This is a genomic window from Streptomyces bungoensis, from assembly GCF_001514215.1.
Taxonomy (GTDB): domain Bacteria; phylum Actinomycetota; class Actinomycetes; order Streptomycetales; family Streptomycetaceae; genus Streptomyces; species Streptomyces bungoensis.
The window spans coordinates 357,535-472,877 of the sequence record NZ_KQ948852.1 but is presented as its reverse complement, the minus strand read 5'-3'; the positions used below and the strand labels follow the sequence as shown (position 1 = coordinate 472,877).

84 protein-coding genes and 1 pseudogene (1 of these 85 running past the window's edge) are annotated in these 115,343 nt (G+C 71.5%); 33 read left to right on the top strand and 52 right to left on the bottom strand.

Features of this window, described 5'->3' with window-relative positions:
• Positions 1-177: 177 nt before the first annotated feature.
• The 3 genes from AQJ66_RS06340 (at position 178) to AQJ66_RS06330 (ending at position 3,308) form a co-directional block, all read left to right on the top strand.
• Positions 178-1,356 (top strand): PP2C family protein-serine/threonine phosphatase, encoded by a 1,179-nt coding sequence (locus AQJ66_RS06340; RefSeq protein ID WP_061917819.1) that lies wholly within the window; start codon positions 178-180, stop codon positions 1,354-1,356.
• 246 nt (positions 1,357-1,602) lie between these two features.
• Positions 1,603-2,040 carry an ATP-binding protein gene (locus AQJ66_RS06335; protein WP_061917815.1) on the top strand — a complete coding sequence of 146 codons (438 nt, stop codon included), beginning with the start codon at positions 1,603-1,605 and terminating at the stop codon, positions 2,038-2,040.
• Positions 2,041-2,129: 89 nt separating this feature from the next.
• Positions 2,130-3,308 (top strand): PP2C family protein-serine/threonine phosphatase, encoded by a 1,179-nt coding sequence (locus AQJ66_RS06330; RefSeq protein WP_244162759.1) that lies wholly within the window; start codon positions 2,130-2,132, stop codon positions 3,306-3,308.
• 9 nt (positions 3,309-3,317) lie between these two features.
• On the opposite strand, the gene AQJ66_RS06325 is transcribed toward AQJ66_RS06330, so the two are convergent.
• From AQJ66_RS06325 to gap, 12 genes are all read right to left on the bottom strand, one after another.
• Positions 3,318-3,821 (bottom strand): MarR family winged helix-turn-helix transcriptional regulator, encoded by a 504-nt coding sequence (locus AQJ66_RS06325; protein ID WP_061918331.1) that lies wholly within the window; start codon positions 3,819-3,821, stop codon positions 3,318-3,320.
• Between the two features lie 127 nt (positions 3,822-3,948).
• Positions 3,949-5,157 carry a phospholipase D-like domain-containing protein gene (locus tag AQJ66_RS06320; RefSeq protein ID WP_061917812.1) on the bottom strand — a complete coding sequence of 403 codons (1,209 nt, stop codon included), beginning with the start codon at positions 5,155-5,157 and terminating at the stop codon, positions 3,949-3,951.
• 158 nt (positions 5,158-5,315) lie between these two features.
• On the bottom strand, positions 5,316-6,710 hold the full coding sequence (gene ptlI, locus AQJ66_RS06315) for a pentalenene oxygenase (protein ID WP_061917809.1): 1,395 nt from the start codon (positions 6,708-6,710) through the stop codon (positions 5,316-5,318).
• 40 nt (positions 6,711-6,750) lie between these two features.
• On the bottom strand, positions 6,751-7,764 hold the full coding sequence (gene ptlA / locus AQJ66_RS06310; RefSeq protein WP_061917807.1) for a pentalenene synthase: 1,014 nt from the start codon (positions 7,762-7,764) through the stop codon (positions 6,751-6,753).
• A 127-nt stretch (positions 7,765-7,891) separates the two neighbouring features.
• Entirely contained in the window at positions 7,892-8,905 is a 1,014-nt protein-coding gene (locus tag AQJ66_RS06305) for a polyprenyl synthetase family protein (protein WP_061917804.1), read from the bottom strand.
• Positions 8,902-9,801 (bottom strand): neopentalenolactone/pentalenolactone F synthase, encoded by a 900-nt coding sequence (gene ptlD / locus AQJ66_RS06300; protein ID WP_061917801.1) that lies wholly within the window; start codon positions 9,799-9,801, stop codon positions 8,902-8,904. The genes AQJ66_RS06305 and ptlD overlap by 4 nt, the downstream gene beginning before the upstream one ends.
• A gap of 33 nt (positions 9,802-9,834) precedes the next feature.
• Positions 9,835-11,589: a neopentalenolactone/pentalenolactone D synthase gene (gene ptlE / locus AQJ66_RS06295; protein ID WP_079060117.1), complete on the bottom strand. Its 1,755-nt coding sequence runs from the start codon at positions 11,587-11,589 to the stop codon at positions 9,835-9,837.
• Between the two features lie 17 nt (positions 11,590-11,606).
• The gene (gene ptlF, locus AQJ66_RS06290) at positions 11,607-12,434 is read right to left on the bottom strand and encodes a 1-deoxy-11-beta-hydroxypentalenate dehydrogenase (RefSeq protein WP_061917795.1); all 828 of its coding nucleotides are present in this window, start codon (positions 12,432-12,434) and stop codon (positions 11,607-11,609) included.
• A gap of 91 nt (positions 12,435-12,525) precedes the next feature.
• Positions 12,526-13,980, bottom strand: coding sequence for an MFS transporter (locus AQJ66_RS06285; protein WP_061917792.1), 1,455 nt, complete (start codon positions 13,978-13,980; stop codon positions 12,526-12,528).
• A gap of 66 nt (positions 13,981-14,046) precedes the next feature.
• Positions 14,047-14,898 carry a 1-deoxypentalenic acid 11-beta-hydroxylase gene (gene ptlH / locus AQJ66_RS06280; protein WP_061917789.1) on the bottom strand — a complete coding sequence of 284 codons (852 nt, stop codon included), beginning with the start codon at positions 14,896-14,898 and terminating at the stop codon, positions 14,047-14,049.
• 67 nt (positions 14,899-14,965) lie between these two features.
• Positions 14,966-16,162 (bottom strand): pentalenolactone synthase, encoded by a 1,197-nt coding sequence (gene penM, locus AQJ66_RS06275; RefSeq protein ID WP_061917787.1) that lies wholly within the window; start codon positions 16,160-16,162, stop codon positions 14,966-14,968.
• Positions 16,163-16,351: 189 nt separating this feature from the next.
• Positions 16,352-17,356 carry a type I glyceraldehyde-3-phosphate dehydrogenase gene (gene gap, locus AQJ66_RS06270; protein ID WP_061917784.1) on the bottom strand — a complete coding sequence of 335 codons (1,005 nt, stop codon included), beginning with the start codon at positions 17,354-17,356 and terminating at the stop codon, positions 16,352-16,354.
• Positions 17,357-17,495: 139 nt separating this feature from the next.
• Here gap and AQJ66_RS06265 point away from each other — a divergent pair, with 139 nt between their 5' ends.
• Positions 17,496-17,957 carry a MarR family winged helix-turn-helix transcriptional regulator gene (locus AQJ66_RS06265; RefSeq protein WP_061917781.1) on the top strand — a complete coding sequence of 154 codons (462 nt, stop codon included), beginning with the start codon at positions 17,496-17,498 and terminating at the stop codon, positions 17,955-17,957.
• Positions 17,958-18,221: 264 nt separating this feature from the next.
• Here AQJ66_RS06265 and AQJ66_RS06260 read toward each other — a convergent pair whose 3' ends face one another.
• A complete protein-coding gene (locus tag AQJ66_RS06260; protein ID WP_061917778.1) occupies positions 18,222-19,439 on the bottom strand; it encodes a glycoside hydrolase family 3 N-terminal domain-containing protein in 1,218 nt (405 codons plus the stop codon).
• A gap of 166 nt (positions 19,440-19,605) precedes the next feature.
• Positions 19,606-21,591 carry an N-6 DNA methylase gene (locus tag AQJ66_RS06255; RefSeq protein ID WP_061917776.1) on the bottom strand — a complete coding sequence of 662 codons (1,986 nt, stop codon included), beginning with the start codon at positions 21,589-21,591 and terminating at the stop codon, positions 19,606-19,608.
• Between the two features lie 142 nt (positions 21,592-21,733).
• On the opposite strand from AQJ66_RS06255, the gene AQJ66_RS06250 reads away from it, so the two are divergent.
• The 4 genes from AQJ66_RS06250 to AQJ66_RS06235 all read left to right on the top strand — a co-directional run bounded on the left by AQJ66_RS06250 (position 21,734) and on the right by AQJ66_RS06235 (position 31,832).
• Positions 21,734-22,675, top strand: a complete 942-nt coding sequence (locus AQJ66_RS06250) for a serine/threonine-protein kinase (RefSeq protein WP_167359147.1) — start codon at positions 21,734-21,736, stop codon at positions 22,673-22,675.
• 180 nt (positions 22,676-22,855) lie between these two features.
• Positions 22,856-24,118, top strand: a complete 1,263-nt coding sequence (locus AQJ66_RS06245; protein ID WP_061917774.1) for a serine/threonine-protein kinase — start codon at positions 22,856-22,858, stop codon at positions 24,116-24,118.
• A gap of 143 nt (positions 24,119-24,261) precedes the next feature.
• Positions 24,262-27,507, top strand: a complete 3,246-nt coding sequence (gene drmD / locus AQJ66_RS06240) for a DISARM system SNF2-like helicase DrmD (protein WP_061917771.1) — start codon at positions 24,262-24,264, stop codon at positions 27,505-27,507.
• The gene (locus AQJ66_RS06235; RefSeq protein WP_061917768.1) at positions 27,504-31,832 is read left to right on the top strand and encodes an Eco57I restriction-modification methylase domain-containing protein; all 4,329 of its coding nucleotides are present in this window, start codon (positions 27,504-27,506) and stop codon (positions 31,830-31,832) included. The genes drmD and AQJ66_RS06235 overlap by 4 nt, the downstream gene beginning before the upstream one ends.
• A gap of 82 nt (positions 31,833-31,914) precedes the next feature.
• On the opposite strand, the gene AQJ66_RS06230 is transcribed toward AQJ66_RS06235, so the two are convergent.
• Both AQJ66_RS06230 and AQJ66_RS06225 read right to left on the bottom strand, forming a co-directional pair.
• Entirely contained in the window at positions 31,915-32,121 is a 207-nt protein-coding gene (locus AQJ66_RS06230; RefSeq protein ID WP_061917765.1) for a DUF397 domain-containing protein, read from the bottom strand.
• Entirely contained in the window at positions 32,118-32,939 is an 822-nt protein-coding gene (locus tag AQJ66_RS06225) for a helix-turn-helix domain-containing protein (RefSeq protein ID WP_061917762.1), read from the bottom strand. Before AQJ66_RS06225 ends, AQJ66_RS06230 begins: the two co-directional genes overlap by 4 nt.
• Positions 32,940-33,224: 285 nt before the next feature.
• On the opposite strand from AQJ66_RS06225, the gene AQJ66_RS06220 reads away from it, so the two are divergent.
• Positions 33,225-33,683 carry an ATP-binding protein gene (locus AQJ66_RS06220; protein ID WP_061917759.1) on the top strand — a complete coding sequence of 153 codons (459 nt, stop codon included), beginning with the start codon at positions 33,225-33,227 and terminating at the stop codon, positions 33,681-33,683.
• Positions 33,684-33,728: 45 nt separating this feature from the next.
• Here AQJ66_RS06220 and AQJ66_RS06215 read toward each other — a convergent pair whose 3' ends face one another.
• Positions 33,729-34,097 (bottom strand): hypothetical protein, encoded by a 369-nt coding sequence (locus AQJ66_RS06215; protein ID WP_061917757.1) that lies wholly within the window; start codon positions 34,095-34,097, stop codon positions 33,729-33,731.
• A gap of 183 nt (positions 34,098-34,280) precedes the next feature.
• On the opposite strand from AQJ66_RS06215, the gene AQJ66_RS06210 reads away from it, so the two are divergent.
• Positions 34,281-35,927 (top strand): hypothetical protein, encoded by a 1,647-nt coding sequence (locus tag AQJ66_RS06210; RefSeq protein ID WP_061917754.1) that lies wholly within the window; start codon positions 34,281-34,283, stop codon positions 35,925-35,927.
• A gap of 259 nt (positions 35,928-36,186) precedes the next feature.
• On the opposite strand, the gene AQJ66_RS06205 is transcribed toward AQJ66_RS06210, so the two are convergent.
• From AQJ66_RS06205 to AQJ66_RS06160, 9 genes are all read right to left on the bottom strand, one after another.
• Positions 36,187-38,817, bottom strand: a complete 2,631-nt coding sequence (locus AQJ66_RS06205; RefSeq protein WP_061917751.1) for a hypothetical protein — start codon at positions 38,815-38,817, stop codon at positions 36,187-36,189.
• 261 nt (positions 38,818-39,078) lie between these two features.
• Positions 39,079-40,092 carry an EcsC family protein gene (locus tag AQJ66_RS06195; protein WP_061917745.1) on the bottom strand — a complete coding sequence of 338 codons (1,014 nt, stop codon included), beginning with the start codon at positions 40,090-40,092 and terminating at the stop codon, positions 39,079-39,081.
• A 79-nt stretch (positions 40,093-40,171) separates the two neighbouring features.
• Complete coding sequence (locus tag AQJ66_RS06190) at positions 40,172-42,187, bottom strand: serine/threonine-protein kinase (RefSeq protein WP_061917742.1); 2,016 nt, start codon at positions 42,185-42,187, stop codon at positions 40,172-40,174.
• Between the two features lie 111 nt (positions 42,188-42,298).
• Positions 42,299-42,667, bottom strand: coding sequence for a hypothetical protein (locus AQJ66_RS06185; RefSeq protein WP_061917739.1), 369 nt, complete (start codon positions 42,665-42,667; stop codon positions 42,299-42,301).
• A gap of 249 nt (positions 42,668-42,916) precedes the next feature.
• Positions 42,917-45,592, bottom strand: a complete 2,676-nt coding sequence (locus AQJ66_RS06180; RefSeq protein WP_079060088.1) for an ADP-ribosylglycohydrolase family protein — start codon at positions 45,590-45,592, stop codon at positions 42,917-42,919.
• 126 nt (positions 45,593-45,718) lie between these two features.
• Complete coding sequence (locus AQJ66_RS06175) at positions 45,719-46,534, bottom strand: BRCT domain-containing protein (protein ID WP_244162758.1); 816 nt, start codon at positions 46,532-46,534, stop codon at positions 45,719-45,721.
• Positions 46,535-46,574: 40 nt separating this feature from the next.
• Positions 46,575-47,183, bottom strand: coding sequence for a hypothetical protein (locus AQJ66_RS06170; RefSeq protein WP_061917736.1), 609 nt, complete (start codon positions 47,181-47,183; stop codon positions 46,575-46,577).
• Between the two features lie 35 nt (positions 47,184-47,218).
• On the bottom strand, positions 47,219-49,765 hold the full coding sequence (locus AQJ66_RS06165; RefSeq protein ID WP_061917733.1) for a GmrSD restriction endonuclease domain-containing protein: 2,547 nt from the start codon (positions 49,763-49,765) through the stop codon (positions 47,219-47,221).
• Positions 49,766-49,871: 106 nt separating this feature from the next.
• On the bottom strand, positions 49,872-50,711 hold the full coding sequence (locus AQJ66_RS06160) for a hypothetical protein (RefSeq protein ID WP_061917730.1): 840 nt from the start codon (positions 50,709-50,711) through the stop codon (positions 49,872-49,874).
• 357 nt (positions 50,712-51,068) lie between these two features.
• Between AQJ66_RS06160 and AQJ66_RS06155 the strand changes: the two genes are divergently transcribed.
• Positions 51,069-56,936, top strand: a complete 5,868-nt coding sequence (locus tag AQJ66_RS06155) for an AAA domain-containing protein (RefSeq protein ID WP_244162757.1) — start codon at positions 51,069-51,071, stop codon at positions 56,934-56,936.
• Positions 56,937-56,994: 58 nt separating this feature from the next.
• Here AQJ66_RS06155 and AQJ66_RS06150 read toward each other — a convergent pair whose 3' ends face one another.
• Positions 56,995-59,166 carry a UvrD-helicase domain-containing protein gene (locus AQJ66_RS06150; RefSeq protein WP_061917727.1) on the bottom strand — a complete coding sequence of 724 codons (2,172 nt, stop codon included), beginning with the start codon at positions 59,164-59,166 and terminating at the stop codon, positions 56,995-56,997.
• Positions 59,167-59,347: 181 nt separating this feature from the next.
• On the opposite strand from AQJ66_RS06150, the gene drmA reads away from it, so the two are divergent.
• The 3 genes from drmA to drmC are packed head-to-tail and all read left to right on the top strand — an operon-like array spanning position 59,348 to position 65,846.
• Positions 59,348-63,178: a DISARM system helicase DrmA gene (gene drmA, locus AQJ66_RS06145; protein WP_208611291.1), complete on the top strand. Its 3,831-nt coding sequence runs from the start codon at positions 59,348-59,350 to the stop codon at positions 63,176-63,178.
• Positions 63,175-65,070: a DUF1998 domain-containing protein gene (gene drmB / locus AQJ66_RS06140; RefSeq protein ID WP_061917722.1), complete on the top strand. Its 1,896-nt coding sequence runs from the start codon at positions 63,175-63,177 to the stop codon at positions 65,068-65,070. Before drmA ends, drmB begins: the two co-directional genes overlap by 4 nt.
• A complete protein-coding gene (drmC, locus tag AQJ66_RS06135) occupies positions 65,067-65,846 on the top strand; it encodes a DISARM system phospholipase D-like protein DrmC (RefSeq protein ID WP_061917719.1) in 780 nt (259 codons plus the stop codon). The genes drmB and drmC overlap by 4 nt, the downstream gene beginning before the upstream one ends.
• Before the next feature lie 96 nt (positions 65,847-65,942).
• Here drmC and AQJ66_RS06130 read toward each other — a convergent pair whose 3' ends face one another.
• The 6 genes from AQJ66_RS06130 to AQJ66_RS06105 all read right to left on the bottom strand — a co-directional run bounded on the left by AQJ66_RS06130 (position 65,943) and on the right by AQJ66_RS06105 (position 69,951).
• Entirely contained in the window at positions 65,943-66,221 is a 279-nt protein-coding gene (locus AQJ66_RS06130) for a GlsB/YeaQ/YmgE family stress response membrane protein (protein WP_061917717.1), read from the bottom strand.
• 154 nt (positions 66,222-66,375) lie between these two features.
• Entirely contained in the window at positions 66,376-66,816 is a 441-nt protein-coding gene (locus tag AQJ66_RS06125; protein WP_107118867.1) for an SRPBCC family protein, read from the bottom strand.
• 39 nt (positions 66,817-66,855) lie between these two features.
• A complete protein-coding gene (locus tag AQJ66_RS06120) occupies positions 66,856-67,191 on the bottom strand; it encodes an ArsR/SmtB family transcription factor (RefSeq protein WP_061917714.1) in 336 nt (111 codons plus the stop codon).
• Complete coding sequence (locus AQJ66_RS06115; protein ID WP_061917711.1) at positions 67,188-67,652, bottom strand: SRPBCC family protein; 465 nt, start codon at positions 67,650-67,652, stop codon at positions 67,188-67,190. Before AQJ66_RS06115 ends, AQJ66_RS06120 begins: the two co-directional genes overlap by 4 nt.
• Before the next feature lie 79 nt (positions 67,653-67,731).
• A complete protein-coding gene (locus tag AQJ66_RS06110; protein WP_061917708.1) occupies positions 67,732-68,964 on the bottom strand; it encodes an FAD-dependent oxidoreductase in 1,233 nt (410 codons plus the stop codon).
• 99 nt (positions 68,965-69,063) lie between these two features.
• Positions 69,064-69,951: a LysR family transcriptional regulator gene (locus AQJ66_RS06105; protein WP_061917705.1), complete on the bottom strand. Its 888-nt coding sequence runs from the start codon at positions 69,949-69,951 to the stop codon at positions 69,064-69,066.
• Positions 69,952-70,073: 122 nt separating this feature from the next.
• Here AQJ66_RS06105 and AQJ66_RS06100 point away from each other — a divergent pair, with 122 nt between their 5' ends.
• Positions 70,074-71,072 carry an aldo/keto reductase gene (locus tag AQJ66_RS06100; RefSeq protein ID WP_061917702.1) on the top strand — a complete coding sequence of 333 codons (999 nt, stop codon included), beginning with the start codon at positions 70,074-70,076 and terminating at the stop codon, positions 71,070-71,072.
• Positions 71,073-71,109: 37 nt separating this feature from the next.
• Here AQJ66_RS06100 and AQJ66_RS06095 read toward each other — a convergent pair whose 3' ends face one another.
• Entirely contained in the window at positions 71,110-71,982 is an 873-nt protein-coding gene (locus AQJ66_RS06095; RefSeq protein ID WP_061917698.1) for a carbohydrate ABC transporter permease, read from the bottom strand.
• An 11-nt stretch (positions 71,983-71,993) separates the two neighbouring features.
• On the bottom strand, positions 71,994-72,617 hold the full coding sequence (locus AQJ66_RS06090) for a carbohydrate ABC transporter permease (RefSeq protein ID WP_244162756.1): 624 nt from the start codon (positions 72,615-72,617) through the stop codon (positions 71,994-71,996).
• A gap of 19 nt (positions 72,618-72,636) precedes the next feature.
• Between AQJ66_RS06090 and AQJ66_RS36980 the strand changes: the two genes are divergently transcribed.
• The 3 genes from AQJ66_RS36980 (at position 72,637) to AQJ66_RS06075 (ending at position 75,369) form a co-directional block, all read left to right on the top strand.
• Entirely contained in the window at positions 72,637-73,014 is a 378-nt protein-coding gene (locus tag AQJ66_RS36980) for a substrate-binding domain-containing protein (protein ID WP_425264264.1), read from the top strand.
• Positions 73,015-73,182: 168 nt separating this feature from the next.
• Positions 73,183-74,403, top strand: coding sequence for an MFS transporter (locus AQJ66_RS06080; protein ID WP_061917695.1), 1,221 nt, complete (start codon positions 73,183-73,185; stop codon positions 74,401-74,403).
• A 96-nt stretch (positions 74,404-74,499) separates the two neighbouring features.
• Positions 74,500-75,369, top strand: a complete 870-nt coding sequence (locus tag AQJ66_RS06075; RefSeq protein ID WP_061917693.1) for a LysR family transcriptional regulator — start codon at positions 74,500-74,502, stop codon at positions 75,367-75,369.
• A 67-nt stretch (positions 75,370-75,436) separates the two neighbouring features.
• Here AQJ66_RS06075 and AQJ66_RS06070 read toward each other — a convergent pair whose 3' ends face one another.
• Positions 75,437-79,507, bottom strand: coding sequence for a beta-galactosidase (locus tag AQJ66_RS06070; RefSeq protein WP_167359146.1), 4,071 nt, complete (start codon positions 79,505-79,507; stop codon positions 75,437-75,439).
• A gap of 320 nt (positions 79,508-79,827) precedes the next feature.
• On the opposite strand from AQJ66_RS06070, the gene AQJ66_RS06065 reads away from it, so the two are divergent.
• The 4 genes from AQJ66_RS06065 to AQJ66_RS06050 all read left to right on the top strand — a co-directional run bounded on the left by AQJ66_RS06065 (position 79,828) and on the right by AQJ66_RS06050 (position 83,459).
• A complete protein-coding gene (locus AQJ66_RS06065; RefSeq protein ID WP_061917687.1) occupies positions 79,828-80,586 on the top strand; it encodes an SDR family NAD(P)-dependent oxidoreductase in 759 nt (252 codons plus the stop codon).
• The gene (locus AQJ66_RS06060; protein WP_061917684.1) at positions 80,583-81,572 is read left to right on the top strand and encodes an aldo/keto reductase; all 990 of its coding nucleotides are present in this window, start codon (positions 80,583-80,585) and stop codon (positions 81,570-81,572) included. The genes AQJ66_RS06065 and AQJ66_RS06060 overlap by 4 nt, the downstream gene beginning before the upstream one ends.
• Before the next feature lie 134 nt (positions 81,573-81,706).
• Positions 81,707-83,119 (top strand): DEAD/DEAH box helicase, encoded by a 1,413-nt coding sequence (locus AQJ66_RS06055; protein ID WP_061917681.1) that lies wholly within the window; start codon positions 81,707-81,709, stop codon positions 83,117-83,119.
• 97 nt (positions 83,120-83,216) lie between these two features.
• Positions 83,217-83,459, top strand: a complete 243-nt coding sequence (locus AQJ66_RS06050; RefSeq protein WP_061917678.1) for a DUF5302 domain-containing protein — start codon at positions 83,217-83,219, stop codon at positions 83,457-83,459.
• A gap of 24 nt (positions 83,460-83,483) precedes the next feature.
• Here AQJ66_RS06050 and AQJ66_RS39965 read toward each other — a convergent pair.
• Positions 83,484-83,717 (bottom strand): annotated as a pseudogene (locus AQJ66_RS39965) (fumarylacetoacetate hydrolase family protein); the annotation flags it as partial.
• Between the two features lie 427 nt (positions 83,718-84,144).
• On the opposite strand from AQJ66_RS39965, the gene AQJ66_RS06035 reads away from it, so the two are divergent.
• Entirely contained in the window at positions 84,145-85,017 is an 873-nt protein-coding gene (locus tag AQJ66_RS06035) for a slipin family protein (RefSeq protein ID WP_061917668.1), read from the top strand.
• Between the two features lie 115 nt (positions 85,018-85,132).
• Here AQJ66_RS06035 and mgtA read toward each other — a convergent pair whose 3' ends face one another.
• The 3 genes from mgtA to AQJ66_RS06020 all read right to left on the bottom strand — a co-directional run bounded on the left by mgtA (position 85,133) and on the right by AQJ66_RS06020 (position 89,936).
• Positions 85,133-87,748 carry a magnesium-translocating P-type ATPase gene (gene mgtA / locus AQJ66_RS06030; protein WP_279617310.1) on the bottom strand — a complete coding sequence of 872 codons (2,616 nt, stop codon included), beginning with the start codon at positions 87,746-87,748 and terminating at the stop codon, positions 85,133-85,135.
• Positions 87,749-87,958: 210 nt separating this feature from the next.
• Positions 87,959-88,399 (bottom strand): hypothetical protein, encoded by a 441-nt coding sequence (locus tag AQJ66_RS06025; protein ID WP_061917662.1) that lies wholly within the window; start codon positions 88,397-88,399, stop codon positions 87,959-87,961.
• Between the two features lie 358 nt (positions 88,400-88,757).
• Positions 88,758-89,936 carry a PP2C family protein-serine/threonine phosphatase gene (locus AQJ66_RS06020; RefSeq protein WP_061917659.1) on the bottom strand — a complete coding sequence of 393 codons (1,179 nt, stop codon included), beginning with the start codon at positions 89,934-89,936 and terminating at the stop codon, positions 88,758-88,760.
• Between the two features lie 893 nt (positions 89,937-90,829).
• Here AQJ66_RS06020 and AQJ66_RS06010 point away from each other — a divergent pair.
• Positions 90,830-91,318 carry a GNAT family N-acetyltransferase gene (locus tag AQJ66_RS06010; protein WP_061917652.1) on the top strand — a complete coding sequence of 163 codons (489 nt, stop codon included), beginning with the start codon at positions 90,830-90,832 and terminating at the stop codon, positions 91,316-91,318.
• Between the two features lie 151 nt (positions 91,319-91,469).
• Here AQJ66_RS06010 and AQJ66_RS06005 read toward each other — a convergent pair whose 3' ends face one another.
• A complete protein-coding gene (locus AQJ66_RS06005; protein WP_279617309.1) occupies positions 91,470-92,339 on the bottom strand; it encodes a helix-turn-helix transcriptional regulator in 870 nt (289 codons plus the stop codon).
• 79 nt (positions 92,340-92,418) lie between these two features.
• Between AQJ66_RS06005 and AQJ66_RS06000 the strand changes: the two genes are divergently transcribed.
• Both AQJ66_RS06000 and AQJ66_RS05995 read left to right on the top strand, forming a co-directional pair.
• Positions 92,419-93,174 carry an SDR family oxidoreductase gene (locus tag AQJ66_RS06000; RefSeq protein WP_061918318.1) on the top strand — a complete coding sequence of 252 codons (756 nt, stop codon included), beginning with the start codon at positions 92,419-92,421 and terminating at the stop codon, positions 93,172-93,174.
• Positions 93,175-93,297: 123 nt separating this feature from the next.
• Positions 93,298-93,507, top strand: a complete 210-nt coding sequence (locus AQJ66_RS05995; protein ID WP_061917645.1) for a tautomerase family protein — start codon at positions 93,298-93,300, stop codon at positions 93,505-93,507.
• A gap of 64 nt (positions 93,508-93,571) precedes the next feature.
• Here the strand turns inward: AQJ66_RS05995 and adh are convergent, their stop codons facing one another.
• From adh to xylB, 5 genes are all read right to left on the bottom strand, one after another.
• A complete protein-coding gene (gene adh / locus AQJ66_RS05990; RefSeq protein WP_061917641.1) occupies positions 93,572-95,095 on the bottom strand; it encodes an aldehyde dehydrogenase in 1,524 nt (507 codons plus the stop codon).
• A gap of 91 nt (positions 95,096-95,186) precedes the next feature.
• Entirely contained in the window at positions 95,187-96,518 is a 1,332-nt protein-coding gene (locus tag AQJ66_RS05985) for a GAF domain-containing protein (RefSeq protein WP_061917638.1), read from the bottom strand.
• 80 nt (positions 96,519-96,598) lie between these two features.
• Positions 96,599-97,201, bottom strand: coding sequence for an N-acetylmuramoyl-L-alanine amidase (locus AQJ66_RS05980; RefSeq protein WP_061917635.1), 603 nt, complete (start codon positions 97,199-97,201; stop codon positions 96,599-96,601).
• Positions 97,202-97,726: 525 nt separating this feature from the next.
• Entirely contained in the window at positions 97,727-98,938 is a 1,212-nt protein-coding gene (locus tag AQJ66_RS05975; protein ID WP_061917632.1) for an ROK family transcriptional regulator, read from the bottom strand.
• Between the two features lie 49 nt (positions 98,939-98,987).
• On the bottom strand, positions 98,988-100,433 hold the full coding sequence (gene xylB, locus AQJ66_RS05970; RefSeq protein WP_061917629.1) for a xylulokinase: 1,446 nt from the start codon (positions 100,431-100,433) through the stop codon (positions 98,988-98,990).
• 144 nt (positions 100,434-100,577) lie between these two features.
• Here xylB and xylA point away from each other — a divergent pair, with 144 nt between their 5' ends.
• Positions 100,578-101,744, top strand: a complete 1,167-nt coding sequence (xylA, locus tag AQJ66_RS05965; protein WP_061917626.1) for a xylose isomerase — start codon at positions 100,578-100,580, stop codon at positions 101,742-101,744.
• A 641-nt stretch (positions 101,745-102,385) separates the two neighbouring features.
• On the opposite strand, the gene AQJ66_RS05960 is transcribed toward xylA, so the two are convergent.
• From AQJ66_RS05960 to AQJ66_RS05950, 3 genes are all read right to left on the bottom strand, one after another.
• Positions 102,386-103,726, bottom strand: a complete 1,341-nt coding sequence (locus AQJ66_RS05960) for an esterase-like activity of phytase family protein (RefSeq protein WP_061917623.1) — start codon at positions 103,724-103,726, stop codon at positions 102,386-102,388.
• Between the two features lie 132 nt (positions 103,727-103,858).
• Positions 103,859-105,133 carry an SWIM zinc finger family protein gene (locus AQJ66_RS05955; RefSeq protein WP_061917618.1) on the bottom strand — a complete coding sequence of 425 codons (1,275 nt, stop codon included), beginning with the start codon at positions 105,131-105,133 and terminating at the stop codon, positions 103,859-103,861.
• The gene (locus AQJ66_RS05950) at positions 105,130-107,895 is read right to left on the bottom strand and encodes a DEAD/DEAH box helicase (protein WP_079060085.1); all 2,766 of its coding nucleotides are present in this window, start codon (positions 107,893-107,895) and stop codon (positions 105,130-105,132) included. Before AQJ66_RS05950 ends, AQJ66_RS05955 begins: the two co-directional genes overlap by 4 nt.
• A gap of 402 nt (positions 107,896-108,297) precedes the next feature.
• Here AQJ66_RS05950 and AQJ66_RS05945 point away from each other — a divergent pair, with 402 nt between their 5' ends.
• Positions 108,298-108,480, top strand: coding sequence for a hypothetical protein (locus AQJ66_RS05945; RefSeq protein WP_061917615.1), 183 nt, complete (start codon positions 108,298-108,300; stop codon positions 108,478-108,480).
• A 94-nt stretch (positions 108,481-108,574) separates the two neighbouring features.
• Here AQJ66_RS05945 and AQJ66_RS05940 read toward each other — a convergent pair whose 3' ends face one another.
• The 3 genes from AQJ66_RS05940 to AQJ66_RS05930 form a co-directional block, all read right to left on the bottom strand.
• On the bottom strand, positions 108,575-109,501 hold the full coding sequence (locus AQJ66_RS05940) for a hypothetical protein (protein WP_061917612.1): 927 nt from the start codon (positions 109,499-109,501) through the stop codon (positions 108,575-108,577).
• Positions 109,502-109,638: 137 nt separating this feature from the next.
• Positions 109,639-109,935, bottom strand: a complete 297-nt coding sequence (locus tag AQJ66_RS05935; RefSeq protein WP_061917610.1) for a hypothetical protein — start codon at positions 109,933-109,935, stop codon at positions 109,639-109,641.
• Positions 109,936-110,134: 199 nt separating this feature from the next.
• The gene (locus tag AQJ66_RS05930) at positions 110,135-110,734 is read right to left on the bottom strand and encodes a class I SAM-dependent methyltransferase (protein ID WP_061918314.1); all 600 of its coding nucleotides are present in this window, start codon (positions 110,732-110,734) and stop codon (positions 110,135-110,137) included.
• Between the two features lie 152 nt (positions 110,735-110,886).
• On the opposite strand from AQJ66_RS05930, the gene AQJ66_RS05925 reads away from it, so the two are divergent.
• From AQJ66_RS05925 to AQJ66_RS05905, 5 genes are all read left to right on the top strand, one after another.
• A complete protein-coding gene (locus AQJ66_RS05925; RefSeq protein WP_061917607.1) occupies positions 110,887-111,660 on the top strand; it encodes an MHYT domain-containing protein in 774 nt (257 codons plus the stop codon).
• Positions 111,661-111,735: 75 nt separating this feature from the next.
• Positions 111,736-114,255 carry a sensor histidine kinase gene (locus AQJ66_RS05920; RefSeq protein WP_208611289.1) on the top strand — a complete coding sequence of 840 codons (2,520 nt, stop codon included), beginning with the start codon at positions 111,736-111,738 and terminating at the stop codon, positions 114,253-114,255.
• Positions 114,252-114,689 carry a roadblock/LC7 domain-containing protein gene (locus AQJ66_RS05915; protein WP_061917604.1) on the top strand — a complete coding sequence of 146 codons (438 nt, stop codon included), beginning with the start codon at positions 114,252-114,254 and terminating at the stop codon, positions 114,687-114,689. The genes AQJ66_RS05920 and AQJ66_RS05915 overlap by 4 nt, the downstream gene beginning before the upstream one ends.
• Positions 114,690-114,707: 18 nt before the next feature.
• Positions 114,708-115,121, top strand: a complete 414-nt coding sequence (locus AQJ66_RS05910; RefSeq protein ID WP_061917601.1) for a DUF742 domain-containing protein — start codon at positions 114,708-114,710, stop codon at positions 115,119-115,121.
• Positions 115,122-115,327: 206 nt separating this feature from the next.
• Positions 115,328-115,343, top strand: the beginning of a protein-coding gene (locus AQJ66_RS05905) for a GTP-binding protein (protein ID WP_061918310.1). It continues 587 nt past the right edge of the window; only the first 16 of its 603 coding nucleotides appear in the window; it begins with the start codon at positions 115,328-115,330; its stop codon lies beyond the right edge, outside the window.

Genomic DNA, 115,343 nt, shown 5'->3' with positions numbered 1-115,343 from the left:
GGCGGCGGAAGGCAGTCACGGTCACACTCTCGCAGGCACTGGGGCGTCTGTCAGCGTACTAGGCCTCCGTGCCGGCCGGGAACGAGCCCGGCTGCCCGGCGAGGCTCTTCACGGTGCCCGGTCTCCCGAGCGAGGCCTGTCCGTTGTCCGGAGACGAAGATTGGTTGTATTCCCATCGTGAACAGATTCGAAGCCGCTGCACGCGCCCTGCGTACAGCGGCTCCCGACGAATTGCTCGACGCGGTCCGCGTCGTGCTGACGGAGCGATATCAGGCGCTGGACGTGGACCTCTTCATGGCCGACTACGGCCTGACGGTCCTCCAGGCCGTGTCCGGGGTCCCGCTGCGCACCCCGGAGCCCCTGCCGGTGCACGCCGGCCCGGCCGGCCGGGCCTTCGGCGCGCAGGAGCCCTACTGCGAGGAACGGCGTGACGGGCGGGCCCGCCTGCACCTGCCGGTCAGTGTGCGCGGTGACCGGCTCGGCGTGCTGTCCGTGACGCTGCCCAGCGGCGACACGGCGCGCGCGTGCGAGGCCGAACTGGCCGAACTCGCCGACGTGCTGGGCCGCGAGGTGCTCGTGGCCGAGCGGGACACCGACCTGTACCTGCAGGCGCGGCGCAGGGACCGGCTCACCCTCGCCGCCGAGATGCAGTGGCAGCTGCTGCCCGGCCGCTCCTGTTCCCGGCCCGAGTACGACCTCGGGGCCCAACTGGAACCGGCGTACGCCATCTACGGCGACAACTTCGACTGGTCGGTCAAGGCCGACCACCTGATGCTGTACGTCACGAACGGCATGGGTGAGGGCATAGAGGCGTCCCTGCTCACGAACCTGGCCATCAACGCGCTGCGCAACGCCCGGCGCGCCGGGCTCTCCATCGCCGACCAGGCGGCCCTGGCCGACCAGGCCGTGTACGCCCACTACCGCGGCCGCTGCTACCTGTCGGTCCTCATGTTCGACTTCGATCTGACCACCGGCCGGGCCAGCGTCGTGGACGCGGGCTCGCCCCAGCTGCTGCGCCTGCGCGGCGGCGAGGTGGAGCGCGTCGACTTCGACGCCCAGCTTCCCCTGGGCATGTTCGAGGAGACGGACTACGTGGCCCAGGAGTTCCAGGTCCAGCCCGGTGACCGGCTCCTCTTCGTCAGCGACGGCGTCCACGAGGTGGCTTCCCCCAAGGGCGAGCCGTACGGGGAGCAGGCCCTGACCCGGGCCATCCAGTCCACTCGGCTGCTGCCCGCCGCCGAGGTGCCCCGCGCGCTGCTGCGGGAGCTGACGGGCCACCGTGGCGAGGCCGCCGTGGCGGAGGACGACGCCCTGGTGGTGTGCCTGGACTGGCGCGGGCGGCCCGGCCGGGCGTGACGTCCGGCCGTGGGGCCCCGCGCGTTGTTGACGCCGGCCTCTTCCCGATAACATTTGTCATGCGGCAATCATTGTCGGGGTGGGATCACCGCCCGGGGCGCCGCGAGGCCTCGCAGCAGGGGGGAGACGCAAGGTGGCGGAACGGGGCACGGCCCACGCCGCGGGACGGACGCCGGTGGCCCGCCACCCGACGAGCACCGGCCGCCGGCCCGGCAGGCCGCGCGCGAGCGCGCCGGCGAGCGCGCGGTGACCGGTTCCCCCTCCGAGCGCCTGCCCATCGGCTCGGACGCGGATCTGGCACGGGTGCGCCGACGCGTGCGCCAGGCCGCCGCCGGCGTCGGGTTCGGCCTCGTCCAGCAGACCAAGCTGATCACCGCGGCCAGCGAACTGGCCCGGAACGCCCTGGTGCACGGTGGTGGGGGACACGTGGAACTGACACGGCTCACGGACGGTGCCCGCCGCGGGCTGCGGCTGTCCTTCGTCGACACCGGCCCCGGCATCCGCGACGTGGAACTGGCCTTGACCGACGGCTACACCTCCGCCGGCGGCCTCGGCCTCGGCCTGAGCGGCGCCAGGCGGCTCGTGCAGGAGTTCAGCCTCGACAGCCGCCCCGGACGAGGCACCACCGTGACCATCACCGACTGGGCCGCCGGCCTGCCGTCGCCCCGCACCGGCACGCCGTGAGACGCGACCGCCCGGCCGGCCGCCGCCTGCGATCCGCCGCGATGCCGATCGCGGTAGCGTGGACGCCACAAGCCGAGAGGGCCGATGCCGTGAACGCCTCCGAACCGCTGCCTTCCGCGGAAGCCCAGCTGCGCGCGGCTCCGCCCCATGCCCTGGTCGCCACGGCCCGCCGGCTGCTCGCCGAGCGGGTCGGAGCCCTGGAGGTGACCCTCCTCCTCGCCGACTACGGACTGACCGTCCTGCAACCGGTGTCCCACCTGCCGCACACCGGTGAGCCGGTCCCCGCCCACGAGGGCCCGGCGGGCAGCGCCTTCGTCCAGCAGCGCCCGGTGGTCGAGATCCTCCGCGAGCCGGCCGGCCACCTGGTGCACCTCCCCATCGCCGTGCGCGGAGACCGCCTGGGCGTCCTCTGCGTCCGCCTGCCGGCGGGGGCCGCCGACCCGGACACCGTCCTGCAGCTCGGCGAGTTCGCCACGGCACTCGGCCACGAGGTCTCCACCGCCGACCGCGACACGGACCTGTACCTCCAGGCCCGCCGCACCCGCCGCCTCACCCTGGCCGCCGAGATGCAGTGGCAGCTCCTGCCCGCCCGCGGCTCCGCCCGCGAGGAGTACGTCATCGGCGCCCATCTGGAGCCGGCCTACGCCATCGGCGGCGACAACTTCGACTGGTCGGCCGACGCCGACCACCTCACCCTCACCGTCACCGACGGCATGGGCAAGGGCATCGACGCGGCCCTGCTGACCAGCCTCGCGGTGGGTGCCCTGCGCAACGCCCGGCGGGCCGGCCTCACCCTCGCCGACCAGGCCTGCCTGGCCGACCAGGCCGTCCACGCCCAGTACGGCGGCAAGGCGTACGCCTCCACCCTGCTGCTGCGGTTCGACCTGGCCACCGGCACGGTGACCGCCGTGGACGCCGGTTCTCCCCAGCTGTTCCGCCAGCGCGACGGCCACACCGAACGCATCGACCTGGAAGCACAGTTCCCGCTCGGCATGTTCGAGGAGAGCGAGTACACGGAGCAGACCTTCCGGGTCGCACCCGGGGACCGGCTCATCGTGGTCAGCACCGGCGTGCACGAGACCCGCTCCGCGCAGGGCGAGCTCTTCGGCGAAGGCGCCCTGAGGCAGATCCTCAGCGCCACGCGCCCCGCGCCGCCGCACGAGGCGGCACGCGCGGTCGTCTCCGGCCTGATCGAGCACCACGGCAGCAGCGAACTCATGTCCGACGCGGCCGTGGTCTGCCTCGACTGGCACGGCCGACCGCGCTGACGGCCGCCGTCAGGACCCGGCGCCGCCCCCGCCCCGCGGGCCGTCGTCCTGAGCGGACCGGAAACCCTGGAGCCCGCGCCGCAGTGCCTCCCGCTCGGCCGACTCCATGGCCGCGAGCACGCGGGCCAGCGCCTGCGACCTGCGCGAGGCGACCTCGGCCAGCACCTGTCTGCCCTGGCCCGTGAGGTGCAGCTGCACCTCACGCCGTTTGTGCGGGTGCAGCACACGGTCCAGGAGGCCGGCCGCCTCCAGGCGGTCACAGAGCCGGCTGGCGGTCGGCAGCCCGATGTCCATGCCCACGGCCAGACCGGTGAGATTGAGTCCCGGCTCCGCCTCCAGGATCCGCAGGGCCCGCAACTGGTGCGGCGACAACTGCAGACTCGCCCCCTGCGCGGCGACCGACCACAGGTGGGCCAGACCTTCCACGGCTTCGGCGATCGTCGACGCGAGAGACAGGAGGTCGTCGTCCGGCCGGCTCACCCGGTCGTTCCCGGAGCCGCTCAGACCAGTCACGAACGCATCGCTTTCAACCATCTGTCGGTACGGTTACCACCCTTATTCAATCGCGGTACCCGAACAGCGGCCGGGCAAGCACACCCGGCCGGGCGACATGCTGCCTCACACAGGCGGAACAGTCACCTCACAGGAAGCGCCGGATCGGCATCACGGCCGCTTCCCGGAGCCGCTGGAGCACCGGACGCCGGCGCCAGCGGGTCGGATCGATCTCCACGCTGCGGCGCAGGTCCTCATCGAAGTCGCGGTCGAGCGACGCGGTGAACGTCTCGTCCAGGACGGCGAGCATGACCTCTTCGTCGTGGTCCATGGACCGGCGGTTGAAGTTCGTGGATCCGATGAGGGCGGCGACCGAGTCGACCGTGATGATCTTGGCGTGCATCATGGTCGGCTGGTACTGCCGGATGTGCACCCCCGCCTCCAGCAGGCGTGCGTAGTGGTGCTGGCCGGCGAGCTGGCAGGCCCGCTGGTCGGTGTGCGGACCGGGCAGCAGGATCTCCACGCGCACCCCGCGCCGGGCGGTCTCGCAGAGCAGGTCGATGAAGTAGGTGTCGGGGGCGAAGTAGGCGGTGGCGAGCCGGAACCGCTCCTCGGCGGACGTGAGCATGACCCGGATCAGGGTCTGCATGTCCTGCCAGCCGATGCTGGCCGAGCCCCGCACGACCTGCACCACCGACGAGCCCTCCTGCGCGTGCTCGGTGAAGCGGTCGCGGTCGTCGAAGAGCTCGTCGTGGCACTCGGCCCAGTTCTGGGCGAACGCGGCCGCGACACCGTCCACGGCCGGGCCGCGCACCTGCACGTGGGTGTCGCGCCACTCGCCGGGGTTGCGGGCGTCGCCGCACCACTCCTCGGCGATGCCGACGCCGCCCGTGAACGCGGTGTGCTCGTCGATGATGAGGGCCTTGCGGTGACAGCGGTGGTTCTGCTTGAACGGCGACAGCCAGACGGGCTTGCGGAACCAGGCCACCTGCACGCCGGCCTCGTCCATGAGCTCCAGCAGGTCCCCTTCGATCTCCTTGGCGCCGAAACCGTCGAGCAGCAGCCGCACCCGTACCCCGGCACGGGCGCGGTCCGCCAGGGCGCCGGCGAAGTCACGGGCGATCTGGCCGCGCCAGTACACGAACGTCATCATGTCGATCGTGCGCTCGGCCGAGCGGATCGCCCCGAGCATCGCGGGGAAGATCGCGTCGCCGTTGCGCAGGGGCACGAGGTCGTTCCCCTCGGTAGCGGCCACGCCGATCAGCCGCTCCAGGCGGCGGCGCAGCCGCTGCTTGCGGGCGGCCGGGTCGGGTCTGGTGTGCTGGGCGGGGGCGGCCGGTATGCCGTCGAGGATCATGCCGTATCTCCTTGGGACCACTGGGTAGGTGCTGCGGGCTGAGATCCGGCCCGGACAAGCACATGCCCGGCCGCCGCCGCCTCACTCCCGCAGCTTGTTCGGTTCTGCGGGCGCCGGCGCCCCGCAGACCTGCGGGGACGGCGACTAGCCGTGTGTGCTCACGCCGCGTCACCTCCGGCCGGTGCGGGGACGGCGGAGGTCATGCGGCGCGGGGTGCGCGCGTCCAGCCGCAGGCGCAGCCGGCGCGGGTGGTAGACGGTGGCCAGCGGGACCGGGCGGATGTCCATGCCGGGTTCGCAGCCGACCCGCCAGCGGCCGAGGATGGTGGCGAGCCCCAGGGTGGCCTCGGTGCGCGCGTAGAGGTCGCCGATGCACTTGCGGGCGCCGGTGCCGAACGGCACGTAGGCGTGGCGGGCGGCCGGCGCGACACGGTCCGGGAGCCAGCGGTCGGGGTCGAACCTCGCCGGGTCGTCGAAGGCTTCCTCGTACCGGGCGACCGCGGCCGGGCTGAAGACGACGGTGGTGCCGGAGGGCAGCCGGCGGCCCGCGAGTTCGGTCGGGGACGTGGTGAGGCGGGTGAACAGCCAGGCCGGCGGGTGCAGTCGGAGCGTCTCGGAGATGATCCGGTCGGCCAGGGACAGGTTCGGCAGGTCGTCCCAGTCCGGGGCGCGGCCGCCGAGGACGGTGTCGATCTCGTCGTAGAGGGCGGCCTCGATCTCCGGGTGCTGGGAGAGGAGGTAGAAGACCCAGGTGAGGGTGCCGGCGACGGTCTCGGTGCCGGCCGCCATGACGGTGATGACCTGGTCGTGGATCTCGGTGTCGCCGAGCCGTCCGCCGTCGTCGTCGCGGGAGGCGAGCAGGGCCGCGAGCAGGTCGTCGTGCTCGGTGTCGGAGCCGCGGTAGTCCTCGATGAGCCGCTGGGTGGTGTCGTGCAGGAAGTCCAGGTTGCTGCGGTACCGGCGCTGGGACGGCAGGGGCAGCCGGCGGATCGCGGCCGGCAGGAACATCTGCCGGAACAGGCCGTTGAGCACGACGTCGAAGGAACGTTCCACCTTCGCCGCCAGCCCGGGGCTGACGGGTGTCGAGTACAGGGTGCGGGCGACCGTGCGCAGGGCCATGCCGTACATCTCCGGGAAGGCGTCGACGACCATGCCGTCCTGCCAGCGCGACACCGTGTCCTCGATCTCGGCGCGCATGGCCTCGGCGTACCGCTTGAGCCGGCCGCGGGTGAACGCCGACTGCATCAGCCGGCGCTGGCGGCGGTGGTCGGCGAACGGGCAGGTGACCAGGCCGTTGCCGGCGATGTCCCGGGCGCGGTCGTAGAAGACGCCGCCCTTGTCGAAGACGCGGTCGTTGGTCAGGACGTGCCGCAGCAGGTCCGGGTGGGTCGGGACGTAGGCCTTGGTGGGGCCGATCCTGATCTCGACCAGGTCGCCGTGGGCCGACAGCGAGGTCATGAAGTTCACGGGGTGGCGCATCATCTGGAGGGCGTGTCCCACGACGGGGAGCGCCCCGGGCGCCGTTCCCGCCGAGAAGGTGGTCTGCTCGGTCATTCGATCCTCAACTTCCCGTCTCTACTGGTGGGCTGTGCCGTTAGCGGGCGGTGCTGCCGAGCTCCTCCAGGTAGCCCTGGGCACCGGCGGCGAGCGCGAACTCGGCGTCGTAGCGGCCCGAGGAGCGGTGCCAGTCGTAGGAACCGCGGATCACGGTGCGCACGGCGTTGTCGCGGTAGCGCTCCAGGGCCTGGTGCTCGGCCTCGTCGAGCCGGTAGATGTCGGCGACCTGCGGCAGGCAGGACTCCAGCAGGAGGTACTGCTCCAGGCGGACGCGCACCTCGCTCTGGATGTGGGTGACGCTGCGGTCCTTGGACCAGCCGCGCTCCCGGCGCAGGATCATGACCATGTTGTTCTGCTCGCCGCGGGCCTCCTCCTTCTCCAGCGAGGCGATGTCGTTGAGCAGCAGATTGACGTCGACGGCGATCTGCAGCATCGCGGAGAGCACGGCGCTGTCGAAGACCCGGTGCGGCACCTCGAAGCGGCCCGCGCGCTCGGCGAGGTCGACCGTCGGCTGCACCCCGATGGTCCGCCGGCGCACGGCCAGGTACTCGGCCGCGGTGTCGTACGGCGTGTCCCAGAAGCGGCTCTCCGCCTCGTCGACGTAGCCGTCGAAGTAGCTGCGCCAGTGCCGGGCGCTGCGCGCGCACCAGGCGGGTGTCATGCCCTCGCGGGTGCGCCGCCAGATGTCGGCGAAGCCGTGGGCGATGGGGGGCGCGGTGTCGGGGAGGGGGCCGTCCAGCGCCGCCGCGACCGCGTCGGTGAGCCGTTTGGTCTCCTCCGGGTTCTCGCCGCGCGGCCCGTCGAAGAGGTCGTCGAAGAGGAAGAACCACGACATCAGGTCGACGCCCAGGTCCAGGTCGGCGCCGGTGGCGTGGGGGTAGAAGCGGGAGGCCAGGTCGGCGTAGCCGCCGCGCAGATGACGCGTCGCCGCCGCCTCGGACTTGATCAGCCCGAGCGAGCGCGGCCATACGAGCTGCTCGGCGTCGGCGCGGGCGTGATCCGGGCTCTGGCGGCTCGGCAGGGGTATGTGGAAGTCGACGTCCTGGGGCATGGGGGAGTCCTTGGGAGGTGGGTTGCGGAGGGCAGCGGCCCGGTGGTGGTGCCCGGGCGGGGGTCGCTGCGCCGATCGGAGAGTCGGAGGTGGGAAAGGGGCGTACGGGTACGGGGGCGGCCCGGTCTCAGACCTCGCGGTCGACGACGAACCGCCCGAGCGCGAGGAGTTCGTCCCGCGCGCCGGCGTCCAGTTCGGCACCGCGCAGCGCGTCCTCGGCCAGCGCCATCCGCCGGGCGGCCTCGGCCAGCGCCCAGTCCCGGCCGCCGGCAGCCTCGACCAGGCCGGCCACGCGCCGCAGTTCCTCCTCGTCGGGTTCGCCGCGGGTGGTGAGCCACGTGGCCAGCTCGTCGCCGAGCGGGCCGTCCTGGTTCAGTGCGTGGCTCACCGGCAGGGTCTTCTTGCGGGAGCGCAGATCGGAGTGGACCGGCTTGCCGGTGACGGCCGGGTCGCCCCAGATGCCGAGAACGTCGTCGACGAGCTGGAAGGCGACGCCGACCTGGTCGCCGTAGAGCGCCAGCGCGTCCACCGTCGCCTCCGGTGCCCCGGCGAGGACGGCGCCGATCGCGGCGCTCGCCGACAGCAGCGCGCCGGTCTTGCCGGCGGCCATGTCGACGCACTCCTCGACCGTGACGCGCGAGCGCTGTTCGAAGGACAGGTCCTGCACCTGCCCGCGGATCAGATGCCGGGTGGTGCGGGCCAGCAGCCGGGCGGCGGGCGCCGCCGTCGGCAGCCCGGTGTCCAGCAGCACCTCCTGGGCGAGCGCCAGCAGCGCGTCGCCGGTCAGGATGGCGCTGGAGGGACCCCACAGCTTCCACACCGTGCGCCGGTGGCGGCGCTCCTCGTCGCCGTCCATCAGATCGTCGTGCACCAGGGAGAAGTTGTGCACGAGTTCCACGGCGACGGCACCGGGCAGGGCGACCTCCGGCGGTGCGCCGACCGCCTCGGCCGACAGCAGCGCGAGCGCCGGCCGTACGGCCTTGCCTGCGTCGGCGCTGGTGGGCGCGCCGCCGGCGGTGACCCAGCCGAAGTGGTAGGCCGCCTGGTGACGTGAGCGGTGGTCGAGCCGGTCGACGGCGGCGCGCAGCGCCGGGGTGATCGTGACCCGGCTGTGGCGGAGGCAGGCGGGGGCGGTGCTCATGCGGCGGCCTCCGCGCGCCAGGGGTCGGCCGGGTCGTCGAAGATGCTGACGACCTGGCGCATGACGCGCCGTTCGGCCGGGTCGAAGGCCCGCTTGGCGTGGACGGTGCCGAGCTGGTCCCACATGACGAGGTCCCCGGGCTGCCAGGCGTGGGCGTAGGTGTACTGGGGCCTGCCCGCGTGGAGCAGCAGTTCGTCGAGCAGCTTGCGGCTGTCGTCGGGGGCGAGGTCCACGATCCGTCTGGTGTTCAGGGTGCTGATGTAGACCGACCGGCGGCCGGTGCGCGGATTGCGGGCGATGAGGGGGTGGATGGTGGAGGTGCCGTCCTCGGGCTGGATGTGCGCGGTGCTCTCGCCGAGGGACACCTCCCCCTGGAGCTCCTCCTCGATGGTCTCCTCGTACCCGGTGCGCAGGGCGTGGCGGACCCGGTAGGAGTGCAGCCGCCGGCGCTCCTCGGGCGGCAGCGACTCGTACAGGGCGTACATGTCGGTGAAGAGGGTCTCCCCGCCACCGGAGGACGGCACTTCCACGGCCTCCAGGAAGCCGACCTGGGAGACGCGGGGGCGGAAGGAGTAGTCGGTGTGCCAGCCCATCCACTCGGCGTCGCCGACACCGATCTTGCGGCCGTCCTCCACCAGGTTGGAGACGATCAGGATCTCGTTGTGGTCGGGGTGGGCGCCGCTGGTCAGACCGGTCTTCGGGATGTACCCGAAGCGGCGGCCGAAGGCCAGGAACTCCTCGTAGGACGGGCTCTCGTGGCCGCGGAAGACGAGGACCAGATGCGCGTCGAGCGCCGCCCAGATCTCTTCCACCTGGGTCTCGTCCATCGCGCCGGTGACTCGGGCGCCGTGCACGACGGCGCCGAGAGCGGCGCCGGGTATCGGTGTCACGTCCACGGGCGTTGCCTCCTTTCGCAGAAGGGTGGGGGGTCAGCGCAGTTCGAGGCCGGCGAGGTCGCCCGCCTCTCGCCAGCGCCTGAGGATGTTCACGAACTCCACTGAACCGCCGCCGTAGCTGGAGTTGAGCAGGGGCAGTCCGCCCGGGTCGCCCTCGTTGTTGTAGAGGCCGGGCGTGCAGTTCTCGAGGAAGTCGAGGTCGTTGCTGGCGAGCCGGAGGATCTCCTCGACCCATTCCTTCTCGCCGGCCTCGGACGCCTCCACGACCTGGTGGCCGCTCTCCTCGACGCACCTGACGATGTGCGCGAGGTGCCGGGTCTGCTCGCCCAGCATGTAGGCGATGTTGACGTGCCGGCCGGCCTGGACCTTGGACAGGATGAAGCAGTTGGGGAAGCCGTTCACCTGCAGTCCGTGCAGGGTGCGCGCTCCGTCCGCCCACTTCTCCGACAGCTTCACGCCGCCGCGGCCGACGATGTCGTAGCCGGCGCGGTCGGTGTAGGGGACGGCGAACTCGTGCTCGTAGCCGGTGGCGAAGACCAGGCAGTCGACCGGGTACTCCCGGCCGTTCGCGACCACGCCGGCCGGGGTGAGCCGCTCCACGCCCCGCCCCTGGGTGTCGACCAGGGTCACGTTGGGCCGGTTGAAGGTCTGGAGGTAGCCGTCGTGGAAGCAGGGCCGCTTGCAGTACACGCGGTAGTACGGCTTGAGGGCGGCGGCGGTCGCGGGGTCGGTGACGACGCTGTCGATACGGGCGCGCAGCTCCTCCATCTTGAGGAAGTCCGCTCGTTCGGCCGCGAGTGCCCGCTCCTTCGGGTCGCCCCCTCGGTCGCCGGTGGGCAGGATCGCGGCGGCCAGCTTGGCCGTGGTCTGCGTCCAGCGGTCCTGCACCAGGTCCTCGTCCTGCGGGACGCCGGAGGTCAGCGCGTGGAAGTTCTCCATCCGGCGCTGCTGCCAGCCCGGTTCCAGGCCGTCCGCCCAGCCGGGCGGGGTGGGCCGGTTGCCGCGGACGTCGACGGCCGCCGGGGTGCGCTGGAAGAGGACGAGCTGCTCGGCCCACTCGGCGAGGTGCGGCGCGAGCTGGACGGTCGTCGAGCCGGTGCCGATGACGCCGACCTTCTTGTCCGTCAGCTTGGTCAGGCCGCCGGTGCTGTCGCCGCCGGTGTAGTCGAAGTCCCAGCGGCTGGTGTGGAAGGAGTGCCCGGCGAACGAGTCCAGGCCCGGCAGCGCGGGGAGTTTGGGCCGGTGCATCAGGCCGATCGACATGGCCACGTACCGGGCCCGGAACAGGTCCCCGCGGTCGGTGCCCACCAGCCACCTCGCGGCGGCCTCGTCCCAGCGCAGCTCGGTGACGGTGGTCTGGAAGAGGGCGTCGCGGTACAGGTCGTACCTGCGGGCTATCTTCTGGAGGTGGGCGAAGATCTCGGGCCCGGTGGAGTACTTCTCGGTGGGGATCGTGCCGATCTCTTCCAGCAGCGGCATGTAGATGTAGCTCTCGACGTCGCACCGGACGCCGGGGAAGCGGTTCCAGTACCAGGTGCCGCCGACGTCGCCGGCCTCGTCGATCAGCCGGATGCGCTCCAGGCCGGTCTCCTTGCGTAAGTGGGCGCCGGTCAGCAGACCGCCGATGCCGGCGCCGACGACGGCGACGTCCACCTCGTCGGTGAGCGGCTCGCGCTCCCGCCGCTCGGTGTAGGGGTCGCGCGCGTAGCGGCTGAAGTCACCGCGCGCGAACTGGTAGGTGCGGCCGGTGCTGCGCTTGTCGCGTTCCTGACGGTACTTCTCCCTCACCGCCTCCAGGTCGATGGTCAGTGCTTCGTCGCTACGGTCGTCGCCTTCGGCGCGGGCCACAGCTCCTCCTCGGGGGAAGGGGGCGGAAGGGGAACATGACGCCATACGTCGTCGAACTGATCGCGCAGCCGCCGCGGGGCGTCGGCGTTGCTGAAGAGGTAGAAGCGGTCGGACCCGAGGGCGTCCCACACGAGTCCGGCGACGTCCTCGGCGCTCACCGTGGTGTCGCCGCCCGCGCCGCGCGGGGCCGTCAGGCCCTCGACCATGGGGGTGTCGACCCGGCCGGGACACAGCACCGACACCCGGACGCCGGTGCCCCGCAGATCGGCGCGCAGACTGCGGGCGACCGCGAGGTCGGCGTGCTTGGAGGCGGCGTAGGCGGCGCTGCCGGCGCCCACGACGAAGGCGGACATCGAGGCGGTGTGGATCAGATGCGCGGGCCGGCCGCGCTCCAGCAGCCGGGGGACGAAGGCGCGGGCCACCAGGACGTGCGCCCAGTGGTTCACCTCGAAGACCTGCCGCATCCGCTCCAGCGGCACCTCCCACAGGGGCTGTCCCACGGGGCCGAGGACCCCGGCGTTGTTGCACACCACGTCGATGTCGCCGAGCGCGTCGAACGCCGTGTCCGCGAGCCGGCCGACGGCGTCCGGATCGGTCAGGTCGGCGGTCACCGCGGTGACCCGGGCGCCCTGTGCGGTGAGTTCGGCGGCCCGGCGGTGCAGCGCGTCGCCGTCGACGTCCGCCATGACCACGCCGGCGCCGGCCCGCGCGAAGCGGGCGCTGAGGGCGAGGCCGATGCCACTGGCCGCGCCGGTCACCACGGCTGCCTGTGTCGTTGAGTGCACTTCGCTGTCTCCGCTTCTGCGCGCGGGTACGCCTGAGGGCCGCGCGCCGTTGCCACGGGGAAGGTCGGAATCAGATCGCGGGACGCGGGTGTCAGCGGGGGTCGGGGAGTTTCAGGCTGATCACGAGAACGGTCACCGTGAAGCACCCCAGCAGGGCGAGGACGAGCACGGCCGCCGACACCGTCGACAGCCAGCCGGACACGGAGACGTAGAGGGTCCCGCCGACGGTCGCGCCCAGCGCGGTCGCCATCTGCTGGCTGGTCACCAGCACACCGCTGCCCATGCCGGCCTGCGCGGGGGGCACGTCGGCGAGGATCATCCGGAACAGCGTCGGGCCGGTCAGTGCCGCGCCCACGCCGAAGAGGCCGATCCCCACGAGCACGAGCGCCAGGGAGGGGTGCGGCCAGCCCAGCCGGATCACCAGCGCCAGCAGCAGCACGCCCGCGCCCTGGACGAGGGCTCCCAGGGTGACGATCCGGCCGCCCAGGGCCGCCGCGATCTTCGGGGTGAACAGCGTCACCGCGAAGAACGCCGCGGCGAACGGCGTCAGCACGGCGCCGGAGGCGAGCCCGTCGAAGCCGAAGTGACCCTGCGCGACCAGCGCGTAGACGAACAGGAAGGCGCCGAAGCCGGCCGAGAACGGCACCATCGCGGCCAGCCCTCTGCGCATCCCCTGATGGGACAGCACCGTCGGGGACAGCAGCGGTGAGCCGCCCCGCGCCTCCAGCCCGCGTTCGGCCCGCACCAGCGCCACCGCCCCCACCGCGGCCACCACGAGCAGCGCCCACAGCCACAGCGGCCAGCCCAGGTCCGGGCCCGCCACGACCACGGCCAGGACACAGACCACGGTCAGACCGAACAGCACGGTGCCCACCGGGTCGAAGCCCGGCTTCGCGTCGGCCCTGGTCGCGGGGACGCGCCGGACGGCCAGCAGCGCGGCCACTCCGATCGGCACGTTGATCGCGAAGACCGACCGCCAGCCCATCCCGGCGACGTCCAGCGAGACCAGCAGCCCGCCCAGGATCTGCCCGGTGACCATGCCGAGGGCCGCGGTCGCGCCGTACATGCCGATCGCGCGGGCGCGCGCCTGGCCCTCGGTGGCCGCCTGGATCGTCGCCAGCACCTGCGGTACGAGCATGGCCGCGCCGGCGCCCTGCAGCAGCCGGGCCGCGACGAGGAACTCGATGGTCGGGGCGAGTCCGCACAGCGCCGAGGTGACGGTGAACGCCGCGAGCCCGTAGGCGTACAGGCGCCGTCTGCCGAAGGCGTCGCCCAGCCGCCCGCCCAGCACCAGGCCGAGGGCGTAGGTCAGGCCGTAGCCGGACACCACCAGTTCCAGTGCGGCGGCGCCGCCGTGGAGGTCGTCACTGATCGGGGTCAGTGCCACGTTGACGATGGAGGCGTCCACGATGGACAGGGCGTATCCGGTGAGCACCACCACGAGAGCGAGGCCGCTGAGCCCGGCGGCGGCCGGTTTCGTGCCGGCCGAGGGCTCCGGTGTCGCGTGGGGCCGCTGCAGAGGGGGGAGGCCCTCGCGTTTCGTCATGAGCTGCCTACCCGGGCGTTCGTGGGGGACGGTTGGGGCGGGTGCGGGGGTGACGAGGTCACGAGGTCACTCGGTGGTGGTGGGAGTGCCGGTGATCTTCGACATGATCCCCTTGGAGGCGTCCTTCGCGGACTCCGTCCAGGGCGTCAGGGCGTTGAACCCGCGGTGCGAGGCGGCGGGCTGGACGCGCGTGTCCATCGACATCCGCATGCCGGCCGGGTGCACCGAGACGTTCGGGAGGGACTTGTGGCACATGAACGCGTGGAAGAGGAGCACGTCGCCCGGTTCCATGGGTGAGAACAGCAACTGCTCGTCCGCGCCGAACTCCTGTGCCGGGATACCGCGCACGGGGTGCCCGAAGCGGCGGAAGTCCTCGGTGACGACGTGCTCGCGCGGGCCCTTCCGGTGGCTGCCGTCGGCGAGGGCGACGCCGCCTATGTCGAGGGTCGTCGGGAGCAGCGGTATCCAGGCGGTGCGGAAGTCCTTGTTCGGGCCTATGTAGAAGCCGTCCTGGTGCAGCGGCGTCAGGAAGCTCGGCGCCGCGGCGCCCGCGGCGGAGGGGTAGTAGCGGATCGTCGTCGACTTGAAGACGAAGACGGGCTCGCCGAAGACCTTCTCCCAGACCTTGACGGTCGTGGGGTGGTTCCACAGCTCGTCGTACTTGACGTAGTCGTGCATCGCGACCTCGTCGACGGCCTCGAAGGACTCGATGGCAAGGGTGTCGAGCGTGGTGCCGGGGGTGGCGTGGCCGAGTGCGATCAGGCCCTCGAGCATCTGCTCGGCGGCGGTCCGCACGAGTTCGCGGTCCAGGGCGCCGCGCAGGTAGACGTAGCCGTGCTCGTCGTAGAACCGGTCGAGGGCCGCGCGGTCGTCGAGCAGGGGCGTGCAGTCGACGTAGTCGCTGAAGGTGTCCGTCATGGTTCCTTGTCCTCGTGACTGTGCGTGGGGGAAGGAGCGTCGGATCTTTTCGCTCGTGCGACGCCACTCAGAAGGTGACGGGAATCTCGTCGAACCCGCCGGTGATGCGGTGCTCCTGCCAGTGCAGCGACTCCTCGGGTACGGCGAGCCGCAGATCGGGGAGTCTGCGGAACAGCCGCTCGAACACCGCGGTCAGCTCGATCCGGGCCAGCGTGCGGCCGATGCAGTGCCGGGCGCCGTGCCCGAACGCCAGGTGGGACTTGGGCTTGTCCCGGGTCAGGTCGAACAGGTCGCCGTCGGGATACGCCCGGCCGTCGTAGTTGGCCGCGCCGATGGCCAGCATCACCGCGTCCCCGGTCCGGATCACCGTCTCGCCGACGGTGATGTCGCTGTGCGCGTAGCGGGGTATCAGCGCGTTGGACCCCTTGCCGCCGACGCCGAGGCGCAGGATCTCCTCGACCGCGGCCGGCGCGAGTTCGGGCTTCTCGGCCAGCAGGGCACGCTGGTCCGGGTTGCGCAGCAGGAGCAGGGTGCCCAGGTCGATGCGCACGATGGTGGTCTCGTAGCCGAACAGCAGCACGGCGTTGCCCAACTGGGCGATCTCCGCGTCGGACAGTGCGCCGTCCTCCGCGGCGATCAGCTCGGACAGGATGTCGTCGCCCGGCTCGATCCGCTTGCGCGCCACCAGTTCCGTCGTGTAGTCGACGACCTGCTGGAAGGTGTTCGCCGAGTGCTGGTTGTCGCTCTGGTCGAACGTGCCTCTCGCCCACTGCCCGAACCGCTCCCGGTCGGCCAGCGGCACGCCGAGCAGGTCGCAGACCGTCATGGTCGGCAACGGGAACGACAGCGCGCGGTGCAGGTCGACCGGCGGAGCACTGGCGGCCAACTTGTCGAGCAGCTCGTCCACATGGTGCTCGATCCGGGTCTTCATCAGACGCATGCGGCGCGTGGTGAACCGGGGCACGAGCAGCGCGCGCATCCGCGCGTGCCTGACGGCCTCGGTCTCGTGGTCGTCCCCGGCCATCAGCGCGACCATGAAGGCCCTCGCCGCGCTCTTGGCCGACGGCTGCGGGTTGGGATTGCTGAGCGAGAGCCGCCGGTCGGCGAGCAGCGCCTTGACCTCGTCGTAACGGGTGACCAGCCAGGCGTCCTCACCGGCGGCCTGCACCCTGGTGATCGGCCCCTGCCGCTGCAGTGCGCGCATCTGGGGTGCGATGCCGAGTATGTCGGGGTTGTCGAACGGTAACTGCGGAAGTTCCTTCATGTGGTCAGTCCTCGTGGCGTCGCGCAGGGGATTCGTCGGACATCCGGGCACGCCGACGGCATCGGTGACGCCGGGTGCGCTGCGCGCCGGTGCACGGGCGCGCCGAAGCGGCGGCCGCCGCTTCGACGGACGACCGCTGCTGACGTGCGGGTGGGGCAGACGCCGGATCGGCGGGAGACTACCGAGCCATCACAAGGACGACCCGACGAGCAGTGACAGGTCGATGAGGCGGTTCGAGTAGCCCCACTCGTTGTCGTACCAGCCGACGACCTTGACCTGCGGGCCGGACACCCGGGTGAGCCCGGCGTCGAAGACACAGGAGGCCGGGTCGCCCACGATGTCGGTGCTGACCAGCGGCGCGTCCACGTAGGAGAGCAGGCCCTTGTACGGTCCCGAGGCCGCGGCCGCGTACGCCTCCTTCACCTCGTCCACGGTGGTGCCGCGGCGGGTGGTGACCGTGAGGTCGGTGACCGAGCCGGTGGGCACGGGCACCCGCAGGGCGAACGCGTCCAGCCGGCCGGCGAGTTCGGGCAGGACCAGGCCGATGGCCTTGGCGGCGCCGCTGGAGGTGGGCACGATGTTCAGGGCCGCGGCCCGGGCCCGGCGCAGGTCCTTGTGCGGGGCGTCCTGGAGGTTCTGGTCCTGCGTGTAGGCGTGGACCGTGGTCATCATGCCGGAGTCGATACCGACCGCGTCGTGCAGCACCTTGGCCAGTACGCCGAGACAGTTGGTCGTACATGAGGCGTTGGAGATGATGGTGTGGCGCTCGGGGTCGTAGTCGCCGTCGTTCACTCCCATCACCAGCGTGATGTCCTCGCCGCTGCCCGGAGCGGCGATGATGACCTTCTTGGCTCCGCCGTCGACGTGTGCGCGCGCCTTCGCGGCGTCGGTGAAGATGCCGGTGGACTCGATCACGATGTCCACGCCCAGGTCGCCCCAGGGCAGGGCGCCGGGGTCGCGCTCGGCGAGGACCTTGATCGTCCGGTCACCCACGCGGATCGCGCCCGGCTCGGCGGTGATCTCCTCGGGGAAGCGGCCCAGAATCGAGTCGTAAGCGAGCAGGTGGGCCATCGTGGGCACGTCGCCCAGGTCGTTGACGGCGACGATCTCCAGCTCCGAGGTCCGCCCGGCCGCCGCGCGGAAGACGTTGCGGCCGATGCGCCCGAAGCCGTTGATACCGATTCGCACAGTCATTGGTGTGCTCCTCACCTAGCGCTCTACAAGTCCATATGACGCACCGTTGCGCCGAGGTGCAATGCAAACCGTGCGCCCGGATGAGGCGCCGGCACGCGATCGATCAGGAGCTTATATAAGTCTGCGATACATTTCCAGCGTGACTTCTACTCAGCGTGCCGACACGGACACCGACTTGGACGTCGGTGACCTCACCAGGGCGATCGAGAACTTCAACCGCTACTACATCCGGCTTCCCGCGGTGCAGAAGCTGTCCTTCACGACACTGTCCGTGCTGGACACGCTGGCCTCCAGCGGTCCGAAACGGCTGACCGAACTGGCCAGAACCGAGCAGATCAGCCAGCCGGGGCTGACCCAGCTGGTCACCCGGCTGGAGCGCGACGGTCTCGTGGAACGCCGCCCCGACCCGGCGGACGGACGCGCCGCCCTCATCCGCCTCACCGAGAGCGGCCGCAGGATCGGCCAGGCCCGGCACGAGGACCGGGGCCGTCACCTGATCCCGCTGATCGCCCAGCTGACGCCCGCGGAACGCCAGGCGATCGCCGCGGCCCTGCCCGCCCTGACCCGCCTGGCGCAACTCGGGACCGAGGCGCGGCGGTAGGGCCCCGGCAACGGCCACACCGCCCCGCGCACGCCGACCGGCGAAGCGCCCGGCCGGCCGGGCGCCGGGGAGGGCCGGCAGCAGGTGGACGACGACCGTCGTCCGCGCGCCGGACGCGCGCGGCTGCACCGGCATCTCGGCGACGCCCGCCGCGAACCCGAGGTGGCACGGCGGACGCGCGCGGGGTAGAGCGACGCGGCGGCCCCGCCAGGACGACTGCTCAGGCCGGCCGGTGATGTCCCGGCCGGCGCGCTGTCCGGCTGCTCAGCCGCAGCTCAGCAGCCCGGCGCTCGCCTTCGCGGCGAGGACGCGGTGGACGCTGTCGGCGACGCCGGCGCGGAACGCGGCGTCCGTCCGCATCCGCGAGCCGACCGCCTGGGTCATCGCGGGCACGATGGAGGTCTTCACGGTGAGGACCAGGTCGCCGCCCGCCGACAGGAAGCCGACCGCGCGCTGGGCCGGCGTGTAGGCCCGGACGGCGACGGCCTGTCCGAGGTCGTCCGAGATGACCACGCCCTTGAAGCCGAGCTGGGTGCGCAGCAGCTTGCGGATCACCGTGGGCGAGAACGCCGCGATGTGACGGGCGTCGATCTTGCTGTAGGTGGCCGAGGAGATCATCACGAACGGTGACCCGGCCTGGATCCCGGACCTGAACGGCGTGAGGTAGGAGCTGGTGGTCGTCGTCACCGAGTCGACGACGTTCGCGGTGGTGTCGGTGTTGCCGGTCACCCGGCCCAGCCCCGGGAAGTGCTTGAGCGTGGTCATCACGCGGGCCTGCTTGAACCCGGCCGCGAACGCCCCGCTGTGCGAGGCGACGACGTCGGGCGTGTGGCCGTACTCGCGGTAGTAGCGCCCTATGGGCTGGTTGCGCGTGCCGAGGCTCGCCGGCACCACGTCCGCGACGGGGGCCAGGTTGAGGTCCACGCCGGCCGACTTGAGCTGGCCCGCCCAGCCCGCTGCCCGGCTGCGCAGGGTGGACGTGGACCAGCCGCCCTGGGTCAGCGCGTTCGGCATGGTCGAGAAGCCGGGGCCGTTCAGCACCTGCACCTGGCCGCCCTCCTGGTCGGTGGAGACCAGGAGACCCACCCGCTTGCCGGACACCGTGTCCGCCTGACCGCGGATGCCGTCCACCACCCGGCGCGTGGCCGTGGTGCCGGCGCTGCTGCGCCCGGTCAGCATGACCGAGCCGACGTGCTGGTCACGGAGCGTGCGCAGATCGGCCGCACTGGCGCCGGTCGCGGGTACCCCGCCCATGAACAGCTGCCCTATCCGCTGTGCCTGGGTCATGCCGTTGTACACGCGATCGGCGCAGGAGGTGGCCGCGGCCGCCGGGGCGGACACCGCACCGGCCACCGGATGCACGGCCTGCGCCTGTGCGGTGGGTTCGCCGCAGACGGCCGCGGCCAGCAGCACGCTGACCAGCGGGACACCTGCACGCAGGGCCGCCGAACGGCCCGCTCCGGGCCGGCGAAGACGTCTCATGGAGGGCGCTCCTGTCTCGGGACGACGCGGGCGCGGTGACGGCCACCGCGGGGCACTGCGCTTCACACGGTACGCCGCACGGCCCAGGTGCGAAGTCCGAGCAGGTCACGGGGCCTCGGCGGGTTCGCAGTGGGGTCCGCTGGCCCGGTCGACCGGGAGGCGAGAGTCAGGTGGTCAGCCCACCTGCGGCAAGGCGATCGCTCATGTCGCTGACCAACCCGCTACCCGCGTTCTCGGCCCTGGCGACGAGCGCTTCGAAGGCCCTGATGCGGCGAAACGTCTCGGCGTAGACCGCCTGTCTTTCCAAGGGGAGCTGTAGCACCTGGAGACGTCTGATGTCGACCCGGGACGAACTGGAGGCGTGCGTGCCTGCCTGGCGTCCGTTGGCCGGTGCACGCAGACATCCGGCTAGGAAGTGGGCGTCCAGCTTCTCGGGATCCACGCGCAAGGCGTAGAGCTGAGGGCCCAGGGCCACCGGTGGCCCTTCATGAACCCAAGCCCGGAAAGCCCGGATCACTCCGGCGACCACCACGTCGCCCTCCTCGGCGACGGCATGGCCCGAGCCGGTGACCAGCAGCCCGCTGGGCGCACCGTCGAGCAGCAGGTCGGCGACGGTGAGGAGCGGGACGGCGTTCCCGCTGACAGGTGCCGTCTTCTCCGCGGGCTGCTGACCGGCGCGCAGCGTCAGCGCGCCCGCCTTGACCAGGTCTCCCACCGTCGTCGTGGTCTGCTGGGTGCCGGTCTCGACGTCGAGTACGGACAGATGCTGTGCCTGATCGGCCAGATCGGTCAGCAACGATCCGAACTCGCTCCACTTCTTGGCCAGTTCTTTCGGCGATGGTTCGGACGCCGAAGCGGTGTAGCGTCCCGGGGTTACGTCCACCTCGTCGTCCAGGAGGTCGAGCAAGGGAACGCGCACGGCGCTCTCAGGTGGCTCCTTGTCGGGATGGTCGAGGGCTGCCAGCGCGGTGAGGACGAAGGAACCGAGAGTGTCCCAGTCGGGGCTGGGCTCGCGCGTTCCCGGTCGTGCGAAGCCGGTGGCGTCCACCAGGAGGGCGTCCTGGCTCGGAGGAGGGGCGGCAGGGCCGTCCGCCGCTGCTCGCAGGATCCACAACTGCAGCGACACGCTGTGTGGTTGGGCACTGCCCGGAGGCAGGGACACCACCGCTCGAAGCACTCCGGTGCGCAGCAGCGAGCCGCGAATGCGCCGGCCCGCCTTGCGTGACGCGACCGCGGGTGGGAGGACCACCACGGCGACTCCGCCGGGCTTGAGGTGGGAGAGGAGGTGCTGCACCCAGGCCAGTTCGGGCTCGGTCCGCGGCGGCAGCCCATGGGTCCAGCGCTGGTCGGTGGCGAGTTCCTCGTATCCCCAGTCCCGTTCGTTGAACGGCGGGTTGCACAGTGCGACGTCGGCCTTGGCTCCGGTGAAGGGGTCTTCCCGCAGCGCATCGGCCGTGACGATCCGCGTACGGATGTGACGGTCGTCCGCGACGAATTCGAGCCGGGCTGAGGCCAGCGCGGCCAGCGCCGGATCACGCTCGCACGCGAGCAGCTCGAAACGTGGGCCCTCGTACTCCTGCGCGGCCGCTGCCGCCAGGTGTCCCGTGCCGCACGCCGGGTCGAGCAAGGTCAGTCCATCGTCTTGCGGACCGAGACGGACGGTCAGGGCGATCCGGGTCATCAGCGCGGCGAGGGGTGGTGGCGTGGTGCTGAGCTGCCGGACATGGGTTTCCAGCCACCGTTGCAGCAGGAACTCGAAGGTGTCGCGCGGCCCCTCCGCCCGCCCCAGCTTCGCCGCCTCGGTCACCAGCTCACGAGCTTGCGCAGAGAGCTCGGGATGGGAGATCCGCGCCCTGGAGGACCGCATCCGGCGGGCGGCCTCGGCCACGGCCAGCCCAGACTCGTTACGGCTGCCTAGCAACTCGAACCGCGGCCAGAGGAGTTCCTTGCCGCCGATGTTCCTGAGCTTGCCATTGTTCCGCAGCCACTGTTCGACTTCGGCCAGCGAGAACTGCGGGCTGACGTCGGTGCCCCCGATCCGGGTGGGGAAGGAGTCGTGGCGTCGGCGCCAGTTGCTCACGGCGGCTCGCCCGACGCCGGCGATCCGGGCGATCTCGGCCAGGCTGACGGGTACGACGTCGAGGGTACTCATCGATCAGTCTCCGAGGTGCTTGGTGGCTGGGTGAGTGTCGGCTCCCCAGCAACCGATGACAAGAAGGCTACTACGCTCATTGACTCTGTTCACAGAGCTTACGTTCCACGATGATGTGTGGGAGATGTGGAGGTCGGGGAAGATGCCGGGTCTTGCGCCGGGAATGGTGCTCGGTGGCCGCTATCGGCTGGAGTCGGTCCTGGGCCATGGCGTGATGGGGCAGGTGTGGCAGGGGCGCGACCTGCCCCTCGACCGGCCCGTCGCGGTCAAGACCGTGGCCACCGAGCTGCTGGCCGTGGCGAGCAGCCGCGACGCGGCCCTGACCCGGTTCGGCAGGGAGACGCGGGCAGCCGCACGCCTGGACCATGCGAACGTCGCCACGGTCTTCGACGCCTCGCTCACGGACGACACCTGCTGCCTGGTGATGGAACTGATCGAGGGCACCACTCTCGAGTACCTCTTCGACCAGCAGGAGGACGGGCGGTTCGACGTGCCCTCCGCAGTCGCCGTCGCGGCCCAGCTCTGCGCGGGGCTCTCCGCGGTCCATGCCGCCGACCTCGTCCACCGGGACCTGAAGACGCAGAACATCATGATCCGGCGCGACGGCGTCGTGAAGATCCTGGACTTCGGACTGGTCAAGCTGCTCAGCGACACGGACCCGCGGCTGACGACCACCGGCGAGGGCATCGGCAACCTCTTCTGCGCCTCACCCGAGCTGTTGGCGGGGCGGGACCGGCTCGACGGCCGCAGCGACCTGTATGCCGTGGGCTGCCTGCTGCACCACATGCTCACGGGTGAGACTCCCTTCCCCACCCATCAGCCCGCGCTCCTGTCCTCCCACCATCTCGCCTCACCCCCGCCGCTCGTCGCCGACTCCGGAGTGGACGTGCCCGCTGACTTGCAGAACCTGCTCACGGCCCTGCTCGCCAAACGGCCCGAGGACCGCCCTTCCTCCGCGACCGAGGTCTACGCGGCCCTCGCGCCCCACCTGCCGCAGCCGCGACCCGCGTTGGCCGTCAGGCGCACCGTGCCCGAGGACCCCCGACGGCCGTTCCTGATCCCGCAGGGCCCGATGCCGCTGTGAGACGCGCTCCCCTTCCCGGCCGCCCCGGAGGGTGGTTGTAGGAATCATCTTTCTGGGTACCCAAGGGCTGGAAGTGCCGTGATCCGGTGACACAATGATCTCGTCGGCCGGGTGCCGTGACGTCCCCGGCCGCCGGGAGGCGGCGGGCGCGGGGAGCGCCGGGACTGGGGACGGGGCGGGATGGGGCGAAGCCTTGGGCGGTACGAGCTCACGCACGAACTGGGCCGGGGCGGCATGGGCGTCGTCTGGGCGGCGTACGACCGGGACCATCACCGCGAGGTGGCCGTCAAACTCCTGGCCACCCGCGGCCGCGGTGCCGAACCCAGCACACTTGAACGCCGCTTCCTGCGCGAGATCCGCCTGACCAGCCGCCTGCGCCACCCGGGTGTCCCCGCCGTCCACGACCACGGCAACCACGCAGGCGAGCTCTACCTGGTCATGGATCTCGTCCCCGGCCGAGCCCTGGACGCCGTCCTCAAGAACAACGGGCCGCTCGGCACCGAGCAGGCGGCGGACGTCGCCCGCCGCACAGCCGAAGTGCTCTCCTACGCCCACGGTCAGGGCGTCGTGCACCGCGACCTCAAACCGTCGAACCTGATGATCACCCCGGACGGAGACATCAAAGTCCTGGACTTCGGGGTGGCCGCGGCCCTGGAACCACAGCCCGGCGAAACGCACTTCACCGCCTCCAACGCCACCCCGGGCACGGTCGTCTACATGGCGCCCGAACAGGCCGTGGGCCGCACGGTGCCCGCGAGCGACCTCTACTCGCTGGGCTGCGTCCTGTACGAACTCCTCAGCGGCACACCGCCCTTCACCGACGGCAGCCCCTTCATGCTGTACCACCGGCACGCCAACGAGCCCGTCCCGCCGCTCGCCGACCGCCGCCCCGACGTGCCCGACGGCCTGCGGACCCTGGTCGAGCGGCTGCTGGAGAAGAAGCCGGAGGACCGGCCCGGCTCGGCCGCCGAGGTGGCGGCCCTGCTCACCGCCTGGGCGCCCCGTCCGGCTTCCGCCGCCGAGTCGGCGCCTCCTCATCCACGCCTGGCCGAGATCGAGGCCCTGCGCCGGGCCGGCCGTCCGGCTCATGCCCTCGAGGAGTACCAGCAGTTGATGGCCGCCCCCGGCCTCGACCGCGCGGGCACGCTGGCCGCGCGGTCCGGAGCCGCCCTGTGCGTGGGCGCGCTCGGCCGTACCCGGGAGGCCCTGGACGAGCTGAAGTCGGTCCTCGCCGAACAGCGCAGCCTGCTCGGACCGGGCCACCCCGCGGTGCTGGACACCCGCTACGAGATCGCCGTACTGCTGATCCGCGCCGGAGAAAGACATGCCGCCGAGGAGCTGCTGCGGCGCCTGGCCGACGAGGAGGACGCCGTCATGGCCGCTTCCGGCGCCGGGCACGGGCGCAGCCGGGCGCTGCTGGAGCGGCTGCGGCGGATGGGCTGAAGCAGTGGCAGTTCAGCCGCAACCCAACTCTGTGAGCTCTGTTCACAGTTGGCGGACCGTGTTACGCTCCGACGCGCCGTTCCGGTGGGGAGACAGATCACGGTCTACGGACGGCACAGGAGACACCGAGGGGATCAGCGCCCATGACGTCGGCAGTTCAGCGTGCGACCGAGCGGACGGGGGCCGAACAGCTCCCCGAGGAAGGCAATCTCGTCGAGGTCCGCGGACAGTCGTGGGTGGTGGCCCGGGTCGAGCCCTCCCCGCCGGCCGGCGACGGAGACGACGACCGCCGAGGCGCGACCCTGGTCCACCTCCAGTCCGTCGCCGACGGCCGCTTCGGCGACACCCTCTCCGTCATCTGGGAGGTCGAGCCCGGCCGCCGCGTCCTGCCCGCCGGCTCCCTCCCCGACGCCTCCATCGGCGCCTACGACCCCCCGAACCGCCTGGCCGCGTTCCTCGACGCCGTCCGCTGGTCCGCCGTCGCCTCCGCCGACGCCAAGACCTCCCAGGCGCCGTTCCGTTCCGGTGTCGCCGTCGAGCCGTACCAGCTTGAGCCGGTCTCCCGCGCCGTCGGCGCCCCCCGCGTCAACCTCCTCCTCGCCGACGACGTCGGCCTCGGCAAGACCATCGAGGCCGGCCTCGTCGTGCAGGAACTCCTGCTGCGCGGCCGGGCCCGCCGCGCCATGGTGGTCTGCCCGGCGGGCCTGACCCTCAAGTGGCGCGACGAGATGGCGGAGAAGTTCGGCCTGGAGTTCACCATCGTCGACTCCGAGCACTGCGCCCGCCTGCGCCGCACCCACGGCACCGCCGCGAACCCCTTCCGCGTCCACCCGCTCACCATCGTCTCCCTGCCCTGGCTGCGCGGCCAGAAGGCCCAGCGCCTCCTCGACGAGGTCATAGGCGCCCCCGAGGAGAGCCCCGACGGCGAGCACAAGCGCTTCTTCGACCTGCTCGTCCTCGACGAGGCCCACCACGTCGCACCCGCCGCGCCCAAGCAGGTGTACGCCGTCGACTCTCAGCAGACCAAGCTGATCCGGCGCCTCGTCCCGCACTTCGAACACCGGCTGTTCCTCTCCGCCACCCCGCACAACGGCTACCCCGAGTCGTACACGGCCCTGCTCGAACTCATCGACGACCAGCGTTTCGCCCGCGGCGTCGACCCCGACAAGGAAGCCCTGAAGGACACCGTCGTACGGCGCCTGAAGTCCACCGTCACCAACGCCGACGGCACGCCCCGCTTCCGCACCCGCCGCACCCGCGAACTCGCCGTCGACTACACCCCGCAGGAACGCGAGATCCACGGCCTGCTCGGGGAGTTCGCCGAGCAGCGCCGCAGGAAGCTCACCCCGAAGGCCCGCGGCGGGCGCCGCGCCGCCGACCTGGTGACCCTGCTGCTGAAGAAGCGCCTGTTTTCCTCCCCGGCCGCCTTCCTGCACACCGTCCAGGTCTACCTCTCCCACCTGGAGGACACCGGCCCGGCGAAGGGACGCGCGGCCGCCGCCGAAGTCCCCGAGTGGCTGGAGGAGTTCGCCGACCTCGTCGCCGACCTCGACGACACCGGCCTCGTCGACGCCGAGGACGACGCCCTGACCCGCTCCACCTCGCTCACCCCCGCCGAGGACGGCCGGGAACTGGACCTGCTGCAGGAGATGGAGCGCTGGGCCCTCACCCACGAGGCCGCCCCCGACTCCAAGGCGGAGGCCTTCATACGCGCGCTCAAGGCGATATGCCGGACGTCCGACGGCAAGCGCTGGACCGACGAGCGGGTCGTCGTCTTCACCGAGTACCGCGACACCCAGGAATGGCTCCACGACCTCCTCCAGCAGGAGGAGCTGACCGACGGCGGCCGCGTCGAACGCCTCCACGGCGGCCTGTCCGCCGAGGAGCGCGAGCGTATCCGCCTCGGCTTCCAGGCCGACCCCTCCCAGCCCGAGGGCAAGGTGCGCATCCTCCTCGCCACCGACGCCGCCGGCGAGGGCATCGACCTCCAGAACCATTGCCACCGCCTGATCAACTACGACATACCCTTCAACCCCAACAAGCTCGAACAGCGCATCGGCCGCATCGACCGCTGGGGCCAGAAGCGGGACCCGGAGATCACCCACTTCATCGGCTCCGGCTGGCAGCAGGCCCAGGCAGGCTCCTACGAAGCCGACCTGGAGTTCCTCTCCCGCGTCGCCAAGAAGGTCGCGCGCATGGAGCACGACCTCGGCTCCGTCAACGCCGTCCTCGCCGACGCCGTACAGCGCCGCATGACCGGCGACACCGCCCCCGTCGACATCGAGAACGCCAAGCCCAAGCCGATCAAAGGCCGCCGCACCGGCGGCGAGGTCGCGCCCGAGCAGAACGTCACCGCCCAGACCAAGCGGCTCGCCGACCAGTACGAGGGCACCGTGACCGCCCTCGGCCTGACCCCGGCCAACGTCAAGCGCGTCGTGGACACCGCCCTCGCCCTCGACCACCAGCCGCCGCTCCTGCCCTCCGACTTCCACGCCGAACACTTCGAGCCCGGCGACCTCTTCGAGGTGCAGCCCCTCTCCGGAAGCTGGGAGCGCGCCACCCGCGGCCTCGCCCACAAACTCCGCGAGGGCGAGCAGCGCCCGCTCACGTTCTCCCCGGTGGTCGCCGCGCAGGCCGGCGACGACGCGGTCCTCGCCCACCTCAAGCACCCCCTCGTCGCCCTCTCCACCCGCCTGCTCACCGCCGCCGTCTGGAACGCCGACTCGGTCGGCCTCAGCCGCGTCACCGCCGTCGTGACCGACGACCCGGCGGTGACGACCACCCTGGTCTCCGCCTACGCCCGCTACGTCCTCGTCGGCACCGACGGCACCCGCCTGCACGAGGAAGTCCTCTACGCGGGCGGCTGGTTCGGCGACACCGGCCGCTTCCGCCGCTGGGAGTCGGTGAACGAGCAGGGCCGGGTCCTCTCCCAGGCCCTCACCGAGGGCGCCGAGGCCGCCCCGCACCTGCGCAGGGAACTCACCGAGGCCTGGCCGGTGCTCCGCGACCCGCTCTACCGCTCCCTGGAGGCCCGCGCCACCGAACTCGGCCGCCAGCTGGAGAGCCGGCTCGCCGACCGCCGGGCCGAGGAGGAGCGCCGCATCACCGCCACCCTCGACCGCTTCGAGGCCACCCTGCGCGCCAAGCTCAAGGAGGAGGGCGACGGCGACGGCGAACAGCTCGCCCTGCTGTCCACCCACGAGCTGACCGGCCACGAGCGCCGCCAGTTCGAGGACGACCGCCGCCGCTGGCGGGAACGCCTCGAAGGCCTCCCCGCCGAGCGCGAGCGCGAACTCGCCGCCATCGCCGCCCGCTACCGCGAGCCCCGCTCCCACCTCTTCCCCGCCGCCGTCGTCTTCGTCGTTCCCGCAAAGGAGGCCCGCCGATGAGCCCCCGCCGCACCGCGAGCTCCGGAATAGCCGCAGCCAAGGCCCAGGCCGCCGACGGCCGCCGCCAGCACCAGGAGTGGCTGGACCTCACCGAGGTCTCCGGCCCCTTCCTCACCATGCCCGTCCTGCTGCGCGCCTGGCCCCAGCTCGACGCCCTGGAGAAGGACGAACGGGCCCGGCTGCGCGCCCGTCACGCGGACTGGCAGACGGACACGACGGCGGGCCGCGACGAGTGGGTGGCGTACATCCTGAGCCGCCTGCTGGGCTGGAACGACGCGCTGACGCTCCGCGTGGGGGAGTCGGAGCACCACGGGCTGGACCGCCTCACCCTGCGCGTCGCCGAGCACAACACCGAGGTCCGCCCCGACTTCGCCCTCGTCGACCCGGGCACCGACCTCGCGACCGAGCCCAGCACCGAGGCCGCCGCGAAGCGGGTGCGGCTGCTCGGCCTGACGGTCCCGGCGGGCACCGCGCCCACCGCGCGGGCCGGCGGGGGCGGCGACTGGGCGGCGGCACCCGCCGACCGCCTGGCCCGCCTGCTCCGCCACCACGGCGTGCCGCTCGGCCTGGTCACCGACGGCCGCTGGTGGTGCCTGGTCTGGGCCCCGCTCGGCGGCGTCACGACGACGGCCGTCTTCGACGCGATCGGCTGGAACGAGGCCGCCGAACGCAACGTCGTCCGCGCCTTCGTCTCGCTGCTGCGCCGCCGCCGCTTCTTCGAGTACGACGAGCCCGAGACGCTGGTGGGCCTGCTCAAGGAGAGCCTCGCGGCGGGCGAGGACGTCACCGAGGCGCTGGGCGTCCAGGTCCGCCAGGCGGTGGAATTGCTCGTGGACGCGATCGGCCGCGCCGACGTACGGGCCATGGAGGACGGCGCCCCCGGCCTGCACGCCTCCGGTGTCAGCGCCGGCGAGGTGTACCGCGCCTCGGTCGCCGTGATGATGCGCATAGTGTTCCTGTTGTTCGCCGAGGAACGCGGTCTGCTCCCGGCGGACAACGAGGTGTACGCCCGGTCGTACTCCGCCCGCTTCCTGCGCGACGAGCTGAAGGCGCGCGCGGACGAGGAGGGCGAGGCGTCGCTGGAGCACACCAGGTCGGCCTGGCACCGCCTGATAGCCCTGTTCCACGCGGTGCACGGGGGAGTGGACCACCCCGGCTCCGGCCTCCACCTCCCGGCCTACGACGGCTCGATCTTCGACCCCGACGCCTACCCCTGGCTGGAGCGCACCACCCCGCTCCTCCCGATAGACGACCGCACGGTCCTGCACATGCTTCAGGCGGTGCAGGAGGTCCGCGTCGGCAAGGGCAAGGACCGAGAGGTCCGCACGCTCAGCTTCCGCGCGCTGGACGTCGAGCAGATCGGCTACGTCTACGAGGGCCTGCTGTCGTACGACGGCCGCCGCGCGACCGAGCACATGGTGGGGCTGATCGGCCCCGAGGGCCTGGAGCACGAAGTCCCGCTGCGGGAGCTGGAGTCGTTGGCGGCGAAGTCAGGCGGCTCGCTGAAGACGTTGGCGAAGGCGATCCACGAGAAGTGGAAGGACCCGAAACCGCCCGCGACGGCCGGGCAGTTGGAGAAGAAGCTCGCCCCGGCCGGAGCCGAGGCCGCGGCGGAGACCCGTCGCCGCCTGAACGCGGTGACGAAGGACCACGCGGGTCTGACGGAGCGGCTCCTGCCCTTCGCCGGCATCCTCCGCGACGACCTGCGGGGCCTGCCGACAGTCATCCCGAACGGCGCCCTGTACGTCACGGAGTCCTCGCTCCGCAAGAACACCGGCACGCACTACACGCCCCGCTTCCTGGCGGAGGAGGTCGTGCTGCACGCACTGGAGCCCCTGGTGTACGAGCCGGGCCCGCTCCAGACGGCGGACACGGGGGAGTGGCGGTTGAAGTCCTCCGAGCAGATTCTCGACCTGAAGGTCGCGGACATAGCGATGGGTTCGGCGGCGTTCTTGGTGGCGGCTTGTCGCTACCTCGGCGACCGGCTGATCGAGGCCTGGGAGAACGAGGGCCGCGCGGACGCGATCGTCTACCGGGCGGGGCGGGCTGTCGAGGCGGTGACTGCTGCCGACGCGGAGCAGGACCCGGTGGTCGTCGAGGCCCGGCGCCAGATCATCGAGCACTGCCTGTACGGGGTGGACATCAACCCCATGGCGGTGGAGATGGCCAAGCTGTCGCTGTGGCTGGTGTCGATGGACCCGGGGCGGCCTTTCACGTTCCTGGACGACCGGCTGGTGTGCGGCGACTCGCTGCTCGGCGTGCACAGCATGGAGCAGATCCAGGGCGTCCACATGAAGCCGGAGCAGCAGGCTGACATTTTGGCCGAGCAGGCGCGTGCGTTGGTGGACCAGCTGACCCGGGAGCGCCTGGCGATCACATCCATCAAGGGCGTGGACCTGCCGGCGCTCCAGAGGAAGCGGGAACGGCTGGAGGAGGTCAACCGGCATTCGCGGCGGCTGCGGTTGGTGGGGGACCTGATCGCGGGAGCGGCGCTGGGTACTTGTGCTTCGGGGCGGGTGCCTTGGTACGCGGAGGACGGCGGGGAGCGGGTCCGGGACTTGTTCCCGCAGGCGGCGTGGATCGTCCAGCGGATCATGGAGGACGGGGTCGAGGACGACTCGGAGGTGGTGCGCGAGGCTCGGACTACGGCGGAGGAGTGGCTGGGGGCTGAGCTGCCGGAGGGGGCGCTGGAGCGACGGCCGGTGCATTGGCCGTTGGTGTTTCCGGAGGTTTTTACTCGGCGGGGTGGGTTCGACGCGATCGTGGGTAACCCGCCTTTCCTGGGTGGGAAAAAGCTAACGGGTCCAATGGGCGAAGCGTATAGAGAGTACTTGGTCGACCATGTTGCTCAAGGCACACGAGGGAGTGCTGATCTCATTGCCTACTTCATTTTGCGGGCGGATGCTCTACTGAACCAGGGTGGACAGACAGGACTGATCGCCACTAACACGCTGGCTCAGGGTGACACGCGTGAGGTCGGTCTTGACCAACTGGAGAGTCGCGGTGTGGTCATCCGCAGGGCCGTCAAAAGTGCTCCGTGGCCCTCACGGTCTGCCCTTCTTGAATACTGTGCGATATGGACGAGTCGAACGGTCCCTGCTAGTCCAGCCGTCGCAGTGTTGAACGGTCTTCCGGTGCCCGGCGGCATCTCGACGTCGTTGAATCCCGCGAGCCGGGAGCGGAACTGGGCAGAGCCCCTCTCCGAAAGTCGGGGGGTCTGCTTTCAGGGATCTGTGGTCCTAGGGCTGGGCTTTACCCTTACCAGGCGCGAGGCTTCCGCATGGATTGCGGAAGACGCGCGCTACCGGGAGATTCTGTACCCGTTCCTTAACGGTCAGGATGTCAACACCCATATGCTACATGGCACCGAGCGATGGATTATAAACTTCCGCGACTGGCCTTTGGGTCAGGCTCGGGGTTACGAGAAAGCCTATCGTCAGGTTTTGTCTGAGGTGAAGCCGGAGCGAGACCAGAGCAATCGTAAAGTGTATCGTGAGCGCTGGTGGCAGTTTGCTGAGAAACAGATGTCGATGGTTAACGCCATCGCCCCTTTGAGTCGATGCATTGTTATTGCGCTGGTGAGTAAGGTCGTTATGCCGGCGATGGTGCCTACTGGGCAAGTATTTTCCAACACGCTTGGCGTGTTCGTCTCCGAGGACACCGAATTGTTTGCCGTGCTCAGCAGTTCGCTGCATTATTGGTGGACCGTTGACAGATGTTCGACAATTGGTGTAGGTGCGGGCCTCCGCTACACGCCAACTGACGTTTTCGAAACCCTTGTGCGGCCGAACCTCACTGCCCGGCTTCGTGAGATGGGTATCCACCTCGACGCCTACCGACGTGATCTTATGAGTGCGCGCCGCATAGGGCTAACCGGCACCTACAATCTTTTTCATGATCCTCAATGTCGCGACGAAGACATTGTTGAGCTGCGTCGAATCCATGAAGAAATCGACAAGGCAACTATCGCGGCATACGGCTGGCGCGATCTCCTTGATGACACCGGGCAGACCCCGCCTGCGGACCCAATTCACGAGACGTTCCCGCTCGACTACGGTTTCCACGAGACCGACCAGGGCACCCGCTACACCATCGGCCTGCTTGCCCGGACCGAGATCATCGACCGGCTGCGTCAGTTGAACCACCAGGCGTACGCCGATGAGGTTCACCTCGGCCTGCACAAGGGAGTGACGGAGAAGAAGGCGAGGGAGAAGCACCCTGACCTGCCCCAGCCGTCCCCTGAGGCCATCCGTAAGCGCAAGGAGCAGCTCGCCGCACGAGGTGGTTCGCGTTTCGGTGAGGGCGCCGAAGGCGCCCTCTTCTGAGCCGACGGCATGACAACGGGCTCTTCGCGTCACCCTAAGTGACGCAAAGAGCGCGTTGTTCCGCTCAGAGAGCTGTTCGGCTCTACTCCATCGCGAGGGCCACGAACGACGCCCACTCGCCCCGACCGATCCGCAGCACCGGCCCGGCGCCCACGACCTTCGAGTCCCGGACGTACACGGCATCCACACCGGCGGCCACCTCCACGCAGTCGCCCCCATCCGATCCGCTGTAGCTGCTCTTGAACCAGTGCAGCCCATCCCCGATCTCGGCCACCCGCTCCACGCTCATGTCTCTCCAACCATCCGCTCGATGAGCCGCGCAGACTCCTCGACGTTCAGGGCCTGCGATCGCAGCTTGCCATACCGCAAGGCAAACGAACTGACCTCGGCGGCCTCTGAGACGACGCACCCGACCCCTTGTGACTCGAAGTACCCGAGGCGCCGATGCTCGTGCGATTCCACCACCACGAAGGGACCATTCTTGCCCGGATGAAACCCCCGCCCGGCGGGCATGACCTGGATCTCCACGTTTCGCAACGCGCTGGCGTCCAGTAGCCGTTGCCACTGCTCCCGCAGCACCTCCGGGCCACCCACCGGATCATGCAGCGCCTCCTCACCGATGATGAACGACAACTCCGCCAGCGGCACCCGCGCCAGCAACTTCTGCCGACTCAGCCGCCCCTCCGTGTGCTGATCGATGATCTCCTCACTCAGCGGCGGGCAGTGCCCGGCGAACACTGCCTGCGCATACGCCTCCGTCTGCAACAGCCCCGGCACCAGCAGCGGATCGTAGGAGAACCGGCTCACCACCTCCGCCTCGATCAACGCGAAGTTACGGAAGAACCGTGGCAACTTAGCCCGGTCCACCTCATCCTGGAGCACCTCCAGCACCCCACCCGCCTCCAGCACCCGCTCCGCCGCCGCAGTGAACGCCGCCTTCGCCGGCCGCCGCCCCTGCTCGACCGAGGCCACCTGCTCCAGCGAGTACCCGATCGCGTCCCCGAGTTGCTGCTGGCTCAACCCGGCTCGCTTCCGCAGGTGTTGCAGCAGCACCCCGTACGCCGCCCACACGCCCGGCAGGTCGGGCCCCTCCTCCTTCGCCTTCACCGCCCGCCTGTTCCGCGCATCCCGTACCGTCGTCACACTCCCACGCCCTTCCGTTCCGCAGCAGACCCCGCCACACCACCCCCGGCCACGCGCGTCACCCGGCACGCCACTGGGGCCATGTCCAACGCGGCCCGAAGAAACGGTGACACGGCCCGGGACCCGTACAACGGCCGTACAAGCCCCCGTACAACCGACGCCACCCCACACCGCCCCCTCCGTACGACGCCCCCGACGTACGGCCGTCGTACCTGGTCACCGCCCCACCCGCCCCGCCACGCTGACGACGTGACACAGCCCCACCTCGCCGACGAGGCACAGCCCCGCACCCCCACTCACCACCTGACCCTGCGTTTCAGCGGCACTCGACGCGGCGCCCGCCTGGCCCGCCAACTCGCCGTCCAGCAGTTCACCGAGTGGACCGGCCTGCCGTACGACTCCGACCCCGCCCGAACCGTCGCCCTGGTCACGGCCGAACTCGCCTCCAACGCGATCCGGCACGGCAGCCTCCCCGGCCGCGACTTCCGCCTGACCCTGCTTCACCTGCCTCGGACTCTCCGTATCGAGGTCACGGACACCCGCCCTGAGCACCTGCCGACGCCCGTGACACCACAGCCCGCCGACGCGACATCGGGCCGCGGACTGCTCCTCGTCCAGGCCTGCGCGGACCGTTGGGGATGCGAGGCCCGCGACGCGCACACGAAGGCCGTCTGGGCGGAAGTGCCGCTCCACACCACGGGCTCGTGACCCACTCGCCCGCGAAAGCCGCCGCAACCCCGACGAAGGAGACCGTCAGCGTCCGCCGTAGTGCTCCGCCAACTTCTCGATCTCCCGGACCCACAGCAACGTGTCGTCGCCCGACCGCTTGTACGGTGCGCGCCGGGCCAGTTTGAAGAAGCCTCCGGACGGCCGGCCGCTGTCTTGCAGCACCACGAGGGCCGACAGCAGGGGCAGCGACCCATCGGGGCTCTCCCGAACCGAGGCGTCCTCCAGGAGGTACGGCATGGGGCCCTCGTAGGCGGGGACGTGATGACCGACCCGGGCCAGCTCCCTGCTCAGGTCGCCGTACGAAAGGGGCGCCGCCCCCTGGCGTGCTCGCGAACGCAGGATCTCGATCACGGCGTCCAAAGCCTGCTCGTACTCGAGCGTGCCCTTCTGCATGTGCCCCTCCCGGCCTCGTGTTCCGACGGCCGCCGAGCCTATGCCGCCCCCCACCCCACCGCAGCCGAATGCGCGAAACGGAGCCTTGCCTCTTGTGAACTGAGTGCATGGATCGGATACTGACGGCGATCAACCGTTGCCCGCCTTCCCGGCGGGCGCGCGCGTGGCTCGGGGGAGGAATACGTGATCGGCTCGGACGGCAGACTCGTGCAGACCGCGGTGATCGGCGGTCCGGCCTCCGGACGCGCGATCATCCTGCCGGCGGACGCGGACGAACTGACCCGCTGGCGCCGCCGCCACCCCTCCTATACCTACTGGTGCGGCATGCAGCTCGGCGGCTGCGGCCATGAGCTGTCGGACCGGCTGTACCGCGACAAGGTCTGCCACTTCGCCCACCGGCCCCACACCTCCTGCCACCGCACGGCCACCGGCGCGGCCGGCGCCGACCACCTCTTCATCAAGGACGACCTCGCGGCGTGGGCCGGACGCAACAGGCTGAAGGGGCAGGCGACTTCACGGAACCTCGGCTCCGGCCCCGGGGACGCCGTCGACTTCCGGGTGGGCGCGGCCCGGCAGCATGTGCGCTTCCAGTTCAGCAGGCTCGCACACGCCGAGTGGCGTCGGACCCGTCAGCGGTTCTCCGGTGAAACGGCGACCCTTGACTGGGTCTTCGGCCCGGGCGCGGCACAGCCGGAAACGATGGAGGAGTTGTACGACGAGTACGGGCACCTGCTCCGCTTCCGGTTCGAGACGCACGGTGCCGTACGGCGCATCCGTCTCAGGGCGGAGGACCCCCGGCGCAGCACCGACTGGGTGCCCCTCGACGCCTGTGCGATGACCCCTGAAGGGCTCCGGATCCCGGGAGTTCAGCCGCGTAGGCGTCCCGGTCCCGGCCCGGCAGCCGGCTCCGGAACCGGGCGCGCGGCGACGCCGGTGCGGCGGTCCCGGGAGGAGCAGGTGCTCGCGCTCAAGGCGGCGCTGGTCGGCGCCGCCAGGTTCCGTACCCGGCCCACCTGGGAGGCACTGGCCAGGACCGCCGGGAGCGACCTGCTCGGGCTGTCCGTCCCGGACCGGGTCGGTCTGCTGGTGGCCGTGGAACGGACCGCCGACGGTGAGGGGAGCCCGCTGCTGTCGGCGCTGATCAGGACCGGGGAGAGCGATCCTCCGCCCTACGTGGGGGATGTGGTCGCCGCCGTCGGTTGCGGGGCTCCCGCGACGGCGGCGGTGCTCAAGCGATGGTGCCAGCGCGAGGCGGACCGGGCGTTCGCCGTGTACGGCGTACCGTCCCGCACGGCCCCGCCCCGGATGCCGCTCACCCCGGACGGCCGGCTCGCCGCCCAGCAGGGTGCGGAACCCGCCCAGCTCCACACCATCGTCCACGTCAAGGGCGGCAAGGTTCAGCAGTCCGCCGCCCGGCCGCGGCCGGCGCACCTCGCCGGTGTTCCTCTGCTCCATGACACGGAGCTCCGGCACGCCCTGCGCAGCGCACGGAACAGACGCGGACCCAGGCCCAGGTACGCCACGGCTCTCCTGGCGCGGGCGGAGGAGGCGCTGAGGAGGCTGCCGGAACCCCAACGCAGCGAGCTCGTAGCCGAGATGGTGACCACTCGCCGCTGGCTGGACAACCGACCCGACACACCGGCGCGCAAGCCCAGGCGGAGCCGGCGCGCCGCCAACGCGGCGGAGGCGCAGAAAACCGCGGCAGTCAATCAGTCAGGACGGGCGAAGAGGACCCAGCAGCGGAAGAAGGGGAAAACGGCGAAGAACCCGTTGCAGGGCGCAAGGCCCCTGCCCGGCTTCGACCCGCGAACGGAGAAGAGGCCGAGGTGAGCGGTGTTCGCGCCATGAGTGCCGCCGGGCGTCGTCCGCTACCAGGGGGTAGATCTCGATGCTCCCGTCGCCGATGACCAGGAACTGCGCCAGAACCTGGTCACCCTAGGTGGTGAGGCGGATGTGGCGCTTGTAGCAATACAGAGTGGTGGCGAGTCCGAGGAAGGCCACGTCGACCGACGAACCAGTCCCGCGACCCCGCTCCAGCCGTGGCCCTCAGCACCCGCGCCCGCGGCTTCGGTGAAATCCGGCCAACGAGTCAAGGCGAGGGAGAGGATTGGCCGGAAGGGGTGGCCGACGAGGTGACGGGCGGTCGCGGAACGACGACCTGTTCCGCCCAGGTGCCGGCCAGTGCGGTGGCGAACGCGGTGGCAGCGGCCACAACGACCGTGCCAGCCGGAAGGGTGACGGCGGCCACGCGGCGGAAGTCGCGCAACTGGCGCCAGGACACGCCTGCGATCCGTGCCAGCCGCGCCTCCCAGACCAGACCCATTCCGACACACACGACGAAGGACTGCCCGGCCGTCCCGGCGCACGCGAGTACCAGCGCCCGCCAGGAGGGGGCGGCACTGTACTGCGGGTCGACGGCCAGCATGACTGCGGGAAGGACCTCGATGGGCATCACCGCGAGCAGCAGGACCACCGCCTTGGCCACGGGTGTCGCTCCGCGCAAACGCGGATAGAAGCAGCCGAACACGAAGCCGTACAGCGCCCAGTGGGCGAACCGCAGAGCGAGCGCGGCATCGTCCAGGCCGAACGGCATCATCTGGTCGGCACCCAAGGTCCGGTGGCCGATCGATTCGTACAGCGCCCAGGGCAGGGCGAGGATCTGCGCCACACACGCACCGATCGCTCCTGCCCGGCCGGCCGTGACGCCGGCAGCGCTGCCCAGCGCAGCAGTGCGGGCCCGCGCCAGCCGGTCGCCCGGATCAGCCCCGGCGCCGGGTATCTCAAGGGCCTGCCAGCGTGCGCCGAACTGGGCCTGCGTCATCTGACCCGCGGCGAGTTCGGACCGGGCCGAGCGTTGGAAGTCGCCTCGTGACTCCCACACCAGCCGGGTCCTGATCCACCCGGCGACCAGCCGGGCATGCCCGGCCCGCGAGACCCGGCCAAGCGCCACCGCCTGAGCTTCCGAGCCCGGCGGTGTCACGACGTACCAGATCACCGCCGCCCACAGAACAGCGAGCGCCGACCCCCACGAAGTCAGCGAACGTAGACTCGGATTGCCGTACGCGCACGCCGCCGCGCCCACCAGTACCACCCCGCCGCGCGGTCCGGCGGCCCTGCCGGCAGCGCCGCTCCGTACGAGATGCACCACTACGAACGCGAGGGTCACGACAGTGACGACAAGGAAGGGGAAACCGAAATAGCCACTGTAGGGAGTCGCAGGAATAGTCGCGATTGTGCCGTACCTCTGACGCGAAGCGAGGGTGTCGTACTCGAAGAATATTTGTGTATGCGCGCCCCAATAGGGTGACCACATCGCCGCCCACACCAACGTGAACGTCACCGCGCGCCAGACCGGCCGTACGGGCCGCCCGACCGCGACCGGCAGCAAGGCCGCACACACAGCCGCCGGCGGCCATGCCAGAAGGAGGACCAGGCCTCCCCTGCGCACCGTGTAGAGGTCCCCACTGTTGAGAACCGACTCATGGATGAGCAGCCAAAGTTGCGCCGCGATCAGGCCCAGCACCCAGAGTGTGAAGATCCAGTGCCGGACGGTGTTCGGCGGACGGAAGATCCTGTTGAGCAGCACGACCCCCACGAAGGCGGCAGCCGCGGCGAAGAGCAGCCACCTGATCACCGTCCACTCATCAGGCTCCTCGGGCGACGGAGCGGACAGCAGGACCAACAGGGCGAACGGAGGTACCAGCGCTCCCCCGATCAGGGCCGGCCACGACGGCGGCCGACCCGTCACGGTCCGACGCATCAGAAACCAGCACGCCAGCGGCAACAGGCACCACAGCCACAGCCCGAGAAGCGGCCCTGGATTCCACAGAGATTCCGGAGGCGGGTAGCCCCAGCCGATCGACTGCGGCTGCGAACCGGGACCGAGCACGGATGTCCGCTGCCGGGCGTACGGCACCACGGCAAGAACCACGGTAATGACGGCAATCGCCCCGACCACGGCCTGACTCCGCCCTCGCGCACCCGACGGAACGAGCCTGCCGACCACACCTGCCGAGCTCACCGCCATGCCGGCAACGGCCAATGACAGAGCGACAAAGAGCTCGCTCTGGTGCTGGCGCCGGTACAGCGGCAATCCTGTCGTCACCAGTTGCCGCTTGACGATTGCGCCTGCTGCTTCCGTGCCCCTCACATGCCACGTGATCTCGCCGGACGACTGCGAAGCGACCTGCCCGCTCAGAGCGCTGGTCTGCCAACCGGGGGTTCGCAGCACCACGACCCCATGCGAGGGGCCGCCCTTTCCAATGAGTGCATCCCCCACCCAGATATCCACCTTGACCACGGCGGTGGATTGCCCCGGCAATCGGTCCCCCACATAGGTGGCCTTTTCGACGACGTGGGCCGGGGCGTCGGCGGACGGCTGCGTCACCCTTCGGGATGTCGGCCCTCTACGCGCGCCGAACGGGAAGGACAAGCCGCCGATGACGACGCGCGGCTCGGGCATAGGAGTCATGTCGCCGGGCTCGGCGCCCGCCGCACCGTTCGGCTCCCGGATGCGGGCCAGCTCGCTGCTGTGCGGAGCGAGGTAGGTGTCGAACTCTTCCGTGGCGGTCACCGCGTGCCGCTTGGCATCCCAAGCGAGCGTCACCGTCACGGTCGCTTCGTCCGGCGCGGCACCGGCGTGTCCCGCGCACAACAGCACCATCACCGCGGTCAATACCACCGCGCCGCCGGCCCGCTTCCAGCACACTCCGAACGCCATGTCCCCCCCACTCCGGGAAAACCGTACCGGCGCGCTCGGCATCCTTCAGGTACTCACCGGGATCAGGGAAGGAACGTCCAAGTCCTGGGTTCCGGACTGCCAAGTGGTCCGGGTCCGGGTGATCTCAAACGCTGATACGGGCGGCGGAGTTCCACCGCTCACCGCGTAGGACACGGTCTTCAGGGGGAGCCGCTGGTTGGTTACATCCCCCGGACCCTGACCGAGGTCCGCGAGCGGCTGGCGCAGACCCCGCGGCATCACCTACGTGGCGTCGGTCTCGAAGTCCTCCTCCTGGTCGGTCGCCAGTGCCGCCGGCAGCGGCAGCCCGTACTTGTCGCACAGGAACCGGGTCTGGCAGTACCGCTGGGCGTCGGCGGCCACCCTGCCAAGGACCGCGGAGTTCATGCCGGCACCGATGAGGATGCCCACGACCGGCACGACCTTGGCGACGTTCTTGACCGGCACCCTGGCGCCGGCCGGGCCCAGCTGCTGCATCAACTTCTCGATGGCGGCCAGGAGGCGGTGGTCCTGGCGGAGCTTCTGCGACCAGTTCACGCGTCCCTTGATCGCGTGTGCCGCCCGCGATGCTTCACGCAACGGCTTGGCCTTGGCCGCCTGCGTCATGAAGGACCGCTGTACCAGGCGCTGGATGAACTCCTGCTCCTCGGGGTCCTTGGCGTCGTAGCCGTAGGAGTACGCGATGCGCGTTGCTATCGACGTGCTCATGACCTGGACGACCAGGATGTCAGCCGTCATCGCGGCGGCGATACCGGCGACGGGGACCATGGCCAGCAGACCCATGGCGCCGCCCTCGGCCGCGCCGACGGCCCGCCACGTCAGGGTGTTGCCGGTCAGCAGCCGGTCGCAGACCTTGAGGTCATGCTGCCGCAGTTCGGTGAAAGCGGCGATGTCGATGCCATGCTTGCGGGCGAGATCCTCGACGCTCTTCGGGTCGTTGAGGTCCATGGCCTTGGCGTTGACCAGTTCGAGCAGCGCTGCCGCGCCCGCGAGCGCGGGCCGCAGGGCCGTGTCGGCGACCGCGCCGCTCGCGCGAAGGATCGGGTCCGCGACCGCGTCCGGCACGGCGTCCTTGACCCGTCTCGCGGCGTTCCCCGCGACCTCACCGGTGCGACCGAGCGCGGTGCTCGCCCAGTTCGGCAGGCCGCGACGGTTGTTACGGCGCTGCCAGTGCTCGTGGAGCGCGTCCCAAACCTGCTTCTCATACGCGCTCATCGGGGTGGCACCGTCGACGAGCGGGTCGGCGTAAGCGCTCATGAAACTTCTCCGTTTCGGATGTGATCGCTGGTGAACTGCGGCCCCTCGGTAAGGTCGAGGGGCGACTCCGGCGTATCGCTCAGGCAGGACAAGCGGCCCGTGTGGTGGCGTTGCCCCAACGCATCATCAAGTAGTGGTTCCCGCCGATCTGTGCCACGGCGTACCGCGCGTACGGCCACACGTCGCCCGCGCTCTCCCGTTGGGTCACGAGAGCCCGGCAGGCCTCGCCGGCGGCCATGGCCGCCCATGACTCGGCCTCTCCCTCAGTCCACGGTGCGTAGTCGGACCAGACATACATCACCGAGTTGCCCGGGTCGAAGCCCACTTTCAGCTCCGCGTTGCCGAGCACCCGGTCGGTACCGAGGACCTGGCTCATCGAGTTGCTCCGCTGAATGAGCCTGCGGGCGAGGTGGTCGGCGACCCGGATCTCGTCGCCGTCGGTGCTGGGGATCATCGCCTGCCCGAGGCCATCCTCGTCCGGTGCCCAGTCCTGCGCGTTGCCGTCCGTGTCCTGCCCGGTGCCGTCGTCGGCCGCCACCTGGCACTTGGCGTTGGTGACGAAGTCGTCCTGCCAGGTGACCTCGGGATCCTGGCCCGGTTCCTCCTTCACCATCACGTACCGGCGGTACCGAAGGTCCGGGTGCAGACGAAGTACGACATCCCGCGCCGTCAGGCACATGTTCCTGGCGATCTCCGTCTCCGCGTATATTGCGCCCTGCTCGTCGGAGCTGAGCGTGTACGAGAGGTAGACCTCCCGTCGGGACTCGTGGAACCGGACGGCCTCCGGGGAGAACTCGGCGCCGTCGCTCAGCTCCTGGGCGAGGACCCCCTCGTCGTGCAGGACCGCGCGCGCCACGTCGTGCTCGCCCGCGCCCTGAGCCGCTCGCGCCTGACCCCAGCTCTGCGCGGTCGCCTCGTCGCCGCTCGCGGCCCGCTGCTTCGCCGCCGCGCCGCTCTTCACCGTCTTAGTGGACGGTTGCGCGGATCCGGCCGACGAGGACGACGAGGCCGAGGCCGCTGCCGACGACGTGTGCGTGTCGGCCCCCGTGTTCCCGGGCAGCAGCGCCGCCACCCCTCCGGCCAGGCCGCCGATGACACCTGCCGCGAGGACCAGGCCGCCGACCAGTCGCTTCCTCGGCCGCTTCCGGTCCGCGGTCAGGTGCCATGACGGATCGTCCCCGGCCGGCACGTCCCATACGGCCGCGACCATGTCCACGGCCGTCGCCGGTCCCGAGCCGGCGCTCCCCACCTGGGTTGCCTCGGAGGCCAACCGGACGGCGCACTCACGGGCGGCTTCGGCGGCCGACGGGCGGTCAGCGGGTTCCTTGGACAGCGCCTTCTCCACGACCCCGCGCAGTGCGGCGGGGACGCCGTCCACATCCGCCTCACCCGACATCACGCGGAAGGCCACCACGTCGGGTGCGCCGGCCCCGAACGGCAGCCGCCCGGTGGCCGCGTAGGCCACGAGTGCTCCCCAGGCGAACACGTCGCCCGCCGGGCCCGCGGTGCCCTGGCGGTACTGCTCGGGGCTGATCCAGCCGGGGGTACCGGTCATCACCCCGGTCCGGGTGACACTGGTGGTGTCGGCGGCGTGGGCGATGCCGAAGTCCAGCACACGGGGCCCGGAGGGGGTGAGGAGGACGTTCTGCGGCTTCACGTCGCGGTGCACGACCCCCGCGGCGTGAATGGCGGCCAGGGCCTGTGCCGTGGCGGCGGCGAAGGCGTACAGGCTTCCTTCATCGAGGGGACCGCGCGCGCTCACGTGCTGGTTCAGCGTCGGCCCCGGCACGTAGGCGGTGGCCAGCCACGGCGTCGGCGCGTCCGGATCGGCGGCGAGCAGCGGGACGAGGTGCGGCCCGGTGACGCGGGAGGACAGTTCCACCTCACGCCTGAACCGGGCCCGGAACTCGGGATCCTGGGCATGCTCGGGGTGGACCACCTTGACCGCCACCCGCATTCCGTCAGAGGTGACTCCGGCATGGACGGTGCCCATGCCTCCGGCGCCGAGACGGCCGACGATGCGGTACGGGCCTATGCGGGTGGGATCGCCGGGGCGGGCGGGCTGGACTCTTCCGCCGGAGCCGTTCTCGCTCACGCGCACTTCCTTGAACTGTTGGTCTGCCCAGCGTCCCGCGGACTGATGGGTGGTCAGAGAAATTGGAGATCCGAAGTCGCGGCGAGCACAGTGTGCTGACGCGGTGAGCCGTCAACGGCGGGCGTGATGCGCCGCGAGGGCCTTCAGCTCGTCGACCCAGAGCTCCACGTCGTCGCCAGCGCGTCGGTACGGGGCACGGCGGGCCAGTTTGAAGAAGCCGGCGGACGGCATGCGCGTCTCCTGCCGCACCACCAGCGCCGACAGCATGGGCAACGAACCGTCCGGATTCTCGCGAGCGGAGGCGTCTTCCAGCAGGTGAGGCATCGGCCCCTCGTGGGCCGGCACCGGATGGCCGAGCCGCTGGAGTTGCTTGCTCAACTGGCCGTACTGCAGGGGCTCCGCCCCCTGAAGTGCTCGGTCCCGCAGAATCCCGACCAGAGCGTCCAGTGCCTGTTCGTATGCGTGGCTGCCCTTCCGCATGGGCGGTCCCCTCCCCGTCGGCCATGTACTGCTGGGCGAGCCTATGCCTCCTGCGCGCCGATGGACAGCCTGAGCGCGAATTCAGCTACTTGATTGTTGTGAACTTAGCGCACGGCACTCATTTTGATGGCCTTTGACGTACAACCCCGGCGCCGACATGCCCGAACTCGTCCGCCTGCTGCGCACCGCGGCTGCCGCTCTCCCGCCATCGGACGGCCAGAGAACCGCCGACAGGGCCGCTGCCGCTGGTCACCACCCGGGATAGCGGTCCCACCAGTGCGGGTCCCAGCCGGCGGTGTACTCGCCGCCGCTGGGGGAGTCGGTGAGCTGGACGACGAGGTCGCGGGCCAGAGTGTCCAGGACCCAGGCCAGTTCATGGCGGCTGATCAGATCGACGGGCAGCGCCTCCGCTCCGTGCAGCGCTCCGAGCAGAGCCCCGGCCACGCAGGCGACCGAGTCGCCGTCCGGCGCCCCGGCGGCGAAGCGTAGCGCGGCGCCCACCTCCGCTCGGTCGGGGAAGGAGGCGGCGACATACAAGCCTCCGAGCAGCGCTGAGGGTGCCGTGGCGTCCGGTGCGAGCCGCGCGAGCCGTCCCGGGTCCGCGGGGTGATCGTCCGCCTGCCGGAGTGCCGCTTCGAGCTGCTCGAGTTCACTGCCGGTCAGGGCGTCGGTGCGGGTAAGGGCGCGGACGCCGTCCCTCAACGCCTGCCGCACCTGCGGCCGCTCGCCGACCGCGGTCAGGCAGTAGCTGACCAGCACGGCCGCGTGTGCCGCCGCAGAGTGCGCGGCTGGGTCGCCGTGGGTGAGGGCGGCGAACCGGCGGGCCTGTCCTGCCCAGTACGCCCGGTCGATTCCGGCGACGGCCACAGCTACGGGCAGGGTACGGGTGAGGGCGTGGCAGCCTCGGCTGGCCGTGGGCGTCTCCACCATGCCGTGCTCCGTCTTGGACAGCGCGGCCACCGTCGTTGGTGCCGAACCGCGCCGCTCGGCCAGCACAGGGACCTGGGCGAGCCAGCCGTCGGGCCTGTCGTCGGGCCAGGACCACCGCTTCGCCTTCAGCCCCTGCAGGGCCGCCCACCGGCAGTAGGCGTGCCACACCACCCCCTCCGGAGCGCAGATCCCCTTGTGCTCGCCGCGCAGGCAGGCACGGATCACACCCTCGGTGGTGAAGCAGGCCAGCTGGGTGCTGACCCCGGCCCGCAGCGGGCCGTCGGCCGGCAGCTTGCCCTGAGCGGCGCCCAGCGTGTCCCCCAGAGCCAGACCGAGCAGCAACCCGCGCACTCGGGACATCGTGCTTTTCTCCTTCAGGAACTCCCTGGCCCACTCCCGCTCTCCGACCGCGCGCTCTACTCCCTCGTGGTTGGTGGTCCGGTCCTCCTCCCCGATCCGCGCAGAGCTACCGCCAGAGCGGCTGCCCGCGGCGAGGTCGAGCACCGCGTCGTGCAGCTCGGGATGTGCCGACAGCTGCCAGCCGTGCACCAGCGCTTTGCGCAGGTCCGAGAGCGCCGTCTTGGGGTCGGTGCCATTGGCCAGATGGCTGTAGAGCGCGGCGACGGCCGGTGTACGGCTCTGTCCGGCAACGCAGTGAAGCAGGACCCGCTTGCCTTCCTGGCGCAACCGCAGCACCTGACGGGCGGCTTGGTCCAGCACGTAGTGGAGGTTGGCGTTCTCCCCCCGGCTGTCCACCAGCCAGACGCGCAGGTGCTCGACGTCGGCGCCGGCCAGGATCGGGTCGGAGCCGATGCGGCAAAGAGAGACCACGGCGTCGACCGGGACCGGCTCCGCACCCTGGGCCAGGGCAAGATTGCCCAGCACCACCCCGTCGTCGTGCGGGTGGGGGACGATGAAGCCGTGGGGGGTGGAGGACGAGACGGGCATGCGCGCGGCGGAGGGCCAGCCCGCGGCGTCGTTGCTGCCGTTGCGGGCGGTGAGCACGGCCAACCGGACAAGGTCGGCCCCGGTGAGGCCCGGCCAGCCGTGCACGTCGCGCTGCCACTCCAGCGGGACGGCGGAACAGCCCCACCGCGCGCCGAGCAGGGCGCCGGCGATCGCCGCGACGGTGTCCGTGTCCGTACCGGCCCGGACCGCCGCTTCCAGGGCGAGACGCAGGTGCTGCGCGGGGAAGCTTCCCTCGGCGGGGTTCAGCTCGGGAACCCCGGTGCGGGTGATGGCCGACCAGGCCGCCTGCAGAGCATGGATCACCCAGCCGTTGTGCGAGAAGTGGTGCGGTGGGTGGGCCTCCGCCTCGTCCAGCCGCTGCGCCCACACGCCCCGGCGCTCCGCGGGGAGGAGGTCCAGGCCGGCGCGGACGCCGTCGAACGTCCCGTCGAGCACCGCGGTGCGGATACCCGAGCACCACAGCACACAGGCGTCGGCGCAGTCGGGGTCCGGGTGGGTGAGCGCGCTGACGGCGACGGCAGCCTCAGCCATCGCGGCGGCATCACCGAGGTGGGCCAGGGCGACGATCCCCGTGCGCATCAGTGAGCCGTTGCCGGCACTGCGGTCGTTGCCGGCGCTGAAACGATGGGCGGCCTCCGCCATCGCCGCACCAGGTCTCTCGGACCCTCCGGCGACTGCGTTCAGAACGGTTCTGGTCTGGGAGCCGACATCAGAGGCCCCCTCGCTCAGCCAGCGCTGGAAGTTGCGGGCGATCACGTCGAGAGACTGGAGGCTACGCAGATCCGCGCCGGTCGCCGCCACCTCGGCGATGCAGGCCTGCATCTGGGTGTCGTCGGAGTACTCCCCGGGCTCGTACGGTCCCAGCCCGCCACCGATCATCTGCGGCTGCTGGTCTGCGCGCAGCGTCGCCTGGAACTCGTACGGCACGCCGAGTGCGTCGCCCACGGCCGCGCCGAGCAGCACCCCGGCGGCACGATCGGTGCTCTGGGCGTCCAGACCGGGGTTCGGTGGGTATGTGCTGGACATGGGACTCCATACGTTCGGCGGCACGTGGCAGAACCCAGGGGGCAGTCGGCCAGGTAGAATTGATGATGTGTCAGCCTGACATAATGATCTATTTATCGTCAACTAGACGATAGTCGGAGCTGCCGCTCAGAGGCCGGTGAAGTCGGGTGCCCAGGTGAGCCGCAGACCGACACTTCCAGCCAGTTCGGCCCACCGCGCCACGGACGGGGGTCTCTCCAGGACCAAAACCGGATGGAGGACGGTATTGGGGTGTGCAGTCCGCAATCGGTAGGCATAGTCGAGGACTTGTCCGATGCCCAAACGGATCTGCTGTTCCTCACGTGCACCGGTCAGGCTCTTGATCTCGGCGACGAACACCTCTTCATCGCGAGACCACCCGGCGTCGAATTGGGGGGCGCCGGGAGCGTGCGCACGTGTCTCGATGCCCTGGCGCGACAGGTGCGCGATGAGCGCACCGACTGTCGCTTCGTGTGCGGTCGTCGCCTTGTCGAGACTGCTGAGGTCCAGCGTCAGATCACCGGAAAGGCGTCGGCCCGTGTGCCGCATGCGCAGAGGGCCGCCGAGAATGCCGCCGCCCTCGGTCGTGTCGGCTGCGACGGGACGTACGCGTCCGGCGCGCGCCTTTCGCAGCTCCAGGCACGGTGCGGGACGTCCCTTGAGTAACTTCGAAAAGCCGTCCGCGTCCACGACGCAAACGTGCCGCCCTTGCCTACGCTCGGCTTCAGCGTCCACCAGTGTACTGCTGTAGGTTCGACGGTCGTCGGTCACGACCTTGCTGGCCAGGTCGCCGTAGACAACCAGGGTGACCTTCCGGGAGAAATCCGTCTTGGGGATCGCGTCGAACTGCCTGGCCCTCTTGGCGCAGTCGGCTCTGACCGTCCACACGCCGTCGACGAGAACCCGGCCCGTGAAGCAGACCGTGTGGCCCTTGAGTCCGTGCACCGTACCCCTGCATGCCCCGTCCGGCACAGGTATCCCTCCCTCAGTCGTCGTCCGGCGACAGCCAGTCGACGTGCCGCAGCACCGGCACGATCTTGAAGTACGTGAAGGCCACCACAGGTGTCTCGTCATCCACTGCGGGGAAGACCAAGGCGTGCTGCAGTGGCTTCTCGTGCTGCGGATCGTCGAGGTCCACGAGAGGCAGATTCGGGCGGTCGAAGGCGGGCCCCAGGCTGACACCCTTCCGGGCGGTCAGCTCCCGGAGCCGGGCCAGCCCCACTCGGTCGGCGAGATCCGCTGTCGTGAGGGACTTCTTGACCCGCGGCCTCTCATGCTTGTCCACGTACGTGGGGAACACCATGATGCGCAGTTCCCCACGCCGCTCGGTGGCGGAGATTCCCGAGCGCAGCCTGTTGTGCAGGTTGGAGAGGGCTGCGGGCATCTCCGGAACAACCGTGGGCTTGAAGAGCACGACATCCCGCTCGCCGTTTGCCCAATGGTTGTCATGGACAGTCAGCAGCGGCTGCCCGGGGAGCCGCAGCTCCCATTCGATGGCGCTTGCCCGGGACATCACGCCCGAACAGGTTGTGCCCGTCTTCTCCCTGCGCGCCGCATTGTTGCGGGTCAGCGCTAGGTCGTTCAATAACCGCACGGGTGCTCTCCCCCTACCGGTGTGCCCGAACACATTCAGTCCCGCCGAGCCAGATCCAGCGCCGCCACCCCCACGAACCAGTCCAGCACCTCGCAGATCTCGTCACCGTGCTCGGCGAGGACCGTCACCGGGAAGGACGGGCGGAGCTCCAGCTTCGCCTCGGGCAGGTCGATGCCGTCGATCTTGTTCAGGCGGTTCAGCAGTTCCCGGCGCTGTTCGGTGTCGTCGAAGGGCGTGCGGGACTTCAAGTGCTGGAAGACCACCTCGACCGTGCCGCTCACCGGGTAGATCGCGACCGGCCAGAGCAGGTGGGGACTGCGAATCGTGCCGGCGTCCAGCATCGGGAAGCAACTGGTTTCCTCATGACGGCCGTAGTTGACGTAACCGCCCTGCCGGCGCCAGAAGTCGAGGACCCCCATGACGCCGGGGTGCGCGTCCGGCCAGTGCTCCTGCAACTGGGTGCGGAAGCGCTCGGCTGCCGCCGCGTCCTCGCCCTCGGGGAGCGGATCGTGCGCCGCGGGCTGTGCCACGTCCTTGCCCAGCAGGGTCGCCAGCTCCGCCGCGGTCAGGCGTTGCGAACGGTGCGCTCGGCCCCAGGTGTCGAAGCGCACGCCCTCGCTCGTCAGCAGCTCCTGCGGCGGCTGCCGGTCGTCGCCTTCCGCCCAGCGGAAGGAAGGGGAGATCTTGCCTTCCGAAGTGAGTACCCGGTAGGCGCCAATCACCGTCGAGTTCCCGCCCAGGTACGCTCCGACGGCCACCGGGTGGCTGCCGATCAGCTCGGCGACGTCGCCGTACGTGGTCCACGTGCCGCTCGGCATCGCCACCAGCGCGGCCCGCAGCTCGGCCCAGCCCGGGGACTCCTCACCGGTGGGCTTGACCCCGCCGATCGGGCCGGGCCACAGCTCCACCGCGCGCTCGGACAGGCGGTCGGCACGTGCCAGGATCTCCGCCTTGCCCCAGCGTTGCGCGGAGGCGATCTCGAGGTTCATGCGCAGGGCGCTGGAGTCGAGGATCTGCTGCTTGCGCTCGAAGGGGTGGTTGGACAGCTTGCCGTTGTCGCCGGTCAGTGTGAGGTTGCCGAGGGTGTGCACCAGCAGGTCGTGCAGTTCCTGCGGAGTCTGGCTCGGCTCCGTCTCCTCGGAGAGGAGGTCGAACCACGCCGGAGCGGGGCGCTGTGGCAGGACATGCTCCACGCTGAGGGACGCCTTGGCGAAGTCCACCGGCTCGGAGGGACGGTAGCTCTCCTCCAGCCGGCGAAGGATGTAGCTGCGCTGCGGAGGACGACCGCTCCAGTAGAACGGCTTGGTGCGGATCGCCTCGCGCAACTCCTCGTCGCCCGGCCAGCGACGGCGACGGCCGGACAGGAACCGCCGTACCGCCTCGGCGGCGGGCCGGTCGGTCTCCAGCTCCTTCGGCGCCTCCATGAAGATCCGGTTGAGGCCGGTCGTCGGTGTCTGGCAGATCAGCCGCCGTACCAGGTAGGACTCGACGTAGCCGAGCGCCTGAGCCGCGTCGTCCGGAGTCGTCCGGCCGGCCGCGAGCAGGTCCAGCAGGTGCAGTGCGAGCGGGTAGTGCGTCTGGCCGCCCCAGGACGCCAGGCGCTCCAGGACCGCGCGCAGGGCGGGGGACGGCTCACGGGCGGGCTCGACGATGCGGAGGAACCTGCCGGCCCGCTCGGCCAACTGCTCGATCTCGTGTTGCAGCGCGTCCTCGTCGCCGGCCAGGGGCTGGAGTCGTTTCTGCTGTTCCCGATAGATCTCGCTCTGCTTGGTCTTGTAGTGGCCGCGCACCACAAGGTCGAGCCAGACCAGCAGTTCGAGGTTCTTCGGGCCCAGGCTCTGCTGCATGGGCAGCCACAGTTCCTGGTAGATCCGTTCGCCCCGCTTGGGCAGCAGCATGAAGACGTAGTTGCGCAGCAGGTCGCTCTGGCTGAGCCCGACACCCGTGTTGTTGATCGACTCGAAGATCCGGTAGACGTTGTCGCCGGACTCGGCGGTGATCTCCACGATGGACAGCAGATCCTTGAGGACCGTCTCGACCGTGGCGGTCCACCGCTCGTCGCCCGCCTCATGACCCTCGGCGAGCGCACCGCGGAAGAACCGGTAGGCGGCCCCGATGTTGTCGCTGCCGCCGGCCTCGGCCCGGGACTGGACACAGGCGGTGTACGCCTCGCGGTCCGCCTGCGTGGGAAGCAAGCGGTAGTGATCCGCGCCCTCGTGGAACTCGTTGACCAGTATCTGGCGGTGCACCCGATCCACACCGCGCGCGTCACCCGTCTCCTTAAGATGGTCACGCAGCGCCGTGAAGGCCAGCATCAGCGTGGTGAGCCGCTGCTGCCCGTCCACCACCAGCCATCTCTGCACCCCGCCCGCCTGGATCTGGCCCGGTGCGAGCACCACGGAACCCAGGAAGTGCGGCGCCGCCGCCTCACCGGCCAGGTGCTGTTCGACGAGTTCCCCGACGTCCTCCCACAGCCGCTGGAGCTGTTCCCTGCCCCAGCTGTACGTGCGCTGGTAGAGCGGCACCTGGAACTGCTTGTCCCCTTGGACGAGCTTGAGGAAGGTGATCTCCTGGGCGCGCATGCGCCTCCTTTCCCATGTGTCCCCCTGCCGAGTGCCACAGGCCCGGCCCATCCATGTCCCGGTGTTTCTCGCGCCAGGGGCGGCTGTACGCTGAATCTATGCCTTGTCAGGCGCCGTTGTCCGCCGATGTCAGAGCCGAGCGACTGGAGATGCGGGGCATGGTCTCGTTGGGGGAGCGGCGCAGCAGCTTGATGCTGCGGCCCTCGACCCACGCGTTCCACGCCTTGAGGTAGTAGAGCAGGTGCTCACGTGAGTCGTCGCGACGCCGGTGTGCGTTGCCCAATGCCAGGTTGAGCATGGTGTTGCGCAGCGTGAGCCGCGGGTCGCCCGGCTCCAGGCGCGCGCCGGTGACGACTCCCTCCTCCCAGGCGGACTGGTCGATGTCGGGCCGGGCCTCGGTGGTGACGTACCAGCCGATCGTCGCGGCCGTGACGGTGATGCGGCATCCGCGGTTCAAGGCGATGCCGTGCTGCAGGGCGTCGCGGACACCGGGGTGCTTGCCGAGCACATCCAGGAGCTGGTCGTTGCTCGTGACCGACGATCCGCCGCTCCAGGAGGAGTTCGGCGCGGTCCGGTAGAGGTGCAGTCCTCGCAGGGCGGCCGCCAGATGGGTCGCGTTGGCCTCACCCGCAAGGGCGAGTGCGTCGCGGCCGGTGCGCTTGCGGCCTGTGTCCATCACGGTGAACGCCGTGCGCGGCACACCGCGCGTGACGGTCAGCTGCACGGTGGCTCCCGCCTTGACGATGGCCGCCAAGCGGTGCTGTCCGTCGATCAGGACGCCGTCCTCGTCGAAGGCGATGCCCTGATGAGTCAGCTGCCACTCACCACGCTGGATCTGGGCGGCCAGTTGCTGCACCGTGCCCTTGCTGAGCGGTCGGTTGTTGGTGTTGCGCGTCAGCCACTGTGCCGCCAACTGGGGCGAGACGTCGACCACTTGCATGTCCATGGCGCGATTGCCCTTCTCCGGGAACGACGTCACGCACAACGCACGGGTGACGCCCTTGAGATCCTGCCGTGCAACTGTGAACTGAGTCAATGACTTTCACTCATCGATGTCGACGTCTATCGTGGCGCCCGGAACGCGCTGAAGTCGTTGCTTGATAGCTCACCGTTGAAGCTTGCGGCCCGGCGGTTCTCAGAGCGGCGTTTGCCGTCAGGGGTTGCTGATACGCTCGCCGCGTGTGCTCAGTTCACACTCAAGTTCGCGCGCCGGGGGGCGCCTTGTGGGCGGCTTGAGGCGGCTGGGCGAGATGTCACCGAACGGGTCATGAGCTGGCCCTCAGCACACAGTGGGGTGGGGCGTGTGAGTCAGGATGAGAGCGTGCCGGGTGACGGCGCGCGGCCGGTCGGTTCCGTCTACCAGTACGACGACGGGCTGTACGTACGGGTGGACGACGTGGTGCCGTACGTATCGGCCGGCGCCGACGACAGTCACGGGTACCGGCCGGGTGACGACTTGGTGCGCTGCACCCTGCACCTGAGCAACGGCACCGGGCGGCCCGTCGACGTGGACGGGATCACCCTGCTCGTGCGCGGCGGCCCCTATGGCAAAACGGCTCGTCAGGTTCAGGATCGCAGCGGTGATCTGCTCGACGACGAGCTGGAGGGCACCCTGCGCACGGGACGCAGGCTCTCCGCCACGTGGGCCTACAGCATCCCGGCCGGAACCGCCGACGACCTGGACATCGAGGTCCGTTTCCGGGGTGCACACGATCGGGAGAGTGTCACCTTCACCACGGCCGCGACCGCCGTGCCGGCCACGCTCGGCACCGGCGCCGCGTTCTTGTCCCGTGACAGCGGCACGCAGGCCGAGCCCGGCGGCGACCTCGGCATCCGCGCCGGCGGATTCGTGCAGCAGCCCAGCGCCCGTGCCACGCTCGACGCCGTCCCCGCGCAGCCGGCCGGCCCGGGGCGCCAGGTCACGCCGCCACCCGCGCCCCAACTCCCCGGCGACGAACTCGACGCCGCACGCGTGCGGCAGATCTTCCGCTTCCTCGCCGAGGCGGAGGAGTCGAAGACGCGCCCTGTGCGTACGCTGGACGGGGCGGCCGGCATCGTGTGGTTCGACGAACTGCCCGACGACGACGGTGTCGCGGTGATGATCGACGGCATGCTCGGCACCGACGAGCCGGCCTGGTTGACCGTCACCCGCCCCGAGCGCGAGGACGCACCGCACCCCAAGACTCTGCTCGCCCCCTGGGTGGACGAGAACCGCATCCGCGACTTCAAGCAGACCCGCGCCCCACTCCTGCGCCGGCGTATCGAGCCTGAGTTCCCCGACTGGTCTCAGGGCATCCCGCTCGACAAGACCTACCACGAGCTGGACGAGCACCCCCAGCGGGAGAAGATCGAGAAGCTGTACGCCGCCTGGGAACAGGAGTGGCTCGCGTGGGCGGAGCGGCGCCGCGCGATCGACCCCGTCGTCAGGCTGTACGACCGGCTGCACAAGATGCACGAGGACGCCGCCAACCTCGGTGAGGCCTACGAACTCGTGCTCGGTCTCGGACGGCTGACCTGGCAGACGGCCGCGGGACAGCGGGTGGAACGGCACCTCGTCACCCACCGGGCCGCTCTCCGGCTCGATCCGTCCACCGGCACGCTCACCGCTGCCCCCGATCCGACCGGTGCCGGACTGGAACTCGAAGAGGGCATGCTCGAAGGGGCCCATCACGTGCCGGGTCCCGTGCGGGAGAGGATCGTCGAGGTGCTGGAAGGCGCCTCCGACGTGACGGACCCCGAACACCTCGACGCCGTGAACACCGCCCTGCGCAGCTGGGTAAACGCCGCGCACAGCGCAGGCAGCTACGCACCGACGGTGGAGCGGGCCAAGCCGCGCAGCCTCGACGTGCCGCAGGTGGGACTCACCCCCGCACTCGTCCTGCGGGAACGTAGCCGCCGCTCGACCATGGACGCGCTCAAGGCCATCGCCCGGCAGATCGACGCGGGCACCCTGCCCACCGAGCTGCTCAGCTACATCGCGGGCCGCGACGGCGCGCTGACCGCGGCCGACCTCGCGGCGGCGGAGGGCGGGACCGCGACCGACAGCGACGAGATGTACTTCGCCCTGCCCGCCAACGAGGAGCAGCGCACGATCGCCGAGCGTCTGCGCGCCAACCGGCTCGTCGTCGTCCAGGGTCCGCCCGGCACCGGCAAGACGCACACCATCGCCAACCTGGTCACGGACCTGCTCGCCCAGGGCAAGCGGGTCCTCATCACCAGCCACACCCCGCGTGCCCTGCGCGTGCTGCGGGACAAGCTTCCGGAGTCCATCCGAGACCTGTGCGTGAGTCGTACCGAGGACGGCGCCGCCGCCCAGCGCGAGCTGGAGGCGTCCGTGCACAAGATCCTCAGTGAGTACGCCGGCTACGACGAGAAGGCCTCCTGGAAGGCGGTCAAGGCACTCCAGTCACGACTCGCCAGGGCCCGGGCCGCTCAGCAGGCCATGCTGCGCGACCTCGCGGTGCTGCGCGAGCAGGAAACCCACCGCTTCGAGGCGGAGATCGGCGACTACAGCGGCAGCCTCCAGGAGATCGCCGAGCGCCTCACCGCGGAGACGGGACGATACGACTGGCTCGGCCCGGTTCCGCAGGAGCAGCCCGCCCTGACCGCCGACGAGACCCTGCGTCTGCTGCACGCCACCCGCGCCTATACCCCGCACCATCAGGCTTTGGCCGCCGAGGTGCCCGGACCCTCCGAACTGCCGAGTCCTGGTGACTTCGAGGAGGCCGTGCGGGTCGTGCGGTCGGCCGAGGACGCGCATGCCACCGCGCGCCAGGATCCCCTGTGCGCGGAGTACGACGCGGTCGTGCGGAGCCTGAGTGAGGCCGAACAGCAGCGACTGTCCTCGGCCCTCGACGCCTTCTCCGCCGCCCGTGCCCGTGCCGCGTCCCTCGCCGCTCCGGCCGGCGACTGGGCCGCGGTGCTGCTGAAAGAGGTGACCGAGGGCCAGGACTGGCAGGCCCGCAGCCGGCGGGCCGCCGTCTCCGATGCCCTCGCCGCCGTCGACGCCTCGCTCGCCACGCTGGGCACGGCCATGGTCAGCGGCCTGGACCAGTACGACCCGGCCACGGCGCTCGCCCAGGCCACCGCTCTGCACGACGGGCTCGGTCAGGGCCAGAAACTGCGCGGGCCCCTCGGCATGCGCTCCAAGCTGGCGAAGACGGTCGGCGCGTTCGTGGACGCCGTACGGGTCGACGGACGTACTCCGGAGGACGTCCCGACGGCGGCTGTCGTCCTCGCCCGTGTCCAGCTCGAACTGCGTCTGGCGCAGGTGGAGTCCGAGTGGGGCACTCCGGCCGCCGCCTGGCACGGACACGGGCCGCGCCTCGCACGGCTGCGTCAGGAGGCGGAGGTGCTCGACGCGCTGCTCGCCGTCGCCGCCGCACGTACCGACGTCCTGACCGCCGCGGCCACCGCACCGGCACTCGCCGTCGCCACCTGGCACAACGCTTCCGTCGAGCACGCCGTGCGCATCCTGCTGCGTGCGGCGACGACGCTGCGCGCGGCCGAAGAGTGCCGCAAGGTCATCGCGGACACCGAGGAACTGCTGCGCGCCTGGAGCGACCGGCCCGGTGCCGCACTCGCGGTCGTGCGCGCCCTCGACGCCGTACGCGACCGGGACCCCGACGGTTACCGCTCGTTCAGCGAAGAGATGGCCGAGGTGCGGGAAGCGGCACGGCTGCGGGCCGAACACGACACGGCTCTCACCTGTGTCCGCGAGGCGTTCCCGGCTCTGGCCGAGCGCATCACGGCCACGCACGAGGACACCGCCTGGGACACCCGGCTGCCCGAGCTCGCCGAGGCCTGGGCCTGGTCCGCGTGGCGTGAGCGCATGGAGCGGCTGACCGACCCCGAGGCCGAACGCGCCCTGCGCAGGCGGCTGACGGAGGCGGACGACGAGGCCCGCATCATGCTCGCCCGGCTCGCCGCCGCCCGCGCCTGGCACCGCTGCCTCGGCCTGCTCACCGGCGACCAGTCCCGGGCACTGAGCGCCTACCAGCAGGCCGCCCGGCGTATCAAGGGCAAGTACCAGCACCGCTACCGGCGCGACGCCCAGGCCGCCCTGCGCAAGGCACAGACGGCGGTGCCGGCCTGGATCATGCCGTTGCACCAGGTCGCCGAGACGGTGCCCATGGACCGGCCGGGCATGTTCGACGTCGTCATCGTCGACGAGGCCAGCCAGTCCGGCCTGGAGGCCATGCTGCTGAGCTGGCTCGCCGACCGGATGGTCGTCGTCGGCGACAGCAAGCAGGTCAGCCCGTCCAACGTCGGCCTCAAGCAGGACGAGTACTTCCACCTCAGGGACCGCCTGCTCACCGCGCTGGAACCGGACGTCCGCAGCCTGTTCGGCCCCGACTCCAGCTTCTTCGACCTCACCGAAGCGCTCTCGGCGGGCCGCGGCACGCTCATGCTCAAGGAGCACTTCCGGTGCATGCCGGAGATCATCTCCTTCTCCAACGACCTCTGCTACAACCGCGATCTGCTGCCCCTGCGGCAGTACGGGGCCGACCGGCTGCCCCCGGTCCGCACCGTGCACGTCGAACACGGTGAAGCCCTCGGCGTCAACTCCCGTCTGTGCAACCCCGCCGAGGCCGAGGCACTCGTCGACGCCGTCGTGCGGTGCTGCGCCGACCCGGCCTACGACGGGAAGACCATGGGGGTCATCAGCCTCCGCGCCAGCAAGGGTCACCTGACCGAACTGGAGAACCTGCTGGCCGACCGCCTCGACTACGAGCAGCGAGAAGAGCGGCGCATCCGGGTCGGCGACGCCGAGGACTTCCAGGGAGACGAGCGGCACGTCATGTTCGTCTCCTGCGTCAACTCACCGGCCACGGGTGCCGGGTTCGTGCCGGGCGGCTTCAACGGCAAGACCTACGAGCAGCGGATCAACGTGGCGGCCTCGCGCGCGCAGGACCAGGTGTGGGTGTTCCACAGCGCGCGGGCCGAACACTTCCACGAGAACGACCTGCGCCGACGGTGGCTCGACCACCTCACCCGGCCCGCGGAGGAGGACACCGCCGCGATCGAGGGCGAGGTCCTGCCCGACGTCAGGCACGAAGCGTTCGACAGTCTGTTCCAGCAGAAGGTGTACCTGGAACTGACGGCTCTTGGTTATCGGGTTCGCCCGGGATACAAGGTGGGACGCCACACCCTCGATCTGGTGGTGGAGGGCGGGACGCGCCGGCTCGCGGTCGCCTGCGACGGCGACGCCTTCGCCGACGGCGAGGACGCCTCCACGGCGGCGGCCAGGCAGCGAGACCTGGAACGTGTCGACTGGACGTTCGTCCGGATCCGCGGCAGCCGGTTCCACCTCGATCGCGAGCAGGCGCTGGCGCCCCTGTGGGCCGAGCTGGAACGGCTGGGCATCGAGCCGGTGCGGGAGGAGACGGAGCAGTCGGGCACCGCAGCCGACACCGGGCGCGCCGGGACGGAGCCGAACGGCGAAAGCGCGGCGACCGAGCACGGGAGCGAACCGAGCGAGAACTCGGGCGGTACAGGAACGGGGACCGTGGCCACCGCCGTGGAGGCCGTACCGGCGCCCGTGGATCCGCGCGAGTCGTTGCGCGGTCCGGACGCGGAGGCGATGTCCGCTCCGGCGATGCCGTCCGCGGTGTCGTCGAAGGACCGCGCAGACACCGGCCCCTCCGCGGGCCCCGCCCGGCCGGCAGAGCCCGGCGTTGCGCCGGCCGGCCCGGGCCCGGTCGCGCGGAGCTCACTGCCGGTCCGGCAGATCCCCGCCGCGGCCTTCCAGCGGCTGGTACGCGAGGCGCAGCAGCTGCAGGTGGCCCTTGACGCTCCCGACGAGACTCCCGACGGGGCCGATGCGGCGCAGCTCGTCTTCCTCAGGAAGACGCGGGCCGACCAGCGTGACCGGCGCGCGAAGCGTCTCACCTTCCTGCGGACGTTCCTCGACTCCGTCGGCATAGGGCGGGAAGCAACCGTCCCGGATGTGGTGATCCCGGGCGCGCTGCTGGTCCTGGAGTTCGACGGTGACATCGACGAGGACACCCTGTACACCGTCGCCGAACTGCCCACGGAGGAGGCGGACATTGTCTCTCCGTCGTCCCCCCTCGGCCATGCGCTGATGTGGCAGCCTGCCGGACGTGAGATCTCGTACGACGCGTCCCAGGGCAAGAGGCGCACCGTCGTCGTCCGGGAGATAAGAGCCTGAGCTCTCCGACCGCCGGCCCTGTCACTCGTGCGGTACGGGTGACAGGGCCACGCGTGTCTCAGTCGGCGACCGGGTCCAGCAGACGGCTGCGCTGACCGCTCCAGGAGATGGCCAATGCGTCACGTGCCCGTGTGCAGGCGACGAAGAGCAGGCAGTGCTCGGCCAGCAGATCGGAGCGGTGCTGAACGGCGTCCTCGTCGGCGGGCGTCACCTGCGGAGCGAAGGGGAGCACGCTCGACGTCACGCCCACGACGGCCACGCAGCGGAACTCCAGTCCCTTCATCGCGTGCATCGTCGCCACGCGCACACCGGACACCTCCGGGCCCGGGTCGTCCCTGACCGCGACCGCCGGTACGCCCTCCCGGCGCAGACGCGTGATGACCGCGTCGACCAGCGTGTTGAACCGGGCGCACACCGCCACCTCGGACGGCCTCACGCCGTCCTGGTCCACCCAGACCCGGATCTGCTCCACCAGCGCACGCAGTTCGTCGTCCTGACTGGCATGGCCCCGGGCCACCGGAACGCGGCCGTGCAGCTCGGAACGGTAGCCGTGCAGCGAGTCACGGCCGCCCTCATCGTCGTCGTCCTCACCGAGCCGGCCCACCGGCTGACCGTCCAGGAGTGACGCCGACCAGCGCAGGATCTCCTCGGTACTGCGGTAGTTGATACGTAGGCGGGACGTGCGCCCACACACATGGACGCCCAGCGAGCGAAGCGAGACCTGCGAGTCGTAGATACGCTGGTGGGGATCACCGACGAGGAACAGGTCGTCGGCCTGTTCGGCGACGCAGCCGCGCAGCACCCGCCACTGGGCCGGGTGCAGGTCCTGTGCCTCGTCCACCACGACGTGCCGGTAGCGCGGCCCCTTCTCGGCCAGGATCCGGGCGGCCTGGTCACAGAGCATCGTGTACGTCGCCGAGTCGCGCGCGGTCAGGTCCGCCGTGAACCGCTCCATCACCCGCCACAGCCGCGCCCGCTGCACCCGTCCGACCTGCGTACCGCGCCCCCTGCGCACGCAGCGCAGATACTCCTCGGGTGTCCGCAGGCCTTGAGCCAGGACGACGCTGCGGAACTCCTGGGAGAGGAAGCGTTCCGACCAGGGCAGGTCCTCGCGGGCGGCGGCACGGGTCCAGGCGCTCTTCTCGGCGGCCGCCGACAACGGCTTCGGTGAACTGCCCCTCGCCTCCCGTATGACCCGGGCGGCGAGCGAGTCCACCGTCGTGACGTCGACCCGGTCGAGCAGGTGGGCGTCGGCGTCACCGAGCAGCAGTGCGAGGCTGTCCCTCAGGGCGGCCGCCATGGCGTTGGTGAAGGTGGTGAGCAGGATCCGGTCGCCCTCGTGCCCGGAGCGCAGCAGATGCCGGACCCGGTGCAGCGCGACGACGGTCTTGCCGGTGCCCGGGCCGCCCGTCACCTGAGCCGGTCCGTTGAATCCGGGATGGTAGGCGTACCGGCGCTGAGCGGGATGCAGGAAGACGCGCCAGCGGGTGAAGTCCTCGGTGAGGATGCGCTCCAGCTCACCGGGGCCGGTGACTTCCACGATGCGGTCGGGCGTGTTGAGGATCGCCTCGCTGAGCGTGACGGCCGGCCGGTCCTCGGCCGTGCGAACCGTCTGCCCCCGCGGAGCTATCAACTGCTCCCAGACGTCCTCGGGCGAGTAGTCGGCCGCCAGGTACTCCAGCACCTCGTACTGGTCGGCGGGCATCATGGGCGGCGCCATGACCGTGAGGTCGTCTGCCGTGACGCACACCCGCGCCAGCCGCAGCACCTGATCGTCGACGCCCAGATCGCGCAGCACGGTGTCGGAGTGCTGAGCGAACAGACGTGCCGGTGTCTCGACCGCCTTCGTCTCGAAGTAGGTCTCCATCTGCTCAAGCGCCTCGACATTGCGGACCTCCAGTCCGCCGGTGGCCCCGTTGACCGAGTAGGCGCGCTTGCACGCCCAGTTGATCGCCTCGTCGTGCGATGCGACGCGCAGCAGCGTGTACAGCCCGCTCCCGTCGTCCGGGGCGAGGAGAACTCCCCGGTAGAACCGGGTGATCCGGATCGTGCGGATCCGGGGGTCGCGCGCTCCTTCGAGCTTCTCCAGATGCATTCCCTTGCTGGCGTGCAGTTGAGGCACGGTCAGGCCCCGGAACATCTGGATCGCGTCGTTGACGTCCTTCTGAACCGGTCTCTGCAACGAGATCAGGTCCGCGACGAAGTCGTCGGAGAGTGCGAGACGGGGCATGGGCGTCCTCGGGTCACGGGCGGGCGGTGGGCGAGCACCAGACTAGAGACTGATCGGGATGCCGGCGACGAAGCCTACGGGAATCATTGTGTGAACTCAGTCAACAATCTATATTTCTGATGCCGTCACACCATCGGTGCACGCCCGAATCGCAACGGACCTGTCCGAAAGGACCCATCGCATGCCGGCCCAGCCTGCCCAGGCCGCTGTCCCACATCCACTCGACGAAGTTCCCCAGACGTTCCGGGCCGGGGACTCCTACGCGGTCAGGGACGCACTCGTGACCTACATCCGCCGGGACCTGCTCGGCCCCTGGGACGGCGAGACGGAGACCCTGCCGAGCGCCTCCTCCGGGCCGCGCGATCGTTACCTGGTCGGCATGCTCGGTCCCCGCCCCCAGGCCGTCACCACGGAAGGGATCGCCCGGGCGGCGGCACAGAGCGCGGACGGCGAGTCGGGCGACGAGCAGGAAGGTGACGACAGTGCCCTCCAGGACCGGCTGAGCCCGCAGGCCGCCGGGCACATCTGGGCGTCGTCCATGGGTCTGTCCTTCACGGTCCCGGCATCCGTCGGCACGCTCAGTGCCGTGGTCCGCTGGGGGCGGTACACGCAGTCGGAGGAAGCCACCGAGCGGGGGACGACCCGCAGGGTCTGGTCGCGTGAGCCCGTCGAGCACCTGGTGGACATCGACGTGACGGGTGGGAGCGACCGGGCCGTCGAACTCGACGGCGAAGCCGTGGTCCTCGACGTGCAGGTACGCCGGCACACGGGTCGCACGGACGCCGAGGATCTGCGGATAGTCGAGCTGGCCCTGGTGAACCGGCAGCCGGACAGCCGGGACGCACGCGACGCCCACTGGCTCTTCCAGACCGAGATCGACGTCACCGCCTTCCCCGACGACCAGGCCGCCGTCTTCCTGCCGGTCGACGATCCCCTCGACACGGCCGGCCCCGGCAAGGTGCCCGAGGACCCCGAAGAGCGGCGGCTGCGTCTCCTCTACCGGGACAGCCTGAGCCACGCCAAGGGCCGCAACGTGGCCGTGCACGCCCACGTCCGCGCCGGCGAACGCAACGCCCACCGCCTGACCACCGTCTGGCTTCCCGAGTACGACGTGAGGGCTACGACCGCCCCGGCACTCGAGGACCAGGACCTGCTCCATGGGCTGGAGTTGGGCATGGACGAACTGGCCGCGCTCGCCGTGCCCGACCGCCGGGCCGATCTCGGCGCGGCCCTGGCACCGCTGGCCGACGGGTACGGCGCCTGGCTGGAGCAGCAGCGCCGGGCAGCCCGCTCACTCCCCGACGACCTGCGCGAATCGGCCGAGGTCGCGATCGAGCAGGCACTCGAGGTCTGTGACCGCATCACCCTCGGCATCGATCGGCTCCTGGCCGACGAAACGGCCCTGGCAGCCTTCCGGTTCGCCAACCGGGCCATGGCCCTGCAGCGGCGCAACACCGCCGTCGCGGCCGCCCGCGCCGGCCGTGAGAACGACCCCCTTTCCTATCGGGAGGCCCAGGAGGAGGTGCACGCCAAGGGCAAGGCGGCAGCCAGCTGGCGCCCGTTCCAGCTCGCCTTCGTGCTGTTGAACATCGCCTCCCTCACCCAGCCCGGACACCCGCACCGCGGCACCGGCCGGGCAGCCCTCGTCGATCTGCTCTTCTTCCCGACCGGTGGCGGCAAGACCGAGGCGTATCTGGGCCTGGCCGCCTACACCTTCGCGCTGAGACGCCTGCAGGGGACGATCGGCTCCGGATCCGAGGCCCGCAGCGGCGAGGCCGGGGTGGGCGTGCTCATGCGCTACACCTTGCGACTGCTGACCGCCCAGCAGTTCCAGCGTGCCGCCGCCCTGGTGAGCGCCTGCGAGGTGCTGCGCCGCGAGGAGTTCGCACGAGACCGGCGCTGGGGCTCCACTCCCTTCCGTATCGGGCTCTGGGTTGGCACCTCCGTGTCGCCGAACTGGTTCGACGAGGCGAAGGAACAGATCGCCGAGGCCAAGGAGAGCGCCAGCGACAAGCACGCCCGCGTCCTGCAGGTCCTCACCTGCCCCTGGTGCGGCAGCGGACTGACGGCCCGCTCGAACATGGAGTACGACGAAGGCCGTCGCCGCATCCTGCTGTACTGTCCGCGCGGGGAGGGGGACGACCGTTGCCCCTTCTCCCGTCGCGAATCGCTCGGGGAGGGGATCCCGGTCCTCACCGTCGACGAGGAGATCTACCGGCTGGCGCCCTCGCTGCTGATCGCCACGGTCGACAAGTTCGCCCAGCTCCCCTGGAACGGCTACGCGGGCCTGCTGTTCGGCAGGGTCACCGAGCTCTGCCCCCGCCACGGGTACCGGCACGACGACCTGGATGCCAAGACAGGCTGCGGTGGCCGGCACAACGCCCGGGGCGCCCTGCCCGGTGTCACCGCCCAGCCCGTCACCCGTCTGCGGCCCCCGGATCTGATCATCCAGGACGAGCTGCACCTGATATCCGGGGCACTCGGCACCACCGTGGGCCTCTTCGAAGCCGCGGTCGACCAGTTGTGCACCTGGAGCTTCACCGACGCCCACGGACGGCGCCAGGAGACCGGCCCCAAGATCGTCGCGTCCACCGCGACCACCAAGCGGGCCGCCGACCAGGTGCGCGGTGTCTTCGGCCGCGAGGTCGCCGTCTTCCCGCCGCAGGTGGTGGACGTCGGCGACACCTTCTTCTCGCGGCAGGTGGAACTCAGCCGGGAGAACCCGGGCCGTCGCTACCTCGGTGTGTGCGCGCACGGAACACGACTGAAAGCCGCCGAGATCCGCGTCGCGGAGATCCTGCTGCTCGCCGGACAGCAGCTCTTCGATGACTACGGCAGCCCCGCGGACCCGTACATGACCCTTGTCGGCTACTTCAACGCGACCCGCGAACTCGCCGGTATGCGAAGGTACATGGACGACGACATCACCACCCGGGTGCGTTCCAACGGCAGCCGCAAGGGCCAGGACACGCTCTCGGACCGCATCGTGAGCAGAACGGGGATGCTCAGCATCCAGGAACTGACCTCCCGTATCTCCTCGGCGGACATCGGAGCCGCCCTGAAGCGGCTGGAGATCGAGTTCGACCCCGAGCGTGACACCTCGGTACGGCGGCGCGCCTTCATCCGCGAGTACGCGACCGCCATGAAAGAGAAGCGAGAGCCCCGCGCCTCCATGACACCGGCCGTCCGGCAGGCCGTCGACGTGGTCCTCGCCACCTCAATGCTGCAGGTCGGTGTCGACGTCTCCCGATTCGGCCTGATGCTGGTCGTCGGCCAGCCCAAGAACACCGCCGAGTACATCCAGGCGTCCTCTCGGGTCGGCCGTGACGCCAGGCGCCCAGGTCTGGTGGTGACCCTCTACAACTGGTCGCGGCCCCGCGACCTCGCGCACTACGAGGACTTCGAGCACTACCACGCGACGTTCTACCGTCAGGTGGAGGCCCTCTCCGTCACCCCGTACACCCGCCGCGCACTCGACCGGGGCGTCGCCGCCACCTACGTCGCCGCGCTGCGGCACGCGGCCTACGACACTTCCCGCAACCTCGACGCCCACCACGTCGACCTCGACGGGCCGCTCGCGCAGGAGATCGAACGGCGGCTTCTGGAACGCGCCGAACGGGTGGGCGGCGACCGGCCGCGCCAGTACCTGAGCGAACGGCTGGACCGGCTGAAGGACGAATGGCGCCGCAAGCGCGACGAGAGCAGCTCAGCGCTCGGCTACCGCAAGGAGAAGCACAAGACGACCGTCGTGAACGGACTGCTCAGGCGCGCCGACGGATCCCGGTGGACCGAGCTGACCGTCGGCATGTCGATGCGCGAGACGGAGAACGAGATCAACCTGCTCCTGCCCGGCGGCGGAGCGTTCCTGGAAGAACCCTCGGGCGGCGGACCCGACTGGACGTTCGGGGCGTCCGCGACCGAGTCCGACGCCGACCCCGACACGGCGACCACCGTGGACAGTGACGAGTACGGGCCCCTCACAGCCGACACGGCCAGGAAGGCACAGCGATGAGCACCCATGCCGGCAACCGCAGGGTCGGTGCCGTACGGCCCAGCCACCTCATGTTCACCGCCGGTGTCGGCGCACTCGTCGACCTGCCGAACTTCTCGGTCCTCATCCGCGGTATCGATTCCTGGAGCCATTCCGGGATCACCGACTACGACATCGACGAGCCCCGCCTCCGCGCCGCGGTCAACCGGTCCCTCCAGCGCTACGGCCGCGGACAGGTCGAGCAGCTGCGGGCCGCTCCCTGGCTCGAGGGCGCCGACACGGATCCGAAAGGCTGGGCGGCCCAGGGGGTCGGCGTGCCCGTGACGCCCTTCCCGCAGTGGCTGCGCTGCACCGCGTGCAATGTGCTGGCGGCCGTCGACTCCGGAGAGTTCGCTTTCATCAACTCCAACCCGCGGACTCCGCACGAGGCCAAGTTCGTCCACGACTGCAAGCGGGGCAAGCCACTCGCCGTGGCCGCCCGCTTCACCCTGGTCTGCACCGCAGGGCATCTCGACGAGTTCCCGTACACCGCGTACGTCCACCATGGCCAGGCCTGCGGCAAGACTCCACGTCCGAAGCTGCGCATGAAGGACCACGGCGGCAACCAGGCCGCCAACGTCACCATCGAATGCGTCGCCTGCGGCGTCAAGCGCAACATACGGGAAGCCATGGGGGAGCGGGGCCGCCGCAACCTGCCTGCATGCCGCGGGCGGCACCCGCACCTGGGCACCTTCGAGTCGAACGGCTGCGCGCAGGAGTCCGTCCTGATGGTGGCGGGCGCGTCCAACCAGTGGTTCCCCCTCACCCTCAGTGCGCTGGCCCTGCCCAAGGCGCAGGGCGGGGACATCGACAAGCTCCTCGACGACCACTGGCCCGACCTCGAACTCATCGAGGACCGGACGCAGTTCGACTTCGTGGCACGCATGCCGAAGTTCGCCTTCCTGAAGGAGTTCGACGCTGACGGCGTCATCGCGGCCATCGGAGCGCGCAAACAGGGGACGGCCGGACCGGCTCCCTCCGCGCCCGACGTTCAGGCCGACCTCTTCGGGCCGGAATGGGACGCGCTCTCCGGACCAGTCCCTGCCCCCAGTGACGACTTCGCGCTGCGGCAGGTCCCGGTGCCGGCCCGTATGAGCGAGTTGTTCGCCGACATCAGACAGGTCGAGCGGCTGCGCGAGGCACGGGCACTGATCGGCTTCACCCGGCTCGACGCGCCCGACCCGGAATCCCCGGAGGTCGCGACGCGAGTCGAACTGTCCCGCGGAGTCCGCAACTGGGTGCCGGCGAGTGAGGTGCGCGGCGAGGGTGTCTTCCTGCGCGTACGGGACGGTCTGATGGCGGAGTGGGTCGCACGCATGGAGAAGTCCGCGCAGATGGAGGCACACAGAGAGGCCTACGCACGATTCCGGGCCAACCGGAAGTCGGACCGCAAGACGAGTGCCTTCGACCCCTACTACGGCTGGCCCGGAGCACGGTACATCGCCCTGCACACCCTGTCCCACCTGCTGATCCGCACCATCGCCCTGGAATGCGGGTACAACTCCGCCTCGCTCGCCGAGCGAATATACGCGGGAGACGAGCAGAACCCGAGGACGGGCATCCTCATCTACACTGCGGTTCCGGACTCCGAGGGCACCTTGGGCGGTCTGGTCTCCCTCGCCGAGGAACGCGAGTTCGACCGGATAGTGCGCCGGGCCCTGACCGACGCCGGTCATTGCTCGGCCGATCCGCTCTGCGCCGAGCGTCTGCCGCACGACCCGGCCGACTTCCTCCACGGAGCCGCGTGCCACGTCTGTCTGTTCGTGTCGGAAACGACGTGCGAACGCGGCAACCGGTTCCTGGACCGCCGGTTCCTCGTCCCGCTGGCCGGGGACAAGGAACCGGTGCTGACGCCGGTCGGTCTCCTGCCGTGAGCCGGGTCGCGTTCGAGAAGGCCGCCGAGGCCGCCGTCGCGGCCCTCGGGCTCTCTCGCAGCAAGGACCTCGCTGGGCTGCTCGCCGAGGCACGCTCCAGAGAACGGATACTGACCGCGCTGGCGACACCAGCGGTCGGCGAGGCCGTGGCGCGACTGTGCGACGCGATCGAGTCGGAGTCGGTCCCGCCGGCCGAGGCGGCCGCCTATCTGCGCGGCTACGTCGCCGCCCGGAAGAAGGCCCGGGACGCGGTCCGGGTGCGCACGGTGTGGAGCGGCCCCTCCACACCTGCCGTACCCGTTCGCGCCACCGCTCAGGTGCTCATCGAGGTCATCGATCAGGCCCAGCACGAACTGCTGGCCATGACATACGCGGCTCGTGCCTACCCCGCCCTGACACGAGCCCTCACAAAGGCCGTGGACAGAGGCGTGCAGACGCACGTCGTGGTCGAGACCCTGGCCGGCGCCGGCGGACTCCTTTCGGGGAAGGAGCCCGCCGACGCCTTCACGTCGGTACCCGGGGTGAAGGTGTGGACCTGGGCCCGGGACCCGGCCCAGCAGGCCGGCTCCCGTCAGCACGCCAAGCTCGCCGTCGCCGATCGCCACACGCTCTTCCTCGGCAGCGCCAACCTGACCGAGGCCGCCGCTCGGCGCAACATCGAGGCCGGCGTGCTCATCACCGGCGGTGAAACACCGCGACGTGCGGCCGAACACATCGTGGAGTTGCAAAGCCTGGGTGTGCTGAGGCCTCTTCAGCCTCGGCAACCAGGTGCATAGCGCACCCGAGCCCCTGCCGCCCCGCACACGGCGACGGCTCCCCCCTGCGATCCAGGGTGGGAGCCGTCCGCGGTTCCGGAGTTCGGCGTGGGCGACTTACGCGTGACGGTGCGAGTGCCGGTTGCCGGTGACGACGCGGTAGAGCGCGAGCAGGATGAGGGAGCCGACGATCGCCGCGATCCACGTGGAGAGTTCGAAGAACCCGTCGACGGAGTCGACGCCGAAGATCACCTTGCCGAGCCAGCCGCCGAGCAGACCGCCGGCCACGCCGATGAGCATGGTGATGATGATGCCGCCCGGGTCCTTGCCGGGCATGATGGCCTTGGCGATGGCGCCGGCGAGCAGGCCGATGATGATCCACGCGATGATGCCCATGGTGCGTCTCCGTCTCGTCGTGTAAAGAACGTGTTAGGTCATCGTGTGCACCGTCTGCGCTCGTACAAACGTCTCCTTTGCGAAACGGCTCCGCGGCACCGGCTCGGCGGTGGTCCGCAACGGCACGCGGACGGCCGGGCGTTCGCGGCTGAACCTAGTGCCAGTTGCTGATCCTGACGTCGTGCGGCGCGGGTTCGCCCTCGCCGGTCTCGACCAGCTTCTTGAGGCTCATCAGGAAGGTCGCCCACTTGGTGCTGCAGTGGTACATGAACTCCACCGGCTCCTTCCACCCCTCGTGCCGGAACAGCACGATCGTGAAGCCGTCCTCCTGCTTGAGCTCGAAGCTGATCCGCGTGCCGATCCACTCCTCGGGGCCGTCGACGACCTCCCAGACCACGCGCTCGTCGGGCTCAGCCTCCAGGACCTTCATGTCGAACCCGCCGGGCTCGAAGCGGAACCGGAGCACTCCGCCGGGAGCGGCGTCGCCGTCCGTGTCCCGCGTCCACCAGCTCGCCAGGCCGTCGACCGTGGTCAGGGCCGTGTAGACGGCGTCCGGCGACGACGTGACCCCGATCCTGTGCAGGATGTCCACCATTTCGCTGCCTCCTTCTCGTGCGTTTGCTGCTTCTCGTGGTCAGTCCTCTTGGCTGCGCTGAATCGCTTCGGCGATGCGCTTGATGCGCTGCAGCCGGGCGTCCCAGGCCGCTCCGACCGAGGACAGTTGCGCTACCGCGCGGGCGAGTTGGGCCTCGTCGACCTCGTAGCGGCGCTCGCGTCCGGACGGCGTCACGTGGACCAGCCCGACCCGGTGGAGCACGCCGAGGTGTTTGGCGACCGCCTGCCGCGTGACGGGCAGGTGCTCACTGAGCGTGGTCGCCGTCCCGCCGCCGGCCAGCAGCAGGTCGAGCATCCGCCGCCGCGTCGGGTCCCCCACCGCCGACCAGAGTTCGTCGTCGACGGTCGTGCTCACGGTGCCGACACCACCCGGGCGACGTACGCGACCAGGCGGGGCAGGAAGTGGTCCCAGCCGGTGACGTGCTGGCGGTACTGCTCCTCGAGCACCGCCGCCTCCCAGCCCTTCTCCCGGAACCCCGTCTCGGTGAAGCGCAGCAGGGTGCCCGCGCCCGACGGGATCAGCTCGAAGGTCACCAGGAGGGAGTCGGCCGGCGCCGCGGCCGCGTCCTTGTCGTACACCCAGCGGAAGGAGAACCGCCGGGGCGGCTCGGCCTCGATCACCGTGAGTGGTACGACCTGCGCGCCCGGCGTGGCCCTGTCACCGAACGAGATGACGCCGGTGGCGCCGGGCACCGGCTCGAACTCCGCCTCGTCCGGCCACCACTCCCGCAGGTGCTCGGGTCTGCTGACGACCTCGTAGACCACCTCGGGCGTGGCGTCGATGTGGATCTCCCGCTCGATGCTGCCGTACTCCATCCCGCTCTCCCGATGTCTCGCAACCTCTGGTTGCGTATAACCCTAGAGCAGGATTCCCTCATGTGCAACCTTCGGTTGCTCACGCCAGGTCGGCCGCCACCTCCCGGGCGGCCCGCGCCCCCGAGGCGAGCGCGCCCTGCACCGAGCCCGTGGCGCGGTGGTCGCCGCACACGTAGCGGCCCGGGCCCACCCGGGCACGGCGGCTGAGCGTCAGGGGCGGCTCCATGGCGGGCAGGGCCCCGGCCACCGTCCGGACGGTGAGCAGGTCCCAGCCCGCCGTGTCGGTGCCGTAGCACTCGGCCAGCGCCGCCCGCAGCGCGCTCTCCCGCGCCTCGGTCCCGTCACCCAGGACGGACGTGGCCACCAGGGCGTACCCGCGCGGCGCGTGGGACGGATGGAGCTCGCTCAGGACGACGCTGTTGGTGAACCGCCGCCGTACGTCCGTGAGCAGGGTCGGCTCACGCAGCGGCGAGTTCGGGGCGAGGTGGTAGTAGGTCGTCACCGTGCGGTACGGCGGCACGGCGAGGCCGGGCAGCAGCCGGGCCGCGGTCACGGCGTCCGCCGCGACCACCACGGCCCGTGCGGCCACCGTGCGCTCCCCGCCGACCACGGCGCCGTCCTCCGTCAGCTCCGTCACCGGCGACTCCAGGGCGAGAGTCCCGGGCGGCAGCGCCGCGGCCAGCAGCTCCGGCACGGCCCCGACGCCGGCGGCGGGCAGGCAGATCGTGCCGCGCGCCATGCTCCGCCACACCAGGTGGAAGAACCGGCTGGAGGTGGCGAGGTCCTCCTCCAGGAACACGCCGCTCAGGAACGGCCGGAAGAACCGCTCCACGAACCCCTCACCGAAACCGGCCGCCGCCAGGAGGCGCCGCGTGGAGGTCTCCGGCATGCGCCGCAGGAGTGCCGCCGGGGCCAGCGTGTCGAAGCCGGTCAGGGCGGCCAGCGCCGCCAGGTCGCGCGGCCCGGCGAGTCCGCCGGTGAGCGCACCGAACGCCTGCCGGGGCGCCCGCGTCGGATCGGCGAACCGCAGCCGCCGCTCCCCGTCGTGGACGAGGAAACCCGGCGTGAAGGGCCGCAGCCGCAGCCGCCCCAGGGGCAGTCGCCTGCGCACTTGCGGATAGGAGGTGTTGAACACCTGGAAGCCCCGGTCCACCACGCAGCCCTCCACGCGGTCGGTCCGCATCCGGCCGCCCACCCGGTCGCCGGCCTCCAGCACCCGGACCCGCAGGCCCAGCGCGTGCAGGTCGCGGGCACAGGCCAGTCCCGCCAGTCCGGCGCCCACCACCACCGCGTCCCACTCGCCGCCGCCCACGTCTCCTCCTTCCGGTGCCCGCCGCGCGACGCGCACCCCGACCTCCTTCCCCGCGCCGCCGGGCCGCGGATGCGGCGACGCCCGTCCGGCCCGTGTGTTTCAGCCGTGCGGCTGCGTGCGCGAGTGGCCGGTGAGGGCGGCGACCAGTTCGGCGATCTCGGGACGGCGGTCGTCGCTGCGCCAGGCGATGGCCAGTTCCGCCTCCGGCAGGCCGCGCACGGGGCGGTAGACGAGATCCGACCGCTGGTACAGGCCGACGTTGCCTTCGGCGATCAGCACGACGCCCTGGTGCGAGGCCACCGCCTCGAGGACCTCGTCGGTCGACGCGGCCTCCGCGCCGATGCGGGGTTGCCGCCCGCCGCGGGCCGCGGTGGCGAGCCAGAAGTCCCTGAGCGGGCCCGCGCTCCGGGGAAGCGCGACGAACGGCTCGTCGGCCAGTTCGTCGAAGTCGATCTCCGGCCGGCTGGCCAGCCGGTGTCCGGGGGGCAGCGCCACCCATACCCGCTCCGCGACCAGGGTCCGCGTGGCCAGGCCGGCGCCGGGGAGCGGAAGCCAGACGAAGGCCAGGTCGCAGGTGCCGTCGGTGAGACCGGCACTCGGATCGTCCCACGTCACCAGCCGCAGGAGGATCCGCCATCCCCGCTCGCGGAATCCCGCGATCACGTCGCGCTGCACGTCCCGTCCCACGGCGGTCTGCATGCCGACCGTGAGGGACACGGCGGCCCCGGCGCCCCGCGCACCGGCCAAGGCCCGCTGCCAGTCCGCCAGCAGGTGCCGGGCGGGCCCCAGCAGCGCCTCGCCCTGCGGGGTGAGTTCCAGTTGCCGGCTCCGCCGGTCGAAGAGCGGGAAGCCGAGCTGCCGTTCGAGCACCCGGATCTGCTTGGACAGGGCCGGCTGGGAGAGGTAGAGCCGCTCCGCGGCCCGCGTGAAGTGCAGTTCCTCGGCCACGGCCACGAAATAGCGCAGGTCCCGCAGGTGAACGTCCATATCCAACGGTTATACCGCTAGGTCTTGGACACGGCGGCAGGCGGCCGCGGAGAGTGGGACCACGGCCGCGACCGGCCGGCGTCCCCCACCCGCATTCCCCGCATCCCCCAGGAGCTCCTTCCATGACCACCCTGCCCGCTCGCCGTCTGGCGAACCTGGAGACCTCGGCGCTCGGCTTCGGCGCGATGGTCCTTTCCCCCGGCATGTACGGGGAGATCGACGACCGCCGGGCGGTCGACGCCCTGCGCGCCGCCCTCGACGAAGGCGCCACTCTCGTCGACACCGCCGACGGCTACGGCGCCGACGGGCACAACGAGCGGATCGTCGGCCGGGCGCTGCGCGGCCGCCGCGAGAACGCCGTGGTCGCCACCAAGTTCGGCTTCCGCATCCCGGACGGCGCACCGGCACACCGCTTCCCGGTCTCGTACGCCTTCGGCGAGCTGGCCGTCAACGCCGACCCCCGGTACGTGCGCGGCTACGCGGAACAGTCCCTGCGCAACCTCGGTACGGACGTCATCGACCTGTACTACCCCCACTTCCCCGACCCCCAGGTGCCGCTGGAGGAGACCGTCGGCGCCGTCGCCGAGCTGGTCTCCGACGGCCTGGTACGCCATCTCGGTCTGTCCAACGTCGACGCGGACCAGCTCCGCCGGGCCCACGCGGTCCATCCGGTCACGGCCGTCCAGGTGCAGTGGTCGATGTGGCAGCCCATCGACACCGAGCTGTACGCGGCCGCCCGCGACCTGGGCGTGGGCCTGGTCGCCTGGAGCCCGCTGGGCGGAGGCTTCCTCACCGGCACCGTCCGGGAGGTCGCCGACGGCGACTTCCGGCGCAACCTCCCGCGGTTCCAGGAGGCCAACCTCAAAGCGAACCACGACCGTTACGCCCCCCTGCGGGGTGTCGCCGCCGACCTCGGGCTCACCCCGGCCCAGCTGTCCCTGGCCTGGCTGCTGCACCAGGACGAGCACGTCGTTCCCATCCCGGGCAGCCGCACGCCCGCCCACATCGCCGAGAACCTCGCGGCCGCCCGGGTGCGCCTGCACCCCGACACCCTGGCCCGGATCGACGAGGCGCTCAGCCGGTTCACCCCCGAGGGCACGGGCGCCCTGCTCGGCGACTGACCGGGGCCGCCCCCGGCGCCGCGGCGGGACCGGTCACTCACTTGATGCCCGTCGTGGCGACTCCCTGCACGATCTGCCGCTGGAAGACGAGGAACACAGCGATCAGCGGCAGGAATCCCAGCACCGAGGAGGCCATCACCTCGGCGTACTGGATGTTGCTGTTGCTGACCAGAGACGCCAGGCCCACCGGGATGGTCTGGGACCTGGTCTGGTTGAGGACGAGCAGGGGCCAGAGGAAGGAGTTCCAGGTGGTGATGAAGGTCAGGATGGCGACGGTGGACAGGGCGGGGCGGCAGATCGGCATGCAGACCCCCGCGTAGACCCGCCACCAGCTCGCCCCGTCGACGCGGGCGGCCTCGATCAGCGCGACGGGGATGCCGCGGAAGAACGACTGGAAGACGAAGACCGAGATCGGCGCCGCGACGGACGGCAGGACCAGGGCCCAGAAGGTGCCGAGGAGGTGGAAGGAGCGGTACTCGATGAACTGGGGCAGCACCAGCGCCTCGCTCGGCAGCATCAGCCCCGCCGCGACCAGGGCCAGCACCACGGCCCGGCCGCGGTACCGCAGGAACGCCAGCGCGAAGCCCGCCATGGAGCCGAAGACCACGGTGAAGACCACGGCGAGGGACGAGATGACCAGGCTGTTGAGGTACCAGGTGCCGATCGGATGGTCGTTCCGCGCGGTGGAGTAGGCGTGCAGGGACCAGCCGCCGGCGAACGGTGGCGTCGGGTTCCGGGTGATCGAGCCGTCGGAGCGCAGGGACGTCGCGATCGCCGAGGCGAAGGGCACCAGCCAGATGAGGGCGAACAGGGTGAGGCACACGGCGCACAGGCGGTTGAAGAGCCGCCCGCCGTCGACGGCGGGCACGCCCCGCACCGTGGCGGCCCGCGGCTGGATGAGGGTGGTCATGGATCCTCCGTTCAGACCGCGGTGCCGGTCGCGCGGCGGCGTCGCAGCCCGTACCAGGCCGCGGAGATCGCGACGATGACGACGAAATGGACCAGGGCGGCGGCGGCGCCGTAACCGCCCCGGTAGGAGGTGAAGCCGGTGTCGTAGATGTACTCGATGACCGGGCGGGTGGACTGGTTCGGGCCGCCGCCGAGGAGCAGGTAGATCTGGTCGAAGACCTTGAGCGAGGCGAGGATCTGCAGGATCAGCACCAGGCTGGTGGTGCGGCAGAGCAGCGGTACGGTCAGGTGGCGTATCTGCTGCCACGGACTCGCCCCGTCGAGGGCCGCCGCCTCGTGGACCTCCGGCGAGATGTCCTGGATCGCGGCGGTGTAGAGGACGAAGTTGAACCCGAACGTCCACCACAGGGTCATGAGCGTCACGGCGGTCCAGCCGCCGGAGGTGCTGCCGATGAAGTCGGGCACCGGCAGCCCCACGGCGCCGAAGACCTTGGGGATCAGCCCGATCTGCGGGGTGTACATCCACAGGAAGATCAGCGCGACGACGGACGACGGCACCACGTACGGCGCGAAGAACGCCACGCGGTACAGGACCCGGCCGCGCCGCACCCGGGAGGCGAGGACGGCGCCGGCCATCCCCTTCACGCCGGACCTGGTGCTGCCCGTCGAGCACTACCACTGGCGCGACGGCGCCCGGGCGGCGGCCGCCGCGCTCGAGCGGCACCCCCGTCCGGACGCCCTCCTGTGCCTGAACGACCACCTCGCCCTCGGCGCGCTGCGCGCCCTGCACGAGGCGGGCCTGCGCGCACCGGACGACATGGACGTGGTCGGGTTCGACGACATCGAGGCCGCACGCTTCAGCGTGCCGAGCCTCACCACCGTCGCCCCCGACAAGGAGGCCATCGCCGACGACGCGGTGTCCCTGCTGGTCGACCGGATCGAGCAGATCGACCGGCCGGGCGCGGACGACGCCATCGACCGCACCGTCGGTCACCGGCTGGCCGTCCGGGAGAGCACGGGCGGCGGGCTCTGAGCCTGTCATCTCCGATCGAGATGACTGATATCGCGAACCATCGCTCCGGATGGGGAAGCACGCAGGGCCGACCGGCGCTTGTGCTGTGCGTGACGGCATCGAAGGAGCTGCCGGCCACGCCGCAGTCCACCCGATCCGGTCTCCCGGTTCGCCCTCGAGAAGGTGCACATGTCCGTGTCATCCGAGCTGCACAGCTCGCGCCGGCCCACCACGAGTTCCCCTCACGGCGTGCCGGGCCGGCTGGTAGCGCTCCTGGCCGTCGCCTCCGGCCTGACGGTCGCCAACCTCTACTACGCCCAGCCCCTGCTGTCCTCGCTGAGCGGCGTCTTCCACATCGGCACGGCGACCGCCGGCGCGCTGATCACGCTCACCCAGGTCGGCTACGTGATCGGCATGCTCTTCCTGGTGCCTCTCGGCGACCGGCTGGAGAAGCGCAACCTGATCACCGTCCTGCTGACCGTCACGACCCTCGCCCTCGTGGCGGCGGGACTCGCCACCAGCTTCCCCATGCTGCTGATCGCGTCACTGGTCAGCGGCGCCACCTCGGTCGTCGCCCAGATCCTGGTGCCGTTCGCCGCGAGCCTGGCGCCCGACCACGCCCGCGGCCGCGTCGTCGGCCGGGTGATGAGCGGCCTGCTCACCGGCATCCTGCTCTCCCGCACCCTGAGCAGCCTGGTCTCGGACCTCGCCGGCTGGCGTGTCGTCTTCCTCGGCTCCGCCGCCCTGATGGCCGTGCTCGCGGTCGCCCTGCGCGCGGCGCTGCCGCGGCACGCGCCGACCACGACCATCCCGTACCACCACGTGCTGCGCTCCACGGCCCGGCTGGTGCGCACCCACCCGGTCCTGCTGCGCCGCGGCCTGTACCAGGCGGCGATGTTCGGCGCCTTCAGCGCGTTCTGGACCACCGTCTCCTTCGTGCTGACCGGCCCCCGCTTCCACTACTCCCCGGTCGGGGTCGGCGTGTTCGCCCTCGTCGGTGCGGCCGGAGCGGCCGTGGCCCCGTTCGCCGGGCACTGGGCAGACCGGGGGCTCGTGCGCCCGGCGACCGGCATCGCCTTCGGCGTCGCCGCCCTCGCCTTCGCGCTCGCCGGGTTCGGCAGGGGCAGCGTCGTCCTGATCGCCCTGGCCGCGATCCTCCTCGACATGGCCGTACAGACCACCCTCATCCTCGGCCAGCACACCGTCTACCAGCTCGACCCCGCCGCCCGCGCCCGCCTCAACAGCGCCTTCATCGCCACGTTCTTCGCGGGCGGAGCCGTCGGCTCCCAACTCGGCTCCGTCGTCTACCACGCCGGGGGCTGGGCCGCCCTCACGGGCCTGGGCGCCGCCCTTCCCGTCATCGCCCTCCTCTACTGGACCACCGAACGCCGGCAGGGGGCGACGTCCTAGCCGGACCGGCTTCCGGCGCCGTCCGCATACGATGCGGCGAAGACCGAACCGGCGCCGCGGGCGCGGGGCGCAGCACTGCTTGACCGGGAGCGGATGATGGATCTGCGGCAGATGGAGGTCGTCGTCTCGGTGGCGGACACGGGCGGTTTCACGGCGGCGGCACGGCGACTGAACGTGGTCCAGTCCGCGGTGTCCGGCACGGTCCGCGCTCTCGAACGCGAACTGGGCACCGCCCTGTTCGACCGCACCACGCATCGTGTCGCCCTCACCCCGGCCGGGGAGGCGTTCGTCCCCGCCGCACGCGCGGCACTCCGAGCCGCCGAACTCGCCCGCGAGGCCGTCGACGCCGTCCGGGGGCAGCTGCGCGGGCGGGTGACGGTGGGCACGATGCAGGGGGTGTGGGCCGGACTCCACCACGCCCTGGCCGCGTTGCGCGCGGAGCATCCGGGCGTGGTCGTGCACCTGCGGCAGGCGGCCGTCGCCGACATCCGGCAGGCCCTGCGCGACGGCACGGTGGACCTGGCCGTGGTGGCGCTGGACCGCCAGCAGCAGCGCGGGCTCAGGACCCGGCTGCTGTCCCGCGAGGACATGGTGCTGCTGGCGGCGCCCGGGCGAGCGCTCCCCGGGGTGACACCGAACGGGGAGGTCCGGCTCGCCGACATCGCCGGGTTGCCCCTGGTGGACTTCACACCCGGGTGGGCCATCCGCTACGCGGTCGACCGGGCCTTCCGGGCCGCGGGTGTCGACCGCGGCACGACGTTCGAGGTGAACGACATCGTCGCGGCGGCCGAACTGGTCCGCAACGACCTGGGCGTGTGCATCATGCCCACGTCGATCGCGGACCGCTTCCCCGATCTGCCCCGGTACCGGTTCGACCGGCACGCACCGAACTGGAAGGTCATGGTGGTACGGCCGCTGGGCGAGGCACCGCCGGCCGTCGCCGCCCTGCTGCGGCACATCACCTGACGGCCGGAAGCACGCCGCACCTGGGGTCTTTCGTTCGGATCAGCCCGGCATGATCCAACGAGAGGCCCTAGCCGCAGGTGAGCGTCGGCATCGCCCAGTCCCCGTGGTCGTTGCCGTTGCCGTCGCCCGCGTCACCGACCCTGAGGTCGACCACCTGGGCGCCGCTGACGTCGACGTCGATCGGCACCGCGGCCTGCTTGCCGCGGACCGCCGGCGTGGTCACCAGGGCCTTGCCGTCGGCGATCACGGAGAACGTCACCGTTCCCGCACCGCCCGTCTCGTCGTCGACACCGACGTCCGCCGTCAACCGGGAGCACTGCCCGGCGAGGTAGAGCTCCACGTCGCTGACCGAGTTGGTGCCCAGGCCCTTGGCGTAGCGGACACCGGCGACACTGATCGGACGGCCGTCCCCGGCCGCCTGTTCGCCGACGCTGCTGTCCCGCTCCACCGGGCCCCACCCGTTGGTGGACGACAGGAACCGCAGGTCGCTCACGGCGCTCTTCCCGGCCGGCGGAGCCGGCGGGACGCCTCCTACGATGCGCTCGTCGCTGCCGGCGGCCTGCCGTCCTTTCTGCACGTAGCGCACGGTGGCGGTGAGCGCCGAGGCGGACGGCAGCGTCCCGGCCGGCGGCTCGACCTTCCAGGTGAAGCGGGCCGATCCGCCGGGTCGCAGGCGCTCGACCGACGTGGGGCTCGGGGCGCTCACGCTCCAGCCGTCGGGCGCGGAGAGCGAGGCCGTCAGCCGGGAGGCGGACGGTCCGTCCTCCGGCAGCCGCACCGTCGCCTCGGCCGTGAAGGCCTGTCCCGACCGGGCGGTGTCCGGCACGTCCAGGGTGACGTCCGCTCCCGGGCGCCGCGGCATCGCGTACTTCCGGTGGTCGTAGCGGGGGCTGTCGTTCTGCGCGACCCGCAGGGACGAGGCGTAGCTGCCGTAGTCGGTGAGCGACACCCTGCCGAGTCCGCCGGTGCTGCCGTCCAGGTTCCACACGGCGAGGGCGACGCTGTTGCGGCCGTGCGGGTTCAGGATGCCGTCGGGCACCGGGAAGGTGTGCTGCGGACCGAGGTAGTTGACGTAGTTGCCGACCTGCCAGCCGTTCACGAAGATCGTCGCGCGGTACCTGCGTGACGGGTCGTCGGTGAACGTCAGCCCGAGCGAGGTGTCCTGGCCGTGCGGCAGGTCCAGGTCGACGTCGGTGCGGTACCAGGAGATGCCCGGGCGCGTGTCGTCCGCCGGCAGGGACACCTTGTTCCAGTCGCCGTCCGGGTAGCCCGGCAGGGACCAGCCGGCCCGCTCGCCGTACAGGCCGCCGGTCGAGAGCGGGCCGCGCACCGGGTCCTGCGGGTCCTCGCCGCCCCGTACGCCCTGCAGCCGCCAGGTGACGGAGGTCAGCGGAGCCCCGACGAGGGAGGCGCTGGTCAGGCCGCGCGCCGTCTTGTTGCCGTTGGTCGCGTTGTAGTCCTCCTCGTGCCCCATGTTCACGGTGAGCACGGACAGGACGTTGTCGCCGTCCTGCTTCACCGAGCCGTCGGGGAAGGTGAAGTCGGCGCTGCCCGTGGTGGAGCTGCCCAGGAAGGTGCCGTTCAGCCAGGCGGAGAACGCCTGCGCCTTGCCGCCGGAGTCCGAGACCAGGTGGACGCCCCTCTCCTTGCCGGTGGCGCGGAAGCGGCCGCGGTACCAGGTGTTGCCGGTGTGGAAGCCGTAGTCGTCCGCGTAGAGAACCGGCAGCGAGTTGACGCCGGAGACGCTGTTGGTGGTCGTCCTGTCGGCCACCTGCCAGCCGGAGTCGTCGAAACCGGGGGCCGCTTCGGGGGACTCCTCGGCGTGCTTCCAGTTCGTCAGCGCCGGCAGGTGCACCGGGGCGGCCACCGGGATCTTCCCGGTGAGGCTCCCCGTGCCGGTGGCCCGGGTGTCCACCGTCCTGCCGTTCCAGGTGATGTGGTCCGCGGAGGTGAACACCTCGATGTTCGGGTCGTCGGCGTTGTCGCCGGTGAGGGCCGTGGTGCGGCCGCCGTCCAGGCCGGCCGCCGTGCGCGGCAGGTGGGTGCCGCGCACGAGCACCGGGCCGGTCGCCGTGTCCTGGCGCCAGAACGTCTCCGCCGTGGCCTTGTCACCGACGAGCAGCAGCAGCGGGCGCTCCCCGCCGCCGCTGACGCCGACGCGGATCAGGCCCTTGTGCGTGTAGTTCAGCCGCAGGTCGCCGGTGGCCGCGTCCCAGGTGGTCGTGACCGTGCCGCCGCTGCTGGTGACGGTGGGCCTGGAGGAGTAGTGGAGGACGGTCTCGCCGTCGCTGTCCGCGTCGCCGTAGAGCACGGCGACGTCCCGGTCGCCGATGGCCGCGTGCGTCATGATCTCCGACGTCGAGTACTGCAACTGCGCTTCTCCGAGGCGGTAGTTCGCCACGACGACGTGCGAGTCGCGCCCGTCGAGCGTGATCGCGGTGCCCGGCTGCTGCGGCACGACCGGGTAGGTCGGCGCCGCGGTGGCGGCCGTCGGCACGTCGATGGCGTCGACGGCCACGTAGTCGTCCGTGGACCCCGAGCCGTGGTTCCCGGCGACGACGATCTTCAGCGTGTGCGCCCCGGGCGCCAGCCCGGTCTTCTGGAAGATCACCGCCTGGTTCTCGGCGCCGGAGTCGTCGACCGTGGCCGCCTTGGTGCCGTCGAGGTAGACGTCGGCGTTGCCGTGGTTGTTCGTCCTCGAGCCGATCCAGCGGATCGCGGTGCCGTCGAAGGGGACGGTGACCGAGTCACCGGCCTTGCGGGAGAACGACTCCGTGTGCTTGTAGTCACCGCCGGTGTAGCTCTGGTCGGCCACGTGCGACCACGAACCGGTGTACCGCAGCGCGGAGTCGGGGTCGTCCCACGTGTAGGTGGTGTCCGCGGACGGCTGGGCGTTGAAGTCGAGCGAGATGTGGGTCCTGTCGACCGCGGTGGACGTGGAGTTCGCGTGCCGCAGGACGTGGAACTGCGTCCTGGTGTCGGGGTTCATCCGTGCGGTGTCGACGACCGAGGAGTCGTCCGGCGGGGTGGTCCTGATCGCCTCCGTCTTGGTCAGCGGGGCGACCGCTTGCGTGAAGTACCCGATCAGCTTGTCCTCGTAGTACTTCGGATCGAGTTGGCGGTTCTCGCGGATCGCGGCCCCGTAGTCGTAGGACGTGTAGTTCTCCGGCATGCCCAGCCAGCCCCAATTGGTGCCGCCGTAGGTCATGTAGAAGCTCTGCGCGGTGGCGCCGACGGCTATGTTCTGCTTGTAGAAGACGTTGGCGAACCGGTCGTCGATGAGCTGGGCGCACTTGTCGTAGCCGGGCCCGCCCCAGGGGTCGAAGGCGCCGCCCTGGAACTCCGGCGAGTACAGCGGCTTGCCGTCCGGGTGGTCGTAGCCGATGTCGGGGACGCCGTTCCACTTCGTGGGGTTCGAGCAGTCGAAGCCCTGGGGGTAGGAGTCCGGTCCGTCGACGTCCAGGGCGCCGGCACCGGAGTTGAAGGTGCCGTTGTTGTTGCCGGTCAGCGGGACCGTGATGCCGTCGGCGCGGGCCTTGTCCTCCAGGTGCTTCATGTAGGAGCGGCCGGCGGCGGAGCCGTTGTAGTACTCGTTCTCGACCTGGTAGGCGATGACCGACCCGGTGCCGTTGGTCAGTTGGTGCCGGGCGAGGATCCGGTCGATCCGGGTCAGCCACTCGTCCGCGTACTTCAGGAACTGCGGGTCGTCACTGCGGTTGTGCCCGGCCTTGGTGGTCAGCCAGCCGGGCAGGCCGCCGCTGTCGACCTCCGCGTTGATGTAGGGCGCCGGGCGCGCGATCACGTACAGCCCGGCCTCCTGGGCCATGTCGAGCAGCCTGTCGACGTCACGCACGCCGCTGAAGTCGTACACGCCCGGCTTCGGCGAGTGGTATCCCCAGTCGAAGTACAGCGAGGTGGAGTTGAACCCGGCGGCCTTCATCTTCTGGAAGATGTCGCGCCACAGGTCCGGGCTCGGGAGCCGGAAGTAGTGGAACTCGCCGGACCACAGGTAGGTGCGCTTGCCGTCGACGAGGAACGAGTAGCCGTCGAGACTCACCGTGTGCGCCGGCGCCCTGCCGTCGGACTGGGCGGCGGCCGTCCGCCCGCCGGCGCCCCGCGCCGCGGCGGGCGCGGTCATGCCCGCGGCCAGTGCGAAGGTCGCGGCCGTCGCGAGGGCCGCCCTCCACCACCGGCGGCGACTTTGTCTCGCTGCTCCTGAACCGATCCGACGACTCCGCACCGCGGCCTCCATATCGGCTGAGCGACCAGTATCAAACAGACTCAGGCAAAGCCGAACAGTAAAGCCGCGCAAGGCACAACACAATGGGGCGGGAGACAACTTGGCGCCGAGCCGGACATCGACTTCCCCGCCACCGTGCGCCACGGAACCCTCACCGAATACCGTTGGCCGGACGGCCCGTTCCGGGCCGTCCGCCCCGCCGAGCAGGAGGAGAGCGCATGGCCGGTCTGGCAGGCCTCAGGGCGATCGTCACGGGTGGCGCCTCCGGGATCGGGCTCGCCACGGCCCGGATGCTCGCCGGCCAGGGGGCCTCGGTGGCCGTGCTCGACCTGGACCCCTCCGGCGTGCCCCGGCCGCTGATCGCCCTGAAGGCCGACGTCACCGACGACGCCGCGGTGCGCGGGGCCGTCACGGAGGCGGCCGAGCGGCTCGGCGGCCTGGACATCGTCGTCAACAACGCCGGGATCGGCGCGCAGGGCACGGTCGAGGACAACCCCGACGAGCAGTGGCACCGCGTCCTGGACGTGAACGTCCTCGGCATGGCGCGCACCAGCCGGGCCGCCCTGCCGTACCTGCGGCGCTCGCCGTACGCGGCGATCGTCAACACCTGCTCCGTCGCGGCCACGGTGGGACTCCCGCAGCGCGCCCTGTACTCAGCCAGCAAGGGCGCGGTCCTCGCGCTGACCCTGGCCATGGCCGCGGACCACGTCCGGGAGGGGATCCGCGTCAACTGCGTCAACCCCGGTACCGCCGACACCCCTTGGGTCGCACGGCTGCTCGACGCCGCCGACGACCCCGAGGCCGAGCGCGCCGCCCTCGGCGCGCGCCAGCCCATGGGGCGCCTGGTCACCGCGGAAGAGGTGGCGGCGGCCGTCGTCTACCTGGCGAGCCCCGCCGCCTCGTCCGTCACCGGCACGGCCCTCGCCGTCGACGGCGGCATGCAGGGGCTCCGGCTGCGTCCGGCGGCCGGCTCATGAGGACGACGACGCTGGGCGGCTCCGGCGTCCGGGTGACCGAGCTGGCGTTCGGCACCGCCGGCATCGGCAACCTCTACCGCCCCGTCACCGACGAGGCGGCCGCCGCGGCGCTGGAGGCCGCCTGGGACGCCGGCATCCGGGCCTTCGACACCGCTCCCCACTACGGACTCGGTCTGTCCGAACGCCGCCTGGGCGCAGCCCTGCGAGGCCGTCCCCGGGACGCCCTCACCGTCTCCACGAAGGTCGGGCGCCTGCTGGTGCCGGACGACGGCGACGGCGGGGACGACCTGGCGAACGGCTTCGCCGTACCGGCGACCCACCGCCGCGTCCGGGACTTCAGTGCCGACGGCGTCCTGCGCTCACTGGAGGCCAGCCTGGACCGGCTCGGCCTGGACCGGGTGGACGTGGTCCTGCTGCACGACCCCGACGACCACGCCGAGCAGGCACTTCGCGAGGCCTACCCGGCCCTGGAACGACTGCGCGCCGAAGGCGTCGTCGGCGCGATCGGCATCGGCATGAACCAGTGCGCCGTGCCCGCCCGCTTCGTACGCGAGACCGACATCGACGTCGTCCTGCTGGCGGGCCGCTACACCCTCCTCGAACAGGAGGGCCTGGCGGACCTGCTGCCCGTGGCCGCCGCCCGCGGCCGCGGTGTCCTCGTCGGCGGCGTCTTCAACTCGGGCCTGCTGGCCGACCCGAAACCGGGCGCCGCGTACGACTACGCGCCGGTGCCTGGGGCCGTACTCGACCGGGCGCTGCGGCTGAAGGCGGTCACCGAACGCCATGGCGTGCCCCTGCGCGCCGCCGCCCTGCGCTTTCCCTTCGGCCATCCGGCCGTGGCCGGGGTGCTGACCGGTGCCCGCTCCGCCGAAGAGGTGCGCGACGCCGTGGAGCTGCTACGGTGCGCCGTTCCGGACGCCCTCTGGGACGACCTGCGCGCGGAAGGCCTGCTGGATCACGACACACCCGTCCCCGAGCCGAGGTGAGAGCCGCGCTTGTGTTAGCCTGACGCGTTTGCGTGGTCGTCGCGGTGGGCGATTCTGCCTGTTCGGTTCCGTTCGTGTGGGCTGTTCCAACCTGCCGGGCCTTCCTCGGTACGTTCCCCTGCGGAAGGCGGTTCATGAAGCACCCCGAAGACTCCGGCACCGCTCACGGCGGTCCCGGCCGGCCCGAGGCCACGACCCCGGCGCTGCCCCCGGCCGTCTCCTTCGCCGGTCTGCGACTGCCGGCGGAGGTGCTGCGGACCCTGAGCGAACTCGGGGTGCGCGAACCCTTTCCGATCCAGGCCGCCACGCTGCCCGATGCCCTGGAGGGGCGCGACGTCCTGGGGCGCGGGCGCACCGGCTCGGGCAAGACGCTCGCCTTCGGCCTGCCGCTGCTGACGCGTACGGCCGGGCGGCGTGCCGAACCGAAGCAGCCCCTCGCGCTGGTCCTCGTGCCCACCCGGGAGCTGGCCCAGCAGGTCACCCAGGCGCTGGCGCCGTACGCGGAGGCACTGCGGCTGCGCATGGCCACGGTCGTCGGCGGCATGTCGATCGGCCGTCAGATCGCCGAGCTGCGCCAGGGAGCCGAGGTGGTCGTCGCCACCCCCGGACGCCTGCACGACCTGATCGAGCGCAACGCCTGCCGCCTGGGACGGGTACGGATCACCGTGCTCGACGAGGCCGACCAGATGTGCGACCTGGGATTCCTGCCGCAGGTCGGTGAAGCCCTCGACCAGGTGCACCCCGACGGCCAGCGGATGCTGTTCTCGGCCACGCTCGACCACGACGTCGATCAGCTGGTCCACCGCTACCTCCACGATCCCGTCGTCCACTCGGTAGACCCGTCCGCGGGCACGGTCACGACGATGGAGCACCACGTCCTGGTGGTCCACGGCCCGGACCGCTACGCCGTCACCACCGAGATCGCCGCCCGCGACGGCCGCGTGCTGCTGTTCCTCGACACCAAGCACGCCGTCGACCAGCTCACCCGGCATCTGCGGGCCAGCGGGGTGCACGCCGGAGCCCTGCACAGCGGCAAGTCCCAGCCGCAGCGCACACGGACCCTGGCGCAGTTCAAGAACGGCCAGGTCACCGTTCTGGTGGCGACCAACGTCGCGGCCCGTGGCCTGCACGTCGACGACCTCGATCTCGTCGTCAACGTCGACCCGCCCACCGACCCCAAGGACTACGTGCACCGGGCGGGCCGCACCGCCCGCGCCGGCGAGTCCGGCAGCGTGGTCACGCTCGTGCTGTCGGGCCAGCGCCGTGAGACGAGCCGCATGATGGCCGAGGCCGGCATCGAGCCGACCGTCACCAAGGTGCGCTCGGGCGAGGCCGAGCTGAGCCGGATCACCGGTGCCAAGGCTCCCTCGGGCACCCCGCTGGACGGCGGACCCGCCGTCCCCCGGCCCAAGAACACCAACGCTCCCTTCCGCGGCCTCGGTACCAGCAAGGACCCCTCCCGCGGCGGCGGCAGGTCCCGAAAGGGCGGCGAGGCCCGCAAGCTCGCCGAGGCCCGCAAGGCGGCCCTCGTACGCCGCAACGGCTGAGAGCGGTCGCCCCGGCAGCGGACTTCCGGCGCACCACCCTGCGCCCCGGCATGACAAGCTGTGCCTGCTCACCCACCCCCGAACCCAGGAGGTCACCATGACCGCAGAGCCCGTATCCACGGAAGGTTCGGAGCCGGCTGCCGCCGACACGTCCGCTGTCGTGCCGGACGGCGACGGCAACTACGACCTCAAGCGCAAGTTCCGCGAAGCCCTCGCGCGCAAGCGCGGTGCCCAGGCGGACGCCGCCGACGTCGCCGCCAACCCCGATGCGTCGAAGGTCCGCGCGGCGCACGGCCCGGCCGCGAGCCAGCGGTCGTTCAGGCGCAAGAGCGGCGGCTGAGCCGGCCGGTCCCGTGCTCCGGCCTCACGGCCGAGCCCGGGACCTGCGCCGGCCGGCGGGCCGGGGCACGGGCTCGGGACCGGGGACTACGGTGCCGACGCCCTCGACGGTGAGCGTGACGATGCCGCCGGGCCCCAGTGGGAGCGGCGTCCGCTCGCCGCGTACGCCCCGCAGTTCGTCCGGGCAGCCGCCGTTGCCGCAGGTTCCGGAGCCCAGGACGTCACCGGGCACGACCCGGGTGCCGCGGGAGGCGTAGGCGACCTTCGCGTGCCCGCCCGGGCGTGAGGTCGCCGCCCTCGCGGCCGACGACGACGGCGACCTCCAACTCGAAGCCCAGGACCAGGTCCGCAGCCGCGACGCCCGCCTCCGCGCCCTCGCCGGAACCGGCCCCCGACCCCTCGGCCCCGTCCAACTCGTCGGCGAGCGGTCCGCCACCTTGACCTTTCGGCGCCCCCGGGTCGGCACAATCAGCCTCGACTTCCGGGGCACGGGAGCAGGCGGACGCATACAAGTGCCGGTCACGGGGACAGCAGGGCCGACCGGCCCTGCTGTCCCGCAGGGCGGGCGGAGCAGACTCGAGGTGAGGCCGAGAAACGGTCTCGCGCCACCCGGTCTCCCGCTGCGGCGACGCCTTCCCGGACCAGGTGCCCCGTCGCCCCGGGTCCATCCTCCGAGGGAGCGAAACATGGCCGCCTTGATCGTGGTCCTGGTGGTGCTGGCCGTTCTGGTCCTGATCGGGCTGGCGATGGCGATCAGGATCGTCCGGCAGTTCGAGAACGGTGTCCTGTTCCGGTTCGGCCGTCTGGTGGGGACACGCGGACCCGGGCTGCGGTTCATCATCCCGTTCGTCGACGTCCTGCACCGCATCTCGCTGCGTATCGTCACCATGCCGATCCAGTCCCAGGGCATCATCACCCAGGACAACGTCAGCGTCGACGTCTCCGCCGTGGCCTACTTCCGCGTGGTCGACGCGGTCAAGTCGGTCATCGCGATCGAGAACGTGAACTCCGCGATCGACCAGATCGCCCAGACCACCCTGCGCAAGGTCGTCGGCCAGCACACCCTGGACGAGACCCTGTCCGAGACCGACCGCATCAACCTGGACATCCGCCAGATCCTCGACGGCACCACCACCGAATGGGGTGTCGAGGTCACCCTGGTCGAGCTGAAGGACATCCAGCTGCCCGAGACCATGAAGCGCGCGATGGCCCGGCAGGCCGAGGCCGAGCGGGAGAAGCGATCCAAGATCATCAACGCCGAGGGCGAGTCCCTGGCCGCCGCCGCCCTGGGCGACGCTTCCGACACGATGATGGCCCACCCGCTCGCCCTGCAACTGCGCAACCTGCAGAGCCTGGTCGAGATCGGCGTGGACAAGAACACCACCGTCGTCTTCCCGGCACCGCTGATGAGCACCATCGGCGAACTCGGCTCCTTCCTCGCCCGCGAAGCGACGGCGGCCGCCACCTCGGCGCAGTCGTCCCCTGCGCCCGTAGCGGCCCTCGGACTGACGGAGTCCGCTCGCGTGCCGGAACCGAACGGGGCGCCCGAGACCAGGTGAGTGGCCCCCCGCGGCCCCGGGCCTTGAGGTGACTCACCGCGCACATGCGCCGTGAGTCACCGCATGGTGTCGCGCTTATCTGCCGTGCCTCCCGCGCGCCGGTCGAAGGTCTGCGTCATGACGGGCCGTCGACCGGCGTGGGGCGGGCCGCGGCAGTGCTGAAGCGCCCGGCACGGCGCCGCAGGTGGCGGCGGCCGGCGTAGCGCCCGGACACCGGGGGTGCCACGGCCGCGGCCCCGTAGAAGAGCCGTTTGCCGATCTCGATGAGGGCCAGGTAGCCGAGGATCATGCCGACCAGCGTGGCGAAGAACGCCCCGGGAAGTGGCTGGAAGCCCAGGGTGTGGGCGAGCGGGGTGGCCGGCAGCACCGCGCCGACGGTGACCACGCCGAGCGCGGCGAGGGTCAGCGGCAGGCTGGGGTGGCTGCGGAAGAACGGGACGCGCCGGGTGCGGATGGCGAAGATCACCAGAGTCTGGGTGGCCAGCGATTCGACGAACCAGCCGGAGCGGAACTGGGCCGGGCCGGAGTGGAAGACCCAGAGCATGACGCCGAAGGTGACGAAGTCGAACACGGAGCTGAGGGGCCCGAAGGAGATCATGAAGCGGCGGATGAAGGCGATGTCCCAGTGCGAGGGCTTGCGCAGCTGCTCCTCGTCGACGTTGTCCGTCGGGATGGCCAGCTGACTGCTGTCGTAGAGGAGGTTGTTGAGCAGGATCTGCGACGGGAGCATCGGCAGGAAGGACAGGAACAACGAGGCGCCCGCGGCGGAGGCCATGTTGCCGAAGTTGCTCGAGGTGCCCATCAACACGTATTTGATGGTGTTGGCGAAGATCCTGCGCCCCTCGGCCACACCGTCGGCGAGGACGTTGAGGTCCTTTTCCAGCAGGATGACGTCGGCTGAGTCCTTGGCGACGTCGGTGGCCGAGTCGACGGAGATGCCCACGTCGGCCGCGTGCAGAGCCAGTGCGTCGTTGACTCCGTCGCCCAGGAACGCCACGCCGCCGCGGCTGCGCCGTTGCGCATGAACGATCCGGGCCTTGGCCTCGGGACTCACTCGGGCGAAGACGGTGGTCCTGCTGATCGCGTCGGCCAGCTGTGCGTCGTCCAGGGCGTCGACCTCGCCGCCGGTCATCGTGCCCGCTTCGGTGAGCCCCAGGTCATGGCAGACCTTGGCGGCGACTGCGGCGTTGTCGCCGGTGACGACCTTCACCGTGACACCGAGAGCGGCCAGCCTGGACAGAGCGGTGGCGGCGTCGGGTTTGGGCGGGTCGAGGAACACCAGCAGTCCGGCCAGGCTCAGCTCCCGCTCGTCCTCGGCACTGACGGCCCGCGTTCCGGAGGCGACGGACCGGGTGGCGACGGCGACCACCCGGTTCCCCGCGGCGAACTCCGCCGCCAGCGCGTCACGTGCCGCCGGCGGGACCTCGACGCAGCGGTCCAGGACGGACTCCGGAGCCCCCTTGGTGACCAGGCGTGAACGACCGTCCCCGTCCCGCACGAGGACCGAGATCATACGGCGCTCGTGATCGAAGGGAAGCACCGCGAGCCGTGTGCAGCCGTCCAGCGCGGACCGCGCGCCCGCGGCGGCCGGAGACCGCCACAGGGCCTGGTCCAGCGGACTCCCGCCGACGTCCTGAGCGTCCCGTGCCGCGTTCTCGGTACTGAGCAGCCCCCACCGTACGACCGCCTCGGAGCTGTGGCCGCCGGCGGGAACGGCTCGCATGTACTCGATGCGGCCCATGGTCAGCGTGCCGGTCTTGTCGGTGAACAGGACGTCGACATCGCCCAGGTCCTCGATGCAGACCAGCCGCTTGACCAGTACCTTGCGCCGGCTCATCCGGCGTGAACCGGCGGCCAGGCTGGTCGAGACGACGGCGGGCAGCAGCTGCGGGGTGATACCGACCGCGATCGCGAGCGAGAACAGCAGTGCGTCGATGATCGGCTTGTGCAGCGCGACGTTGATCACGAAGATCGAGGTCGTCAGCGCGCCCGCGACGTACACCAGCAGCAGGGAGAAGCGCCGCAGGCCGACCTGGAACTCGGTGTCGAGCGGGTGGGTGTCGAGCCCGGCGGCGATCTTGCCGAACTCGGCGCGCGCCCCGGTGGCCACCACCACCCCACGGGCGGCGCCGGTCCGGACGACCGTCCCCATGAGAGCGCACCCGGACAGTTCCGCCAGCGGCGCCCCGGCCGCGACCGCAGCGGGATTCTTGCCCACGGGCAGCGACTCGCCGGTCAGCACCGACTCGTCGCACTCCAGACCGGTGACCTCCAGCAGCCGCAGGTCGGCCGGCACGATGTCACCCAGACGCAGTTCCACCACATCACCGGGTACCAGTGCCGTGACATCCACCAGGGTCGCCCGGCCGTCCCGCAGGACCACCGTCTGGTGGTGGATCTGGGAGTGCAGCGCCTCGGCCGCCTTCTCGGCCCGGTACTCGTTGACGAATCCCAGGCCCACGGACGCGCTCACGATCACCCCGATGATCAGCGCATCGGCGCGCTCTCCGACCAGGAAAGACGCGACGGCGGCCGCCACCAGCAGTCCGAGCAGCGGCGAGCGCAGCTGATGCCACAACACGGGAAGCACCCGGGCACGGTGCGTGGCGACCGCGTTGGGGCCGAACTGCGCCTGCCGTCGCGCGGCCTCCGCGCCCCCCAGGCCCTCCCCGGCGACGACACCTAGCCCACGAAGGACATCGTCCCCCGACACCGCCGCCGCCGACACCACCCCGGGCGCGACCACGGGCGGCTGCGACGGAGCAATGACGCTCACCCGGCCCCGCCTCCAACGGAGGGTGGACCATCCGCCGGCGGGGGACACCGGCCGGCCTCACGAGCCCGGCACCGCCGTTTGGTCATCGCGTCGCCATCTCGGGATGTCATGCCCGGTGAGGACGCGGGGTCCGAAGACCAGAGCGCACTCCGGAAATCCAGCATCTCACGCGCCCGCTCCTCCTCGTCCCGAATGCCGATCATCCCTCTCGCCAGAGGCCGCCGAAGGACCTGTGTCCCCGCCCTCGGCCGCTTCGGCGTTCTCACAGATCGCGTCATGGACGTCGCGGATGAGGTGCTGTTGTGCCTCTGTAAGGCCGCAGGGCGTGGTCTCTCCGGAACCGGACTCGAAACGGTCGCCGCCGATGGCCAGGTCCCCGAAAACGCACCGGCTGGGGCCTCCCAGGGCGTACACGACAAGGGTGGCGATGCGGTTGAGCAGATGGGTGTCGGCGGGACCCCGGACGTCGCCGGCGTCGCCGTGGAGGCCGTGACCACCCCGTGTGGCCCGCTGTATGGCGAAGGCGGCGCCGGTGCCCTGGTCCGGGATGCCGTCGCGGAACCGGATCCCGCCGTCGGTTCGGATCAACGCGTAGATGCTGTTCATGAGAGCGCCTGGATTCGTGCGTCCGGTAGGCGTGATCCGCGAACGGCAAGGAGCCGCAGCGGTGTCGCGGCGTGAGGCAAGAAAGCGGGCCTGTCCGCTCGCCCTGTGGCCGTTTCCATCCTCCATCGATCCCGTGATGCGGGCCACCTTGCGGGGGCCGCATCTCACCGCGGGGACTTGCCCCGCGAGGCACCGGGTCCGCCTCTGCTGCCTGGCCGTTTCGGTCCGTCCGGAGGCCCGCCCGTCTGGGGCATGTGCGCCGACGACTCCTGCCTCGCGTGGTTCGTCTCCGCTCTTCACCACCGCGCTCGCCGAGGCGTACCGGCAGGGCCCGCACCGTCCAGGAGAGCGCCCCTGGTCACGGCTGCTGCTTCGCGCGGCCGGCTGAAGCCTGCTGAGTGTCCGCGCCGGAGCTGACCTGCCGCAGGGTCTGCTGAGGGCCGTGCCAGTCCAGGCACATCACGGTGGCATCATCCGCGAGCCGGCCCCCGGCGGCATCCCGGACCGCCGACGTCAGCGTCAGCGCCGTCTCCCGCGGGTGAAGATCCCGGGTGCGCTCCAGCAGGGCGGGCAGGTCGACGGCCTCGCCATGACGTTCGAGCATGCCGTCGGTCACCATGAGCAGACGGTCACCCGGGCGCAGGTCGACGTCCTGAACACGGTAGGGGTGGGGCACGGACACGGGCAGCCCGAAGGGATGGTCCACCTCGCAGACGATCGCTTCCGCAGCCCCCTCGCGCATGCGCAGTGGCCAGGGGTGGCCGGCATTGACGAGCTGGGCCCGACCGGTGTGGAGGTTGATGCGGAGCAGTTGCCCGGTGGCGTGACCGTGGCCGTGGTCGGCCAGGGCCTGGTCGGCCCGGTGGGCCTGCTCGGCCAGGCCGGCTCCTGCGCGGCGGGCGCCGCGCAGGGCGCTCACCAGCACCGTGGCGGCCAGGGCGGAACCGATGTCGTGGCCCATGGGGTCGGTCACCGACACGTGCAGGGTGTTGCGGTCCAGCGCGTAGTCGAAGGTGTCGCCGCTGAGGTCTTCGGAGGGCTCCAGGTGCCCGCACAACGTGAACTGCGCAGCCTCGCAGGACAGTGACGGGGGCAGCAGCTGGTACTGGATTTCAGCAGCCAACGTGGGGGGCCTGGAGCGTTTGCCCCAGGTGTAGAGGTCCGTGAAGCGTCCGTTGGCGATCACGATGTAGGCCAGGATGTGGGCGGCTTCCCCGACCTCGTCGAGGACGTCGTCGCCGGGGTCGGTGGGCAGCAGCAGTTCCAGCAGCCCGATGGCGTCCCCCCGGTTGGTGACCGGCACGATCACCCGCTGTCCCTGGCCGGTCGCCTCCTGGTACAGCCGCTGGGTACGGATCACCTGCTCGTAGACGCTGCCGAACATGGGGATCCGCTGTGCTTCCTGCTCACCCTCCACGCCGACGGCGGTGGCCAGCCGTGCCACCGCCTTGCCCGTCAGGTCCACGATGAGGAACGACACCTTCGTGGCCCCGAAACGCCGCCGGAGATCCTCAGCGACCACCGCGACGGCGTCCACCGGCGCCGCCCTCTCCGCTGCGGTCAGCAGCCGGGGAAGGCCACTCTGCCTGCTGCTCACGACCACGGCCCCTTCCACCGGCCCCTCCTACAGCTTGGGAACCGTCACAGCAGGCGTCAATCCGTGCGTGATGCCGGTCGGGGGTCGAGCTGGGCGTACACGGAGATGAATCGTCCTCGGCGCCCGCCTGGGACCGCCGCCGTCCGGGCGCCGGCTCCGGTTGCCATCGGCGGGTGCTCAGCGCTTTCTGGAAGAGCGGGTGGAACGGCCCGTTCATCCAGGAGGAGCGCACGATGGCGCAACCGGTAAGCAGGCCGACGATCAGCGCTGAGCAGTTCAGCCGAGTGTGTGACGAGATCAGGAGCACGGCGGCGCCCGAGCAGAGCGCCCAGTCCGTCCGGGACTGCGCCCTGCGCATAGTGCAGACCCTGGGTCTGGCGCTGTCCACGGATGACCTGAGCAGACTCCTCGCCGAACTCATGGCCCCCGGGGCGGCCCCACCCCGAGGGAGCCCTCACTACACCCGAGAGGCCATTCTGGACATGCCTGACGAACAGCCGGGAGAAGACGAAGGTCCGGTCAGGTAGAGCGGCCGGAACGACTCGTCGCGTCCACGGCTCGCCTGAGGGGGCTTTCCACAGGGATGCCGTCCGGTCCGCGGGCCGGCCCGGGACGCTCACTTGGAACTCGGACAGTGGCGCGTGGGACCGCGTTGATCCCGGAGGGTGCAAACCCTTGCCCGGCGCGGCCGCCCGGCAGCGTGCAGTGGTCGGTCCCTGCGGCACCCGCCGAGGCCGACGCCCTCCCCTTTCTCCGGGGAGCGGTGCAGGAGCGCCTGCACGAGCAGCCGACCCGCCGCACGAAGGCACCCCCCGGTGCGAAGTACTCTCCCGATGAGTTCACGCACTTCCCCGATCAGCGAGCCGATCACGATACGGAGGGCCGTCGCGCGGGATGCCAAACGGCTCACGCGGCTCGTGCGTGGCTCAGGCGCCTACGAGGGCAAGTACGCAGCCGCGGTCGCGGGCTACCGGGTCGGCCCTGACTACATCGAGGCCCACCGCACCTTTGTGGCCGTCGGCGCCGACGAACACGGAGGCCGGGTCCTCGGGTTCTACGCGCTCGTCCTCGCTCCACCGGAGCTCGACCTGCTGTTCGTCGCCGACGAAGTGCAAGGGCGGGGTATCGGACGGCTGCTCGTGGCGCACATGCAGTCCGAGGCACGTGCCGCCGGGCTCGACCGTGTCAAGGTCGTGTCACATCTTCCCGCGAAGGACTTCTACCACCGCGTCGGTGCGGTGCGCAGCGGGACCGCGCTCGCGAACCCGCCCGCCGTGATGTGGGACCGTCCCGAGTTCGAGTTCCGCATCCTTCCGGAATGACGAGGTGTGCCGGTTCACGGGGCACCGGCTTCGCCTGCACGGTGGCCCGCATGCCGGAGCCGCTGGACGCCGCGCCGCTCGATCGGACACTCGCCCCTCGACGACCCTGATCGCCCCAGCCGAAGCGGCGAGGCCGGGGGAGGGCAGGACGTCAGGGTGTCGGTTCGATGACCTGTTGGGTGCCGATGACGGCGAGGAGGTCGAGGGCGTCGGCGCTGTCGGTGCCGACTGCGGGGGTGAACCAGAGCAGTCGCTGCCGGCCGTCTTCGCTGAACAGGTTGAGGCAGTTGACCTCGATCAGGCCGAGCGCGGGGTGGTTGAGGCGTTTGCGGTCGTCGCGCCGGAAGGCCACGTCGTGGTCGGCCCACAGGGCGGCGAATTCGGGAGAGGCGCCGAGCAGCGAGCCGATCATCGAGCTGGCTTCGGTGTCCTTGGCGTCTCGTCTGGCGGCGGCTGCGCGCAGGTCTGCGACGAAGGCGCGGGACTGCTTCGCATGGTCGGCTGCGGGGTACAGGTGCCGGGCGGCGGGGTCGGTGAACCATCGGTGGACGAAGCTGGCCCGGGAGCCCCGGAAGCCGGAGTGGTCCCCGAGCAGCGCCACTGCGAGCGGGTTCTGTACCAGAGTGACGTGCAGGTCGGTGATGACCTGCGCGGGTGTCGACGTCAGACGAGTGAGCAGGTCGAGCATGCCGGGGTGGACGTGCGAGGCGGCTGAGCCGTGCACGGGCACCGGTCGGTCCGCCAGGTGGTAGAGGTAGTCGCGCTCGTCAGCGGTCAGGCGCAGTGCCCTCGCCAGCGCGGCGATCATCTGCTCGGAGGGCTGGGACCCGGCTCCGCGTTCGAGTTCGTTGTAGTAGTCCACCGAAACTCCGGCGAGCTGCGCGACCTCATCGCGGCGCAGCCCGGGCACCCGGCGCCGGGGGCCGGACGGCAGTCCCACGTCGGCGGGACGGATGCGCTCACGCCGGGAACGCAGGAAGACCCCCAGCTCGGTGTGTCTCACAGAACCCATGCCTCCCATTCTGCGTCCGGCCGCACCACGGACACAGGGGATGACATCCCCTGGTTCCGCAGGCCGGAGCCCCCGCATCGTGGAGGACATGGCTACGAATCACACCACTCCGGCGGCCCTACGGGTCGCTGTCGTCACCGGCGGATCGCGCGGCATCGGCCGGGCGGTCTCCCATCGGCTCGCTCTGGACGGCCTGGCCGTCGTCGTGAACTACGCCCGGGACGCGGCCTCCGCCGAGGAGACGGTGGCGGCGATCAGCGCCGCCGGCGGCCGGGCGATCGCGGTACAGGCGGACGTGGCGGACGAGAAGGAGGTCGCCGCGCTGTTCGACCGGACGGAGGAGGAGTTCGGCGGTGTGGACGTCGTGGTGAACTCGGCCGGCCGGATGGCCCTGGCGCCCATCGCCGAACTGGACCTGGCGGCGCTCGACGCCATGCATCGCACCAACATCCGCGGCACCTTCGTCGTGGCCCAGCAGGCCGCCCGGCGACTGCGCCCGGGCGGTTCGTTCGTGGGGTTCTCGACGTCCGTGGTGGGCACGCAGTTCCCGACCTACGGCGCGTACGCGGCGAGTAAGGGCGCCGTCGAGTCGATGACCATGGTCCTTGCCCGGGAGCTGCGCGGGCGGGACATCACCGTGAACACCGTCGCCCCGGGCCCCACGTCCACGGACATGTTCCTCGAAGGCAAGACGCCCGAGCAGATCGACCGGCTCGCCAAGACCCCGCCGCTGGAGCGGCTGGGCACCCCGCAGGACATCGCCCAGGTGGTCGCCTTCCTCACCAGCCCGGCAGGGCACTGGGTGAACGGCCAGATCCTGCGCGCCAACGGGGGCATGGTGTGACCGGCTCCTGACCACTCCGGCGCCGCCCGAGGAGCGACCCATGGCCGGACGCCCTCGGACCACATGCCTCCGCTTCACGGAAGAAACCCGCTCGACCGGAATCCCACTCAGGGAGAGACACCCATGCCCTTCGCCCACTTCAAGGTTCCCGCGGGCACCGTCACCGCCGAGGACAAGAAGAAGATCATCGAGCGCACCACCGACCTGTACGCGGAGATCTACGGTGAGCGGGCCCGCCCCCACACCCTCGTACTGATCGACGAGGTCGTCGACGGCGGCTGGGGCTTCGGCGGCACCGTCCTGACCGCCGCCATGCTCGACGAGGACGCCTGACCCCCCGTCCCTTGTCGGGTTGCCTGGAACGCAACGATGCCTCCAGGCAACCCGACTGCAGGCTCTAGAAGAAGCCCAGCTTCTTCGGCGAGTAGCTCACCAGCAGGTTCTTCGTCTGCTGGTAGTGCTCCAGCATCATCTTGTGCGTCTCGCGGCCGATGCCCGACTGCTTGTAGCCGCCGAACGCCGCGTGAGCCGGGTAGGCGTGGTAGCAGTTGGTCCAGACGCGACCCGCCTGGATCGCGCGGCCCGCGCGATAGGCGGTGTTGGCGTCCCGCGTCCACACGCCCGCGCCGAGGCCGTACAGCGTGTCGTTCGCGATCTTGATGGCGTCGTCGAAGTCGCCGAAGGAGGCCACCGAGACGACCGGGCCGAAGATCTCCTCCTGGAAGACGCGCATGCGGTTGTCGCCCTCGAAGATGGTGGGCTGGACGTAGTAGCCGCCCTTCAGCTCGCCGTCGTACTCGACGCGTTCCCCGCCGGTGAGGACCTTGGCGCCCTCCTGGCGGCCGATGTCCAGGTAGGAGAGGATCTTCTCCAGCTGGTCGTTGGAGGCCTGCGCGCCGATCATCGTGTCCGTGTCCAGGGGATGCCCCGGCTTGATCTGCCGGGTACGGGCCACGGCCGCCTCGACGAACTCCGCGTAGTGGCCGCGCTGGACCAGCGCCCGCGAGGGGCAGGTGCACACCTCGCCCTGGTTGAGCGCGAACATCGTGAAGCCCTCGAGCGCCTTGTCCCGGAAGTCGTCGTCGTGCGCCCAGACGTCGTCGAAGAAGATGTTCGGGGACTTGCCGCCCAGCTCCAGGGTGACCGGCTTGATGTTCTCCGAGGCGTACTGCATGATCAGCCGCCCGGTCGTGGTCTCCCCGGTGAACGCCACCTTCGCCACCCGCGGGCTCGACGCCAGCGGCTTGCCCGCCTCCACGCCGAAGCCGTTCACGATGTTCAGTACGCCCGGCGGCAGCAGGTCGGCGATCAGGCTCATCCAGTAGTGGATGGACGCCGGGGTCTGCTCCGCGGGCTTGAGCACGACCGCGTTGCCCGCGGCGATCGCCGGCGCGAGCTTCCAGGCGGCCATCAGGATCGGGAAGTTCCACGGGATGATCTGCGCCACCACCCCGAGCGGCTCGTGGAAGTGGTAGGCGACCGTGTCGTCGTCGATCTCGCCCAGCGAACCCTCCTGCGCGCGGATGGCGCCCGCGAAGTAGCGGAAGTGGTCGATGGCGAGCGGGATGTCGGCCGCCAGCGTCTCCCGCACCGGCTTGCCGTTCTCCCAGCTCTCGGCCACCGCGAGGGGCTCGAGGTGAGCCTGCATCCGGTCGGCGATCTTCAGCAGGATGTCGGACCGCTGCGCCACCGGCGTACGGCCCCACCCGGGCGCTGCCGCGTGCGCCGCGTCCAGCGCCAGCTCCACGTCCTCCGCGGTGCCGCGCGCGATCTCGGTGAACGGCTGTCCGTTGACCGGCGACGGGTTCTCGAAGTACTGCCCGCGCGTCGGCGGCACGTACTCCCCGCCGATGAAGTGGTCGTAGCGCGCCTGGTAGGAGACGATCGCGCCCTCGGTGCCGGGCGCCGCGTAACGGGTCATGCTGGTCTGCCTCCCGGTGAAGCGCTGCCCGCCGTTGGGCAGCTTCCGGCGCGAGGCTAGGCGGGCGGACGTTGCACCTACGTTGCGGCATCTACGGTCGCGGCACCTGCGTCGTGCGCCGCGTCGGCGGTATGGAAGGTCGGCGGGCCCGTACCGGTGGCAGGGCGGGCCCGGCCGGCAGGCTCAGCTCGGCCTCCAGCGCGGCCAGCCGCGCCCGCACCGGAGCCGAGGGACGCACCGCCGCCAGGGCACGCCACACCTCCACGTCGTCCTCCCCCCACGGCGCGTGCGCCCAGTCGGCCAGCAGGTCGGGGTCGCGGTGGGCGATCAGCCCCGTCCGCAGGCCGTCGGTCAGCCGCGTGCGGAGCCGCACGACCGCCGGGGCCTGGGAGCCCGGCAGCAGCGGACCGGTGTACGCCGCCAGCGCCGACGTGAGCGCACCCGCCCGCAGCCGCCGCTCCACCACGGTGGCGTCGGACTCGACCGCCACCGTCAGCCGGTACGGCCGCGAGGCGAGCAGCCCGGGACCCACCAGCCGCCGCAGCCGGGCCAGTTCGGCGCGCAGCGTCACCGGGGTCACCGACTCGTCCTCGTAGAGCGCGCACAGCAGCTCGTCCCCGGTCAGGCCCTCGGGGTGGCGGGCGAGCAGAACGAGGATCTCACTGTGCCGGCGGCTGAGCCGTATCCGGTGTCCCTCCAGACGCAGTTCGGCCTCGTCGCGGCCCAGCGCGCTCAGCACGGCGGTGTCCTCGGTCCGCCGGGGCGGGGCGAGGAGCGCCAACTGCGACTCGGCCGCCCGCGCCACCGCCCGTACGAAGCCCAGACTGTGCGGATGCGCCAGCCCGTCGCCCCCGGTGATGTCCACGGCGCCGAGGACCCGACCGGTGTGCGGATCGTGCACCGGTGCGGCGGCGCAGGTCCACGGCTGCACCCGCCGTATGAAGTGCTCCGCCGCGAACACCTGCACCGGCCGGCCCAGGGCGACCGCGGTCCCCGGCGCGTTGGTGCCGACCGCCGTCTCCGACCAGCGTGCCCCCGGCACGAAGTTCATCCGGTCGGCCAGGCGCCGGGTCGCCGGGTGCCCCTCCACCCACAGCAGCCTGCCATGGGCGTCGCACACCGCCAGCAGGTGCTCGCCGTCGGCTGCGAACGTCCCCATCAGCTCCCGGAACAGCGGCATCACCCGGGCCAGCGGATGCTCGGCCCGGTAGGCGCCGAGGTCGCCGTCGGTCAGCTCCACGCTCGCGGTGCCGTCCGGGCCCACGCCGGCTCGGGCGCTGCGCCGCCAGGACTCGGCCACCACCGACCGCACCGGGCGCGGCACCGTGCCGGCCCTGGTGAACGTCTCGTGCGCCCGGCGCAGCGCCCGCACGCGCTCGGCGGGGTCGGTCCCCGGTTCCAGGGCCACCCATGGATCGGTCACTCGTCCTCCCCGGACGACGAAAAGGCTGCGCCCATCGTCACGCGCCCTGCCGGTACGGACAACCGGTCCGTCCGATGCGCCTAGGCGATATTGACCAGTCTGATGTAGCGGACCCAGTCCCACGCGGGCCCCGGATCGGTGTGGTCGGTGCCGGGCACCTGGTAGTGGCCGATGATGTGCTCCCTGTCCCTGGGGATCCCGTACCGGGCGCAGATCGCCGCCGTCAGTCTGGCGGACTGCTCGTAGAGGGCGTCGGTGAAGTAGGCGGGCTGGTCCTCCCAGCCCTCGTGCTCGATGCCGATGCTGCGGGTGTTGTAACCCCAGTTGCCCGCGTGCCAGGCGATGTCCGCCTCCCGGACGCACTGGGCGACGTGCCCGTCCGCGGAGCGGACGACGTAGTGCGCGGACACCTGCCTCTGCGGGTCGCGGAAGATCGCCAGGGTGTCGGCGTACGTCTCCTCCGTGACGTGGATGATCACACGGTCGACGGTGTAGGACCCCGGGCGGGTGGAGGAGGTGTAGTTGCCGGAGTAGGCCGGCTGCCATTCGGTCGGCGGGTAGTCGTCGGCTTCCCGCGCACCCGCGCGGGTGGCGGGGAGCAGTGCGAGGGGGACGGCGGCGAGGGCCGCGCCCTTCAGGAGGCGTCGTCTGTCGAGGTGTGGTCCGGGCCGGTCGGTGTCCATCGGCTGCTGCCTTTCGGAGGCGGGTGTGGGGGGCATCGCTTGCCGGTGCGAGCAGAACGATGGCGACGTGATCGCCCGGCCGGCGAAGCGACACGCGTCCAGCACACCGAATGCGCGCGAGTGGCGGCTGGATGGCGGGTGCCGAGGGGCGGTGCGGGTGGTGCGGCCGGCCGTTGCATTGCTCCCCCGATGCGTGTCGGCGCACTCCCACTCGGCGTGGAGGCGCTCCCTCGTTCCGCGGGCGCACCGCCGCGAACGGACCGGCGGCTGCGCCTCGTGCGAATCACGTTACGGCGTGGGGGAGTTGGGCAGAAGGGCGTGCCGTGGATCCGTGGACAGGGCGCGATCTGTGGACAACTGGGCCACCCGATCGGGTGAGATCGGCCCGCCGGGACGAGCCGCCGGACCCTTTGTCCCGCGCTGGGGGGCGCTGCCCGGGAGAACCGTCGGAGCCCGGGTCTGCCGAACCGTCAGAGCCGAGTCTGCCGGGCCCGTCGCGCCGTCAGAGTCGTGCCTGGCGGACTGTCAGAGCCGCTCCGCCACCGCCGCCGGATCGTCGAGAACCGTACGGACGACCGAGTGCGCGGCGCCCAGCAGCGGGCCTTCGGAGCCCAACCCGGACACCGTCACCGGGCAGGCCGGTCCCGTCGTACGGCCTGTCAGTTCGGCTTCCAGGGAGGGCAGCAGCCAGGGGGAGAGGGCTGCGAGGGCGCCGCCCAGGACGACCGTCTCGGGGTCGAGGAGGTTGACGGCCCCGGTCAGGGCGATGCCGAGAGCCGTACCGGCGTCCCGCAGCGCCTGCCGGACGGCCTCGTCGCCCTTCTCGGCCCGGTCCGCGAGCAGGCCGACCCGGTCCTCCTCGCGCGGCTCCAGCCCGGCCGCGCGCAGCACCGCCTCCTCACCGGCGTACTGCTCCAGACAGCCGCGCCCCCCGCACGCGCAGGCGGGCCCGTCCGGGTGCACGGGCACATGGCCCAGCTCACCCGCGAAGCCCCGCCTGCCGCGCAGCAGCTGCCCGTCCACCACGACCGCGGCGCCGATGCCGATCTCGGCCGAGACGTGCAGGAAGTCGTGCGGGGTGCCGGTGCCGAGCCACAGCTCGGCCAGCGCACCGAAGTTCGCCTCGTTGTCCACGCTCAGGGGTATGCCGCCGGGGAGCAGGGCGCCCAGGTCCGTGTCGTGCCAGTCGAGGTTCGGGGCGCGTACGACCGTACGGCCGTCGCGGGCCACCAGTCCGGGCACCGCGACCGCGAGTCCGGCGGGCCACAGACCCTCACCGTCCGCGGCGGCCACCACCTGGTGGACCAGCTCCGTCAGCTCCGCGATCACCGGCCCGGGAGCGCGGCCCCGGTTCACGCCGTGCCGCACGGCCCGCGCCCGCAGGGTGCCGCGCAGGTCGACCGCGCACACGGCCAGATGGTCGACGCCGATCTCCGCGCCTATGCCCGCCGGGCCGCGCCCGCTGACCGCGAGCGCCGAACCGGGCCGGCCCACCCGGCCCGGCCGTTCCGGACCCAGCTCCTCCAGCAGTCCCCAGCGGATCAGTTCGTCCACGAGGGACGACACCGCCGCCCGCGTCAGACCGATGCGCGAGGCGACCGCGGCCCGCGACAGGGGACCCTCCGAGCCGACGGCGTGCATCACCCGGGACAGGTTGCGGCGCCGCATGCCCTGCTGGGTGTCCGGCAGGGAGCGGCCCGGGCCGGATGGGCGGCCGTCGTGCAGCGGTGCGGTCATGCCTCCGTCAGTCCTCGGTGTCTGCGGCCGGCCCGGCTCCGGGCCGGGTTCAGTGCGCGTCCGTTCCCCGTTCCAGCAGCGGGGCCGCGTCGGAGAGTACCCCGCTGATCCGGTCGAGTGTCGCCTGGTCCCGCTCCACGGCCTCCAGCACCGGGCCCGCGGCGGTGTTCCAGCGGCGGGCCACCGCGGCCGGGTCCTCACCGGTCAGCAGACCCGCCGCCTGCGCAGCCGCGCCGAGGGCCACCAGTTCCCTGGCCTCGGGCACCTGGACGGGCCGACCCGACAGCCGCCGTACCGTCTGCTGCCAGGCGGTTCCGCGGGCTCCGCCGCCGATCAGCAGCAGCGGGGTGGTGCGGTCCGCGTCCTCGTCCAGCACCAGGTCGAGCGCGCCGAGCAGTGCGTGCACCGCGCCGTCGTAGGCCGCCTGCAGCAGCTGGCCGCCGGTCGTGTCGTGCCGCAGACCGTGCAGCAGGCCGGAGGCGTTCGGCAGGTTCGGGGTGCGCTCGCCGTCCAGGTAGGGCAGCAGGGTGACGGCGGTGCCGGGCTCGACCGCCTCGCGGTCCAGGCCCAGCAGGGCCGCCACGCGGTCCACGGCGAGCGTGCAGTTCAGGGTGCAGGCCAGCGGCAGCCAGTCCCCGTGCGCGTCGGCGAAGCCCGCCACCGTCCCGGTCGGGTCGGCCGGGCGGTGCCGGGAGACGGCGTACACCGTGCCCGACGTGCCGAGGCTCAGCACCGGCGTGCCCGGCCGCAGCCCCAGACCGAGCGCGGCCGCCGCGTTGTCACCGGTGCCGGGCGCCACGAGGGTGCCCTTGGAGAACGGCAGGTCGTGACCGCCGCGCACGGTGCCCGCCACCTCACCGGGCCGCACCGCGCGGGGCAGCAGCGCCGGGTCGAGCCCGACGTGCGCCAGCGTCTCCTCGTCGTACGCCTCCGTCCCGGACGCCCACCAGCCGGTGCCCGAGGCGTCGCCGCGGTCGGTGGTTCCCTGGCCGGTGAGGCGCTCGGTGAGGTAGTCGTGAGGGAGCCGCACCGCCCGGGTGGCACGGACGGCCTCCGGCTCGTGCTCGGCCAGCCACGCCCACTTCGTCACCGTGAACGACGCCCCGGGCACGCTGCCGGTGCGCTCGGCCCAGGCCTTAGGGCCGCCCAGCTCCTCCACGAGCCGGCGGGCCTGCGGCGCCGAGCGGACGTCGTTCCACAGCAGCGCGGGCCGCACCGGCTCGCCCCGCTCGTCCAGGGTGACCAGGCCGTGCTGCTGGCCGCCGATCGACACCGCGGCGGCCTCGTGCGCCGGCTCGCCGCACTGGCGCAGCGCCTCGCACAGCGCGTCCCACCACTGACGCGGATCACTCTCCCGGCCCGCACCGGCGGACACGGTGTGCGGCGCCTGGCCGCTCGCCACGACCCTTCCGGTCGCCGCGTCGACGACCAGCGCCTTCGTGGACTGGGTGGACGTGTCCACACCGACGACGAGCGGACCCTCGGCTGCTGACATCGGGCTCTCCTGTTCCGCGGCTCTGCGAGGCCTGCCGCCAAAGACACTTTGTCGGCAAAGACACCTTGTCTCTTCCCAGAGGTGCTCCGGCATACTAATTTGTAAACGGCCATGACGAAATAGCACGCAGCAAGGAGCCACGGCATGAGCTACCAGCCCACCCCCGAGGACAGGTTCACCTTCGGACTGTGGACCGTCGGCTGGCAGGGACGGGACCCGTTCGGCGACGCCACCCGCCGCGCCCTCGACCCGGTCGAGACGGTGCAGCGCCTGGCCGAGCTCGGCGCCTTCGGGGTCACCTTCCACGACGACGACCTGATCCCCTTCGGATCCACCGAGACCGAGCGCGAGTCCCACATCAAGCGCTTCCGCCAGGCTCTGGACGCGACCGGCCTGACCGTGCCGATGGCCACCACGAACCTCTTCACGCACCCCGTCTTCAAGGACGGCGCGTTCACCGCCAACGACCGCGACGTCCGCCGCTACGCGCTGCGCAAGACGATCCGCAACATCGACCTCGCCGTCGAGCTGGGAGCGAAGACGTACGTCGCCTGGGGCGGCCGCGAGGGCGCCGAGTCCGGTGGCGCCAAGGACGTGCGCACCGCGCTCGACCGCATGAAGGAGGCCTTCGACCTCCTCGGCGAGTACGTCACCTCCCAGGGCTACGACATCCGCTTCGCCATCGAGCCCAAGCCCAACGAGCCGCGCGGCGACATCCTGCTGCCGACCGTGGGCCACGCGCTGGCCTTCATCGAGCGCCTGGAGCGCCCGGAGCTGTACGGCGTCAACCCCGAGGTCGGCCACGAGCAGATGGCCGGGCTCAACTTCCCGCACGGCATCGCGCAGGCCCTGTGGGCGGGCAAGCTCTTCCACATCGACCTCAACGGCCAGTCCGGCATCAAGTACGACCAGGACCTGCGCTTCGGCGCCGGCGACCTGCGGGCCGCCTTCTGGCTCGTCGACCTCCTGGAGAGCGCCGGTTACGCGGGCCCGAAGCACTTCGACTTCAAGCCGCCGCGGACCGAGGACCTCGACGGCGTGTGGGCGTCGGCGGCGGGCTGCATGCGCAACTACCTCATCCTGAAGGAGCGCGCGGCCGCCTTCCGCGCCGACCCGGAGGTCCAGGAAGCGCTGCGCGCCTCGCGGCTGGACCAGCTGGCCCAGCCGACCGCGGCGGACGGCCTCGAGGCCCTGCTCGCCGACCGCGGCGCCTTCGAGGACTTCGACGTGGAGGCGGCCGCCGCGCGCGGGATGGCCTTCGAGCGGCTCGACCAGCTGGCGATGGACCACCTGCTGGGGGCGCGGGGCTGATCACCCACGCGCGCGTGCGGGTGCGCGCGCGGCTTCGGCGGGCTGAACGGCTTCGCGTGATGAGTTGCGACGGAATCGCACCGTCCATGACGTGAGCCGGTATCAGCTTCCGCGCGCGGGTGGTGTCGTGACCGGACGGCGGTGACTGTGGAGGGCATGTCGCCGCCGCCCGTCCCACCCGATCCGCCCGACCGGCCGGGCGGTGCCCCGCCACCCGGCGGTTTCGGACCGCCGCCCGGGGGCTACGGCCCGCCCGCGGCCTGTGAGCCGGAAGCGACCTGGCCGGCGCCGTCCGTCCCGCTCGGGCGGCGGGGCCGTGGCCCGCTGTTCGCCGCAGTGGCGGTCCTGGCGGCCGCCGCGGCCGTCCTCGCCGTGGTGCTGTGGGCCTCGGGGGGACACGGCCCGGGTGACGGCAAGGGGCCGGCTGCGGGAGACACGAGCGCGAGCCGCTCTCCCCGGCCCTCCTCGGGCCTGCCCACCGGGCCGCCCGGCCGGCTGCCGTCGGGGCTGCCGACCGGACTCCCCTCCGGGTTGCCCTCGCTACTGCCCTCGGGCTTGCCTTCGGGCCTGTCCTCCGCTCTGCCGAGGAACCTGAGGACGCTCCTGCCCTCCCTCCCCGGCGAACGGTCCTGAAGCGCCCCTCAGAGGCCTTCGGGCACTCGGACGTACGTCACGGTCGTCCGGATCCCGCTGTCCACGAGCCGGCCCTGGGCGTCGAACGCCCCGGCACCGTCGGTCATCCCGAAGTCGTTGTCGTCGATGAGGGCGAGCGTGTCGTGGTCCACGCGCGCGACGCCCTCGATCTTCTCCGGCACCCCGCTCACCCGGTCCAGGTCGACGACGAGCCGCTTGCGCAGCACCGGCACCCCCGCGGCGGCGGGGTCGTCCAGCTGCTCCAGGGACGGCGAGGTCGTGTCGTCGTCCCAGCGGCCGCCGAGGATGTCGGCGTCGCGGCCCAGCCGGACCACCTGCAGCCGGGCCGCCCTGTCGGTCCGTTCCTCCACCAGCAGCCGGTCACCGCCGACGGCCACCACCGAGGAGATCTTCAGCTCCGAAGTGTCGTCCTCTCCGGGGTCGACGACGTCGACCGGGTCGAAGCGGTAGGCGTATTCGGCGGTGACGGCCTTCTTCTTCGGGGAGAAGCGCAGCAGCCGGGTCGTGCGCGAGGCGTCCCCGGCGCCCGCGTCGGGCAGCGACAGCGGGCTCTGCAGGGCCAGTACGAGGTCACCGCCCGGAAGCTGCGCCAGCCCTTCGAAGCCGCGGTTGGCCTTGCGGTGCAGCAGGACGGAGGGCAGCGCCTCCACCACCGGGTAGCCGGCGCCGGTGAGGTGCAGTCCCCGGGGCACGTAGCGGGTGAGTACCCTCCCGCGCGCGGACACGTGGATCAGTGAGGGGCCGTACTCGTCCACGAGCCAGAAGGTGCCGTCGCCGGCCCGCACGATGCCCTCGGTGTCCAGGCCGTCCGGGTCGTACGGCAGCGCGGTGGAGGCGTCGTAGGTGTACGGCGCCTCGTCGCGGCTCTTCTGGTTCGGCAGCCCGGTGACGGCCTGGCCCGAGGAGGTGGTCAGGGGTATGGCGTCGACCACCTTCACCGCGTCACCGGCGACGCGGATCCGCACGATCGCGGGGTCGAACCCCGGCACCGGGAACGTCCGGCGCTTCTTGCCGTCCACCTTGATCTGGCCGTTGGGACCGCGGTCGGTCACCGTCCAGTACTCCCCCTTGCGGCCCGCCGGGTAGATGTCGCTGCCGATCCCGCCGAGCTTCACTCCGTGGTCGTCGTCCACGCTGCCCGGCAGCAGCGCGTTGCTGAACGGGCCCAGCGGGATCTCGCCCAGGGTCGCCGTCCGGATGACACGGGCGTTCTCCGACGGCGCCGCCATGGCCGGTCCCGCGGCCACGAGGGCGGCGGCCAGCGCCAGGGGCAGGCCTCGGGTGACGGTGCGGTGGACGCGGCGCCGTCCGGTGGCGTGCGGTGACATCGGACCTCCTGGGAACAACTTCGTTGACTGTGGCCAGATTTGAGGCCCGGACGGAACACCGTGCGACCTCCGTGTGAACACGCGGCGTCCGCCCCTCGGCGGGTCGTTCCGGCCGGGAGGCGGCCGCCGCCGTCAGACGTCCGTGCCGAACGGGTCCCCGGTGCCGAGCCGCGCCGTGACCACGGCCGTCGCCGGATTCCGGTCGGCAGCACCGGCCGGCAACCAGCGGCCGTCCTCGTCGCGGTACGGCCACCAGCGGTCGTCCCGGCCGAGGCGCAGCTGAACGCCCTCGCCGTGGACGGTCCACCGGTTGCCGCTCTGCCGGAACGCCGGCCGGTCATCCGACTCCCAGGCCGCCTCCAGGGCCGCACGCGCGCGTGCCAGCGCCGCGCCCTCCACCCGCCACTCCTCGTCGAGCACGGCCAGGGCCGGGGCGCCGCCGGCCCGCCAGGCACGGACAGCTGCCGACAACCCCTTCCGGCCTCGCCCCGAACCCTCGGCGAGCCGGCCGGCGACGGCGCCGGGCGCCTTGCCTGCGGCGAGCCGCACCGCGTCCTCGCCGACGGACCCGTCCACGACTACCGCCCCCCGCTCGTGCAGAGCCTGACCGAGCAGCCGGTGCGCTTCCACGGCCGTACACGCCGCCAGGTACGCCAGCGCCGTGGGATCGATTCCGGGCGGCGGTGCCGTGTCGGTGCCGAAGGACGCGGGTTCGCCGGGTGACTCGGGAAGGCCGGGCACAGGCGGCACCGGGGGCAGGCCGCCGGCCGCCGCCCAGGCCTCCGCGGCGTCCACGCCCTCGGCCGGCACGCCGGGGGAGAGTGCGCTTCGCCGGTGCAGCTCCCGCAGGAACATGCCCTGTGTCCGGCCGCGCAGGAGCAGCAGCACGAACGGATCCTCGTCCAGCAACCGCGCCACCTGGTGGCACAGGGCGGCGGTGTGCGCGCAGTGGTCCCAGGTCCCGCAGTCGCACTCCGGTTCCAGGTCCGGCGTACCCGGAAGGAGGTCCACTCCGCGGATCGCCGCGTCCTCGACCAGATGGGGCGGCAGTTCCCCGTCGAGGAGCGCGGCCAGGTGTCCCGCCTGCTCGACGGTCAGGTCCAGAAACCGGACCCACCGCTCCTCCGGGAGCTCGGGCACGAGCACGTCGGCGCGGTGTCCCACCCCGTCCGGCTCGCGGACGACGGCGGTGACACGTCCCGGCCGCACGGTCACCGCACCCACGCCGCCCGCGCGCGCGAGCCGGCGCCCCGCCTTCACCGCGGCGGAGTCCAGAGCCGCCTCCTCCAACGCCGCCAGCCAGGCGCGGCCCCACCAGGTCCGCGCGAATTCTCGCCCGCGCAGGGGCGGCAGTGCCGCGAACGTACGCTCAGGGTGCCGGTCGTGCTCGTGTTCGCCACCGTTCATCGCGCCTCCCCGCGCAGCTCCACCAGTGCGGCCAGTTCGGCGTCCGTCAGGTCCGTCAGCGTGGGCTCCGTGGCGCCGAGCACGGCGTCCGCGAGTTCCCGCTTGCGCCCGAGCATGTCCGCGATGCGGTCCTCGACCGTTCCCTCGGCGATCAGCCGGTGCACCTGGACCGGGCGGGTCTGCCCGATGCGGTACGCGCGGTCGGTGGCCTGCTCCTCCACCGCGGGGTTCCACCAGCGGTCGTAGTGCACGACATGCTCGGCCCGGGTGAGGTTCAGGCCCGTGCCCGCCGCTTTCAGGGACAGCAGGAACACGGGCGCCTCGCCGGCCTGGAAGCGGCGCACCATCGCCTCCCGCTCGGCGACGGGGGTGCCGCCGTGCAACAGATGGGAAGGCACTCCACGGGCCGTCAGATGCCGGGCGAGCAGGCGGGCCATGTGCACGTACTGCGTGAAGACCAGCACGCCCGACTCCTCGGCGAGGATGGTGCCGAGCAGTTCGTCCAGCAGTTCCAGTTTCCCCGAGCGACCCGCGAGCCTCGGTTCGTCCTCCTTGAGGTACTGCGCCGGGTGGTTGCAGATCTGCTTCAGCCCGGTCAGCAGCTTCATGATCAGGCCCCGGCGGCCCATGTCGTCGGCGTCCGCGATCCGGTCGAGCGTCTCGCGGACCAACGCCTCGTACAGGGCCGCCTGCTCGGGCGTCAGGGCGACCGGATGGTCGGTCTCGGTCTTCGGCGGCAGCTCCGGCGCGATGCCCGGATCCGACTTCCGGCGCCGCAGCAGGAAGGGCCGCACCAGCCCTGCGAGCCGCTCCGCGGCGGCGGGGTCCCGGCCGCCCTCGACGGGCTGCGCGTACCGCGCGCGGAAGGAGCCGAGGCGGCCGAGCAGCCCCGGAGTGGTCCAGTCGAGGATCGCCCACAACTCCGTGAGGTTGTTCTCCACCGGTGTGCCCGTGAGTGCCACGCGCGCGCGTGCGCCGATGGAACGCAGTGCCCGTGCGGTCGCCGCGTACGGATTCTTCACGTGCTGCGCCTCGTCGGCGACCACCAGGCCCCAGGGCACTCCGGCGAGCCGTTCGGCGTCCAGGCGCATCGTGCCGTAGGTGGTGAGGACGAACTCGCCGTCCGTCAGGGCCGCGAGACCGCGTCCGGGTCCGTGGTACCTGCGGACGGGGACACCCGGCGCGAACCGCTCGATCTCGCGCTGCCAGTTGCCGAGCAGGGACGCCGGGCAGACCACCAGGGCCGGACCGGCCGACGAGAGGTCCGTCTGCCGGTGCAGATGGAGAGCGATCAGGGTGACGGTCTTGCCGAGTCCCATGTCGTCGGCCAGGCAGCAGCCGAGCCCGAGGGCGGTGGTGCGGGCCAGCCAGCCGAGACCTTGCTTCTGGTAGTCCCTGAGGGTCGCGGCGAGGCCCGGCGGCGGCTCGACGGGCTGCGCCGCCCCGGGCTCCGCCACTCGCTCCCGCAGCTGCGCCAGCCACCCGGTGGGCCGTACGTCGACCCGGTGGCCGTCGGCCTCGACGGAACCCGTCAGGGCAGCCGCCAGGGCCTCGACCGGGGTGACGGAACGTTCCCGCCGGGTACGGGCGCGTTCCGCTTGACGCGGATCGACCAGCACCCACCGGTCGCGCAGCCGTACCAGGGGGCGCTTGGCCTCCGCGAGCGCGTCGAGTTCGTCGCGCGACAGCTCCCGCCCGCTCAGCGCGTACCGCGGACGGATCGTGAGCAGTGCGTCCGCCGACAGGAACGACGGCAACGCCGACGCCGCACCGTCCGGCGGACCGACGGCCGCGTGCTCGGTCATCCCGTGGGACACCTCCTTCGGCCAGTGCACGTCGACGCCCGCGGCGGCCAGTGCCCTCGCGCCCTCACCCAGGAGTTCGGTGATCTCGTCGTCGGCGAGTTCCACGGCGGCGGGAACCGAGGCGGAGAGCAAGGGAGTCAGCGGCGGCCACGCACGAGCCGCGCGGCGCAGTGCCACCAGCACGTCCGCCCGCGCGCGTGGGCCGAACGCGGGGGACACGGCTTCCGGTGCCGCCCACAGTCCGGCGGCGTCCACGACGTCCGCGGCCCCAGCCGCCCCGTTCACCCCGTGCACCTGGAGCACGGCACGCAACCGGACCGGCGCGTCCTCCTCGGACCCGGCGTCGGGTAGGCCCGGTGCCTCCACCCGCAACGACAGCCTCACGCCGGCGTCATGGCCGGCGGCGAGGCCGTCGGCCCAGTCCCGCAGGCCGGGCAGATGCTGGGCTTCCGGCGCCGCGAAGGCGGCACCGCCGGTCACCATGGGCGCGGCGGGGGAGCGGGGGAGCGTGTCGGCGACCGCGTCCAGGAAGGCCCGCAGCAACGGCTCGGGCCCGGGCAGCCGAGGCGGCCCTTCGGCGGTGAGCGGAACGGCGCGCGCCTCCGGAGGCATGGCGGCGGCGAGTGCGCGAACCGCTTCCGCGTCGTGTGCGGACAGGGGCCCCACCCGCCAGGCATCGTGACCGCCGGGGGAGAGGCCGGGCAGGAGCAGCCCGCGCGCCAGCAGATGCAGGGCCAGCAGTCCGGCCGCGCCCCAGAAGGTGGCGGCGCGGTGGCTGCCCCGTGTCGCACGCGCCGGCGTGAGCACGGGGAGTGCCGCGCGCAGCGGCAGCAGCAGGGCGGGCCGCCGCACCCGCTCGACGCCGCCGTCCGGCGCGGGCAGGACGAGGTCCAGCTCCGAGCCGGAGCCCTGGCCGACGGAGGGGAGGGCTGCGCCGTCCGGCCGCCAGAAGGCCATCAGGCCGGCGCGGGGTGGGTCGGAGGGGATGAAGACGGCACAGCAACGGCTGAGTCCGGGCAGACCCGAGGGCAGGTCCGGGAGGGTATCGGCGGACTGATCGGTGGACGAGCCTGGGGTCGGGGTCGGGGTCGGGGTCGGGGTCGGACGGGGGGACGGATCGGAGAGTGGTGCTCTGGGGGTCGTCTGCACAGCTCCGCAGTACTCCTCAAATTTGACTACTCGCCTGGGAGTCGCCGAGGGTACATCACGGCGAGAGGCTGTCACGAACGCCCGCGTTGCGCCCCGGACCACTAAGGGGCGTGTGTCAGGGATGTCTCAGGGTCCGGCTATGGAACCGCGCGAGGCGCCGGACCGTTCTCCGAGCAGAGAGCGGCACAGGCCGCGGAGGAGGCGACGCTCATGTCCAAGAACGCGAAGATCGCCGCAGGGGGTGTGGCGGTCGGCCTGATCCTGCTGATATGGCTGCCTTGGTGGGTGGCGTTCCTCATCGTGGTGGGGGTTCCGGCTGCCGCGTACCTGACGTTGGACCCTTCGCAGCGGCGCAGGCTCCGCCGGGTCGCGCGCAAGGAGATCGGCCGCTGAGGGAGACGCCGGGCTGCCGACCGGGCCAGGGGGCCACGCCTCCGTGCGGGCGCGGCCCCGGAGGCCGGTGAGGCTCAGCCGGGCCAGGACGCGCTCACAGGGGGCGTACGGCCATCTTGTCGAGTGCCTCGAGCAGGCCGGGCAGTTCGCGGCCCCGGCCCACCGGCAGCACCTCGCCGGGTTTGTCGTCGAGCAGGACGAACGCGATGTCGTCGGTGCGGGCCACGATCGACCAGCCGGGCCCGTCGGCGCGCAGCGTACGGGCGTCCCCCGGGGCGAAGGACGAGCGGACCCGGCCGAGCGGTGGCGGCGAGTCGATGTAGGCGCGTGCCTCCGCCAGCACGCGCCGGACGCCCAGGGGGCCGCCTTTCGGCCGGGCTGCCTCGCCGTCCGCCGGCGATTCCCCACCGTCCGCCGAGGAGTCCCGGCTCGCCCGTTCCTGGGGCGTCTGTTCCTGCGGCGTGTGTTCCTGCTGCGGCGGGAAGTAGTCCTCGCCGATCTGCTCCCGCCACACCGCCCACTGCAGCGCGATCTCGTCGGCGCCCAGGCGCCTCTGGGCGGGACCCCAGGTGCTGGTGTCCGGCGGGGCCAGCGCGGGCCGGCCCGCGTCCTCGGGGTCGGGGTCGTGCGGAGCGGGAACGCCGGGCGCCGCGACGGCGACGGCCAGCGGCCATCCGGGCAGGGCGGCCACGACCGTGCGCTCGTCCGGCGACAGTTCGTACTCCATGCCGCAGTCCCAGGACGCGATCGCCACGGCGACCAGGGAGACGTCGTCGATCACGACGGTCCAGCGCGCACCGTCGCCGTCCTGCCCGAGCACCAGCCCGTACCCGTCGGCGCGCGGCGCCAGATCCAGCGCCGCGCAGGCCTCCGGGTAGTCGTCGCCCAGCACGCTCGGGAACTGCGCCGGCGTCAGCAGCACCGCCGTGAGCACGTACAGCGCCTCGTCCGCGGCGGCAGCCTCCTCGTCCGTCAGTGCCTCGTCCGCGGCGGCGACGACCTCCTCGTCCGTCCCGGCCATGCCTGCCTCCCCAGTGGTTCGTCCATCGGCGCGCACCCTAGTGCGAGCGGAAGGCGCTTGTCACGGCACCGCAGACCACGCGGAGCTGCAGGTTTCCACCTGGACGGGGGCGAAACGACCTGTGCTCGGCGAGCTGTTCAGGCGGCCGGCAGCCCGAGGAGATCCCGGGCCACCGCCCCGGGCGTCTCCTCGCGCTCCCGGGCGAGCGCGATGACGGCCCGGCACGCGAGTTCCCTCACCCCGAACGAGAGCGCCTCCGGTGACACCCAGGTCGCCGTCTCGTCGATCCGGTCCTGGTCGTCCTCCGCGCAGGCCGCCACATAGGCGGCCGCGGCTTCGAACAAGTTGTGTGTGCGCCGTTCCCGGCCGGCCGCCGCCTCCGGGCGCGAGGAGGTACGGAACCGGGTGGCGTACTTGCGCATCGCGTCGAACACGTGCCCCACCTTCCCTCGGGAAAGCCCCCACTGGTCGCCCATCTTCTGCCCTTCAACGTAGAGTTGAAGTCGCCCGTAAAGAAGAGGGCGAGGCAGCCGGGCGCAACCTCGGCTCCAGCGGCCCCATGGGCGGGCGTCTCGCGGCGGCCGCCGCGAGGACGCGTCGGTTCGTCCGCACCGCGTTCGAATCGATGGCGTGTCAGCTCTCCCGGATCGCCAGTGCCAGAAAACGGTCCTCCTGGTCGACGTGCGACGTCATGCGCCACCCCGCGCGGGCGAGCAGGGGCCCCAGATTGTCCTCGGCCCTGAGGTCCTCCGGAGTGATCCGGCGGCCCTGACGTGCGGCCAGGGCGGCGCGGCCGATGGGGTGGAAGAGCGCGAGCGTGCCCTGCGGGCGCACCACGCGGGCCATGCCCCGCAGATTCTCGGCGGGCCGCGGCAGGTGTGCGATCAGCCCCGCGGCGAACACGGCGTCCAGGGAGCCGGACCGCATCGGCAGCGCGGCGACGTCGGCGAGCAGCAGGCGCCCCTCCCGGTCCCGGCCGGCCCGCACGGCGGCCTGGAGCATCGCCGGAGTCAGGTCCAGCCCGGCCACCACCCCGGAGGGTCCCACGGCGGCTCGCAGGGCGGGCAGGGCGCGGCCCGTGCCGCAGCCGGCGTCGAGCACGCGGTCGCCCGGGCGCAACCCCAGGTCGGCCACGGCGGCCGCGTAGGCGGGGCCGTCGTCGGGGAACCTGCTGTCCCAGTCGGCGGCCCGGGCGGTGAAGAACTCCTGGACGCGTGTGTGGTCGTCGCTCATGGTGGGCATGATCCCGCACCGGCTGGGGGAACACGCCTGCGCGCATGTTCGAGCGGGAGACGATCGTTCCCTTGCCTCTCTGTGTCAGATTCCAACACCTTTCGAAATGCGCCCCCTCCGCGCGCCTCTGCCCCGGCTAGCGTCCCGGGGCCATGGGACACCTGGACCACGCCGCTTTCGGCTGGCTTACCCCCGTGCTGTCGTACCTGATGGCCTGCATAGGCGCCGCACTCGGACTGCGGTGCACCATGCGCGCGCTCGCCGTCACCGGCCGCTCGCGCCGCAACTGGCTCGTCACCGCCGCGTCCGCGATCGGCACGGGCATCTGGACCATGCACTTCGTGGCCATGCTCGGCTTCCGCGTCACCGGCACCGACATCCGCTACGACGTGCCGCTGACCATCCTCAGCCTCGTCGTCGCCATGGTCGTCGTCTGCGCCGGCGTCTTCGCCGTCGGCTACAGCCGGGACCGCAACCGGGCCCTCCTGCTCGGCGGACTCACGACCGGGGTGGGCGTCGCCAGCATGCACTACCTGGGCATGTCTGCGGTACGGCTGCACGGTGACGTGACCTACGACCCCGTCCTCGTCGCACTCTCCGTCCTGATCGCGGTCGCGGCGGCGACCGCGGCCCTGTGGGCGGGGCTCAACATCAAGTCGCCCCTCGCGGTCACCCTCGCCTCCCTCGTCATGGGCGCGGCCGTCAGCAGCATGCACTACACCGGGATGTTCGCGGTGAGCGTGCGCGTCACCCCGTCCGGCCAAGCACTGCCCGGGGCCACGGCGATGCAGTTCATCTTCCCCCTCGCCGTCGGCCTCGGGTCCTATCTGTTCCTCACCTCGGCCTTCGTCGCCCTCTCACCCACCGCGGACGAACGCGCGGCGTCCGCCTCGGCCCAGCGGCCCGTCCCGGGCGCCACCGGCTGACGCGAGGCCGGCTCGGACGCCGTCCGAGCCGGCCCGCCCGACGGAGCCCCGACCCACGTCCCGAGCGAGGAGGCCATGCGCCCACCCCGTAGCACAACCCGAGCCGGCACCCCTGCCCAGTCCCCGGCCCCGCCACGCGGCCGCCGCGCCCACGCCGGACCACCGGCCGACGAGAGCCCGGACCACCCGCTCGACACGCCGACGGACCGTGCGCCCGCGCGGGCGGGTCGCTGGCATGCCCGCCCCCGCACGGTGCGCGCCAAGGTGATCTGCCTGCTGATGGTGCCCGTCGTCTCCCTGCTCGCCCTGTGGGCCTACGCCACCGTCAGTACCGCGCAGGACGTCGCCCGGCTGCGCCAGTCCCAGAAGGTGGACGCCGACCTGCGCGGCCCCGTGGCCGCCGCCGTCACCGCACTGCAGAACGAGCGCGCCGCCGCCGTGCGCCACGCCGCCGGCGTGGACCCGGGAAGCGGCGGCGACCTCGGTGCCCTCGCCGCCCGGACCGACCGCGCGCTGGTCCGGCTGCGGCTCGGCCACGGCCACACCGTCGCCGACAGCCAGGAACTGCCCGCCGGTGTCGCCGGACGCCTCGCGTCCTTCGTCACCTCGGCCGAGCACCTGCGCCCCCTGCGAACCGCCGTACGCGACCGCACCGCCGGCTGGAGCGAGGTCTACGCCCGGTACACCAGGACCATCGGCACGGCCTTCGCGGTGGACGGCGCCCTCACCGGCATCCAGCAGGCCGACGTCGGCTCCGACGCGCGCGTCCTGCTCGAGTTCTCCCGCGCCGCCGAGGCGCTCGCCCAGGAGGACGCCGTCCTCGGCAGCGCCCGCGCGCCCGGCGGCCTCCAGGGCGAACGCGCGCGGCTGTTCACCGCGGCCGTCGCCACGCGCCGCACCCTCACCGAGACGGCCGTCGCCGACCTGCCCGGCCCCCAGAGCGCCGCCTGGCGCGCCCTCGCCGACAGCGGCGCCTGCACCGTCCTCACCACCACCGAGAACCGGATCCTCGCCGCCGGCACCGCTGCCAAGACGGTCGACACCGGACCGTCGAGCCCGTGGAACAGCGCCCACGCGCGCGTGCAGGACGGGATGAGGTCCATCGCGGCCGACACGGGCCGGACCGTCGCGGGCCGCGCCGACCCGTTCACCCGCGGTCTGCTCAGCCCGGCGGGGGCCGCCGTCCTGTTCGGCCTCGCCGCCGTCGCCGCATCACTCGTCATCTCCGTCCGCATCGGACGCGGCCTCGTCGTGGAACTCGTGACCCTCCGCAACGACGCCCTGGAGATCGCCCGCCGCAAACTCCCCGCCGCCATGCGGAAACTGCGTGCGGGCGACGAGATCGACATCCAGGCCGAGGCGCCCGCCGGACCCCCCGCACAGGACGAGACCGGTCAGGTCGCCGAAGCCCTCACCACCGTGCACCGCGCCGCCCTGAGCGCGGCGGTCGAACGCGCCGAACTCGCCAGCGGCATCGCAGGAGTCTTCGTCAACCTCGCCCGCCGCAGCCAGGTCCTGGTCCACCGCCAGCTCAGCCTCCTGGACACCATGGAGCGGCGCTCGGACGACCCCGACGAGCTGAGCGACCTCTTCCGCCTCGACCACCTCACCACCCGGATGCGGCGCCATGCCGAGAGCCTGATCATCCTCTCCGGAGCCGCACCGGGCCGGGCCTGGCGCATGCCGGTGTCCCTGACCAACGTCGTACGCGCGGCCGTCTCGGAAATCGAGGACTACGCGCGCGTGGAGGTACGCCAACTGCCGGACGCCTCCGTCATCGGCGCGGCGGTGGCCGACCTCACGCACCTGCTCGCCGAACTCGTCGAGAACGCCGCCCAGTTCTCGCCGCCCCACACCCGCGTCCGCGTCACCGGCGAACCCGTCGGCAACGGCTACGCCCTCGAGGTGGAGGACCGGGGTCTCGGCATGGGCGCCGAGGCCCTCGCGGAGGCCAACCGGCGCATCGAGCAGTCCGAGGCCCTCGACCTGTTCGACAGCGACCGCCTGGGGCTGTTCGTGGTGAGCAGGCTCGCCTCCCGGCACGGCATCAAGGTGCACCTGCGCACCTCCCCGTACGGCGGCACCAACGCCGTCGTCCTGCTGCCCACCGCTCTGCTGCACGTCGGCTCCCCCGAACACTCCGCACACCAGGAGTCAGCGGCACCACCACTGCAGCCGCGCGCATACGCGCGCGTGCCCGACACGCCCCCACCGCCGGCGGTGGCCGCACAGCCCGGCCGGCCCGTCCTCGCGGCCACCGCCCCGGCCGCCTCGACGCCCTCGCACGAGCCCCCGCCTCCAGGAGTGACCGCCTTGCGGCCACCGCCCCGACCGGCGAGCGACTCCGTGCCCTCGGACCACCTGCCGCGCCGCGTGCGCCAGGCGAGCCTCGCGCCCCAGCTCCGCCACCAGCGTCCCGAAGAGCCCGCACCGGAAGCCGGCCCGCACGACGACGAGCGCACCCCCGAGCTCGTACGGGACCGCATGGCGGCCTATCGCGCCGGGTGGGCCCGCGGAGGCGGTAGACAACCCGGCCGCGGCGCAGCCCCGGAACACGGAACGGGCAGCCACCGACCCGAAGGAGACCCGGCATGATCGAGGACGTGAACACGAGGGCCGCCCAGCGATCCGGCGAACTGGACTGGCTGCTGGACGACCTGGTGATGCGGGTGAGCGAGGTGCACCACGCCGTGGTGCTGTCCAACGACGGCCTGGCCGTCGGTGCCTCCACCGGCCTCGTACGGGAGGACGCTGAACACCTGGCGGCCGTGGCCTCCGGCTTCAACAGCCTTGCCAAGGGCGCCGGACGGCACTTCGGCGCGGGCGGCGTACGCCAGACCATGGTGGAGATGGACGACGCCTTCCTCTTCGTCGCCGCGGCAGGGGAAGGCTCCTGCCTCGCCCTGCTCACCGCCGTCACCGCCGACATCGGCCTGGTCGCCTACGAAATGGCACGTCTGGTCAAGCGCGTGGGCGAACATCTCCGCACGGCACCGCGCGCCACCGCCCGGCCGCCCGCCGCCGGATGACCCGGAGGGGCGGCACCGATGACCGAGACCCCGACCGGCGGCCCGCGCGAGCAGGGCAGCCAGTGGTACGACGGCGAGGCGGGACCCCTGGTCCGCCCGTACGCCATGACCGGCGGACGCACCCAGCCCGGGCCCACCGGAGTGCGGTTCGACCTGATCGCCCTCGTCACACTGGACCCCGCCGCACCGGCGGCGGACGACGACACCACGCTCGGTCCCGAGCACCGGACCCTGCTCGCCCTGTGCCGCGTCGAGACGCAGTCCGTCGCCGAACTCGCGGCCGGCGCGGATCTGCCGGTGGGCGTCGTCAGAGTGCTCCTCGGCGATCTTCTGGAGCTGGGCCGTGTCACCGTCAGCCGACCGGTGCCGCCGGCCCACCTGCCGGACGAACGGATTCTGCGCGAGGTCATCGAAGGGCTGCGGGCGCTCTAGATGAACGTTCGAGACCCAGCCGGCGCCCGGCCGCACTCCGTTTTGCGCGCGTTGCGCATCCAACCGTGCGCGATCCGTTCACATCAGGCGTATTCCGGTCCGATCGCCCGGGGCGGCCCCGGAGTTGTCATGATGCTGGCTTCCTGCCCCGACTGTTCCGACCACCTCGACACCGGCCGCAGCCGCCCCTCCCGAGAGAAGTGATCATGGTCTCCGAGCACT

Bases quoted from the DNA above. Each gene is read 5' to 3' on its own strand.
- AQJ66_RS06075 (WP_061917693.1), top strand. From the start codon at position 74,500: ATGGATCTGCGGCAGATGGAGGTCGTCGTCTCGGTGGCGGACACGGGC.
- AQJ66_RS06245 (WP_061917774.1), top strand. From the start codon at position 22,856: ATGGGGCGAAGCCTTGGGCGGTACGAGCTCACGCACGAACTGGGCCGG.
- AQJ66_RS06205 (WP_061917751.1), bottom strand. From the start codon at position 38,817: ATGGCGTTCGGAGTGTGCTGGAAGCGGGCCGGCGGCGCGGTGGTATTG.
- AQJ66_RS06055 (WP_061917681.1), top strand. From the start codon at position 81,707: ATGAAGCACCCCGAAGACTCCGGCACCGCTCACGGCGGTCCCGGCCGG.
- AQJ66_RS05940 (WP_061917612.1), bottom strand. From the start codon at position 109,501: ATGGCCGGGACGGACGAGGAGGTCGTCGCCGCCGCGGACGAGGCACTG.
- AQJ66_RS06050 (WP_061917678.1), top strand. From the start codon at position 83,217: ATGACCGCAGAGCCCGTATCCACGGAAGGTTCGGAGCCGGCTGCCGCC.
- AQJ66_RS06065 (WP_061917687.1), top strand. From the start codon at position 79,828: ATGGCCGGTCTGGCAGGCCTCAGGGCGATCGTCACGGGTGGCGCCTCC.
- drmD (WP_061917771.1), top strand. From the start codon at position 24,262: ATGACGTCGGCAGTTCAGCGTGCGACCGAGCGGACGGGGGCCGAACAG.
- gap (WP_061917784.1), bottom strand. From the start codon at position 17,356: ATGACTGTGCGAATCGGTATCAACGGCTTCGGGCGCATCGGCCGCAAC.
- AQJ66_RS05930 (WP_061918314.1), bottom strand. From the start codon at position 110,734: ATGAGCGACGACCACACACGCGTCCAGGAGTTCTTCACCGCCCGGGCC.
- AQJ66_RS06165 (WP_061917733.1), bottom strand. From the start codon at position 49,765: ATGCGCGCCCAGGAGATCACCTTCCTCAAGCTCGTCCAAGGGGACAAG.
- AQJ66_RS06255 (WP_061917776.1), bottom strand. From the start codon at position 21,591: ATGAGTACCCTCGACGTCGTACCCGTCAGCCTGGCCGAGATCGCCCGG.
- AQJ66_RS06215 (WP_061917757.1), bottom strand. From the start codon at position 34,097: ATGCAGAAGGGCACGCTCGAGTACGAGCAGGCTTTGGACGCCGTGATC.
- AQJ66_RS06115 (WP_061917711.1), bottom strand. From the start codon at position 67,652: ATGGAGTACGGCAGCATCGAGCGGGAGATCCACATCGACGCCACGCCC.
- AQJ66_RS05945 (WP_061917615.1), top strand. From the start codon at position 108,298: ATGTCCAAGAACGCGAAGATCGCCGCAGGGGGTGTGGCGGTCGGCCTG.
- AQJ66_RS06025 (WP_061917662.1), bottom strand. From the start codon at position 88,399: ATGAACAGCATCTACGCGTTGATCCGAACCGACGGCGGGATCCGGTTC.
- ptlI (WP_061917809.1), bottom strand. From the start codon at position 6,710: ATGACCGAGCAGACCACCTTCTCGGCGGGAACGGCGCCCGGGGCGCTC.
- AQJ66_RS05960 (WP_061917623.1), bottom strand. From the start codon at position 103,726: ATGTCACCGCACGCCACCGGACGGCGCCGCGTCCACCGCACCGTCACC.
- AQJ66_RS06080 (WP_061917695.1), top strand. From the start codon at position 73,183: ATGTCCGTGTCATCCGAGCTGCACAGCTCGCGCCGGCCCACCACGAGT.
- AQJ66_RS06285 (WP_061917792.1), bottom strand. From the start codon at position 13,980: ATGACGAAACGCGAGGGCCTCCCCCCTCTGCAGCGGCCCCACGCGACA.
- AQJ66_RS06150 (WP_061917727.1), bottom strand. From the start codon at position 59,166: ATGCCCCGTCTCGCACTCTCCGACGACTTCGTCGCGGACCTGATCTCG.
- AQJ66_RS05915 (WP_061917604.1), top strand. From the start codon at position 114,252: ATGATCGAGGACGTGAACACGAGGGCCGCCCAGCGATCCGGCGAACTG.
- AQJ66_RS06195 (WP_061917745.1), bottom strand. From the start codon at position 40,092: ATGAGCGCTTACGCCGACCCGCTCGTCGACGGTGCCACCCCGATGAGC.
- AQJ66_RS05925 (WP_061917607.1), top strand. From the start codon at position 110,887: ATGGGACACCTGGACCACGCCGCTTTCGGCTGGCTTACCCCCGTGCTG.
- drmB (WP_061917722.1), top strand. From the start codon at position 63,175: ATGAGCACCCATGCCGGCAACCGCAGGGTCGGTGCCGTACGGCCCAGC.
- AQJ66_RS06250 (WP_167359147.1), top strand. From the start codon at position 21,734: ATGCCGGGTCTTGCGCCGGGAATGGTGCTCGGTGGCCGCTATCGGCTG.
- AQJ66_RS06095 (WP_061917698.1), bottom strand. From the start codon at position 71,982: ATGACCACCCTCATCCAGCCGCGGGCCGCCACGGTGCGGGGCGTGCCC.
- AQJ66_RS06090 (WP_244162756.1), bottom strand. From the start codon at position 72,617: ATGGCCGGCGCCGTCCTCGCCTCCCGGGTGCGGCGCGGCCGGGTCCTG.
- AQJ66_RS05920 (WP_208611289.1), top strand. From the start codon at position 111,736: ATGCGCCCACCCCGTAGCACAACCCGAGCCGGCACCCCTGCCCAGTCC.
- AQJ66_RS05950 (WP_079060085.1), bottom strand. From the start codon at position 107,895: ATGGCCTTCTGGCGGCCGGACGGCGCAGCCCTCCCCTCCGTCGGCCAG.
- AQJ66_RS06035 (WP_061917668.1), top strand. From the start codon at position 84,145: ATGGCCGCCTTGATCGTGGTCCTGGTGGTGCTGGCCGTTCTGGTCCTG.
- AQJ66_RS05980 (WP_061917635.1), bottom strand. From the start codon at position 97,201: ATGGACACCGACCGGCCCGGACCACACCTCGACAGACGACGCCTCCTG.
- AQJ66_RS06100 (WP_061917702.1), top strand. From the start codon at position 70,074: ATGACCACCCTGCCCGCTCGCCGTCTGGCGAACCTGGAGACCTCGGCG.
- AQJ66_RS06125 (WP_107118867.1), bottom strand. From the start codon at position 66,816: ATGGTGGACATCCTGCACAGGATCGGGGTCACGTCGTCGCCGGACGCC.
- AQJ66_RS06320 (WP_061917812.1), bottom strand. From the start codon at position 5,157: ATGATCCTCGACGGCATACCGGCCGCCCCCGCCCAGCACACCAGACCC.
- AQJ66_RS06305 (WP_061917804.1), bottom strand. From the start codon at position 8,905: ATGAGCACCGCCCCCGCCTGCCTCCGCCACAGCCGGGTCACGATCACC.
- AQJ66_RS06235 (WP_061917768.1), top strand. From the start codon at position 27,504: ATGAGCCCCCGCCGCACCGCGAGCTCCGGAATAGCCGCAGCCAAGGCC.
- AQJ66_RS06230 (WP_061917765.1), bottom strand. From the start codon at position 32,121: ATGAGCGTGGAGCGGGTGGCCGAGATCGGGGATGGGCTGCACTGGTTC.
- AQJ66_RS06105 (WP_061917705.1), bottom strand. From the start codon at position 69,951: ATGGACGTTCACCTGCGGGACCTGCGCTATTTCGTGGCCGTGGCCGAG.
- AQJ66_RS06000 (WP_061918318.1), top strand. From the start codon at position 92,419: ATGGCTACGAATCACACCACTCCGGCGGCCCTACGGGTCGCTGTCGTC.
- AQJ66_RS06005 (WP_279617309.1), bottom strand. From the start codon at position 92,339: ATGGGAGGCATGGGTTCTGTGAGACACACCGAGCTGGGGGTCTTCCTG.
- AQJ66_RS05955 (WP_061917618.1), bottom strand. From the start codon at position 105,133: ATGAACGGTGGCGAACACGAGCACGACCGGCACCCTGAGCGTACGTTC.
- ptlA (WP_061917807.1), bottom strand. From the start codon at position 7,764: ATGCCCCAGGACGTCGACTTCCACATACCCCTGCCGAGCCGCCAGAGC.
- ptlH (WP_061917789.1), bottom strand. From the start codon at position 14,898: ATGACGGACACCTTCAGCGACTACGTCGACTGCACGCCCCTGCTCGAC.
- AQJ66_RS06160 (WP_061917730.1), bottom strand. From the start codon at position 50,711: ATGGACATGCAAGTGGTCGACGTCTCGCCCCAGTTGGCGGCACAGTGG.
- AQJ66_RS06185 (WP_061917739.1), bottom strand. From the start codon at position 42,667: ATGCGGAAGGGCAGCCACGCATACGAACAGGCACTGGACGCTCTGGTC.
- xylA (WP_061917626.1), top strand. From the start codon at position 100,578: ATGAGCTACCAGCCCACCCCCGAGGACAGGTTCACCTTCGGACTGTGG.
- AQJ66_RS06180 (WP_079060088.1), bottom strand. From the start codon at position 45,592: ATGTCCAGCACATACCCACCGAACCCCGGTCTGGACGCCCAGAGCACC.
- AQJ66_RS05910 (WP_061917601.1), top strand. From the start codon at position 114,708: ATGACCGAGACCCCGACCGGCGGCCCGCGCGAGCAGGGCAGCCAGTGG.
- AQJ66_RS05995 (WP_061917645.1), top strand. From the start codon at position 93,298: ATGCCCTTCGCCCACTTCAAGGTTCCCGCGGGCACCGTCACCGCCGAG.
- AQJ66_RS06070 (WP_167359146.1), bottom strand. From the start codon at position 79,507: ATGACCGCGCCCGCCGCGGCGCGGGGCGCCGGCGGGCGGACGGCCGCC.
- AQJ66_RS06130 (WP_061917717.1), bottom strand. From the start codon at position 66,221: ATGGGCATCATCGCGTGGATCATCATCGGCCTGCTCGCCGGCGCCATC.
- drmA (WP_208611291.1), top strand. From the start codon at position 59,348: ATGCCGGCCCAGCCTGCCCAGGCCGCTGTCCCACATCCACTCGACGAA.
- AQJ66_RS06060 (WP_061917684.1), top strand. From the start codon at position 80,583: ATGAGGACGACGACGCTGGGCGGCTCCGGCGTCCGGGTGACCGAGCTG.
- AQJ66_RS05975 (WP_061917632.1), bottom strand. From the start codon at position 98,938: ATGACCGCACCGCTGCACGACGGCCGCCCATCCGGCCCGGGCCGCTCC.
- AQJ66_RS06260 (WP_061917778.1), bottom strand. From the start codon at position 19,439: ATGAGACGTCTTCGCCGGCCCGGAGCGGGCCGTTCGGCGGCCCTGCGT.
- xylB (WP_061917629.1), bottom strand. From the start codon at position 100,433: ATGTCAGCAGCCGAGGGTCCGCTCGTCGTCGGTGTGGACACGTCCACC.
- AQJ66_RS06010 (WP_061917652.1), top strand. From the start codon at position 90,830: ATGAGTTCACGCACTTCCCCGATCAGCGAGCCGATCACGATACGGAGG.
- penM (WP_061917787.1), bottom strand. From the start codon at position 16,162: ATGAAGGAACTTCCGCAGTTACCGTTCGACAACCCCGACATACTCGGC.
- adh (WP_061917641.1), bottom strand. From the start codon at position 95,095: ATGACCCGTTACGCGGCGCCCGGCACCGAGGGCGCGATCGTCTCCTAC.